The sequence below is a fragment of the Thiothrix fructosivorans genome (genome assembly GCF_017349355.1).
In the GTDB taxonomy this organism is placed as follows: Bacteria; Pseudomonadota; Gammaproteobacteria; order Thiotrichales; family Thiotrichaceae; genus Thiothrix; species Thiothrix fructosivorans.
Window position 1 is genome coordinate 1,312,581 of the sequence record NZ_JAFMPM010000006.1, and the last position, 113,515, is coordinate 1,426,095.

At 50.6% G+C, this 113,515-nt stretch carries 116 protein-coding genes, 7 tRNA genes and 2 CRISPR repeat arrays (2 of these 125 only partly in view); of the genes, 58 read left to right on the forward strand and 65 right to left on the reverse strand.

Annotated features, from left to right (window positions below):
• On the forward strand, positions 1-336 hold the final stretch of the coding sequence (locus J1836_RS09845) for a type II secretion system minor pseudopilin (RefSeq protein WP_207250930.1). The gene continues 594 nt to the left of window position 1, outside the view; 336 of the gene's 930 nt are visible here — the last part of the coding sequence; its start codon lies off the left edge, out of view; its stop codon occupies positions 334-336.
• Here the strand turns inward: J1836_RS09845 and J1836_RS09850 are convergent.
• A complete protein-coding gene (locus tag J1836_RS09850) occupies positions 290-1,354 on the reverse strand; it encodes an undecaprenyl-phosphate alpha-N-acetylglucosaminyl 1-phosphate transferase (RefSeq protein ID WP_207250931.1) in 1,065 nt (354 codons plus the stop codon). The genes J1836_RS09845 and J1836_RS09850 overlap by 47 nt on opposite strands.
• A gap of 357 nt (positions 1,355-1,711) precedes the next feature.
• Here J1836_RS09850 and J1836_RS09855 point away from each other — a divergent pair, with 357 nt between their 5' ends.
• On the forward strand, positions 1,712-2,518 hold the full coding sequence (locus tag J1836_RS09855) for a tyrosine-protein phosphatase (RefSeq protein WP_278189472.1): 807 nt from the start codon (positions 1,712-1,714) through the stop codon (positions 2,516-2,518).
• Here J1836_RS09855 and J1836_RS09860 read toward each other — a convergent pair.
• Positions 2,507-3,430 carry a hydrogen peroxide-inducible genes activator gene (locus J1836_RS09860; protein ID WP_207250933.1) on the reverse strand — a complete coding sequence of 308 codons (924 nt, stop codon included), beginning with the start codon at positions 3,428-3,430 and terminating at the stop codon, positions 2,507-2,509. The genes J1836_RS09855 and J1836_RS09860 overlap by 12 nt on opposite strands.
• 275 nt (positions 3,431-3,705) lie before the next feature.
• Here J1836_RS09860 and J1836_RS09865 point away from each other — a divergent pair, with 275 nt between their 5' ends.
• Positions 3,706-5,199, forward strand: coding sequence for a flippase (locus J1836_RS09865; RefSeq protein WP_242632836.1), 1,494 nt, complete (start codon positions 3,706-3,708; stop codon positions 5,197-5,199).
• A 279-nt stretch (positions 5,200-5,478) separates the two neighbouring features.
• The gene (locus J1836_RS09870) at positions 5,479-6,984 is read left to right on the forward strand and encodes an oligosaccharide flippase family protein (RefSeq protein WP_207250935.1); all 1,506 of its coding nucleotides are present in this window, start codon (positions 5,479-5,481) and stop codon (positions 6,982-6,984) included.
• An 11-nt stretch (positions 6,985-6,995) separates the two neighbouring features.
• On the opposite strand, the gene ettA is transcribed toward J1836_RS09870, so the two are convergent.
• A complete protein-coding gene (gene ettA / locus J1836_RS09875; protein WP_207250936.1) occupies positions 6,996-8,660 on the reverse strand; it encodes an energy-dependent translational throttle protein EttA in 1,665 nt (554 codons plus the stop codon).
• A 97-nt stretch (positions 8,661-8,757) separates the two neighbouring features.
• Here ettA and J1836_RS09880 point away from each other — a divergent pair, with 97 nt between their 5' ends.
• Together J1836_RS09880 and J1836_RS09885 are read left to right on the forward strand one after the other, a co-directional pair.
• On the forward strand, positions 8,758-9,051 hold the full coding sequence (locus J1836_RS09880) for an MJ0235 family protein (RefSeq protein WP_207250937.1): 294 nt from the start codon (positions 8,758-8,760) through the stop codon (positions 9,049-9,051).
• Positions 9,048-9,416 (forward strand): toxin-antitoxin system TumE family protein, encoded by a 369-nt coding sequence (locus J1836_RS09885; protein WP_207250938.1) that lies wholly within the window; start codon positions 9,048-9,050, stop codon positions 9,414-9,416. The genes J1836_RS09880 and J1836_RS09885 overlap by 4 nt, the downstream gene beginning before the upstream one ends.
• Before the next feature lie 21 nt (positions 9,417-9,437).
• Here J1836_RS09885 and J1836_RS09890 read toward each other — a convergent pair whose 3' ends face one another.
• Genes J1836_RS09890 through J1836_RS09905 form a run of 4 tightly spaced genes read right to left on the reverse strand, consistent with a single transcriptional unit; the run spans position 9,438 to position 12,584 of the window.
• Positions 9,438-9,668, reverse strand: coding sequence for a hypothetical protein (locus J1836_RS09890; RefSeq protein WP_207250939.1), 231 nt, complete (start codon positions 9,666-9,668; stop codon positions 9,438-9,440).
• A complete protein-coding gene (locus J1836_RS09895; RefSeq protein ID WP_207250940.1) occupies positions 9,668-10,222 on the reverse strand; it encodes a hypothetical protein in 555 nt (184 codons plus the stop codon). Before J1836_RS09895 ends, J1836_RS09890 begins: the two co-directional genes overlap by 1 nt.
• Positions 10,219-11,796, reverse strand: coding sequence for an IS66 family transposase (gene tnpC, locus J1836_RS09900; RefSeq protein WP_242632653.1), 1,578 nt, complete (start codon positions 11,794-11,796; stop codon positions 10,219-10,221). The genes J1836_RS09895 and tnpC overlap by 4 nt, the downstream gene beginning before the upstream one ends.
• 50 nt (positions 11,797-11,846) lie before the next feature.
• Positions 11,847-12,584 carry a PDDEXK-like family protein gene (locus tag J1836_RS09905; protein WP_207250941.1) on the reverse strand — a complete coding sequence of 246 codons (738 nt, stop codon included), beginning with the start codon at positions 12,582-12,584 and terminating at the stop codon, positions 11,847-11,849.
• Between the two features lie 131 nt (positions 12,585-12,715).
• Here J1836_RS09905 and J1836_RS09910 point away from each other — a divergent pair, with 131 nt between their 5' ends.
• Positions 12,716-13,291 (forward strand): Uma2 family endonuclease, encoded by a 576-nt coding sequence (locus tag J1836_RS09910; protein ID WP_207250942.1) that lies wholly within the window; start codon positions 12,716-12,718, stop codon positions 13,289-13,291.
• A gap of 43 nt (positions 13,292-13,334) precedes the next feature.
• On the opposite strand, the gene cpsG is transcribed toward J1836_RS09910, so the two are convergent.
• Both cpsG and J1836_RS09920 read right to left on the reverse strand, forming a co-directional pair.
• Entirely contained in the window at positions 13,335-14,699 is a 1,365-nt protein-coding gene (gene cpsG, locus J1836_RS09915) for a phosphomannomutase CpsG (RefSeq protein WP_207250943.1), read from the reverse strand.
• A 28-nt stretch (positions 14,700-14,727) separates the two neighbouring features.
• Entirely contained in the window at positions 14,728-16,086 is a 1,359-nt protein-coding gene (locus J1836_RS09920) for an exopolysaccharide biosynthesis polyprenyl glycosylphosphotransferase (protein WP_207250944.1), read from the reverse strand.
• Between the two features lie 31 nt (positions 16,087-16,117).
• Here J1836_RS09920 and J1836_RS09925 point away from each other — a divergent pair, with 31 nt between their 5' ends.
• The 7 genes from J1836_RS09925 to J1836_RS21790 all read left to right on the forward strand — a co-directional run bounded on the left by J1836_RS09925 (position 16,118) and on the right by J1836_RS21790 (position 24,710).
• Positions 16,118-17,062: a glycosyltransferase family 2 protein gene (locus J1836_RS09925; RefSeq protein ID WP_207250945.1), complete on the forward strand. Its 945-nt coding sequence runs from the start codon at positions 16,118-16,120 to the stop codon at positions 17,060-17,062.
• 10 nt (positions 17,063-17,072) lie between these two features.
• Complete coding sequence (locus tag J1836_RS09930; RefSeq protein WP_207250946.1) at positions 17,073-17,903, forward strand: ABC transporter permease; 831 nt, start codon at positions 17,073-17,075, stop codon at positions 17,901-17,903.
• Complete coding sequence (locus J1836_RS09935) at positions 17,893-19,224, forward strand: ABC transporter ATP-binding protein (RefSeq protein WP_207250947.1); 1,332 nt, start codon at positions 17,893-17,895, stop codon at positions 19,222-19,224. The genes J1836_RS09930 and J1836_RS09935 overlap by 11 nt, the downstream gene beginning before the upstream one ends.
• Positions 19,221-22,736 (forward strand): glycosyltransferase, encoded by a 3,516-nt coding sequence (locus tag J1836_RS09940; protein WP_207250948.1) that lies wholly within the window; start codon positions 19,221-19,223, stop codon positions 22,734-22,736. Before J1836_RS09935 ends, J1836_RS09940 begins: the two co-directional genes overlap by 4 nt.
• 20 nt (positions 22,737-22,756) lie before the next feature.
• Positions 22,757-23,668, forward strand: a complete 912-nt coding sequence (locus J1836_RS09945; RefSeq protein ID WP_207250949.1) for a glycosyltransferase family 2 protein — start codon at positions 22,757-22,759, stop codon at positions 23,666-23,668.
• A gap of 93 nt (positions 23,669-23,761) precedes the next feature.
• Positions 23,762-24,184, forward strand: a complete 423-nt coding sequence (locus J1836_RS21785) for a hypothetical protein (protein ID WP_278189473.1) — start codon at positions 23,762-23,764, stop codon at positions 24,182-24,184.
• A complete protein-coding gene (locus J1836_RS21790; RefSeq protein ID WP_278189474.1) occupies positions 24,129-24,710 on the forward strand; it encodes an RNA-guided endonuclease InsQ/TnpB family protein in 582 nt (193 codons plus the stop codon). The genes J1836_RS21785 and J1836_RS21790 overlap by 56 nt, the downstream gene beginning before the upstream one ends.
• Here the strand turns inward: J1836_RS21790 and J1836_RS09955 are convergent.
• On the reverse strand, positions 24,691-25,782 hold the full coding sequence (locus J1836_RS09955; protein WP_207250950.1) for a glycosyltransferase: 1,092 nt from the start codon (positions 25,780-25,782) through the stop codon (positions 24,691-24,693). The genes J1836_RS21790 and J1836_RS09955 overlap by 20 nt on opposite strands.
• Before the next feature lie 51 nt (positions 25,783-25,833).
• Entirely contained in the window at positions 25,834-26,946 is a 1,113-nt protein-coding gene (locus J1836_RS09960) for a glycosyltransferase family 4 protein (protein WP_207250951.1), read from the reverse strand.
• A 135-nt stretch (positions 26,947-27,081) separates the two neighbouring features.
• On the opposite strand from J1836_RS09960, the gene J1836_RS09965 reads away from it, so the two are divergent.
• The 6 genes from J1836_RS09965 to recC are packed head-to-tail and all read left to right on the forward strand — an operon-like array spanning position 27,082 to position 34,944.
• Complete coding sequence (locus tag J1836_RS09965) at positions 27,082-28,326, forward strand: O-antigen ligase family protein (RefSeq protein WP_207250952.1); 1,245 nt, start codon at positions 27,082-27,084, stop codon at positions 28,324-28,326.
• Positions 28,298-29,407, forward strand: a complete 1,110-nt coding sequence (locus tag J1836_RS09970) for a glycosyltransferase family 9 protein (RefSeq protein WP_242632791.1) — start codon at positions 28,298-28,300, stop codon at positions 29,405-29,407. Before J1836_RS09965 ends, J1836_RS09970 begins: the two co-directional genes overlap by 29 nt.
• Positions 29,404-30,210, forward strand: coding sequence for a glycosyltransferase family 2 protein (locus tag J1836_RS09975; protein ID WP_242632792.1), 807 nt, complete (start codon positions 29,404-29,406; stop codon positions 30,208-30,210). Before J1836_RS09970 ends, J1836_RS09975 begins: the two co-directional genes overlap by 4 nt.
• Positions 30,210-30,971, forward strand: a complete 762-nt coding sequence (locus tag J1836_RS09980) for a glycosyltransferase family 2 protein (RefSeq protein ID WP_207250954.1) — start codon at positions 30,210-30,212, stop codon at positions 30,969-30,971. Before J1836_RS09975 ends, J1836_RS09980 begins: the two co-directional genes overlap by 1 nt.
• Entirely contained in the window at positions 30,968-31,828 is an 861-nt protein-coding gene (locus J1836_RS09985; RefSeq protein WP_207250955.1) for a glycosyltransferase family protein, read from the forward strand. Before J1836_RS09980 ends, J1836_RS09985 begins: the two co-directional genes overlap by 4 nt.
• A 2-nt stretch (positions 31,829-31,830) precedes the next feature.
• Positions 31,831-34,944, forward strand: coding sequence for an exodeoxyribonuclease V subunit gamma (gene recC, locus J1836_RS09990; protein WP_207250956.1), 3,114 nt, complete (start codon positions 31,831-31,833; stop codon positions 34,942-34,944).
• Here the strand turns inward: recC and J1836_RS09995 are convergent.
• Positions 34,925-35,650, reverse strand: coding sequence for a histidinol-phosphatase (locus J1836_RS09995; RefSeq protein WP_307792574.1), 726 nt, complete (start codon positions 35,648-35,650; stop codon positions 34,925-34,927). The two genes, recC and J1836_RS09995, sit on opposite strands and share 20 nt — an antisense overlap.
• Before the next feature lie 47 nt (positions 35,651-35,697).
• Between J1836_RS09995 and J1836_RS10000 the strand changes: the two genes are divergently transcribed.
• On the forward strand, positions 35,698-36,168 hold the full coding sequence (locus J1836_RS10000) for an RNA pyrophosphohydrolase (RefSeq protein ID WP_207250957.1): 471 nt from the start codon (positions 35,698-35,700) through the stop codon (positions 36,166-36,168).
• 57 nt (positions 36,169-36,225) lie between these two features.
• Here J1836_RS10000 and J1836_RS10005 read toward each other — a convergent pair whose 3' ends face one another.
• Together J1836_RS10005 and J1836_RS10010 are read right to left on the reverse strand one after the other, a co-directional pair.
• Positions 36,226-36,651, reverse strand: a complete 426-nt coding sequence (locus tag J1836_RS10005; protein ID WP_207250958.1) for a CopD family protein — start codon at positions 36,649-36,651, stop codon at positions 36,226-36,228.
• 3 nt (positions 36,652-36,654) lie between these two features.
• Positions 36,655-37,158: a TlpA disulfide reductase family protein gene (locus J1836_RS10010; RefSeq protein WP_207250959.1), complete on the reverse strand. Its 504-nt coding sequence runs from the start codon at positions 37,156-37,158 to the stop codon at positions 36,655-36,657.
• 77 nt (positions 37,159-37,235) lie between these two features.
• On the opposite strand from J1836_RS10010, the gene argC reads away from it, so the two are divergent.
• The 4 genes from argC (at position 37,236) to erpA (ending at position 40,044) form a co-directional block, all read left to right on the forward strand.
• Positions 37,236-38,267, forward strand: coding sequence for an N-acetyl-gamma-glutamyl-phosphate reductase (gene argC / locus J1836_RS10015; protein ID WP_207250960.1), 1,032 nt, complete (start codon positions 37,236-37,238; stop codon positions 38,265-38,267).
• A gap of 31 nt (positions 38,268-38,298) precedes the next feature.
• On the forward strand, positions 38,299-39,150 hold the full coding sequence (locus J1836_RS10020) for a DUF6776 family protein (protein WP_207250961.1): 852 nt from the start codon (positions 38,299-38,301) through the stop codon (positions 39,148-39,150).
• 6 nt (positions 39,151-39,156) lie between these two features.
• The gene (locus J1836_RS10025; RefSeq protein WP_207250962.1) at positions 39,157-39,621 is read left to right on the forward strand and encodes a bactofilin family protein; all 465 of its coding nucleotides are present in this window, start codon (positions 39,157-39,159) and stop codon (positions 39,619-39,621) included.
• 72 nt (positions 39,622-39,693) lie between these two features.
• Entirely contained in the window at positions 39,694-40,044 is a 351-nt protein-coding gene (erpA, locus tag J1836_RS10030) for an iron-sulfur cluster insertion protein ErpA (protein ID WP_207250963.1), read from the forward strand.
• A gap of 64 nt (positions 40,045-40,108) precedes the next feature.
• Here erpA and ppc read toward each other — a convergent pair whose 3' ends face one another.
• Positions 40,109-42,928: a phosphoenolpyruvate carboxylase gene (ppc, locus tag J1836_RS10035; RefSeq protein WP_207250964.1), complete on the reverse strand. Its 2,820-nt coding sequence runs from the start codon at positions 42,926-42,928 to the stop codon at positions 40,109-40,111.
• A gap of 241 nt (positions 42,929-43,169) precedes the next feature.
• On the opposite strand from ppc, the gene J1836_RS10040 reads away from it, so the two are divergent.
• Entirely contained in the window at positions 43,170-43,673 is a 504-nt protein-coding gene (locus J1836_RS10040) for a phasin family protein (RefSeq protein WP_207250965.1), read from the forward strand.
• Positions 43,674-43,788: 115 nt separating this feature from the next.
• Here the strand turns inward: J1836_RS10040 and J1836_RS10045 are convergent, their stop codons facing one another.
• From J1836_RS10045 to csx16, 14 genes are all read right to left on the reverse strand, one after another.
• Positions 43,789-44,757, reverse strand: a complete 969-nt coding sequence (locus tag J1836_RS10045) for a DUF2130 domain-containing protein (protein WP_207250966.1) — start codon at positions 44,755-44,757, stop codon at positions 43,789-43,791.
• Positions 44,758-44,799: 42 nt separating this feature from the next.
• Positions 44,800-45,021 (reverse strand): hypothetical protein, encoded by a 222-nt coding sequence (locus J1836_RS10050; protein WP_207250967.1) that lies wholly within the window; start codon positions 45,019-45,021, stop codon positions 44,800-44,802.
• 160 nt (positions 45,022-45,181) lie between these two features.
• Entirely contained in the window at positions 45,182-45,424 is a 243-nt protein-coding gene (locus tag J1836_RS10055; protein WP_207250968.1) for a hypothetical protein, read from the reverse strand.
• Between the two features lie 99 nt (positions 45,425-45,523).
• Positions 45,524-45,907: direct repeats of the CRISPR family, unit length 36 nt; unit sequence GTCTTAATCCCTTTTAAATCAGGGCGGTCTTCAGAA.
• Between the two features lie 180 nt (positions 45,908-46,087).
• The gene (locus J1836_RS10060) at positions 46,088-46,678 is read right to left on the reverse strand and encodes a Uma2 family endonuclease (protein ID WP_207250969.1); all 591 of its coding nucleotides are present in this window, start codon (positions 46,676-46,678) and stop codon (positions 46,088-46,090) included.
• A gap of 44 nt (positions 46,679-46,722) precedes the next feature.
• On the reverse strand, positions 46,723-47,550 hold the full coding sequence (locus tag J1836_RS10065) for a reverse transcriptase domain-containing protein (RefSeq protein WP_207250970.1): 828 nt from the start codon (positions 47,548-47,550) through the stop codon (positions 46,723-46,725).
• Complete coding sequence (cas1, locus tag J1836_RS10070; RefSeq protein ID WP_207250971.1) at positions 47,547-48,551, reverse strand: CRISPR-associated endonuclease Cas1; 1,005 nt, start codon at positions 48,549-48,551, stop codon at positions 47,547-47,549. Before cas1 ends, J1836_RS10065 begins: the two co-directional genes overlap by 4 nt.
• Positions 48,552-48,560: 9 nt before the next feature.
• Positions 48,561-48,896 (reverse strand): CRISPR-associated endonuclease Cas2, encoded by a 336-nt coding sequence (gene cas2 / locus J1836_RS10075; RefSeq protein WP_207250972.1) that lies wholly within the window; start codon positions 48,894-48,896, stop codon positions 48,561-48,563.
• A 3-nt stretch (positions 48,897-48,899) separates the two neighbouring features.
• Positions 48,900-49,187 carry a CRISPR-associated endonuclease Cas2 gene (cas2, locus tag J1836_RS10080; protein WP_207250973.1) on the reverse strand — a complete coding sequence of 96 codons (288 nt, stop codon included), beginning with the start codon at positions 49,185-49,187 and terminating at the stop codon, positions 48,900-48,902.
• A gap of 1,528 nt (positions 49,188-50,715) precedes the next feature.
• Entirely contained in the window at positions 50,716-52,032 is a 1,317-nt protein-coding gene (locus J1836_RS10085; protein ID WP_207250974.1) for a PDDEXK family nuclease, read from the reverse strand.
• Between the two features lie 2 nt (positions 52,033-52,034).
• A complete protein-coding gene (gene csm6 / locus J1836_RS10090; protein ID WP_207250975.1) occupies positions 52,035-53,144 on the reverse strand; it encodes a CRISPR-associated ring nuclease Csm6 in 1,110 nt (369 codons plus the stop codon).
• 9 nt (positions 53,145-53,153) lie between these two features.
• Positions 53,154-54,272: a putative CRISPR-associated protein gene (locus tag J1836_RS10095; protein WP_207250976.1), complete on the reverse strand. Its 1,119-nt coding sequence runs from the start codon at positions 54,270-54,272 to the stop codon at positions 53,154-53,156.
• Positions 54,273-54,378: 106 nt separating this feature from the next.
• Positions 54,379-54,663, reverse strand: a complete 285-nt coding sequence (locus J1836_RS10100) for a BrnA antitoxin family protein (RefSeq protein WP_207250977.1) — start codon at positions 54,661-54,663, stop codon at positions 54,379-54,381.
• Complete coding sequence (locus J1836_RS10105) at positions 54,647-54,916, reverse strand: BrnT family toxin (protein ID WP_207250978.1); 270 nt, start codon at positions 54,914-54,916, stop codon at positions 54,647-54,649. Before J1836_RS10105 ends, J1836_RS10100 begins: the two co-directional genes overlap by 17 nt.
• A gap of 277 nt (positions 54,917-55,193) precedes the next feature.
• Positions 55,194-56,494: a CRISPR direct-repeat array (repeat unit 36 nt; unit sequence GTCTTAATCCCTTTTAAATCAGGGCGGTATTCAAAC).
• A 224-nt stretch (positions 56,495-56,718) separates the two neighbouring features.
• Complete coding sequence (gene csx16, locus J1836_RS10110; protein ID WP_207250979.1) at positions 56,719-57,012, reverse strand: CRISPR-associated protein Csx16; 294 nt, start codon at positions 57,010-57,012, stop codon at positions 56,719-56,721.
• A 210-nt stretch (positions 57,013-57,222) separates the two neighbouring features.
• Here csx16 and J1836_RS10115 point away from each other — a divergent pair, with 210 nt between their 5' ends.
• A complete protein-coding gene (locus tag J1836_RS10115) occupies positions 57,223-57,405 on the forward strand; it encodes a PD-(D/E)XK nuclease domain-containing protein (RefSeq protein ID WP_207250980.1) in 183 nt (60 codons plus the stop codon).
• Positions 57,406-57,426: 21 nt separating this feature from the next.
• On the opposite strand, the gene J1836_RS10120 is transcribed toward J1836_RS10115, so the two are convergent.
• The 14 genes from J1836_RS10120 to J1836_RS10185 form a co-directional block, all read right to left on the reverse strand.
• Positions 57,427-57,792: an HVO_A0114 family putative DNA-binding protein gene (locus J1836_RS10120; RefSeq protein ID WP_207250981.1), complete on the reverse strand. Its 366-nt coding sequence runs from the start codon at positions 57,790-57,792 to the stop codon at positions 57,427-57,429.
• A gap of 43 nt (positions 57,793-57,835) precedes the next feature.
• Positions 57,836-59,953, reverse strand: a complete 2,118-nt coding sequence (locus J1836_RS10125; protein WP_207250982.1) for a TIGR03986 family type III CRISPR-associated RAMP protein — start codon at positions 59,951-59,953, stop codon at positions 57,836-57,838.
• Complete coding sequence (locus J1836_RS10130; RefSeq protein WP_207250983.1) at positions 59,953-60,453, reverse strand: hypothetical protein; 501 nt, start codon at positions 60,451-60,453, stop codon at positions 59,953-59,955. The genes J1836_RS10125 and J1836_RS10130 overlap by 1 nt, the downstream gene beginning before the upstream one ends.
• Positions 60,453-61,934, reverse strand: a complete 1,482-nt coding sequence (locus J1836_RS10135; protein WP_207250984.1) for an RAMP superfamily CRISPR-associated protein — start codon at positions 61,932-61,934, stop codon at positions 60,453-60,455. The genes J1836_RS10130 and J1836_RS10135 overlap by 1 nt, the downstream gene beginning before the upstream one ends.
• Complete coding sequence (locus tag J1836_RS10140) at positions 61,931-63,442, reverse strand: hypothetical protein (protein WP_207250985.1); 1,512 nt, start codon at positions 63,440-63,442, stop codon at positions 61,931-61,933. Before J1836_RS10140 ends, J1836_RS10135 begins: the two co-directional genes overlap by 4 nt.
• Complete coding sequence (locus J1836_RS10145) at positions 63,439-64,026, reverse strand: RAMP superfamily CRISPR-associated protein (RefSeq protein WP_207250986.1); 588 nt, start codon at positions 64,024-64,026, stop codon at positions 63,439-63,441. Before J1836_RS10145 ends, J1836_RS10140 begins: the two co-directional genes overlap by 4 nt.
• Complete coding sequence (locus J1836_RS10150; RefSeq protein WP_207250987.1) at positions 64,023-65,606, reverse strand: Cas10/Cmr2 second palm domain-containing protein; 1,584 nt, start codon at positions 65,604-65,606, stop codon at positions 64,023-64,025. The genes J1836_RS10145 and J1836_RS10150 overlap by 4 nt, the downstream gene beginning before the upstream one ends.
• 130 nt (positions 65,607-65,736) lie before the next feature.
• The gene (locus tag J1836_RS10155; protein WP_207250988.1) at positions 65,737-66,000 is read right to left on the reverse strand and encodes a hypothetical protein; all 264 of its coding nucleotides are present in this window, start codon (positions 65,998-66,000) and stop codon (positions 65,737-65,739) included.
• 4 nt (positions 66,001-66,004) lie between these two features.
• Positions 66,005-66,331, reverse strand: a complete 327-nt coding sequence (locus J1836_RS10160) for a hypothetical protein (protein ID WP_207250989.1) — start codon at positions 66,329-66,331, stop codon at positions 66,005-66,007.
• Between the two features lie 89 nt (positions 66,332-66,420).
• On the reverse strand, positions 66,421-67,560 hold the full coding sequence (gene csm6 / locus J1836_RS10165) for a CRISPR-associated ring nuclease Csm6 (protein WP_207250990.1): 1,140 nt from the start codon (positions 67,558-67,560) through the stop codon (positions 66,421-66,423).
• The gene (gene cas6, locus J1836_RS10170; protein ID WP_207250991.1) at positions 67,561-68,520 is read right to left on the reverse strand and encodes a CRISPR system precrRNA processing endoribonuclease RAMP protein Cas6; all 960 of its coding nucleotides are present in this window, start codon (positions 68,518-68,520) and stop codon (positions 67,561-67,563) included. It lies immediately after the preceding gene.
• 7 nt (positions 68,521-68,527) lie between these two features.
• Positions 68,528-68,980, reverse strand: a complete 453-nt coding sequence (gene phaR, locus J1836_RS10175; RefSeq protein ID WP_207250992.1) for a polyhydroxyalkanoate synthesis repressor PhaR — start codon at positions 68,978-68,980, stop codon at positions 68,528-68,530.
• A gap of 205 nt (positions 68,981-69,185) precedes the next feature.
• Positions 69,186-69,914, reverse strand: a complete 729-nt coding sequence (gene phbB, locus J1836_RS10180; protein ID WP_207250993.1) for an acetoacetyl-CoA reductase — start codon at positions 69,912-69,914, stop codon at positions 69,186-69,188.
• A gap of 25 nt (positions 69,915-69,939) precedes the next feature.
• Positions 69,940-71,124, reverse strand: a complete 1,185-nt coding sequence (locus J1836_RS10185; RefSeq protein WP_207250994.1) for an acetyl-CoA C-acetyltransferase — start codon at positions 71,122-71,124, stop codon at positions 69,940-69,942.
• A 188-nt stretch (positions 71,125-71,312) separates the two neighbouring features.
• On the opposite strand from J1836_RS10185, the gene phaE reads away from it, so the two are divergent.
• The 18 genes from phaE (at position 71,313) to J1836_RS10275 (ending at position 85,470) form a co-directional block, all read left to right on the forward strand.
• Positions 71,313-72,251, forward strand: coding sequence for a class III poly(R)-hydroxyalkanoic acid synthase subunit PhaE (phaE, locus tag J1836_RS10190; RefSeq protein ID WP_207250995.1), 939 nt, complete (start codon positions 71,313-71,315; stop codon positions 72,249-72,251).
• A 29-nt stretch (positions 72,252-72,280) separates the two neighbouring features.
• On the forward strand, positions 72,281-73,342 hold the full coding sequence (locus tag J1836_RS10195) for a class III poly(R)-hydroxyalkanoic acid synthase subunit PhaC (protein WP_207250996.1): 1,062 nt from the start codon (positions 72,281-72,283) through the stop codon (positions 73,340-73,342).
• 109 nt (positions 73,343-73,451) lie between these two features.
• Positions 73,452-73,528 (forward strand) — tRNA-Pro (locus J1836_RS10200).
• A gap of 17 nt (positions 73,529-73,545) precedes the next feature.
• Positions 73,546-73,621 (forward strand) — tRNA-Arg (locus tag J1836_RS10205).
• Between the two features lie 32 nt (positions 73,622-73,653).
• A tRNA-His gene (locus tag J1836_RS10210) sits at positions 73,654-73,729 on the forward strand.
• Between the two features lie 110 nt (positions 73,730-73,839).
• Positions 73,840-73,924: transfer RNA gene (locus J1836_RS10215), tRNA-Leu, on the forward strand.
• Positions 73,925-73,996: 72 nt separating this feature from the next.
• Positions 73,997-75,304 carry a trigger factor gene (gene tig / locus J1836_RS10220; protein WP_207250997.1) on the forward strand — a complete coding sequence of 436 codons (1,308 nt, stop codon included), beginning with the start codon at positions 73,997-73,999 and terminating at the stop codon, positions 75,302-75,304.
• 28 nt (positions 75,305-75,332) lie between these two features.
• Positions 75,333-75,947 carry an ATP-dependent Clp endopeptidase proteolytic subunit ClpP gene (gene clpP / locus J1836_RS10225; protein ID WP_207250998.1) on the forward strand — a complete coding sequence of 205 codons (615 nt, stop codon included), beginning with the start codon at positions 75,333-75,335 and terminating at the stop codon, positions 75,945-75,947.
• Positions 75,948-76,184: 237 nt separating this feature from the next.
• Entirely contained in the window at positions 76,185-77,471 is a 1,287-nt protein-coding gene (gene clpX, locus J1836_RS10230; RefSeq protein ID WP_207250999.1) for an ATP-dependent Clp protease ATP-binding subunit ClpX, read from the forward strand.
• A gap of 71 nt (positions 77,472-77,542) precedes the next feature.
• Positions 77,543-79,963, forward strand: coding sequence for an endopeptidase La (lon, locus tag J1836_RS10235; RefSeq protein ID WP_207251000.1), 2,421 nt, complete (start codon positions 77,543-77,545; stop codon positions 79,961-79,963).
• Between the two features lie 101 nt (positions 79,964-80,064).
• Positions 80,065-80,412 (forward strand): non-specific DNA-binding protein Hbs, encoded by a 348-nt coding sequence (gene hbs, locus J1836_RS10240; RefSeq protein ID WP_278189475.1) that lies wholly within the window; start codon positions 80,065-80,067, stop codon positions 80,410-80,412.
• An 18-nt stretch (positions 80,413-80,430) separates the two neighbouring features.
• Positions 80,431-80,506: transfer RNA gene (locus J1836_RS10245), tRNA-Val, on the forward strand.
• Positions 80,507-80,527: 21 nt separating this feature from the next.
• Positions 80,528-80,604: transfer RNA gene (locus tag J1836_RS10250), tRNA-Asp, on the forward strand.
• Between the two features lie 70 nt (positions 80,605-80,674).
• Positions 80,675-80,751 (forward strand) — tRNA-Asp (locus J1836_RS10255).
• A gap of 112 nt (positions 80,752-80,863) precedes the next feature.
• Positions 80,864-82,744 (forward strand): SurA N-terminal domain-containing protein, encoded by a 1,881-nt coding sequence (locus J1836_RS10260; RefSeq protein ID WP_207251002.1) that lies wholly within the window; start codon positions 80,864-80,866, stop codon positions 82,742-82,744.
• Between the two features lie 9 nt (positions 82,745-82,753).
• Positions 82,754-84,037, forward strand: a complete 1,284-nt coding sequence (mtaB, locus tag J1836_RS10265; RefSeq protein ID WP_207251003.1) for a tRNA (N(6)-L-threonylcarbamoyladenosine(37)-C(2))-methylthiotransferase MtaB — start codon at positions 82,754-82,756, stop codon at positions 84,035-84,037.
• A gap of 3 nt (positions 84,038-84,040) precedes the next feature.
• On the forward strand, positions 84,041-84,634 hold the full coding sequence (locus J1836_RS10270) for a hypothetical protein (protein WP_207251004.1): 594 nt from the start codon (positions 84,041-84,043) through the stop codon (positions 84,632-84,634).
• A 206-nt stretch (positions 84,635-84,840) separates the two neighbouring features.
• Positions 84,841-85,470 carry a hypothetical protein gene (locus tag J1836_RS10275; protein ID WP_207251005.1) on the forward strand — a complete coding sequence of 210 codons (630 nt, stop codon included), beginning with the start codon at positions 84,841-84,843 and terminating at the stop codon, positions 85,468-85,470.
• A 2-nt stretch (positions 85,471-85,472) separates the two neighbouring features.
• Here the strand turns inward: J1836_RS10275 and J1836_RS10280 are convergent, their stop codons facing one another.
• From J1836_RS10280 to J1836_RS10310, 7 genes are all read right to left on the reverse strand, one after another.
• A complete protein-coding gene (locus tag J1836_RS10280; RefSeq protein ID WP_207251006.1) occupies positions 85,473-85,925 on the reverse strand; it encodes an EVE domain-containing protein in 453 nt (150 codons plus the stop codon).
• 4 nt (positions 85,926-85,929) lie between these two features.
• Positions 85,930-86,766 (reverse strand): 23S rRNA (adenine(2030)-N(6))-methyltransferase RlmJ, encoded by an 837-nt coding sequence (locus tag J1836_RS10285; RefSeq protein WP_207251007.1) that lies wholly within the window; start codon positions 86,764-86,766, stop codon positions 85,930-85,932.
• 57 nt (positions 86,767-86,823) lie between these two features.
• Complete coding sequence (locus J1836_RS10290) at positions 86,824-87,489, reverse strand: hypothetical protein (RefSeq protein ID WP_207251008.1); 666 nt, start codon at positions 87,487-87,489, stop codon at positions 86,824-86,826.
• An 82-nt stretch (positions 87,490-87,571) separates the two neighbouring features.
• Entirely contained in the window at positions 87,572-88,027 is a 456-nt protein-coding gene (locus J1836_RS10295) for a hypothetical protein (RefSeq protein WP_207251009.1), read from the reverse strand.
• A 71-nt stretch (positions 88,028-88,098) separates the two neighbouring features.
• Positions 88,099-88,716, reverse strand: coding sequence for a 5-formyltetrahydrofolate cyclo-ligase (locus tag J1836_RS10300; protein ID WP_207251010.1), 618 nt, complete (start codon positions 88,714-88,716; stop codon positions 88,099-88,101).
• Positions 88,688-89,302: an FHA domain-containing protein gene (locus J1836_RS10305; protein WP_207251011.1), complete on the reverse strand. Its 615-nt coding sequence runs from the start codon at positions 89,300-89,302 to the stop codon at positions 88,688-88,690. Before J1836_RS10305 ends, J1836_RS10300 begins: the two co-directional genes overlap by 29 nt.
• Positions 89,299-90,597: a transglycosylase SLT domain-containing protein gene (locus tag J1836_RS10310; protein ID WP_207251012.1), complete on the reverse strand. Its 1,299-nt coding sequence runs from the start codon at positions 90,595-90,597 to the stop codon at positions 89,299-89,301. Before J1836_RS10310 ends, J1836_RS10305 begins: the two co-directional genes overlap by 4 nt.
• 177 nt (positions 90,598-90,774) lie before the next feature.
• Between J1836_RS10310 and J1836_RS10315 the strand changes: the two genes are divergently transcribed.
• From J1836_RS10315 to dnaQ, 3 genes are read left to right on the forward strand one after another with little or no spacing between them, the layout of a single operon-like run.
• Positions 90,775-91,545, forward strand: a complete 771-nt coding sequence (locus tag J1836_RS10315) for a class I SAM-dependent methyltransferase (RefSeq protein WP_207251013.1) — start codon at positions 90,775-90,777, stop codon at positions 91,543-91,545.
• Positions 91,532-91,978 carry a ribonuclease HI gene (gene rnhA / locus J1836_RS10320; RefSeq protein WP_443735671.1) on the forward strand — a complete coding sequence of 149 codons (447 nt, stop codon included), beginning with the start codon at positions 91,532-91,534 and terminating at the stop codon, positions 91,976-91,978. Before J1836_RS10315 ends, rnhA begins: the two co-directional genes overlap by 14 nt.
• Complete coding sequence (gene dnaQ, locus J1836_RS10325) at positions 91,975-92,700, forward strand: DNA polymerase III subunit epsilon (RefSeq protein WP_207251014.1); 726 nt, start codon at positions 91,975-91,977, stop codon at positions 92,698-92,700. Before rnhA ends, dnaQ begins: the two co-directional genes overlap by 4 nt.
• Here the strand turns inward: dnaQ and J1836_RS10330 are convergent.
• Positions 92,697-93,389 carry an outer membrane beta-barrel protein gene (locus tag J1836_RS10330; RefSeq protein WP_207251015.1) on the reverse strand — a complete coding sequence of 231 codons (693 nt, stop codon included), beginning with the start codon at positions 93,387-93,389 and terminating at the stop codon, positions 92,697-92,699. The genes dnaQ and J1836_RS10330 overlap by 4 nt on opposite strands.
• 132 nt (positions 93,390-93,521) lie before the next feature.
• A complete protein-coding gene (locus J1836_RS10335; RefSeq protein ID WP_207251016.1) occupies positions 93,522-96,419 on the reverse strand; it encodes an AMP-binding protein in 2,898 nt (965 codons plus the stop codon).
• Positions 96,420-96,563: 144 nt separating this feature from the next.
• Between J1836_RS10335 and J1836_RS10340 the strand changes: the two genes are divergently transcribed.
• The 8 genes from J1836_RS10340 to hypE all read left to right on the forward strand — a co-directional run bounded on the left by J1836_RS10340 (position 96,564) and on the right by hypE (position 101,541).
• Positions 96,564-97,076, forward strand: coding sequence for a hypothetical protein (locus tag J1836_RS10340; RefSeq protein ID WP_207251017.1), 513 nt, complete (start codon positions 96,564-96,566; stop codon positions 97,074-97,076).
• Positions 97,069-97,410: a hydrogenase maturation nickel metallochaperone HypA gene (hypA, locus tag J1836_RS10345; protein ID WP_207251018.1), complete on the forward strand. Its 342-nt coding sequence runs from the start codon at positions 97,069-97,071 to the stop codon at positions 97,408-97,410. Before J1836_RS10340 ends, hypA begins: the two co-directional genes overlap by 8 nt.
• Positions 97,410-98,159 (forward strand): hydrogenase nickel incorporation protein HypB, encoded by a 750-nt coding sequence (gene hypB, locus J1836_RS10350; protein ID WP_207251019.1) that lies wholly within the window; start codon positions 97,410-97,412, stop codon positions 98,157-98,159. The genes hypA and hypB overlap by 1 nt, the downstream gene beginning before the upstream one ends.
• Before the next feature lie 81 nt (positions 98,160-98,240).
• Positions 98,241-98,456, forward strand: a complete 216-nt coding sequence (locus J1836_RS10355) for a hypothetical protein (protein WP_093069052.1) — start codon at positions 98,241-98,243, stop codon at positions 98,454-98,456.
• Between the two features lie 121 nt (positions 98,457-98,577).
• Entirely contained in the window at positions 98,578-99,090 is a 513-nt protein-coding gene (locus J1836_RS10360) for a glycine cleavage system transcriptional repressor (RefSeq protein WP_207251020.1), read from the forward strand.
• A 14-nt stretch (positions 99,091-99,104) separates the two neighbouring features.
• Positions 99,105-99,389, forward strand: a complete 285-nt coding sequence (locus J1836_RS10365; RefSeq protein ID WP_207251021.1) for a HypC/HybG/HupF family hydrogenase formation chaperone — start codon at positions 99,105-99,107, stop codon at positions 99,387-99,389.
• Positions 99,386-100,519, forward strand: coding sequence for a hydrogenase formation protein HypD (hypD, locus tag J1836_RS10370; RefSeq protein WP_207251022.1), 1,134 nt, complete (start codon positions 99,386-99,388; stop codon positions 100,517-100,519). Before J1836_RS10365 ends, hypD begins: the two co-directional genes overlap by 4 nt.
• Entirely contained in the window at positions 100,516-101,541 is a 1,026-nt protein-coding gene (gene hypE, locus J1836_RS10375; RefSeq protein ID WP_207251023.1) for a hydrogenase expression/formation protein HypE, read from the forward strand. The genes hypD and hypE overlap by 4 nt, the downstream gene beginning before the upstream one ends.
• Before the next feature lie 14 nt (positions 101,542-101,555).
• Here the strand turns inward: hypE and J1836_RS10380 are convergent, their stop codons facing one another.
• The 13 genes from J1836_RS10380 to J1836_RS10440 are packed head-to-tail and all read right to left on the reverse strand — an operon-like array spanning position 101,556 to position 112,631.
• Complete coding sequence (locus J1836_RS10380) at positions 101,556-102,050, reverse strand: ferritin family protein (RefSeq protein ID WP_207251024.1); 495 nt, start codon at positions 102,048-102,050, stop codon at positions 101,556-101,558.
• Positions 102,047-103,849 carry an FAD-dependent oxidoreductase gene (locus J1836_RS10385; RefSeq protein ID WP_207251025.1) on the reverse strand — a complete coding sequence of 601 codons (1,803 nt, stop codon included), beginning with the start codon at positions 103,847-103,849 and terminating at the stop codon, positions 102,047-102,049. The genes J1836_RS10380 and J1836_RS10385 overlap by 4 nt, the downstream gene beginning before the upstream one ends.
• Positions 103,846-105,018, reverse strand: a complete 1,173-nt coding sequence (locus J1836_RS10390; protein ID WP_207251026.1) for an NADH-quinone oxidoreductase subunit D-related protein — start codon at positions 105,016-105,018, stop codon at positions 103,846-103,848. The genes J1836_RS10385 and J1836_RS10390 overlap by 4 nt, the downstream gene beginning before the upstream one ends.
• Positions 105,011-105,547, reverse strand: a complete 537-nt coding sequence (locus tag J1836_RS10395; RefSeq protein WP_207251027.1) for an NADH-quinone oxidoreductase subunit C — start codon at positions 105,545-105,547, stop codon at positions 105,011-105,013. Before J1836_RS10395 ends, J1836_RS10390 begins: the two co-directional genes overlap by 8 nt.
• Positions 105,548-105,552: 5 nt before the next feature.
• Positions 105,553-106,194: a NuoB/complex I 20 kDa subunit family protein gene (locus J1836_RS10400; RefSeq protein WP_093070252.1), complete on the reverse strand. Its 642-nt coding sequence runs from the start codon at positions 106,192-106,194 to the stop codon at positions 105,553-105,555.
• Between the two features lie 4 nt (positions 106,195-106,198).
• Entirely contained in the window at positions 106,199-107,104 is a 906-nt protein-coding gene (locus J1836_RS10405; RefSeq protein ID WP_207251028.1) for a respiratory chain complex I subunit 1 family protein, read from the reverse strand.
• Positions 107,104-110,235: a proton-conducting transporter transmembrane domain-containing protein gene (locus J1836_RS10410; protein WP_207251029.1), complete on the reverse strand. Its 3,132-nt coding sequence runs from the start codon at positions 110,233-110,235 to the stop codon at positions 107,104-107,106. Before J1836_RS10410 ends, J1836_RS10405 begins: the two co-directional genes overlap by 1 nt.
• The gene (locus J1836_RS10415) at positions 110,229-110,585 is read right to left on the reverse strand and encodes a sodium:proton antiporter (protein WP_207251030.1); all 357 of its coding nucleotides are present in this window, start codon (positions 110,583-110,585) and stop codon (positions 110,229-110,231) included. The genes J1836_RS10410 and J1836_RS10415 overlap by 7 nt, the downstream gene beginning before the upstream one ends.
• Entirely contained in the window at positions 110,585-111,283 is a 699-nt protein-coding gene (gene mbhE / locus J1836_RS10420; protein ID WP_207251031.1) for a hydrogen gas-evolving membrane-bound hydrogenase subunit E, read from the reverse strand. Before mbhE ends, J1836_RS10415 begins: the two co-directional genes overlap by 1 nt.
• Positions 111,280-111,531, reverse strand: coding sequence for a hydrogenase subunit MbhD domain-containing protein (locus J1836_RS10425; protein ID WP_093070244.1), 252 nt, complete (start codon positions 111,529-111,531; stop codon positions 111,280-111,282). Before J1836_RS10425 ends, mbhE begins: the two co-directional genes overlap by 4 nt.
• Positions 111,528-111,866, reverse strand: a complete 339-nt coding sequence (mnhG, locus tag J1836_RS10430) for a monovalent cation/H(+) antiporter subunit G (protein WP_207251032.1) — start codon at positions 111,864-111,866, stop codon at positions 111,528-111,530. Before mnhG ends, J1836_RS10425 begins: the two co-directional genes overlap by 4 nt.
• The gene (locus J1836_RS10435; RefSeq protein WP_207251033.1) at positions 111,866-112,126 is read right to left on the reverse strand and encodes an MrpF/PhaF family protein; all 261 of its coding nucleotides are present in this window, start codon (positions 112,124-112,126) and stop codon (positions 111,866-111,868) included. The genes mnhG and J1836_RS10435 overlap by 1 nt, the downstream gene beginning before the upstream one ends.
• A complete protein-coding gene (locus J1836_RS10440; RefSeq protein ID WP_207251034.1) occupies positions 112,119-112,631 on the reverse strand; it encodes a Na+/H+ antiporter subunit E in 513 nt (170 codons plus the stop codon). The genes J1836_RS10435 and J1836_RS10440 overlap by 8 nt, the downstream gene beginning before the upstream one ends.
• 192 nt (positions 112,632-112,823) lie before the next feature.
• On the opposite strand from J1836_RS10440, the gene J1836_RS10445 reads away from it, so the two are divergent.
• Complete coding sequence (locus tag J1836_RS10445; protein ID WP_207251035.1) at positions 112,824-113,450, forward strand: YkgJ family cysteine cluster protein; 627 nt, start codon at positions 112,824-112,826, stop codon at positions 113,448-113,450.
• 3 nt (positions 113,451-113,453) lie between these two features.
• Positions 113,454-113,515, forward strand: partial view of a carbamoyltransferase HypF gene (gene hypF, locus J1836_RS10450; RefSeq protein WP_207251036.1) — the beginning only. It continues 2,245 nt past the right edge of the window; the window shows 62 of its 2,307 coding nt (coding positions 1-62); the start codon lies at positions 113,454-113,456; its stop codon lies beyond the right edge, outside the window.

Sequence of the window (113,515 nt, forward strand, 5' to 3'; positions counted from 1 at the left end):
CGTCTTTTGACGGTGAATTCTGGTGGTAAAGGCATTAACCCGATGTTAGCGCCGCGTCAGACTTTGCTGTTATTGGCAGAGGGTGACGCGGCGAAAGTCGATGCGTATATGCAAAAGCGTGAAGAATCCGAGGGTGAATACGTGCAACCGGATTTTGGTGAGGCATTTTTAGATGCGACGCAACAACCGTTGTACCGAATGCAGATCAGGGTTTACACCGACCCAACCGCTCCCCCGTATTTTGAAGAGCGGTCGTTGCGTTTACGACCGGGGCAAACCCCGCCGTTTATTAATTATTTCCGTATCTTGCAAGAATCTTCCGCGCAGTTTGGGTAAACGCAGCGGCTTCAATCCAGCGTTGCAAACTGCCTTTTTCCGCATTGACCAAGGGTGCAACGGCTAGCAGATACGCAAGGAAGGTCAGCAAGAAGCCGTAGAACATCACACTTTCACTGGTCTGCAAATGTTCAGTCACGATACCCACACTTGCCAAGAGTGCGGCGAGCATAGCCATCGTCAGCATGGCAGCACACTTGCTCATACCGATTTCCAGCAGCAAGTGGTGCAGGTGGTCACGTCCTGCCGCAAACGGCGAGCGACGGTCACGTAAGCGCACCAGAATCACCCGTACCATATCCATCAGCGGCAAGCCAATCAACCACAGTGCGGTGACTGGGCGGAAGGCTGCATCGGTAGGGTCTTGCGTGCCTTCGATCAATAACCAACTGATGGTTAAGCCAATCAACATCGAACCCGCATCGCCCATGAAGATTTTTTGTTTGAATGGTGGTAATACCAAATTGTTCAGCAGGTAAGGAAACAATGCCGCCAGAAACATAACACTAACGCTTAATTCTATCGCGTGAGTCGAGAGGCTAAACAGCAGCACCAAACTTAACAAGGACACCATCGACACCGAACCAAGCAGCCCGTCAATACCGTCAATCATATTGAAAGCATTGATAATACCCAGCACAATCAACACTGTGAATGGATAGCTGAACACGCTCAGATCAATGTCGCCCAGACCGAGTAGATTGCCAAGGTTTCCCAGCGATAAACCTGTACCGATACACAGCGCCAACGTTAGTAGCGTCTGCATGACAATGCGCAGTTTAACGGGCAAGTCTTCCGCGTCATCCGCCACACCCAACAACACAATACCTAGGGCGCACAATAACCAAGTACCCACAGCTGGATCGCTTGGCAGGGTTAGCATGGCGGCGACAGCGACACCGATGAAGATCGACATGCCGCCAATCAGTGGTACAGCACCCGTGTGCTGTTTTCTGCCTTGGGGAATGTCTAAAAGACGTGCCCGATGCGCCACCGGTTTTAGAAAATGGAGTGCCATCCATGTTACGCACAAGCTCGTTATTAGCGATATTATAAGCATGTTGTCCTCGGGGTTTTTGACTAGCTTCTTGCTGTGCATTTTAGCTAATGCTTATTCAATTTAATTATTTGGATGGTTTAAGTGAGCAATAATTCTGATTAGTGGAAAGCATTGCAGATGAACTCCTGATAAACGGTCGTTTAGCAGTCTGTAATAGTGATTGGACTCAAATTCGGCAGGCTGACACCCCTCCCGAAAACAAACACCTTTTATCAGATTCAGATGGTGATTTAAAGGCTTTGTGATAGCGTAAACAAAACTATTTAAATAAACCCAGCTAATGCCTTTGGTTTGGAACTATATAACTGGACTGTTATGATCGACTTGCATAGTCATATTTTGCCTGCATTGTGTGATGGGTCGCCTAATATGAAAACCTCATTAGCGATGGCACGTTTAGCGGTCGAGGATGGTATTACGCACCTCGCGTGTACGCCACATATTTATCCCGGTGTGTATGAAAATTCCACTGATGGTATTGCTAAAGTCTTACGAATGTTGCAAGTGGAATTGTATTCGCAGGATATTGCCTTACGCCTCATTATAGGAGCAGACATTCACATGGTGTTTGGGGTGTTGGATAGTTTGCAGCAGGGGATAATGCCGACACTGCATGGTTCACGTTATTTCTTGTTAGAGCCGTCACACAACTTGCCTGTACCGAATTTTTTGCGCCAGATTGAAGCGTTTTTAAATGCGGGTTACGTCCCTGTAATCACGCATCCAGAACGGTTACGCTGGTGTGAAGATCATTATCAAGACTTTATTTTGGCGGCGCGAATGGGGGCATGGTTGCAAGTTACCGCTGCGGCTATTAGCGGCACATTTGGACGCACAGCAAAAAAGTGTTCTGAACGTTTATTATTAGATGGTGTTGTGCATATTATTGCATCAGATGCGCACGATATGGTTTATCGACCGCCTATTTTATCAACAGGTATTGAAGCGGCTATACGTATTACGGGCGATGATGCTGAAGTAATGCGCATGGTGAGTGATCGACCCTTGGCTATTTTGGATAATATTGATCCCTCCGATGTATTATTACCGCCCGGATTATCATCCTCCATTGAGCGTTCTGATGGTGGTAAGAAAAATTGGATGAATCGTTTATTTTGTTGAAGTGTGTGTTGCCAGCAAGGTTAACCACGTTGTTTTAATAAATTCACCAAGCTGCATAAATTCGACTTCACGGGCGCTGCCGCGTCGCCAGGCTAAACCGACTTCGCGGTAACTCTCTTCTGGTAATGACCAAATTTTGACATTGGTACCTGTTAATAAGGTCGAGCCTTTCACCATTTCGGGCAAGTAAGAAATGCCTAAATCGGCATCAACCATTTGCGTCAAAGTTAATAAGCTACTCGCGGTGAAACGGCTGATTTTATCCATGTCCTGTAAACGGCAAGCCGATAGCGTGTGGTCACGCAGGCAATGTCCGTCTTCTAGCAACAGAATGCTTTCAGGGTTCAGGTCGTTAAAAATGTAGCGTCTAGGACGTGTATGTTGCGTGTCTTCACGACAGGCGAGGAAAAAACGATCCTTAAATAAGGGCATGACTTCGACATTGCGCAGCGCATAGGGCAGGGCAATGATAATGAGGTCAAGCTCACCATTCATGAGTTTTTCATAGACGCGCTGGGTGATGTCTTCGCTCAAGTATAAGCGTAAGTTCGGGAATTGCTGGCGTAATGCCGGTAAAACACGCGGCAAGAGGAACGGCGCAATGGTTGGGATGACCCCGATGCGTAGCTCACCCGTGAGCGGTGCATGATTGCTACGCGCTAATTCGACTAGGTTTTCTACATCACGTAAGCAACGGCGGGCTTCTACCGCAATTTGTCGCCCGATATGCGTCACCGTGACGTTCTTATTGGTACGGTCGACCAGTTGTACTTCCAGAATCGTTTCCAATTCGCGGATAGCCGTACTGAACGCCGATTGGGAGACAAAGCAGGCTTCGGCGGCTTTTCCGAAGTGTTCATGGCTTTCCAGTGCGACAAAATAGCGGAGCTGCTTTACGGTTGGCAGGTTCATGGCAACCTCGGATGATTCGTTTTTGGTACTTGCTAAAAAGATAATATTCTATTTTCTGCATGAATGTGAAAATCTTTTGGGGGTGTTGTGCCATTTGTCAGGTTATAGGATACGTTTGCTTACTTATTAGAACATTTTTCATGCAAAATTGCCTAAGGTATATTCAGTGTCTATCTTTTATATATTATTTTTATTTGTTAATTCGCAATTAACATCTATGGTTCTTTTTATAAAATATTTAGATTAAATTGGTATCCTGTGGTGTTTGGGGTTTGATGAAAAATTTACGTAAAAATGTTGTTTTTACAGGTATAGGTTATCTGTTGCCCCTCATTGCAGCACTGGCGACCATCCCTGTTATTGTCAGTAAATTAGGCATTGATTTGTATGGTCTGTACATTATTTGTGTCTCACTAATCGGTTTTATGACGTTGGTTGATTTGGGAATTGGTCAAACCGTCATCAAATACGTGGCAGAATATGAGGCGACTGGGCGGCAAGATAAAGTTAAACCTGTCTTAGGCGTAGCCTTCCTGATTTATCTCGTTATCGGATTGGGTAGTGCCGTTTGTCTGTATGCTATTGCCCCGCTGTTAGCGCATGGTTTATATGCTTCAGCGGAGAAGGTGGCGTTGGCAATAGAGAGCTTGCGGATTGCGGTTGTTCCCTTGTTTTTTAGTTACGTTAATCAGTTCTTCTTAAATATCTGTAAAGCATACCATCGGTTTGATTTTCCAGCCATTATTCATAATATGGGAAATCTTGGAGGGATTTTTCTCACGACTGCTCTGCTACTCATGGGGTATGGCTTGGAGGATGTCATGTGGGGGTATGCTTTTGTACAGTTTGTGACGCTGTTAGGGGGCTATCTTGCCAGTACGTATGTTTTACCGCAGCACATTAAAGCGCGTCCTGTGTTTGAGCAAAATGTCTTCATGGAGATCGTTTCGTTTAGTGCCTATACGTTTGTGGGTAATTTCATTGGTTCATTGGTATCGCGTGCTGACAAGTTATTGATTGGCTTGGTGATTGGCACGGAAGCGGTGACCTATTATCAGATACCCTTCACGATTGCACAGATGGCAAATGGCATTATCCATACGCTGGTACATATTACTTTCCCGTACTTCAGTGAAATGTTCAGTTTGCGTGATCGCGATGGTTTGCTGCGTTTATATCGCTTGGCGAATGCAATCGTGTTTTTAACCAGTATGATGATTGCGGTAATGTTGATTGTGGTGGGCGGTGATTTTCTTGCCCTGTGGATCTCCCCTGCGTTTTCACAGCAGGCTAGCTTAATCTTGCAAGTTATGGCCGTTTATTTCTTCCTGCATTCTAATACCGTGGTGGGGTATTGGGTGCTTCAGGGGGCTGGACAAGCAAAATTGACTGCGTTTATGTCAGTGGCGGATGCGTTCGCTTATTTTGTCGCATTGTATTATCTGGGGAACAGCTTTGGGTCGATCGGTGCTGCTGTTGCCTTGTTTTTTACATTATGGACAATACCGCTGCAATACATCTGGATAGACCGGCATATTGGACATCGTTGGTCAGAATACGTGATGCAACTGCTGAGCTTCTTGTTAGCGGGCTGTGTCATGATTTATTTACTGGAGTCTTTGAATTTGTGGCTAGCGCACAGTTTCTTGGGAATTATGGTTTGCAGTGTATTATCGCTGCTGGTATTGATGCTGGCTTTATGGGTAGTCTTGGGGCGTGGGCGTCAGCAAATTCGGGGGGTGGTGTTGAAAAAAATTATCCCTGCATAATGCATTATCTATGTGACATTATTGATTGAAAAAAACTAATTTCTTATATGTATCAGTTGTTTATTGACTGGGTGAATATGCTAAATTATTCCATCATTCAAAAAATATATCTACCAAAAAATAAATAAGGTTGCTTGCATTACGCTTAGTGCATACATTTCTTTTGGTGAATCAATTTCATTGATTCAATGGTTGGGCAAGCGGTTAGTTGGTGAGTACGCCGCATTATTCTCTCATTTGTTTTTGTGTTGAATTTTTATTTCAGCCATAGGGTTTGTTATGCAAAAAACATCCACTCAGCAACCGAACACGCGTAAAAACGTGGTGTTTAGTAGCTTAGGTTACGCTTTCCCGCTGTTAGCGGCATTAGCCACGATTCCTATCATGATTGGTGCGTTAGATATTGATTTATATGGTTTATATGTTATATGCACATCACTTATTGGCTTTATGACATTGGTTGACTTGGGGATCGGTCAGACAGTTATCAAATATGTGGCAGAATACGAGGCAACGCAACAGCAAGCTAAAGTGCAACCTGTTTTGAATGTTGCGCTACTGATTTATTTAGTGATAGGGTTGATGAGTGCAGTAGCGTTGTATGTGTTTGCCGATAATCTAGCAGGTGTATTATATGCTAACGTTCAGCAGCAATTACTCGCTGAGCGTGTATTGAAAATAACGGCTTTGCCTTTATTATTCAGCTATGTGAATCAATTTTTTCTGAATGTTTGTAAGGCATACCACCGTTTTGATTGGCCTGCTATTATTCATAATGCCAGTAATTTAGGTGGGATTGTACTGGCAAGTGGATTGCTGCTGCTAGGGTATGATTTACAAGCTGTATTATTGGGTTATGTGGTGATTCACGCTTTAGCCTTGATTTCGGGTTATTTAGCTTGTGTGTCTGTTTTTCCCAGCCAACTAAATTTATTGCCACGGTTTTCTAGCAGTGTGTTCGCCACTATTATTTCCTTTAGTTTTTATACGTTCATCGGGAATTTTGTGAGTTCTGTCGCAGCGCGGGCGGATAAATTAGTGATTGGCATGATTTTGGGAACAGAAGCGGTGACGTATTACCAAATCCCTTTCACGATTGCACAAATGGCAAACGGTATTATTCATACGTTGGTGCATATTGCGTTTCCGCGCTTTACTGAAATGTTCGTGACGGGAAATAAAGACGGCTTGTTAGCCTTGTATCGTAAGGTCGGTGTCATTATGGCATTAATTAGTACGGTTATTGCGGTGTTATTGATTACTGTCGGCGGAGATTTCTTGGCGTTATGGATTTCACCTGAATTTGCCGTACAGGGTGCTCTGACGTTGCAAATTATTGCGCTGTATTTCTTCCTGCATTCCAATACCGTGACGGGTTATTGGGTGCTACAAGGCAGTGGTCAGGCAAAATTGACCGCCCTGATTGCGGTGGTTGGCACGGTAGCTTATTTTACGGGCATGTTCTATTTGGGCGAGCATTATGCACACAATGGCGTGGCGTTTGCCTTGTTCCTATTGCTGTTGGCAGTGCCGTTGCAGTTTGTGTGGATTGCGCGGCATGTTGGACAGTCTGTCAGCAAATACTTCGTGCAATTGGTCAGTTTTACCGTACTAGGGTACTTTATGATTTACGCTTTGGAAGCGCTGAATGCTTGGTTGAACAATAGTTTGTTAGAAATCTTGGCAGATGGTGTGGTCGGATTGGCTGTGCTGCTACTGGGTTCATACTGGCTATTGAACCGTAAAGAAGCAGGCAACAGGCTAGAACCTGCTGCCTTGCTTTAAACCTTGACGGCTTACGCTTTCAGTTTTTTGTATTTAATGCGATGCGGATTCAAGTCGTTGCCGTGGCGACGCTTGTAATCTTCTTCGTAATCGCTGTAATTGCCTTCAAACCACGTTACGGTGGAGTCACCTTCAAACGCGAGGATGTGGGTGGCAATCCGGTCTAAGAACCAGCGGTCATGCGAAATGACCACCGCACAGCCGGGGAAGTTGAGGATCGCTTCTTCCAGCGCCCGCAAGGTTTCCACGTCGAGGTCGTTGGTCGGTTCGTCAAGCAGCAATAGGTTACCGCCTTCTTTCAACAACTTCGCCAGATGCACGCGGTTGCGTTCCCCGCCCGACAAATCACACAGGCGTTTTTGCTGGGAATCACCCTTGAAGTTGAAACGTCCGCAATACGCCCGCGCCTGAATCTGGTAGCCGCCGACCGTCATGATGTCGTGCCCGTCAGAAATTTCTTGGAACACGGTTTTGTTGGGGTCGAGGTCGTCGCGGGATTGGTCAACGTAAGCAATTTTGACGGTTTCGCCGACTTTGAATGTGCCTGCATCCGGCTGTTCTTGACCTGTAATCATGCGGAATAGGGTGGTTTTACCTGCGCCGTTGGGGCCGATAATGCCGACGATGCCGCCTTTGGGCAGACTGAAGCTGACATTTTCATACAGCAAGCGGTCGCCGAAGGATTTGCTAATACCGTTGGCTTCGATCACCAAATCACCAAGGCGCGGGCCAGGAGCGATGTAGATTTCGTTGGTTTCAGCGCGTTTTTGGTAATCGCTGGACGAGAGTTCTTCAAACCGCTGCATCCGCGCTTTGCTTTTGGCATGGCGCCCTTTGGGGTTGGATCGTACCCATTCCAATTCTTGCTTCATGGCTTTCTGGCGGCCTTGCTCGGATTTGCTTTCCTGTGCGAGGCGGTTTTGTTTTTGTTCCAGCCATGAAGAGTAGTTGCCCTCCCATGGGATACCTTGCCCACGGTCGAGTTCCAGAATCCAGCCCGCCACGTTGTCGAGGAAGTAACGGTCATGGGTGACGGCGACCACCGTGCCGGGGAAGTCTTGCAGGAAGCGTTCCAACCAAGCAACGGATTCGGCATCCAAGTGGTTGGTCGGTTCGTCCAGAATCAGCATGTCTGGGGAGGAAAGCAGCAGGCGGCATAGCGCCACGCGGCGTTTTTCACCGCCGGAGAGGGTGGTGACATCGGCATCCCACGGCGGTAGGCGCAGTGCGTCGGCGGCGACTTCGAGGGTGTGTTCGAGGTTGTGCGCGTCGGCAGCTTGCAGGATGTTTTCCAGCCGTGCTTGTTCGGCGGCGAGTGCGTCGAAATCGGCATCGGGTTCGGCGTAGGCGTTGTAGACTTCATCGAGGCGGGCTTGCGCGTCTTTGATGACTTTTAAGCCTTCTTCGACGTTGCCGCGCACATCTTTGGTTGGGTCAAGCTGCGGCTCTTGCGAGAGGTAGCCGATATTGATGCCGGGTTGCGGGCGGGCTTCGCCGAGGATGTCGGTGTCGATGCCTGCCATAATGCGCAGTAAGGTGGATTTACCCGCGCCGTTGTAGCCGAGTACGCCGATCTTCGCGCCGGGGAAAAAACTCAGGTAAATGTCTTTGAGAATGTAACGGTTCGGCGGGACGACCTTGCCGACACCGTTCATGGTGTAAATGTATTGTGCCATCCAGTGCTCCAGAATGTGGAAAACGCTAATTATGCGGGATGTTCGGGAGTGTGTCCTATACAATTGAAGCATTCTGGTATTGAAGAGGTAACACGACATGCAGCTACAAGATCAAACTGTTCTGAGCAATGTTGCTACCCGTTTGCACATTTCTGAATCCACCCTGATGCGGGAAAGCCTGCGTAGCTTTTTGGAGCAACAACTACGCGGATTGAACGCGGAAGTTTTCATCTTGCACCTACGTTACGGGGTCTCCAGCGTCGAGGATATGGAGGCGCGGTATCAGGATGGTACGTTGGAAGAAGCTGATTCTTGGCGCGATTTGCAACGATTAGACCGTTTGGAATTCCAGCGTGATGAATTGAGCAAGCTACTGCGGACTATTCAATGAATATGCAGCTTTTACAAGACATCGTAGAGCGCGAATTTCCCGACATCATCAGTAGCACCGTACTCGGCGAAGTCAACGAGCTGCGTATCTTTTTGAATGATGGCAGTTTCATGGATGTATGGCTGTCGCTGAAATTGAATGGACGCTACAGCTATCATTGGGAGCGACGGGCGTTGGATAACACGGTTTATCGTCATGACAACGCGCCCCACCTGAAATGGCAGTCAGTCAGCACTTTCCCCAAGCATTACCATGATGGTTCGGAAGGCAATGTGACTGCCAGTTATATCAGCGATGATCCTGAGATGGCTGTGCGTGAGTTTTTGCTGTTTGTGCGTGAAACTGTCACGTTGCGCAACGAATGAGCGGCTGATAGCTGCGATCTATCAACGTGGTTCAAAAGCGAAATCTTCTTGCTTGCGGATGTGTGTTTCGAGTTCTTGCAGGAAAATGCGGCTGGCTGCTACCAATTCACGTTCTGGTGCAAGCGGTGACAGTCCGGCGGCAATCAGGTCGGCGTTGATGAAATGTTGGCAAGCTGCTTGGGGCAGGTATTCCAATGCGAACGTGGTTTTGCCTGCCCCGTTGGGGCCAGCTATTATCCAGCAGGTTGGCATCAGAGAAGAATCTCTGGGTGTTTTTTGATAATATGCTTAACAATTTCCAATATCTTGTGAAATTCGCCAACAAAGTAATTAATAGCTTCTTGAGGATTTTCATGTAATGCGGCTAATATTTCTGGTTGAGTCCAGCATTCAAATCTTTCACATCTTGAGGAATGAAACCACCAGTTTCCGTTGTCTCCCTGTTTATAAAGTTGTATCATTTCTGGGTAAACCAGCTTGTCAATTATGGGTTTTCTGATTTCATCAATTATTCTCCCCTTGTCGGCAATGTTGGGCATAGGTGAAACCCCAATGCTGAAACAGAGATTGTCTTTTGCTTGAGTGTTTCGTCGGATTTTAATACAAAAAGGCCAGTTTTTTTTTGATAAAGTCAGTTCGCATTCTTTTCCAAAAGAAGATGTCGTTAAATTTGAGTAGACTATATACTCTTTGAATTCTTCACTTATTGCGTTAAAAAGTCTATTGGCAAATAAAGAGAGAATCTGGTTTTTAATTTTCTCAAAGTTGTTGGCAATCAGTGCGGCTGTTTTTATGTAATTGATCACATCCCCACCCCTTGCGGTAAAGCGGGCAGGGCAAAGCCAGCGCGGGCAGCGGTAATAACACTGGCAAGATAAGCCAAGGCAGACTGTCCACGTTTGCGGCAAGTACCGATGATGCTGGCCAGCATGGCAAACGCACGGCTCCCCGTAGCACTCTTTGTGCCATGGTTGGTTTTGCGCAGGATCACCCAATGGCGCAACGCCCGCTCAGCCTCATTATTGGTCAAGGGAAGCCACGGGTGGTCAAGGATTCGGAAAATGGCATCCCAATCATTGATGAACTCTTTCGCCAGTGCCGCCGTCTTGTCATGGGCAGATACGGCATGGATCAAGCATAATGCCCTGAATTCCAGGAGTTTTGCCTGATGGCGTTGACGGATCACGTCGGTTTGCGTCCCCACCGTGCCGCCTGCTGCCCGCCAAGCGTAAATGTCGTCCTGTAATACCCTCAGCCAAGCGAGGGTGAAGTTGCCAAACGTCCGCCCGTCTTTGTCCAGTGATTCTGCCAGCCCACGGGCTTTGCGGATCAGGTGCGCCCAGCAACGCAAGCGTTTGGGGTGGTGGCGGTAAGCGGCATAGCCATCACTCATCAGCCAGCCCCCAAAGTGGGGGCTAATCACGTTGTCGAGCATTTCAATGGTGCGCTGCCCTACGTAGAAACAAACGCTGAGGGTGGTGACGAATGTCCATAGCCACAGGGCTTCGCCACGCTCTTTCCAAGAGGTTTCATCAATATACAGCACCCCGCCGTCAGCGGTGGCTTCTGCCAACAGCCCTTCCACCAAGGCATCTTCCAATGGAGAAGCACTCGCGGCTGCTTCCTCAAAACATTGCTGCAACACCCCGACACTTAGGGGAATGCCCAACACCTCCCGCAACAGTTCTTGTGTGCCACGCAGTGACAAGCGTGAGCGCAGCCGTAGGTGGACAATAAGTGCCGCCAGATTGCCCCCAATCAGCCGCCACTCGCCCACATCAACCTCCGGGTATAACGGGTCGGGAGCTTGGCGATGCGGGATATGGCGGCTCACATGACCGCAGGTGCATACGCTATCGTGAAGGTGGTGGCGGGTGGTGATGACGGTCAGTCCGGGGTTCCCATCCGTGCCAAACTGGATGTCCACACTGTCATAGGCGGTATAAATACGGGAGACAGCCGCATCCAGGGACCTGCCACAGGCTTCACATCGGCTGGGGTAATGGTGTTCGTCTGCATTGATGGGCGGATGCCATACCCGACCATAACCCGGTGCGCCGGGTTGTTTACCCGCTTTGCGTTTGGCTGGTTGGGCTGGCTTTGTGCCCGCCACAGCTTCTGGTTCCGGGGTTGGCTTTCCTCTGGCTGCACCCACCCCTTCTGTTTCGGGCAAAGCCACCGTTTTGGGTGACGTTTCCCACGGGAAACCGCTGCTGGGTGGTTTGGAGGAGTTGTTGGAGTTTTGGTTGATCTGTTCCCGCGCTTCTTTCAGGTCATGCAACAACTTGGTCGACAGGTGCAGCAGTTCCTCCGGCGTGAGCTTGGCAAGGTACTGGCTGTTAAGCTGTTTGAGGCTGTGGTCTTTCAGTTGTTGGGTCATCGGGGGAGTGTCGCAAATTTAGTGCGTTTGGGTAAGGGGGGACTGTTCAGTTACGTTTTTATTCTATCTTTGTTGCCTTGTTCTTCAAGTAAGTAATTGAAAATTGTTTGGATTTCAGTTTTATCATCGATCATAAGCTTATAGTCCAAATTGTGCTGGCAGTAGTTTGAAAAGTCGAGAAGGAATTGACGGACATACTCCGCTTGAGATTCTTTATAACAAGCATTCAGCCAAGATATAATTTCGGTTTGATAGCTCATGCAGATGAGCTTGTCGATGTGGTTATTTTGAGTTTCTTGCGCACTATGCTGAGGTGGTTTTTTACCATAAGGAGTTAAGTAAATGATGTAATGGCTATATGGGTATCTTTCTTTAATATGGCGAAAGTAGTCATCAATTTGATTTTTTTGGTCAATTGCCCAATGTTTGTTTTCAATGGCAATTCCTACATGGTATTGGTTTGTTTTTTTGATTTCGATGATAATATCAATTTGCCGCCCGGTTGTCGTGGGTTCTTGAGTGCGTATACAGGCATGATCACCTGATATATAAAGATCAGCCTTATCAATAGTTTCAAGAAATAGCTTTAAGAAAATATCACCTTGTCCGTGATTGCCGTTAGGGTCGAGTAAATCGCGGATGATTTCGGAAATTCGGTTTTCATTGGGGGTGATGTACGGGAACAGGCTAAAGCTGCTGGCAAGGCGTTTGTCCAAGAGCTTTTTGGTGTCGTTGGCGATCTTGAGCCGATAGCTTATATCGTGGAAGAAAGAGTCGAGTTCCCTCATCAAACATGTCTCATAAGTTAGGTGTGTTGATTTTTGCACAGTTTATCCTGCATGTCATGTTTGCAAAGCGCCTGCCCCAAAACCAGCGGCTGTGCTATGTTTGCGGTGTGCCTGCTTTGTGGAGAACAGCAATGTCTACTGCCGAAAAATTGCAACAACGTTACACCTATGCCGATTACGCTCGCTGGTCGGCAGACGAGAGTTGGGAGCTAATCGACGGTATCGCTTATGCGATGGCTGCGCCGTCCCGTATTCATCAAGAAATCGTGTTTGAGTTGGGTAGACAGGTCGGTAATTACCTGCAAGGTAAATCGTGCCGAGGCTATGTTGCGCCGTTCGATGTGCGTTTGCCACGTCAGAATGAGACGGATGACAAGGTAGACACCGTGGTCCAACCCGATTTAACCGTGATTTGTGACCGCTCAAAGTTGGATGATAAAGGCTGTCGAGGTGCGCCGGATTGGATTGTGGAAGTGTTGTCACCCGCCACCACGCTCAAGGATATGCACACCAAAACCCGGTTGTATGAACAGCACGGCGTGCGTGAATATTGGATTGTGCATCCCACCGAACGCTGGGTCATGGTGTATACCTTGGATGAGGCAGGCAAGTACAGCCGCCCCTCCGTGTATGGCATGGATGAGCCGCTTGCCCTGCAAGTCTTTCCTGATCTCAGCATCGACTGGGCATTTGTGGAGCAGATTTAGCGTAGCGGGGGGTAGGGGCGATTCGCGAACCGCCCCTACGGGATTAGAAGAATCGGCTGATGTTCGCGACTTGTTCTTGTACCAACGCCATATCCTGACGCGATTCGACGTTCAAGCGTAGCACGGGTTCAGTATTAGAACCGCGCAAGTTGAAACGCCATTCCGCAAATTCCATGCTTAAGCCATCGGTGGTATCAATCACCAGCGGTTGTAATGCCGTGAAATGCTCACGTACCGCCGCGATGCACGCTTTCACATCGTTAACGTGGAAGTTGATTTCACCGCTGCATGGGAATTTGCCAATGCGCTCACTCACCAGTGTGGACAGTGTTTGCCCTTTCACGCTCATCAATTGCGCGACCAACAACCACGGAATCATGCCGCTGTCGCAGTAAGCAAAGTCGCGGAAATAGTGGTGCGCACTCATTTCACCGCCGTAAATCGCATCTTCCAGCCGCATCCGTTCCTTGATGAACGCATGTCCGGTTTTGGATTGAATCGGCTCGCCGCCTGCCGCTTGCACCACGTCAATCGTGTTCCACGTCAGGCGCGGGTCATGAATGATTTTTGCACCTTGATGCTGTTGCAAGAACGCCTCTGCCAGCAAGCCGACGATGTAATAGCCTTCGATGAATTCGCCGGTTTCATCGAACAGGAAGCAGCGGTCGAAATCGCCATCCCACGCAATCCCCATATCAGCGTTGTGCGCCAATACCGCATCACGGGTATCGGCACGATTTTCCGGCAGCAAGGGGTTAGGGATGCCGTGCGGGAACGTACCATCCGGCTCGTTATGCACTTTGATAAAGGTAAGTGGCACTTGCAGGCGTTGGCACTCAGCTTCGAGCGCATCGACCACATGACCCGCAGCACCATTACCCGCATTCACTACCAATTTCAGCGGCTTAATCGCTTTCAGGTCGATGTAACCCAGCAAGTGTTGCACGTAATCGGCAAGGCACGATTGCTGGGTAAGTGCGCCGCGTTGGGTGACCGGCGGGAACTGATTCTCTTCCGCCATGCGCTGGATGTCTTTCAAGCCCGTGTCGCCGCTGATTGGGCGTGAGCCTTCACGCACCAGCTTCATGCCGTTGTAATCCATCGGATTGTGGCTGGCAGTGACTTCAATGCCACCATCCACGCCAAGGTGGAAAGTGGCGAAATAGATTTCTTCCGTACCGGTCATGCCGATGTCGATGACGTTAACGCCTGCATCTTGCAAGCCATTCGCCAATGCCAGCTTTAAGGTTTCGGAGGTCAAACGCACGTCACCGCCGACCACAACTTGCTTGCCTGCGCCGATGAATTCCCCATACGCCCGCCCGATGCGGTAAGCCACGTCGTCGTTAAGCTCTTCGCCCAGCTTGCCGCGAATGTCGTAGGCTTTGAAACAGGTTAGTTTTTGCATGTATACGTCTCTTTTTTGCTGCTTGTCATTAATAGCTGCCCTTGCGTAACAGGACAGCCACAAAAGTTTTGGTGAGGATAATCAAATCCAGCTCCAGCGACCAGTTGCGCACGTACCAAACATCCAGTTGTACGCGCTCGCCATAGCTCAATTCATTGCGCCCGCTGACTTGCCATAGCCCCGTAATGCCCGGTCTGACTTGCTGGTAATAGTCGATATAATCGCCGTAATCAACCACTTCTTCATCAATAATCGGGCGGGGGCCGACCAGTGACATTTGCCCGCGTAATACATTGATGAGTTGCGGCAACTCATCCAGCGAGGTGCGCCGCAAAAAATGCCCCACGCGGGTAATGCGCGGATCATTTTTCAATTTATGGTCACGTTCCCATTCTTCGCGTGCATCAGGGTCAGCAGCGAGGATTTTTTCCAGTTGTTCGGCAGCGTCCGCTCGCATGGTGCGGAATTTGTAAATCTTGAAAATTTTACCGTCTTGCCCAACGCGTTTTTGTTTGAAAATCGGCTTGCCATTCGTCGCTAGCCATACCCACGCGTATAGCCCAAACAAGAACGGCGCGAGTGTCAACGTCAGCATCAGTGCCAAAATAAAGTCAGAGACATGCTTGAAAGCGCGGTCACTGTCACTCAATAAGTTGTTGCGTACAAAGAAAATCAAGCCCTTCTGATTGATGGAGTTGAACACTTCGGCATTGAACATGGGTAAAGAGGTCATGCGCGGCACGAGCAGGATGCGTTTCACCTTGTGCTGGATTTTATCCATGAGCTGGAACATGTGCTCCATACCGGTATTTTCCAGCATAATGATGGTGGCAAAGAAATGCTCTTTTGTAAGGATATTGCTGACCGTGGTTTGCAAACCTTCCGGCGAGTGATGGTGAATATTGACGGTATGCGCGACATCAAATCCGAATGGATTATCGGCAGCAAGCCATTGTTGGGAATCGACGCAGGCTGCTTCATCACAAATCACTAACACCCGTTCACGCAATAATGGGTGCTGGAGGCAACGTCGTTTCACGTAATAAATCCACACGGGCAAGAGCAGGTTCAACCCGAAGAACATGAGGATAATCAGGCGCGAATACTGATCCGCCTGTTTGAGCAACGACATTAGCGCAAAGTTAATAATCAGCGCCATCACACTGCCTTTGATGATCAACCACGTTTCGGAGGTCGTGACCATGCGGCGGGTCAGCAGTTTCAGGTAAAAGAAAATCAGCAAATAGACCATGACTTGCCACAGGTATTTGTTGGTGGGATGTGCGTACACATCCGGTAACAACCATTCAGCCAAACCACGTGCGAGCAATAGGTTTAGCAAGAGTAGCAGGGTATACAGGGTCAGCTTGAACAGGGTATATTTCATGGTTTATCAATAGAAAAGAAGTCATCACGTCTTGAAGCCAAGTGCCATTCCAGAGGTTGCTATCCTGCTCTGTACTTATAATGGTCAGCATTATCTGAGCGACCAACTCGATTCAGTGGCAGCTCAGACGTACTCGCATTGGGTTATGTGGGTGTCTGATGATGGCTCGCAAGATAATACCCTCTCAATTCTGGGTGAGTATAGGTCAAAATGGTCTAATGGGCGCTTATCTATTGTTCACGGCGCTGCTAGCGGCTTCGTGGCTAACTTTTTATCGCTAACCTGTCGCACTGAGATTCAAGCCGCGTATTACGCGTTTTGCGATCAGGATGACGTGTGGAATGCGGATAAACTCCAGCGAGCGGTGGAGTGTTTGCAGGCTATGCCGCCGGACATGCCTGCCTTGTATACCTCACGCACGTTGTTGGTTGATGCGGATAATCAGCCGTTGGGATTATCACCGTCTTTCCATCAATCCCCCTGTTTTATTCATGCCCTGACGCAGAACGTGGCAAGCGGCAATACGATGCTGTTCAATCACGCTGCTTGCCTGTTATTACGTGAAGCAGGTCAAGCTGTGCCAGTCGTAGCCCACGATTGGTGGCTTTATCTGTTGGTGACGGGAGCGGGTGGTAAAGTATTTTATGATGCTAGCCCAACGTTGCGTTACCGTCAGCACAGCGGCAATCTGGTGGGGATGAAAACGCACTGGTTGACGCGGCTAGTGCGCTTACGCACCTTGCGTGAAGTATGGCAGGGGACATTCCGTGCAGGAAATGACCGCCAACTGCAAGCATTACTGCGGATGCGTGCTAAACTCACCCCGCAAAACCAGCAAATAGTGACGCGGTTTATGGCGGCGCGAGAGCGTGGATTCTTACCCCGTTTGCTGGGTTTCTGGCAAGTGGGTATTTACCGTGAGCCGCTGTGGAGTCACTTCGGTCTCATTGCTGCCGCACTGTTTAAAAAAATTTAATTAGGTTGCCATGAAGCTATACCAGCCCCTTCCCATTAGTCCGCTCGCCTTGTTTGATTCCTTGTGGCGTAACCGTCAGCTTATTTGGCAAATGAGTAAGCGTGAAGTATTGGGGCGCTACCGTGGCTCGATGATGGGGGTGGCGTGGTCGTTCTTTAACCCGATTTTTATGCTGGCGGTATACACGTTTGTATTCAGCTTTGTATTCAAATCCCGCTGGGACGTGGATGTTAGCGTGGATCAAGGTGGATTCGCCGTCATTCTGTTCGCGGGAATGATCGTACATGGCTTGTTTGCTGAATGTGTCAACCGTGCACCTGGCTTGCTGCTCAACAATGTCAATTATGTGAAGAAAGTGGTGTTCCCGCTGGAAATCTTGCCGTGGACAATCTTGGTATCGGCGCTGTTTCACACCGCAATTAGTGTGTTGGTGTTGCTGGTGGCGGAATTATTGTTAATGCACCATGTACCGTGGACAATTTTGTTATTACCCTTGGTGTGGTTACCGTTTGTGGTGGCCATTATGGGGGTGAGTTGGTTTTTGGCATCGTTAGGCGTGTATTTGCGCGATGTGGCGCAAATTACCGGGTTGGTCACGACGGTGTTGTTATTCATGAGTCCGGTGTTTTACCCCTTATCAAAATTGCCGGAAAAGTTTCAGGCATTGCTGTTATTGAATCCGCTGACGTTTATGATTGAGCAAACCCGCGAAGTGTTGGTGTGGGGCAATCTGCCGAATTGGGGAGGATTGTTGATTTATAGTGTTTGTGCCGGTTTGGTGGCGTGGCTGGGGTTTGTGTGGTTTCAGAAAACCAGAGGAGGGTTTGCTGATGTCCTCTGAATTTGCGATTAAGATTGATGGAATTGGGAAAAATTACCATATTTATGAAAAACCCTATCACCGTTTGTTACAAATGTTTCGGGGTACGAAGAAAGTGTATTACCGTGATTTTTGGGCAGTCCGAGATGTGTCGGTAGCAATTAAAAAAGGTGAAACTGTTGGTATTATTGGACGCAATGGTTCGGGTAAGTCTACATTACTTCAGATGATTTGCGGCACATTGACCCCTAGTACCGGTCATATTACGGTAAATGGGCGGATAGCAGCTTTGTTAGAGTTAGGTGCTGGGTTTAATCCAGAATTCAGTGGACGTGAGAATGTTTACATGAATGCTGCGGTATTAGGTCTGAGTAACACGGATATTGATACCCGCTTTGCAGCTATTGCGGCGTTTGCCGATATTGGCGATTTCATTGAACAGCCTGTCAAAACGTATTCTAGTGGTATGTTTGTCCGTCTTGCCTTTGCGGTGATTGCCCATGTTGATGCTGACATTTTAGTGATTGATGAAGCATTGTCAGTGGGTGATGCCGTATTCTCCCAAAAATGTATGCGGTTTCTGCGCAAGTTTAAAGAGCACGGAACGTTGATTTTTGTGAGCCACGATATGGGGTCTGTACTGAATTTATGCGAACGTGCGGTATGGTTGCACGCTGGGCAATTAAAACAGATGGGGATATCCAAAGACGTTGCCGAGTCATACCTGCAATACACGTTACAAGAAACCTACGGGAATGACGTGCAATTACAGGAGCTTGCGGTGGGTAATATTACGGAGGTTAAGGATGTTCCCATAGAAATAGAGGCTGGTGCAGCGTTAATCGACTACGGTAGCCAGATGTCCGCCACTGAAAATATGCACATCGCAAATGGTTGGAAAACAGGAGCCGGAGAAATCCTTTCGGTACGGCTTGAACCTTTGATACCCCAGCCTACTAGCGTCTTGCGGGGCGGAGAAGCTGTTCGTATGGTGGTGACAGCTAAAACCCACCAAGATTTAGACCATCCCATCTTGGGATTTTTGGTTAGAGATCGCCTTGGGCAAGACTTGTTTGGCGAAAATACTTTGGCTTTTACGGATGTGAACCCAACACCTATAGCAGCAGGTAAAGTGTTTGAGGGTGAGTTTGTCTTTCGTTTGCCTATGTTACCCAATGGTCAATATATTGTAATGGCTTCATTGGCTAATGGTGATATTGTTAATCATGTACAGCACCATTGGCTGCATGATGCCTTGATTTTGAATATCTCATCGAGCAAGGTTCGTTGGGGTTTAGTTGGTATTCAATTCGATAAAGTTAATTTTAAAGAAGTCGTATGAAATCTATAAAAACATTACATCAAGAACATCAAGGCAAAGTTTCTGATAGATGGGCGAGCTATTTATCGGCATATGACAGGCTTTTTGCTAGTTATCAAGCGCAGCCAGTGAGCCTGTTGGAAATTGGTATACAGAATGGTGGTTCATTAGAGTTGTGGGGTAAGTATTTTCCTCAAGCGAAAATTCTTGTGGGGTGCGATATTAACCCTGATTGTTCCTGCCTCACATATACTGATCCACGTATTAATGTTGTGGTAGGGAATGCGAATACGGATACAACAGAACAAGCCGTGTTAGCGCAATCAGCCCAGTATGACCTCATTATTGACGATGGCTCACATATGTCAGCCGATATTGTTCAGTCGTTTGTACGGTATTTTCGTCATTTAACGCAGGGGGGAATGTTTGTTGCGGAAGATTTGCATTGTAGTTATTGGCAGTCTTTTGAAGGTGGTTTGTACTACCCGTATTCATCTATTGCATTCTTTAAACGGCTGGCGGATATTATTAATCATGAGCATTGGGGTATAGAATGCAATAGGACGCAACTCTTACAAGGTTTTGCGGAACATTTTGCGGTTGAATTTGACGAATCATGCCTTGCAGATATTCATTCGATTGAGTTTTTGAATTCATTGTGTGTTGTACATAAGCGTCCTGCGGCTTTGAATATGCTGGGTGAGCGCTGCGTGGCTGGGCAATTGGAGCTGGTTGTGTCGGGGCATAATAATGTGCGCGGTCAATTTTCTCAAGCGCCAGCCCAGTTGACAAACCCTTGGGCAACATTGGCAATAGCACCGGAAGAGCAGTGGGAAACCTTATCAGCAGCCGTGATGGCGCGTGCTGAGGAAATTGCTGACCTCAGAGCAGAGACTACTAGCCTTAATACAGAGATTATTAGCCTCAGGAAAACACTGCTTGAACGTGATGAGCATATTGCCATCATGAATCATTCAACCAGTTGGCGGATGACTAAGCCATTGCGGCTGGTTGCTGATCAGCTAAAACGTGCTAGACGAAGCGTTAAATTGGTGATGCCAGCTATTCAACGGGCGGGCGGTGTCCAACATACTGTGCGCAAAGCCTTGAGGATTTATCAAAACGAAGGCATTCACGGCATCAAGCGCAGTCTCAGGCAAGTGGAAATATCGCAAATACGGCATAATAGTCAACCGATTGATCCTATTTATTTACAAACAGTTAGTCAGCAGGCACAACAATGGTTTGTACCTCGCGTATTAATTATTGCTGAAATGAGCATTCCGCAATGCGTGAAATACCGTGTGCAGCAAAAAAGCGAGATGTTTGCCGCGTTGGGTATCGGTTGTTCTATTTTGCGATGGAATGATACGCAAGCGTGCATTGATGCTTTACAAACACATTCCTTGGTTATTTTTTATCGAGTGCCAGCGTATTCTTCGGTGGTATCAATCATCCAAGAAGCTCGGCGGTTACGTCTGCCTACATGGTGGGAAGTGGATGACTTTATTTTCGATAAGGAGGTGTTGGCTAACAGTAAAACCTTGGCGGCTCTCGATAAAAACGTGTTTGATCAACTCATTGAAGGGGCTGGTTTATACCGTCAGGCCATGCTGATGTGTGATGCGGGTATTGCTTCTACCACAGGATTGGCTGAGGCGATGCAACGTGCTGGTGTGCCAGCAGTACGGGTGATTGAGAATGCGTTAGACCAAGCAACATTAGCAGTAGCAGCAACCGTTTGCCGGGAACATCCTCGTCAGCAAACTGATTGTGTCCGTATTGTGTATGGTTCTGGAACGAATACGCATAATATTGATTTTGCAGAAGCTGCTCCAGCACTGCTTGCTGTCTTGGGTAAATTCCCGCAGGTGCGCTTCCGTTTGATTGGTACATTAGTACTTCCCGAAGGTTTTACGCGTTACTCTAGCCAAGTAGAAATTATCCCTTTTTGTGATTATGCAGCCTATTTGGGTTATATGGCTGAGTGTGATATTAGCATTGCACCGCTTGAAAATTACGTGTTTAACGATTCAAAAAGCAATATCAAATACCTTGAGGCATCCATTGTTAAGTTACCTTCGGTATGTTCGCCACGGGCAGCTTTTACCCAAGTCATACTTAACGGTGAAAGTGGCTTTTTGTGTGAAACAGATGAGGAGTGGGAGGTTGCATTAACGCAACTGGTGACGGATGCAGTTAAACGCATTCAAGTCGGCGAGGCGGCTTACGCTACGGTGATGCAGCATTATTCGCCCAGTAATATGGCTAAACAACAAGTTTTACCATTGCTGGAATCGTATAAACGGAGTCCTGCTAAGCTACGTATTCTTTCTGTCAATTGTTATTACCATCCGCGTTCTTTTGGGGGGGCAACGATTGTTGCAGAAGCTGTAAATCAATGGATTAATACACAAGAAGATTGTGAAGTTCATGTTTTCACTACAGTACCTGCTTCAGTAACACCACCGTATACGCTGAGACGTTACGATGCGAAGGGGATTAATGTTTACGGCGTAGGGATACCCGATATACTGGATGCTAAGACACAGTTTGATAACCCTGATATGGTGGTCGCGTTTGCCGATGTTCTTGCGGTAGTACAGCCTGACATCGTGCATTTCCATAGTATTCAAACCATCGGTGTTGCTGTAGTAGATTTGTGTATCCAACAAGGTATTCAATACGCAGTGACGCTGCATGATGCGTGGTGGTTATGTGGTCGCCAATTTATGATTAATCAACAAGGTAAATATTGCGAACAAGAGACCATTGAGCGCACAGTGTGCGCAAAATGTGTTGATAATCAACACTTAAACAGCTATCGCGACGAGCGCTTACGTCATGTGCTTCACAATGCTGTCTTACTATTATCACCTAGCCATTTTTTTGCTGATTTTTATAAAGCGAATGGCTTTACAGCGGTACGGGTGAATAAAAATGGTATCATGAAACCACATAATACTACTGCACGTATCCGTCGAGATGGGGCGCTACGGTTTGGTTATGTGGGAGGCAATACTGAAATCAAAGGCTTCCACCTGATTAAGAAAGTGTTTGCTAAATTAGATTATATTAACGCCAAGCTCGTTTTGGTTGATAATGCGATAAACCTTGGATTTGCTTCTTATCATCCGCTGGATTTAGCGGGTATCCCTAATGTGGAGGTTGTACCTGCTTATACGCAGCACAATATCGACGCATTTTTTTCCAGTATTGATGTGTTGCTGTTTCCCACGCAGTGGAAAGAAAGCTTTGGTCTGTCGGTACGTGAGGCATTGGCTAGAAATGTCTGGGTCATCGCTACTGATGCAGGAGGCGTTGTGGAGGATATTCGCGTGGGTGAGAACGGTTACATTATTCCGTTTACGGATAAAGGTGAGGGCTTGCAACAAGCGGTGTTGGATACGCTAGAGTATTTCGAACGTATCCCTGTTGGCGCGACCATTGCGCTGAGTACGCTGAATATCACCTTTTTTGATGAACAGGCGGCGGAACTGGCTACCTTATTCAAATCGGTGGTCAAACGTTAGTGTTGCAACAGTATGAGGACTTGAAGCCTTACGTTGTCGCGGTTGTTGTCACACACTACCCTGACCTCGCCCTATTGGGACGACAACTGATAAGCCTCGTACCGCAGGTGACAGCAGTCGTTATTGTGGACAATGGTTCGTCCGATGATCTTGTGGCATGGAATGCTCAAGGGGGCTTTTCGGTAACGGATGTTATCGCATTAGGTGAAAATAGAGGTATTGCAACCGCGCATAACATGGGCATCCGGTGGGCACGGCAACGTCAGGCAACCTTTGTGTTATTGATGGATCAAGACAGCATTCCTGCCGCTGATATGGTTAAACAGTTGTTGGCAATTGCTGCGACCTATCCCTCGTTAGCAGCAGCAGGGCCGCGTTACTGGGATGAACGGCAAGCGGTAGGTAGCAACAAGCTGACTGCGTTTATTCGGCTGGAAGGTTTACGGTTAAAACGCTGTTCTTGCGATACGGTAGATGCGGTTATTCCAGTGAGTTATCTGGTGTCTTCGGGGTGTTTGATACCGATGGCGGTCTTGGATAAAGTCGGTGACATGCGGGACGAGTTCTTTATTGATTATGTCGATTTTGAGTGGGGGTTGCGAGCTGCTCAACAAGGATTACAAAGTTATGGTGTTTGTGCAGCTCATTTACAGCACCGTCTTGGAGATTCGCATATTCGATTCTTCAAAAAAAATATACCCTTACACCGTCCTGTTAGGCACTACTATCTGTTGCGTAATGCGGTGATTTTATATAAAGAGCCGAGTGTATCGTTGCGCTGGAAAATAGCAGATGGGGTACGTTTACTACTTAAGTGCATTTTTTATGTCATGTTTGCCAAACAGCGCCTAACTCATGGTCGCATGATCCTGTTAGGAGGGTGGCATGGCTTATTAGGCAAAATGGGTAAATTCAATCAAGAGCCGTTTTGAAGGGAACTTTATCAGAAATCGCGTAAACCCCCGTCGTTCACGGCGAGACTGTAAGTGTCTTCGGCATTCTCTTTTTTTGCTATACTCATTCCCATGAATGTTACCCCCCACACCTTGAAAACCCTCAAAGTCCGCATCAGGGACAAACACGCGTCCGTGCTAAAGCAGTGGGCGTTTGAGTGCAATCAGGTATGGAACGCAGCCAACGCTATCACGGCAGAATACAGCTACATAGCCGTGCCAGAAGTCGGCTACCTCAGAAATAATTTCACTGCCTTCGACCTCGCCAAGAGCCAAGCGGCCTTCAAAAAATCACGCGGCTACTCCCTCCATTCTCAAACGGTTCAGGAAGTTACCAAAGCCCACGCCAAAGCGCGAAAGCAATTCAAGAAAGACAAGCTCCGCTGGTGCGTGTCTGGCGGTAGCCGCCGTTCTTTAGGCTGGATACCGTTCAAGTCGGGTGCAGCCGTTTGGTCGCTGGTATTTCAATGTCGTGGTGCAAGTGCCTGTGATTGAAGCGTCGGGGCGCGGTGAAGTCGGCATTGACCTTGGCTTAAAAGACTACGCCACCTGTAGCAATGGCGAGAAACTTCAAGCAAATCAATTCTACCGCAACGTCCAAAAACAATTGGGTATTGCCCAACGTGCCAACAAAAAACGGCGCGTCAAGGCTATCCATGCCAAGGTCAAAAACCGTAGAGCCGATGCTATCCACCAGTTCACCACTAAACTGGTGCGTCAGCATTCATTAATCGTTGTCGGCAACGTCAGCAGTAAATCCTTAGTCAAAATCAAAATGGCGAAAAGCGTCTTGGACGCAGGCTGGTTCATGCTGAAAACACAACTTGATGCAAAATCGAAAGCGATGCAAGGCGTGTTTCTGGAAGTCAACGAAGCGTACAGTACCCAAGCCTGTTTATGTTGCGGAAGTATTTCCATCAACAGTCCGAAAGGTAGAGCAGGACTTGGAATAAGAGAATGGACTTGCCCAGACTGTGGGGCGTTGCATGACAGATCCACTATCAGGGAATTGACACGATGAGTGAATGCTCATGGGCTTGGTACACCCGCCGATAACTATCCGCCATCTGTTGCACCGTAAACTGTTGCTCAACCATTTCGCGGCTGGCTCGGCCTAAACGTTCGCGCAATGTTGCATCGCCCGCCAGTGTTTTGATGGCGAGAAGCGCAGTGTCATCGTGTTGGAACAAATAGCCATTGCGCCCTGCTTGCACAATATCCAAATGCCCCGTGCATTCGCTCAACACTAGCGGTAAGCGGTGGCACATCGCCTGTAACGCAGACAACGGTAAACCCTCCCACGATGAAGTGGAGAGGTAAATATCTGCTTGTTGCAATTGCTCGGCAACTCCGGCGGGGCTAAGCCAGCCAGTGCAACGCAGGTTAGGCGCATTCAATACGTGTCGCAATTCTCCATCACCTACCCACACAAAGCGCAGATTAGGTTGATCCGCACACGCTTGCGCAATGGCATTGTAACGTGCCGGATTTTTCTGGGTGGAAATTCTGCCAACCAATATAACCGTACAGATAGTGTTACTCGTGGGTGTTTTTTCAGGGATAGCGGCGCAAGTGATGCCATTACTGATGAAGTCAGCTGGAATGCCATTGGCTGTAAAGCTATTCGCTTCGGATGCGGAACAGGCGATGACGTGGCCGCTGCATAGGCTGGCTAACTTTTCTAGCCAAATAAACAGTGATTGCTTGATCGAGGGAATATCTTGCCGCAGAAAGGCAACTCCGTGTGGCGTATAAATAACCCGTTCAGACTGCCAGACGAGTTTTGCTGCAATTCTGCCCAAAAACCCCGCCTTGGAAGAGTGCAAGTGAATAATGTCGCCATCCTGTTGCTTCAATAAGCGCATCAGACGATACAGTGCGACCACATCCCCCAAAGGTGAAATATCCCGCGTGACACCTACCCACGGCAACAGCGTTACGCTAGATGGGAACAAGGCTGCATAATTATTTGGCGTATCGGGTCGGTTGCCGTGAATGACAATATGCTCATGTTCCGGCATGGCATGAGTCAATTGGGCAACAAAATGCAATACACCTGCGGCAAACGATTCGGCTACGTGGATAACCTTCATAATGGGTATTTGTCTTTACTTTTTGGACGATTTACAGATGATAGTCAATTTTTATATTTTCTGCTCCAGCAGTTTTTCAATATGTTGATTAATGTCTTCTCGGAAGCGCTGCACTGAAAATTGTTGGGCAAATTGGCTGATATATTCAGCATCAAATTGCGCTTGTTGTGCTTCAAATGTATCCACCGCCTGACGAATAGCGGTAACCGTTTGCTCTGGGAAATGAATCCCCGTTTTGCCGTGAATCACCGTTTCTGCCGTGCCACCTTGGTTAAGGCAAATGACGGGCGTGCCACAGGCTTGCGCTTCCACCGGAATAATGCCGAAATCCTCCAATGCCGCGAAGACCAGCGCTTTGGCTTGCTGCATCAGTTGTGCTACGCGTGCATCATCCTGAAACCCTAGGAATTCGATATTGGCGGTGGCCATACCACGCAATTTGTCCATTTCAGAACCATTCCCGACCACCAGTAAGCGGCGCGGGGTATGCGCAAAGGCTTGTACAATCAAGTCCATGCGCTTGTATGGTACTAAGCGTGAGAAGGCTAGATAATAATCATCTTTATCTGTCGATAAGCTGAACCGTTCAGTATCAACCGGCGGGTAAATAACGTGCGCATCGCGCCGGTAAATTTTCTGAATACGCTTGCGTATGTAGTGTGAATTGGCGATAAAATGGTCTACACGGTTGCTGCTCAGCACATCCCACAGACGCAAGTGGTGTAAGGTGCGGCGACTAAGCCACGATTTAACGCTGCTATTTTGCAAGTTACCGCCGCGCAGGTAGTCATGGTACATATCCCATGCGTAACGTACTGGCGTGTGGCAATAGCACACATGCAATTGCCCGTGATGCGTCAGTACGCCTTTGGCAACCAAGTGTGAAGACGATAATACGAGGTCATACTTATCCAGATTGAACTGTTCAATCGCGATGGGGAACAGTGGCAAATACTGGCGGAAGTGCTTACGCGCAAAGGGTAGACGTTGGATAAACGATGTGTTGGTTTGTTTGCCGCCGAGGAGTGTTTGCCGATTCGCCTCATCCAACCAATCCACTAAGGTGAAGATGTCGGCATCTGGGTAGAGGGTATTGAATTCGCCTACGCACTTTTCCGAGCCTGCGACTTCGTTAAACCATTCATGCACGAGTGCTACTTGCATTTAAAAACCTTGGCAGTGATGAAACAGGTCTGTAACAATAGATAGAATGCGTTTCGCAAAAGCCGGAATTCTAGCACACATTTAACCATGACATCTGCTGTGCCGCTAGGTGATAGAGGGATGGGACAACCTATTATGAAAAATATAAGCCTTGCTCGGATACAGGGACAGTGGCCGGATATTGCTACCGTGAATTCGTGGTTGCTGATTCTGCTGGCGTTTACGTTTATGGATAGTATTGCTATCGGCAATATTTTACTGACACTTATTTTGATACTATGGGTATTTGAGGGTAATTTCTCTGAGAAATTCCAAGCTATCCGATACAATCCGTTTGCATTGGCAGCCGTTGCATTCGTGGGGTTGCATTTTCTTGGTTTGCTGTGGACGAGTGATTGGGAATTTGCAGCATTTATCTTGAAAAAAGAATTCAAGTACTTGATGATTCCCGTGTTGATGACCGTTCTAAAACGTGAGCATATTCCGTATTATTTGCTGGCATTTTTCTTGTCCATGTTGTTGCTGGTGGGCATTTCATACAGTATTTATTTAGAGATTATGCCGCCTTATGCTATTTTTGGATTAGAAAAAGTCGAAGATCCGACCCCGTTTGTGGGGCATATCGTTTACAACCCCGTGCTGGCATTTACCCTGTATCTGCTGCTGTATGCGGTATTTTTGTGGAAGCCATTGTCGTTGCCTCTCAAAGTGTTGGGTTTGGTAGTGTTCGTTATCATGGGCGTGGATATGTTCCTAACCCAAGGGCGCATGGGGCAAGTGGTGTTTTTGGTGCTGTTGTCGCTGTTTGTGTTCCAGTTCTATCAGGGCAAATTGCTCAAGCCAGCGTTGATTGCGCTGGCACTGGTGGCGACGATTGCCCCAGCGGCTTACGTGTTTAGCCCCGTAGTGCAGGATAGGGTGAATCTGGCTGTTTATGAAGTGCAGAACTATGAGCAAGAGCCTAATTCCAGCATGGGTTTGCGCGTGATTATGCTGCTGAATTCGTTTGAAATGATTCAAGAAAATCCGCTGCTTGGCGTGGGTACGGGGGATTATCGCCAAGAGTACATCAAGGTGAATCAGGAAAACTTCCCTGAAGCTGATCGGGGTGAGGTGCTTAACCACCCGCATAATGTGTACGTGCAGGAAATGGTGCAATTTGGTGTGTTGGGTTTGCTGGTATTGGGCTACATGTTTTACGCGATGTTGAGCTTGTATCGGCGCTCGACGAGTCCGCTGCGTCCGGTGATGCTGGCTTTCCCCGTGTTTTATTTTGTGATCTTTTTTTCCGACGGCTATATCATGGATCATTATTTGACGTTCCTCTTTTTGCTGCTGGGTTCTCTCTTGTATGTCGACGATCAACGTTCCCGTGATTAAGCGTATTCTGGTTATTATCCGGCGATCCAACGGTGATGTGTTGCTGGCTTCCCCCCTCATTCAACACTTGCATGAACACTATCCTGAGGCGGTGATTGATCTGCTGGTGAATGACGATACTTTGGGTGTTGCCAAAGCCTTGCAGCCGATTCGCCAGATTCTGGTGTATTCGTATCGGTGGAAAACACTGCCAAAGTGGGAGCGCTTACAGAAAACGTTTGGGTTGATGCGAGTGCTGTTGCGGCGTTATGACTTAGCGATTTCGTTGACTGCCACGGATAGCAGTGTGTTATATGCGCTGTTAGCTGCCCGCCATGCTATCAGTACCATTGAGGCTGAACCACGCAAAAATTGGTGGAAAAAACGCCTGTTGACAGGGTATTACTTGCCAGACCCTGCTCGCCATACGTTGTTGAATAATCTCGAACCCCTGCGTTTGCTGGGTATTCCGGTCGGGAAAATTGTGCCTACAGTACATCATTCCGCGTCCAGTAAAGCGGCAGTGTTGGCAAAATTGCAGGCGGCTACTATTGGTCAGTTCATTATTTTCCACCCCTCCGCGCAATATGGCTACAAGGTTTATCCAGAAGCCTTGCGCCATGCTTTGTTGCAGCAGCTCAGTGGTTTGGGCATCCCTATCGTGGTAACGGGGGCGCAAACGGCGCTGGATTTGCAGATAAAAGCTACTTTGCCCGTATTGGCGAATGTATACGATTGGATTGGTGCAACCAGCCTTGATGAATACATTGCTCTGAGCAATTTGTCGCTGGCTTATGTTGGGGGTGATACCTTGAATATGCACATTGCTGCTGCACAAAATAAGCGCGTGTTCGCCATTTTTGGTCCGACGTTGTTGGGTGTTTGGTCGCCGTGGTCGAATGCCTTGCAGTGCAATGCTACGCATAGTCAGCCCCAGCAAATCTATGGGAATATCACTGTGTTTCAGGCAGATATGCCGTGTGTGCCGTGTGGTAAAAAAGGGTGCGATGATCAGCAGGGTAACAGCGAATGCTTGCAGCGGATTGAGCCAAGCAAGATTTTCGCTGAAGTTAATACTTGGTGGCAACAGGAGCAAGTGTGAAAATTTCAGTCATTGTGACTACGTATAACCGCCCACGGGCATTAGAAATTGTCCTGCACAGCTTATTCCAGCAACAACGTTTGCCTGACGAAATTATCGTGGCAGATGATGGTTCAACACCAGACACCGCCGCATTGCTAACGATGTTACAAGCGCTGTCGCCTTGCCCTTTGCACCACGTTTGGCACGCAGATGAGGGTTTTCGTGCTGCCGAGATTCGGAATAAAGCGGCTGCTCAAGCCACGGGTGACTACCTGATTTTTTTGGATGGCGATAGCGCAGTATTGGCGAATTTTATTGCTCAGCACGAACGCTTGGCAGAAAAAGGCTGGTTGGTGGCGGGCAATCGCGTGCTACTGAATGCGGCATTGACGGCGGATTGGGAAGCAGGATGTTGTGATCCATTGCACTTTTCCGCGCTGACTTGGCTCAAGCAACGGCTCGCAGGTAAGGTAAACCGCTTATTGCCCTTGTTGCGTTGGTCAGTTACAGCGCAATGGCGTAAGAACAAGCCAACGGCGTGGGCGGGCGCAAAAACCTGCAATTTGGCACTATGGCGGCAGGATTTTGTTGCGGTCAATGGTTTCGATGCGCTGTTTCAAGGCTGGGGACACGAAGATGCCGATCTGGTGGTTAGGTTGATCAATCACGGGGTATTGCGCAAAGAAGGGCGCTTCGCTGTGCCGATTCTGCACTTGTGGCATAAGGAAAGTCCGCGTGAATTTGAGTCAGCGAACCTGCAACGCTTACAAGCACGTATCGCAGATAAAACGTTTATTCGGGCAATCAAGGGTGTGGAATAATGACAAAAATAAGTGGGTTAGTGATTACCTATAACGAGGCGCAGCATATTCGTGCCTGCCTTGAATCGCTGTTGCAAGTGTGTGATGAAGTCATCGTGGTCGATTCCCTCAGCACCGATGACACAGTGGCGATTGCGACAGCACTGGGGGCGAAGGTGTATTCACAAGCCTTTCTCGGTTATGGCTTGCAAAAAAACCACGGGCTAGCGTTTTGCCAACACGTATGGGTACTGAGTTTGGATGCGGACGAGCGGCTGGATGCGGATGCAATTGCCGATATTCAGCGCTTGGATTTGGTGAATAGCCAGTACGATACCTATGAATTTCGCCGTAAAAATCTGTTTCATGGCAAATGGATACGCTGCACGACGTGGTATCCCGACTATGTGCGGCGCTTATTTCACCGCGAAAAAGTGCGCTTTTCGGAGGCGCAGTGTCACGAAAAAGTGGAAAGTACCGCGCATACCCAACTGGATTCGCACATCATTCATTATTCCTTCACCGACTACCACGACATGCTCCACAAGCTGAATAAGTATTCCACGCAATATGCGGCGGATAATAGCGGCACGAAAAAACGGGTAAGCGTGTGGTCGCCTGCGTTACACGGTCTGTTTGCCTTCCTCAAAAATTACGTGATCAGAGGCGGTATTTTGTGCGGATTTGACGGCTTCAATATTTCCTTGCTGAATGCGCTGGGGTCTTATTTCAAGTACGCCAAGTTGCTGGAAAAACAACGTTATAGCGGAGCCAAACCGTGAAAGTCAGTGCGTGCACCTTTATTCGTAATGGGCAGATTTTAGGTTATCCGTTTGTGGAATCCATCCAATCCGTGTTGCCGATTGTGGATGAGTTTGTGATTGTGGTCGGGCAAGGCGACGATGACACCCTGAGTGTATTGCAAAACCTCAATGAGCCGAAAATCCGCCTGATCGAAACGGTGTGGAATGACCACATGCGCGTCAAAGGCTATGTGTACGGTCAGCAAAAAATGATCGCGCAATTTGCGTGTACCGGCGACTGGATTTTCTATCTGGAAGCAGATGAAGTGGTGCATGAAAATGATTTGCCGACGATTCGCGCCAGTATGCAGCAATACCTACACGATGAGCGGGTGGAGGCGCTGATTTTCGATTACCTGCATTTTTACGGCAATGCCAACACCTATTTGTGGTCGCCGGGTTGGTATCGGCGTGCGCCGCGCATTATCAAAGCGTCGGTGAGAAGTTATGCGCCAGATGGCTTGTTTTGGTTGGTGTTAGCCAGCAATAAACACGGGCGTTATCCCAAAGCAGTGCACACAGGGGCGACGATGTACCACTACGGTTGGGTCAGGAGCGAGGCGCAAATGAACCTCAAAGCCAGCCGCGTAGAAAAATACTGGAGCAAGCAAAACGTGGCGATTGATTACCGTGAGATGGATGGGCGTATCTTGCGCGAATTCACTGGCACACATCCCGCCATTATGCAGACGTATTTGCCGACTGAACCCGGTTTGTTTCAAGTGAACCCTGCCTACCAACCCACTCGCAAGCAGCAAAAACATTGGTGGATGCTGAAGCTAGAGCGTTGGTTCGGGCTGGAACTCAGCAAAAAACATTACACGTTGGTGCGTTAATCATGCTCTACCTGCACCATTCCAATCACCTCGAACAGCTTGCCAGTCAATTTGCCGAACTCCAGCGTCATGAACCGTTAGCACCGCTGCAAACCGAACAGGTCGTGGTGCAAAATAGCGGCATGGGGCGTTGGTTATCGCTGCAAACGGCAGGCTACAATGGCATCGTTGCGAATATTCGCTACTTGTTTCCAGCGGAAATGACGTGGGAATTGCTGCGGATGGCCTTGGGGGGGGCTGTGCCGGAAAAAGACCCGTGTGCGCCTGCGGTGATGCGCTGGCGTTTGCTGGACATTTTCCTACAAGAGCCGGAGGCTTGGCCTGAATTAGCGCGTTACCTTGATGGCGGTGCAACGGCTGCGTGGCAATTAGCGGCACAAATTACCAAAGTGTTTGACCAATACTTATTCTTCCGCCCCGACTGGATACGTGAATGGGAACAGTGCAAAGGTGCAACTGACGATTGGCAAGCTCGCTTGTGGTGGCGCGTCGCGGGCGCACAGCAATTGCCGCATTGGGTACGCTTGCAGGATAATTTTGCGGCGGCTTTGGGCACGATAGATAGAGATAAATTACCCTCGCGGCTGTGCTTCTTTTCCGTACCCGTGTTGTCGCCCGGTTATGTGCAATTGCTGGGCAAGGTTGCCGAATACATCGACATCCACATCTACCTAATGAATCCGTGTGCAGAGTATTGGGGTGACATCGAAACCGAAAAGCGCAAACGCAAGCAGAAAGTCGATGTGCAAGATTACTTCAATGTCGGCAATCCGCTGCTGGCATCGTGGGGGCGGCAAGGGCGCGACTTCCTCGATTTGCTGATCGACGCGAATGCGCTCGACGATGATGCGCAGTTCTATGAGCCAGATGAAATCACGCTGCTAGGACGTGTACAAGCGGACATGCTGCACCTGCGTATGCCTGAATTGCTCCCCTCGCCCCTTGATTCCTCCATCGCCTTCCACGCCTGCCATTCCCCCATGCGCGAAGTCGAAGTGCTCTACGATCAGCTTCTCGCCTTGTTTGCGGCAAATCCCGACGTAACGCCTGCTGATGTGGTGGTGATGACCCCCGATATTGACACTTACGCGCCGTATTTGGATGCGGTGTTTTCCAGCGCAGTCCATCCCTTGCCGTTTAGCATTGCGGATCGTAGCCCCGGTTATACGCAAAGCATTACCAATTTGTGTGAACACTTGCTGGCGATTCCGCAAGGGCGTTGTGATGTCGAAAGCATCTTGACCTTGCTGGAATTTGAGGAGGTGCGCACGCGCTTAGGCGTGGATGAGGCGCAAGTCATGCAATGCCGGGCGTGGATAAGGGCGGTGAATATTCGTTGGGGCAGTGATGCGGAAATGCGCCCCGAACTCGGCGGGGCAAATACGCCGGAACATACGTGGCGTTACGGGCTGGATCGTTTGCTGTTGGGCTATGCCATGCCCGGTGATGAGTTGTTCGGCGGTATTTTGCCGTGGAATGAGATTGAAGGCAGTCAGGCAGAAGTGCTAGGGCGTTTACAGCAAGTACTGGATGCAGTTTTCGAGCTAGCTACATGGGCGCAACAACAGCAAACCGTGAGCGAATGGAATCGGCGTTTCCGTTACTTGCTGGATGCGGTGGTGGGTGAGGATGCACCGTTGCAAGCCGTGTGGCAAGCACTGGATACGCTAGAAAAGACACTGACTCAAGCCGAATTTACGCAGCCGCTGGCATGGGCGATTTACCAAAGTGCTTTGCTGGAATTGCTCGACAAACGCAGCGAATCCGACGGCTTTTTGGGGCGTGGGATTACCTGTTGCGCCTTGATGCCAATGCGTACCGTGCCGTTCCGGTTTGTGGCACTGATTGGCATGAATGATGGGATTTACCCACGTCGCGATGCGCGTGCCAGTTTTGACCGCATGGGGCAAGCGATTAAGCGCGGCGACCGCCTCAAGCGTGATGAAGACCGCTACCTGTTTCTGGAAAGCATTCTCTCCGCCCGCGATTGGCTGTACATCAGCTACATTGGGCAAAGCCCGCATGATAACAGCGAGTTACCTCCGTCGGTGCTGGTCAGTGAATTGCTGGATTATGTGGAACGTTGTGTACCGGATAGTCGCCAAACGCTGCTGACCAAACACCCGCTACAAGCTTTCAGTCGCAAATATTTACGCGGTGAGAATGGCTTGTTCACCTATAACCAATACGTGGAGCAGGGGAGTGCGGCACAACATCGCCTTTGTCCGCCGTTCTGGCAGAGTGATGTGCTGCCTGAACCCGACCCTAGCTACCGCCACGTCAGCCTTGCTTCCCTGATCCGCTTTTATCAACAACCGGCACGATTCTTTCTGAAAGAACGTTTCGGTTTGCGCTTAACCGAATACGGCGACGAACTGCCGATACGCGAACCGTTTGGCTTGGAAAAGTACAGCGAGCGGGATGTACGCTCGTGTATTTTCCGGCAATTGCAACAGGAACAACCAGCCGCGAGTGCTGAAGCGTTGTTGCGGGCGCAAGGGCTATTGCCGCACGGTAAACCCGGTGAGTTGGTATTCCGTAAAGAGGCGGGGATTACCGAGGATTTTTTCCACAGCATTCAGCCGTTGCCGCTCTTGCAACGTGAAACGGTTAGCTTGACGTTGGGGGAGTTTCAGTTGAGCGGTACATTGGGTGATTTGGATAAAACCACGGGGCGCACCGTGTATGAATTCGACAAACTCAGTTACTGGAATTGGTTGGATATTTGGCTGCATCATCTGGCGCTGAATACCTTGCCGGAGAGCATTTGCCCGCATCAAACCTTGATTTACACGCCGGAAAAAAGCTATCAATTGCAAGCTGTGGCGAATGCACAGGAGCAGTTACACCAATTGTTGGAATGGTATTGGCAAGGCTTGCACGAGCCGTTGGCGTTTTTCCCCAAATCTGGCTTCAATTTGATGGAACAGAAAGTGCCGGATGTGGCAAAAATCATGAGTACGTGGGATGGCAGCGGTAGCTTTGCAGGTGAATGCGAGAAGCCCGAATACCGTTTGCTGTACCGTGGTGTCAATCCGCTGGAAGCACAGGAAGACGCGTTCGTGGCAATTGCCAGCGGGGTATTCGGGCAAATGGTTAGCGCAAGGACAGGATAGGCCAGCTTTTTTCCAAGGCAATGGCACGCAGGGTGTCATCGGGGTCAACCGCGATGGGGTTGTCGACCATTTCCAATAACGGCAAATCATTGCGTGAGTCGCTGTAGAAATAGCTGCCACTGAGGGTTTCCGCGCTGGTTTCTAGCCATTGTTGCAAGCGGGTGACTTTGCCTGCTTGGAAGCAAGGGATGCCGTCAATTTCGCGGGTATAATGTCCATCCACCACCTTCGGTTCAGTCGCTAGCAAATGCGGAATGCCAAACGCCTCCACAATCGGGCGGGTAATGAAGCTATTGGTGGCGGTAATCACCATGAGCGTGTGTCCTTGTTCACGGTGTTGTTCGACCAGTTGCCGTGCTGCATCGGTGATCAATGGCTGGATAACACTGACCATAAATTCACGGTGCAGTACTGCGAGTTCTGCCATGCTGTGTTCACTCAATGGTTCAAAAGCGAAAGCTGAATAAGCGTGAATGTCTAATACGCCTTGTTTGTATTGCTCGAAAAAATATAAGTTAGCAGCCGCATATTGCTCAGGTTCAACCAAGCCCTTTCCGATGAGAAATTGTCCCCATTGGTAATCGCTGTCACCCTTGAGAAGGGTGTGATCCAAGTCAAAAAGTGCCAAGGTCATGCGTTTTTCGCTCCGTTTGCGGAAAACCGACAATTGTACCTGCTTTTTGGCAGCGTTAAATTGCCGAATCATGACAGTTGTGGAAAAATCAGGGAAAGTTCAGCTTTGGAGAGTGAATCGTGATTGATGAGGAAGGATTCAGGGCCAATGTTGGCATCATCCTCTGCAATTACGACGGGAAAGTGTTTTGGGGGAAACGGTTAGGACAGGATTCCTGGCAGTTTCCACAGGGAGGAATCGATCAGGGAGAAAGACCGATAGACGCGATGTTTCGTGAGCTGTACGAAGAAGTCGGTTTGCGGCACGATCAAGTGCAAGTTGTCGGAGAAACGCGAGGATGGCTGCGCTATCGCATCCCCCATTACATGATTCGCCGTCGTGCGAGGCCGTTGTGCATCGGGCAAAAACAACGTTGGTTTTTACTGCGTTTGTTATGCCAGGATCATGATGTCAATTTGGAGGCAACCGGGAAACCGGAATTTGACCATTGGGAGTGGGTAGACTATTGGAAGCCCGCCAACCAAGTGGTGTTTTTTAAACGCAGAGTCTACAACCGAGCGCTGAATGAGTTAGCGCCGTTTTTGGAGTAAAATACCCCTCACCCCCAGCCCCCTCTCTCTCAAGGGGCGCGGGGCTAAGAGAGGTTCTTAAAACGGTTTCACAATCGCTAAGATGACTACCGCGATCAGTAAGACGCTGGGGGCTTCGTTAAACCAGCGATACCATCGATGATCGTGCGTATTCGCATCATGCCTGAACTTGATCATCAGCTTGTAACACGCATGGTGATACCCCAGCAGCAGCACAATCAGCAGCAATTTGGCGTGAAACCAATGGGTTGCCACCAGCAAATATTGCCAGTTTAGCGCCAACATAATAAGCCCAAACACCAGTGTGATGGCTGCCCCAATGGTCATAATGGCAAACAAGCGCCGTTCCATGATTTTGAATAGGGCAAAACTGCCGCTGTTTTCCGGCATGGCGTGGTACACATACAGGCGCGGTAAGTAAAACAAGCCAGCAAACCACGTCACCATAAAAATGACGTGGATGGCTTTGATCCATAGGTACATGAGTTATCCTTTCAGTAATTCGCGAACTTTTTGTTCTAGCTCAGCTTCCTTCCATTCCCCCATTTTTCTAACGGCGATATTGCCATCAGCACCGACTAAAAAAGAGGTGGGTGTGACGCGTACCTCAAATTGCTTTGCCAGCTCACCGTTTTGGTCATGCGCAACGGTGTAAGTCATGCCTTTTTGGGTACGCATGGCTTCAACTTCAGTACGCACGTCGTAACTCATCGCAACGGCAATGGTACGGAAACCCGTGTTTTGCATCTTTTGATTCAAAGCTTGTAACAGTGGAATTTCAGCGACACAGCCGGGACACGTCGTTGACCAGAAGGTCAGCAGGTAAGGTTTACCACGCAAACTGTCGAGGGAGAGGTTTTCGCCTTCAAGCGTTTGCACCTGCAAAGCCGTGGGAATGCCTTGCAGCCCTTTACTGGGCATGAAGACGAAGAAGGTCAGTAAGCCCACAATAAACGCCAAGATGGCGATGCCTTTGGTATCCAGTTTCATAGTGTTGCAGCAGTTTGTTAATCGTTAAGGAAGGCGTATTATACAGGGATTTTTCCAGACGACATAAAAGGGTTAGTGTGAAAAGGAAGATTGGTATTGTAGGCGCGACAGGGTATACCGGCGTTGAGTTGTTACGGTTGCTGGTGAGCCATCCTGCGGTAGAGATTACCTGCGTGACCTCCCGCGAGCACGCAGGTAGCCGTGTGGATGCGATGTTCCCCAACTTGCGTGGTTATCTGGATCTGACGTTTACCGCGCCTTCTGATGAAGCGCTGAGTGCGTGCGACTTGGTATTCTTTGCGACGCCGAACGGCATTGCGATGAAAAGTGCGCAAACCTTGTTGGATGCTGGCACGAAAGTCATTGATCTTGCGGCTGATTTCCGCATTAAAGATATTGCGGTGTGGGAAAAGTGGTACGGAATGCAGCACGCCAGCCCCCATTTGGTGGAAGAAGCGGTGTATGGCTTGCCGGAATTAAACCGTGCGGCGATTCGTAACGCGCGTTTGGTGGCGAACCCTGGTTGTTACCCTACTGCCGTAACCTTGGGTTTGTTGCCCTTGGTGGAAAATAACCTGATTGATGTGGCGGGGATTATTGCGGATACCAAGTCGGGCGTGAGTGGGGCAGGGCGTAAAGCTGAGGTCCACACGCTGTTGGCGGAGGCGGGCGATAATTTCAAGGCGTATGCGGTGGCTGGGCATCGTCATCAGCCTGAGATTGCGCAAACACTTTCCACGATTGCGCAAACAGCAATAAGTCCGGTTTTTGTACCCCATTTATTACCGATGATTCGTGGGATTCACGCTACACTTTATGCCATGCTGACCACAGAAGCCGATTTGCAGCAGCTTTACGCCACCCGTTATGCGGCTGAACCGTTTGTGGATGTGATGCCTGCCGGTTCGCACCCTGAAACCCGTTCGGTACGTGGCGCTAACGTTTGTCGGATGGCCATTCATCGCCCCGGTAATGGGCAACGTGTTGTGGTACTCTCCGTCATTGATAATTTAGTCAAAGGCGCTGCGGGACAAGCAGTACAAAATATGAACTTAATGCTTGACCTCGCCGAAGGGACAGCGTTGCAACAGCCGGGGTTATTGCCCTGACGTATTGGCGTAAGGGGGAAGTTAATCGCGCATGAGCATGAACTTAGAATATAAATTTGAAAATCGCGGCACAGTGCAGGTGCGTCCTGTCGGGTGTAGCGTTAAGCGCAATGCTTGCTGGTATATTATGATTGCTACTGGCGTGCTGCTGCTGGCTTTGGCGGGTTGGTTGTTTTTCAGCGGTTATTTGACCCCTGCCAGTGCCACTGGCGGTATTCATGCCGTGACCTTGCGCGGTAAAATGGATGAGCAGGAAAAACTCATTACGCAACAGGTCACGACGATTCGTGAGTTAGAGGGTAAGTTAGCTTCCGCCAAGCGCGGTGAAGACGTGCAGGTTGCCGCGAATGCGGAACTCAACCGTAAATTTGCGGCTGCAGAAGCGGACTTAACCGTGCAACGTGATAAATTAGCGTTGTATGAAGAAATTCTCTCACCCGATGGGCTGGAGCAGGGCTTGCACCTTCAGCACTTCGCGGTCAAAGAACGCTTGGTTGATAACGATGGCAAGCGACTTAACGGGCAACGTTTATACCAATACCATTTGGTGTTAGCGCATATCCGAGGCGGCGACACTGCTGTGAAAGGGACTTACAGCATTATTATCAGCGGCAAGCAAGACGGTAAAGCGGCGAGCGTGCCCCATAAAGACGTGACACCGGCTGATGAAAAGGTCAGTGCCGCGTTTGATGTAAAGCATTATCAGAGTTTGGAAGGTAATCTGGTGTTTCCGAAAGATTTCGTGCCAGAATCCGTTAAAGTAAAGGTCACGTTAGATTCAGGCGAAACACCTGAACGCCTGACGAAGAGTTATGATTGGTCTACTTTCAGTAAAATCAGCGCCACCGCGACTGATTTAACCGTATCCACCACCAAGGAGTAAATACACATGTTCGGAAAATCCGCCAAAAGTAGCGGTGGCAATAGTCCCGCCAGTAGTCCAAGTCATGGCGATCAGAAAATTCGTAGTGCGCAAATTGACACCATGATTGGCAAAGGCACGACCATTGACGGCGATTTGCGTTTCTCCGGCGGTCTGCATGTGGAAGGTGTCATTAAAGGCAATCTTGCCGCTGATGGTGAAGATGCCACGCTGATTCTGAGTGAGCACGGTCATATTCAAGGTGAAGTACGCGTTCCCAGCATGGTCTTGAATGGCATGATTGACGGCGACGTATTTGCAGGCGGTAAAGTCGAATTGTTCGAGAAAGCACGTATTTGTGGTGACGTGTACTACAACCTGCTGGAAATGGCCGTCGGTGCGGAAGTGAACGGTAAATTGGTACGTCAAAAGCCAGAATCCGGTAAGTTTGCGACGCCGCCAACACCGTTAACACCACCTTCCGACAACTAATAAGGCTTTTTTGCCTTGTTACCCGCGCAATGGTAACGTAACGTCATACCATCATTTTGTAGGAGATTTTTCATGAGCGTGCAGACCGCTATTCCTTCCCCGCTGGTGTTTACCGATGCGGCAGCGACTAAAGTAAAAGCCTTGATTCAAGATGAAGGCAATGACGCGCTGAAACTGCGTGTGTTCGTACAAGGTGGCGGTTGTTCCGGCTTCCAGTACGGCTTCACCTTTGACGAAAACATGAATGAAGACGACACGGCTGTGGAAAACGGCGGTGTGACCTTGCTGATCGATCCGATGAGCTTCCAGTACATGGTTGGTGCAGAAATCGACTACACCGAAGGTCTGGAAGGGGCACAATTCGTGATTCGTAACCCTAATGCGACCACGACGTGTGGTTGTGGGTCATCGTTCAGCCCGTAAGAACTCCTCACTGATAAAAAAAGCCGCTTTCGCGGCTTTTTTTATGTTCGGGATTTACTCCTGTTTACCCCGTATTGCGCATTCCCGCCGCTATGGCGTTAATCGTCCGCAACAAAGTCGGCAACCACGGTGAATCGGTATTGCCCGTTTCCTGCACATACTGGCGATGCCGTTGGATCAGGGTGATCTGAATGTGGTTCAGCGGGTCAAGGTAAGGGTCGCGGCGTTGCAAGGAATATTGCAGCAAGGGTGTGTCTTCCATGAGGGCGCTGAGGTGTGCCACGCTTAACACTTCCGCTACAGTGAGTTCGTATTCCGCTCGAATGTCGGCAAAAATCGTTTGCGCACTGGCTTGATCACTGGCGAGTGCGGCGTATTCACGCGCCGTATCCATTTCCCCTTTGTACAACGCCATCTGCGTATTGCTCAGTAAGGAGCGGAACGCAGGCCATTGTTTGTACATGCGTTCCAGCAGCTTGTCGTTATCGGGGTGCGCAGTGCGAAAAGTGCTTAACGCCGTGCCGATACCGTACCACGCGGGCAGGGTGTGGCGGGATTGCGCCCAGCCAAACACCCACGGAATCGCACGGATTGAGCCTTTGTCGCGCACGGTTTTTTTGCGGTGCGAGGGGCGTGAGCCAATGTTCAATAGCGCGATTTCCTGCACGGGAGTTGCTTCGTAGAAGTAATCCATCAGCCCCGGAGTCCAATCGGTGAGTTGGCGGTATTTGTGTTCGCCAGCGGCGGCGATGCTGCTCATGGCATTGTGGAATTCGTCGGGGTAAGCGCCACGTTTTTTCAGCAAGCCGACGCTGGCTTTGAGCAGACCCGTGCTGCCGACACCGAGTTCATACACCGCTGTTTCCACGTTGCTGTATTTGGCAGCGAGCACTTCGCCCTGTTCGGTGAATTTGATTTGCCCGTGAACCGTGTCGGGTGGTTGCGCAATGATGGCTTCATGGGTGGGGCCGCCGCCGCGTCCGACTGTGCCGCCGCGTCCGTGGAATAAGCGGCATTTCACCCCGTAGCGGTCAGTGAGCGCGATGACTTCTTTTTGCGCATTGTACAAATTCCAGTTGGAAGCGAGGATGCCGCCGTCTTTGCACGAGTCTGAGTAGCCCAGCATGACTTCCTGCATATCGCCGGAAGCAGCGAGGCAGACGCGATACGCTTCATTCTCCAGCAAATGGCTCAAGACTTCGGTAATGCGTTTGAGGTCGTCGATGGTTTCAAACAGCGGTGAAATCTGGATGTGGCAGAACAATTGGCGGTTAGCATCGTAGCCGACCAACCCCGCCATGTGTGCTAGCAACAGGACTTCCATAATGTGGCTGGCGTGATGCGTCATGGAAATGACGTAAGTACCGAAAATACCAGCCCCCGCTTCGCTGCGCATTTCGAGCATGGAATCGAAAATTTCCAGCGTTTCGGCGGTGCGGTCGCTGAGTTTGGGGCGGTGCGGCATCGGCAATCGGGGGCGTAGGATCAGTTCCGCGAGGACTTCCATGCGCTCGGCTTCGGGCAGTTCCAAGTAATTATGGCACAGACCGGCAAGCTGTAAGACCTCGGCGACGGTTTCGCTGTGAATGGTGGATTCTTGGCGAATGTCGAGTTTGTATAACCCAAAGCCACAGGTTTCGGCGAGGCGGATGAGGTCTTTGAGTTCGCGCCCTGCAATCACCAGATCGCCGTGGCTTCGCAGTGAATCGCGAATCAGGTACAGCTCGTGGATAAATTCGGCAACATCGGTGTAAGCATCCGCCGAGAGGGTGGCGTGTTTGTTGTTCAGACGCGCATTCACCGCTTTGAGGGTTTCCTGCAATTTGTGGTGCATGATACTCAAGAGGCGGCGGTAAGGCTCTTGCTGGAAACTTTCGTGCGCGTAGTGGAAGACCACATCACCGATGCCAATACGTTGGTCTTCTTGTTGTAAATACGCGCTGAATTCAGGGCTAGGCGTGATGAATTCTAGCGAGTGCGAGAGGATGGAACGCAAGGCTTTTACCCGCTGGGTGTATTCTTCGAGCGCCAATTGCATTTGCATACGGATGGCTTTACGGGTCAGCGCGGGGGTAACAAACGGGTTGCCATCGCGGTCGCCGCCGATCCACGAACCGAAACGTAGGAAGCTCGGTACAGTGACCGCGCCCGTGCCATACGCGATGCGAGCGGCGCGTTCGTAATAGCGGTATACGATGGGAATTGCGTCAAACAGCGATTCGCGGAAGTAGTACAAGCCGTAGCGGATTTCATCTTCCACCGTCGGCTTGCGGGTACGCACTTCGTTGGTGCGCCACATGAGCTGTATTTGTGCCTTCAGGTGACGTATTAAGGATTCACGTTCGCTGGGTTCGGGGTCGTTGTTAAGCTGGTCGATAACCAAGAAGATGCGCCGTTGGATTTCCATCAGGGTGCGGCGGCGGGCTTCGGTGGGGTGGGCGGTGAATACGGGAGTGTAGCGCATTTGATCCATCAGGAACTGCATATCGCCTGCGGTCATGCCGCTTTGTTGCAGCTCTAGGACGGAGCGGCGTACTGAGCCTTTCCACAAGGGGCTATCGGTTTTTTGGATTTCGCGGCGGCGTTCACGGTGTTGGAAGTCCTCTTCAACGATATTGGTGAGGATGTAGAAGGTGTTAAAGCCACGAATGACTTGTTCGAGCATGTCGACGTCAAGGCTATCAATGAGGTGCATCAGCTCGTGACGCGTGGTCGCGTCATCGCTTTTACGTAGGCGTATGTAGCCTCGGCGTAATTTTTCGACGGTCGCGTAAACGGCTTCGCCTTCCTGTTCCTTGATGACTTCCCCTAGCAACTCACCGAACTGGCGGATATTTTCCTGTAATTTGGCAACGTCGAATGGCTTGTCTGTAGTTGCATTCATGATGTGCGGTTTCCCTGAATAGTTGAGACACAAAGTACATGGCATACATATGCAAAAAGTAGACCCAGCATTATGCCGGAAGCACCGTGGACAACCAAGCAAGCGGATTTTTTCTGATTTTGTTGCGATGCAGCAAAAAAATGTTGACAGCATTTTGAGAAAGCGATATTGTGCACTGCATCAAATGCACAAACGCATTGCACAAGTAGATTAAAATTAAACCCGTCTTAGGAGACATGACATGCAAAACGAAATGATGAACATCGTAAAACAATTCAGTGATAGCGCTATGGCTTCTGCCAAGAAAATCGGCGAATTGAACATGAAAACCTTTGAAACACTGGCTACTAAGCAGGCTGACCTGATGAAGTCTTGTGTTGAAATGGGCACTAAGAACGCTGAAGCAGCGACTAAAGTGAAAGACATCACTGAACTGAACGCTCTGCAACAAGACGTTACTCGCACTTGTGGCGAAAAATGGGTTGCTAACATGCGTGAAGCAACTGAAATGTTGACTGCTGTTCGTGACGAACTGACCGTTATCATGGAAGAAGCGGCTAAATACACTCAATCTGGTGCAGAACAAGCAGTTGAAGCTGGCAAGAAAGCTGCTACTGAAGCTGTTGAGAAGACTACCGCTGCTGTTGAAAAAGCCTCTGCTGAAGTCGTTGAAATGACTAAAGAAGCTGCTGGCAAAGCGGTTGAAGCGACTCAAAAAGCGGCTGCTAAAGCTAAAGCTGCTTAATTTTAGGATTCCCGATTTAGTCGGCAGTGGGCTGGGGTGTAACTCCTCCTCCTCTCTCTAGCGATCCAGCCCGCTTATCCTCCATTGCCCGCGCTTGACGCGGGTAATTTTTTGCCTATTCGTCGTGTTCCAACGACAACCCATCCGCAAATTCTAACGCCGCCACGACAGGCATGGCTTTACCGATAATGCCTTGCAATGCGCCATACATCCCCGTGGTGCTGCTGATGACACGCTGTAATTGCTTTTCACGTTCATTCCAATGCTTTTCCATGGCACGGCGTTCTTTGCTGATTTGCGCCTGCATGGTATCGAAGGCTTCAATAATGGTTTCGACCCGCTGGCGGAATTCATCACCGGCGAGGTAACGCCACAGCAATTCCATTTTCGCATCCAACCCTTGACTGGCGGCGTGGGCGTAACTGACTTGGATCAGTTGTTCGCGCAATACCGCAGCAAGGGCCGACCAGCTTTTCAGATCACTCACCCAAATGCCATCCATGCGCCCAAAACCGCGAATCTGTTCCGGTACAACGACCGATACCAGTACGGCAATCGCCGCTCCGGCGGTGCGTTGGTCTTCCTTGAGTTTATCCAGCCATGCGGGTTGCCATGCTTTGGTGTTTTTCGATTCCCAGATGATTGCGCCGCATTTTTGCAATTGGCTGTTGATGACGGTTTGAATAATGTCCGCGCCGCGCATCCCTTTGGGGACGGGCTGGATACGGTCGTGCGGGAAGGCGTGTTGCAAGGTGGTTTGCATGTCTTGTTCTAACACTTCGCCTTGTAGCTCTTGTGAGCCGAGTTCGCTGCGGCGTTTGGCATTTTCCAAGTCCTTGAGCAGGTTGGTAATTTGCTGGTCTTTTTGCTTGAGCTTTAGGTCTTGTTCCTCAGCGATTTGGTTGCGTAAGCTGTGTTCGAGTTGTTGCAGGCGTTCTTGAGCTTGTTGTTCAGTGCGTGCGATGGCGGTGCGGATGGCTTGCTGTTGTTCGGCAGCGAGTTCTTGGCGCATTTGTCCGCGTAGCACATCGGAAATGGCAATGGTTGTGCCACAGCGGTGGCATTCGATGGTGGTGTCTTGCATGGGTTCGCCCTTGGTTACTCAGTGTGCAGAGTATAGGCGTTATTAGTCACCGATGAGTATTAGGGCTTGGGCGTTGTAAGCATTCACACCGTATTCGAGCACGGTGTGGGCGCGTTGCCCGAATGTGCTGTTGAAATCGGTTTCGGAATATTTTTCGCAGCAAACGCCGGGGCAGTTTTTTGTCATGTAATAGTCAGCGTAATACTCGCTGGTGAAGACGATGGCACGTTTCCATTTTTCGCCAATAACCACGTAATTTTTCATATCGTTGTGCCTGTGTAACCTTGGTGTGTGAACGTTATTTTGTGTTAGACGTTCGCGATGGGCTTAGGGTTCACACGAGGCTAACAAATTTGCTGCGATGCAGCAAATAAGCAAAACGGTTGATGGTCAACTTTGACAGATAGCTGGCATTGTCTCTGATTTACGCTTTTGGTGCGCAGCGTTGCTGTGTTGGGGTGGTGTCGCCGGGCTTGGCGTTTAGGTAGTGAGCGTTCTTACCGTCGCTGTAGCCGATCTGATAGAACAAGCCGAGCGCGAGGGTCAGCACGATGCTGGCGAAGGTTTGTAACCAGCCAAAAGCGGCGATGGTTGTGCTGAGTACCCAGACAAAACCGATGCCTGCCAAGATTGCGCCCATAATGATGGACGAGAAACGAATTCCCATGAGAAGCCCCGTGCTATTTTTGTTAATAAATTAAGCTAATGATAGCAGTGGGGGATGGCGGAGTATAGGGGTAATTTATGAATTGCCCCTACTGGGATGGTCTAACTTCTTTTTAAATCAGGGCGGTATTCAAACATTTGCGCGTTGGTGATGTGCTGCACGGCTTTTATGTCTTAATCCCTTTTAAATCAGGGCGGTATTCAGAAGGCTGCTGTTGAAGATGACTTTGACCTCATCTAGTCTTAATCCCTTTTAAATCAGGGCGGTATTCAGAAATTGCGATGCAGCAAAGAAAGAAGCAAAAAGCTAGTCTTAATCCCTTTTAAATCAGGGCGGTCTTCAGAAAACTTTCAGCGCAACTATCGCAAGAAATACCAGTGTCTTAATCCCTTTTAAATCAGGGCGGTCTTCAGAATCATCTTTTTCAGAATGAGCATCATTGATAACGTCTTAATCCCTTTTAAATCAGGGCGGTCTTCAGAAGGCTCGTGTCTAATCAGCCTTTTGAATCAATGGGTTACAGAGACCCTTAGCAGAAAATTCACTGTATAAAAAGTTGTCTTGGGCAAAAATCCAACGAAGCAAGTTTTTAAAGAAGCGACACGCTCAGGTTTTGCGTGTTAATGGTTTGATTTTACAATGATTTCACTGCGAATGGAAGGATTATTCAGCAGCTTGGGTAAAATCAACCCCTTCGTAAATGTCAGCCAGTGTCAACGTGCAGTCAGGGCAGGGCAACGTGAGCGCTTGTTCCAGATCATCGAATCGCGCCACTTCCCAGCCACTTTCTTCATCGCGGTAGTACATCGTCACTAGCGGCTGATCTTGCGCCACAATTAAATAAACCGGTAACGATGCCAGTTTTTGGTAAGCAATCAGCTTTTCAGCGTAATCCTTCCACTCGGTGGATTTGGAGGTAACTTCTACGATCAGACACGGCTTTTCCAGATAATATTCATCCGCGTCATCTTGCTCGCAACTCACAATCACATCTGGATAGTAATAGGCTCTGGAGCGTTGCGCCCTAGCTTTGACATCAGATAAGTGGATGTCACAAGGTTTGTCGCGTGAAGCCAGCCGTAAATTGAAAGCGATATTGAACGCAATACTGTTATGTCGCCGACTTGTTCCCGCCATCGCATACACCCCGCCATCCACATACTCATGGCGCTCTTCCGCCCGTTTTTCACCTTCCAAGTATTCCTGCTCAGTGATATAAGCCGGATTGTCTATCGTCATTTTCACTGCCAGCATGATGTTACTCCTGTCACTACTTGAGCCTTGATCATAGGTCAACTCTAGCGTTGCGGCAACGCCTCCCCCAGAAAGATCACCTCACGGCTACTGCGTACCACCCGCGTTTTGGTCGGGTGCAATTCCAGCCCCATCTGCGTCAGCTTTTTCCCCGCAAATGCCAACGCCTTTTCCGCCTTGTCTTGCTCGGTAGCAAACAGCAAAAAATCATCCGCAAAGCGCACAAACGGAATATGAGCATCTGCCAACGCCTGATCGAACTCGTTCATGTACACGTTACAAAACAACGGCGATAAGATTGAGCCTTGCGAAATCCCCCGCGATGTACCAAACAAGCTGCTCGAATGCGCCCCCTGTTTCAGCCACTTGTCGATAAGCGTCAGCGCATCGCTGTCCTTGATGAAGGCTTTCAGCTTCTTTTGCAGCGGTGTCAGCGGAATATTATCGAAAAATTTGCTAATGTCCGCATCCACCAGCCAATCCTGCCCAATGCGGATACGTTCCCGCGCCTTGCTCAACGCCATTTGCACGCTACGCCCACGCCGATAAGCGTAACTGTCGTGATGGAAAATCGTCTCTGCATTCGGTTCCAACACAATCAGCAAGGCGCGTTGCACCAGCTTATCCTGCAAATATTGCGCGGAAATCACCCGCTGCTTGCCATCGGGTTTCGCCATCGTAAACTGGCGCAACGGCTGCGGCTGATAACGCCCCGACAACACCTCCTCACGGCACTGCAACAAATAGCGCATCAAATTACGTTGCAACTGCTCACGATCCACCGTCACCGACCATGGCGTATGCTCCGTTTTTAACAAATTCCACGCCTTATCCAAGGTCTCCGGCTGCATCGCCGTTTCCAAAACACTCATGGGGTATTCTCCTGATTGTCCAATTGTTTCAGCACATCCCGCAAACGCACCACCTGTCCATTAATGATTTCCCGCAAACTCGCCGTACCCCACGCCGTTGCCTCATTCGGTGCAAACGGGCGCGGGCATTGCTGGCGGTAGCTTGCCCACGCCGCATAAAACAGCGGACGTGTCGCCTTGCTCAAACGGCAACCTTCCGCCTCACGGTAATAAAAACTGCTGTTATCAAGCGGTGTGTGGTGCAGCCATTGCAACACCAGCGCATCCACCGACCCACGGAACAGTTCCAGCACATCCAACGGCAACGACTCCCGCCCCGGATAATCCTGATGCAGAAACCCCAACGCCGTATCAAAACCCGCTTGCAACAACGCGTGGCGCACCTCGCTCAACATCAACGTATAACCCAGCGACAACAACGCATTCACCGGATCACGCGGCGGCTGACGGTTACGTCCCTTGAAGTGCCATTGCCCCAACGCCGTGCTTAACAACGCAAACCATGCCGCCGCGATTTGCCCTTCCAACCCGCTGAGGCTATTGATGCTCGACGCCTTTGGCAGCTTCGCCAGCGTTTGTGCCACTTGCGTCTGGAAGGTTTGCACCCGTTCGGCATCCACCCCATACAGCGTGGGCAAGTATTGCAACGGCAAGGCATACCCCAGCAATTTTTGCTGCACGATATACCGCGCCACCGCCAACTGCTTGCTGGCATCATCGGCACAACGGTGCTGCATCCGCCGCGTCGGGAGTTGCGTTGCCAAGCCCGCCCCCAAAAACGCGCTGTGCTGTTTGCCGCGTAAATCCACTAAGGTGGTGGGTACGCCTGCCTCCGCCAAGGCACGCCACACCGCGCTTTCCACCAGCGGATTGCCGTACACCACCACCTGTTCCAACATTTGGATCGGGATGGTTTTGGCAGGCTCATCCGGGCGTTCCAGCCGTAACGCGCCCGTGGTATGGCGTACCGTGGTTTCCTTACGATCAATCACCAGTAGCATGTCTTCCCCCTAACCGAACAGTGTTTGTTTGAGTTGTTGTAACCAGCCCGTGTCTTCCGGTGTGGCGGCAGGCTTACCCGCGTACAAGTTCTGCACAGCACTGTTTTGTTGACCCGCCGCCCAAATCGCAGCGGGCGTATGCACGGGATAAAGGCGAATATCGTCTTCACGCAAATGCGCCCGTTCGCGCACTCCTTGCAAAGTCGTTGCCAAATCCGCCGCCGAACAGTGCAGCAAAAACACCGACTTTTGCAGCGGCACAGCGCGTTTGCGCAGGTAGTAATGCACTTTGCGTAAGCGTTTTTCATCGCGCACGTCATACGCCAACAAATGCCATTGCTTCATCGCTTAACCCTCGTACCAAAGTGGCGCTTGGAAGTTGTTAGTATGTTTGACCGCCGTGACCATGCGCGGCGACCGTTGCGTATCCATCCACGTCAGCATCAGGCTATCGGTTTGCAAGTCGATCAAGGCAGTGAGTTGCAGAAACAGCTCTTCCGCTTCCCGCATACTCAGTTGGCACTCGAACAGCGAATATTGGGAAGCCAGCCCCCACGCTTTCAGGCAACGGTGTACCTGACGGCGGCGCGAATCTTCCACGATGTCGTAAGCGATGACGGCGGCATTGCGTTTCAAGGTGTTCTCCCTTTAGAAGTATTTTTCGACGATAGCGTCGAGTAGCGCGTCGATCAGTTCATCATCATCCATGTCGTCGAGGGGATCGGAGTAGTAAGTCGTCATGGTGTTTTCTCCTTATTGATCAGATGATTGCTGTGTATGACGTTGTTGGTTTACTGTCTTTTGGCAAATTTTGCAGATGCCATTGTGGAAGTCCGGTTTCGTACTGTTGTGGAAAAACTCATCCAACGCCTTGGTTGTTTTGCAGCGTTGGCAGGTTTTTGTCAGTTTTGCAGGCATATTTGTCTCCTTGTGTGTTGCTGGATCGTATGTTGTTGGTTGACACGGTTGAGCAAACCTCGTGAGGGGCTGCCCGTTGGTGGTGTGGGTTAGTCTTTGGTGGCTTGGATGATGATGGCTGCGGCACAGCCGACGGCGAGAATGGCTGCGGTGACGGGGTTAGCGCAGAGGCAAGTAACAAGTGCTACAGGCATGGTATTTTTCCTTGGTTTGTTTGAGTGCGCTTAGGTTATCGGTTGTTGGTTAGCTTGTCGGGTTTGGCAAGATTGTGAACTTGCGGTGTGTCGGGCTTAGTTAAGTGCAGTGTTTGTTGCCGCGATTAGCGGCGTGAGCAAGGCAGTGCAGCAATAACGGCGACGGCAATAACGGCGAGGATGATGGGCATAATTTACTCCTGATGCGATTTGATCAATGTGTTGTAGAAAATTGGGCAACCCCGTGAGGGCTGCCCGTTGGTGGGTTTAGCGGTTGTTGCAGTCGTGGTCGAGGATGAGCTTGGTAATGGCAGCCGCAATGGCAGGGATGAGTACGAGCATGGTGTTTCTCCTTGAATTGAGTGATTAACGGTTAAAAGGAAATGGCAGTGGCAGAGGAAATGGGCATGGGCATTTGTTGGGCAATGGGGTGCCAATAATATTTTTCATGTATGTTTCCTTGTGTTATTGCTTGTTGTTGCGCTTTTCGAGGTCGTCAATACGCTTACTGTCGTGGGCGCTTTTTACCGCCAGTACTACGGCGATGACGGGATAAAGAATGACAGGAATCATGGTGTTTCTCCTTGAATTGAGTGATTAACGCTTATTGGGGCATGAGTGACCACTGACGGTAGTGGCGATGGCGGCGAGAACGGCGATGAGGATAGGCATGGTATTGCTCCTTGTGGATTAGCGAAGAATGATTTTGATGAGGTCACAAATGGTCGGGCATGAGTCCGAGGGTTTGTTAGGGAATGGGTTGCCGATGATGTTTTTCATGTGTATGTCCTTGTGTTGTTTCAGTGTGTGTAGGCTACGGTGTTGTTGGTCAGGTGGTTGGCTTGGCAAATTTGCCAAACATCGGGTTTAGTTGAGGACGTGCTTCACGTAGTCACGATCAGTGCGTGCGCGGCGAGTGAGGGGTGCGAAGTCGTGAGTGGCGGAGTGGATGCTGATGTTCATGTTGCTGTCCTCATCTGTTGTTTCGATGAGGACAGTATGAAGGATGACTAGTGAGTTGTTAGGCTTGGCAAGGTTGCCAATAACGGTCGCTACTGCTGCGCCATAAATGGCTTGAGTAATTTTTCCAGACCATATTCAAAGCGACTGCAAGTGTACTGGATTTGCTGGTTATCATCGGGTAGATTGTAATGTTCGGGTTGCGCCTCAAAGTCAAACGCCAACCAAGTGAAAGCATTAAGTGATTCTACCCGCGTTTTAAATTCGTGTTGGGTGCGAAACCACGGTTTATCCGTGTAAGCGGTGTAACAGGGGGAGCAGATGGTCATCCGTGCTTGTAGGGAGCTGACGTTCTGAAGATTGAGCAGACGGGCATCCAAATCTTTGTTATCGGCTTTATGCGACTTGCATTCCAGATGAATCAGCACTCCATTTTTCAGTACCAGCAGAATATCCGTCTCAATGACAACGGGTTGCTCTTTACCGACCTTGCCGATCTGCGTATTCAGCCAAACAGATTGTACGGATGCGGCAAGTGGGGGATTATCATCCAAGCATTGGCAGGTACGCTGCGCGACCGCCTGTTCAAATAATGAACCAAGTGAGTGTTGAGGTGGCGGGCTTTGCTGTTGCAAGGCGTAGGCGGCATTGTCGAACATTTTGCGTGAACTGAGCGCAATGTTCTGTAGTAAGCCATCGGAAGGGAGGCGGCTTGCCCACGTTCGTAACTGATTGCGTAATGCCGCTAATGCTGGCTGTTGATGTTGTTGAACCGCTTTCCACAGCACATCACCGGGCAATGGATTGCTCAGTACACGCTGTAAGCCAAACGCATGATGTTCGTCATGCAGGCTGATGGTGTCAGGGATATGTTGCCCGTACCAAGTCGGTTTGAGTAGCTCAGGTTGTTTACCCCAAATACAGGTTGCGTCGGTATTTTTGCGTTCCATACCCCGCAATTGTAAGATGTCGTCTAAATCAAGAGTGTGTTGCTGGTAGATGAGGCGTGTACCTGCCTGCAAAATACCGTGCGGATACCATTCATAGGCGGAAGGTCGGTCAAGGCTGTAGAGTACGGGCAGGTCAGGGCGGATATAGGCGGCAATGGCTTGTAATTTTGTACCGCCGTTAGCCACAAAGATAGGGGTATCGCTTGGGTAATCCAGCAATAATTGCCGGATGGCAGCAGCGAATAATGATACCTCTTCACTCGCCAAGGTTTTTTGTTCCTGATGGTTAAAACCATGCTGGCGTAACACAGCCATTGCGGCTTGACTCCAATGAGATTTGGTCGCTAATGGGCTTTCTAGCCATACGATACGGTCATGCGGTTGAGCACGTTCCAGAATGGGGAGTACGTTAGCAATATTTTGCCCAGTAGAGAGGGCGATGAAGAGATTTGGCGGCATGTTTATGTCCTTGCATGGCTTTGATCAGGAATATCCAGCGTAATGGCTTGAATCGTTAAGCCTTCAGGCAGGCAATATTCCACATACGGGGCGCGTTCTTGCATTTGGATCAGGTAGTGCTTTGCCGCTTGTTTCAGCGAGTTTTTTAGCACCTTATTGCAATGGCTGATGTGGGGGCGCAAGTAATCAGCCGTCATGCCTTTTTTCAAGGCTTTTTCCATCTTGTCGATGCCTTTGATGCCATACAGACGTTCATACATTGCCAGTAGTTCAGCGGCGTAATCTTCGTCCGCGTCATCACCGTTAAAGCGTAAGGGTGGCTCTTCGTGTTGATGGCGTTCTAGTAACCAAGCGTAGACCGATAAGCGCGTCGGTTTTGGGTCTTGCACCTCAATGCCGCCACAATGCCAGCCATCAAGGTCAATTTTCACCGCCACGGGCGCAAATTGCTGTTGTACCAGCTCAATCGCCTGACTAAAGGTATGCTTCCCTTGCGTTAACTCTTCCGCAAAGCCTAAGCCATCCCGTAAACGTACAAAGGGGACATTCGCAAGTCTTACCTCAATATTTTCATTGGGTTGTGGAAAAAAGAAATCACGGGTAATGAGGCTTTCATCCACCAAAACATGCGAGAGGCGGTCTTGCATCCTCCCGTACAACGACAGCGCATAGCCCATGTAATAGCTCATGGTTTTACGTCCACCCGCAATAGAGGCGTGCAAACTGGTATTATCATTTTGAGTGAATTTGCGCACTATGTTAGTGATGAAGTCGGCAGCCGCTTCGTTGTCCTCGGCAGTGGTAATGTCGGTCAGTAGTACGTCGTTAGCATCGGTAATGCGGTGAATGTGGTTATCATCAAACGGTGGCAGCGTCATGCCATAGGCATCATAAAGCTGTTGCAGGCGTTGATCATCAAGCAATGCTTTGCGAATGGCTTGATCCCCGAATTTGCCCGTCGTGGTGATAATGTGAATTTCCGTGGGTAAATACGCGGGTTGGCTGGTTTGGGTGAGTGCGTACAATGTTTCCGTGACAATGGCAGGCGAACCACCAGCAACTGCTAGCAAGATACGGCGATCAAAGTCGTGAGGTTGGGGTTCGTTGTGCATAACCACTCCTTAATGCCCCACGCCGTTTTCTAGGATTTCGCAGGTGAACGTGTCACCCTTGAGCCAGCCGAACACGCGTTTGGCGTTTTGGTCGTGCCATGCGTCGAATTCGTGAGTGCAGCCGCCGTGGCGCGGCACATGCAGGGCTTTTACATCCAACGATTTGAGATTGGTGGCACGTTGCGAGTGCAGGTATTGCGCAAGTTTGTCGATTTGCTGATTGAGGCGTTCGTAACGATCCGGCGACAGCCCAGCAATGGAGCGCTGGAAGGTGTCGGTGAAGTGAATTTTGGTAGATGGTGCGGCGTGGAGGCCTGCACCGTAGATGGCGGTTTTGTGCTGTTGCCACAACAATTCCCCCCACGGCGACAGGGCGCGGTCATCGTCAAGGCGCAACACCAACGTTTCGGGCAGGGCATCCACCGCATCACGCGATACCGGCAAGCCGAGCGCGAGCGGGCGCAGCACGGCGAGGTGGTCACGCACGATTTGTTCACCATCCAAACGCACGGGTAAGCGGGGTAGGCGCAACAGCTCTTTATTGCTTTCAAAGATATAAACGGTTTCATCGGCGTAAAGCATGGCGAGGGTTTGCATAAAGCCTTGGATGCTTTTAAAGCCGCCCGTGAGGTTGAAGATGACTTTGTATTGTTGTTGCTGGTAAGCGGGCAGGGTTTCGACTGCCCATTTGACCAGCTCGGAAAGGGCAAGCTGGAAACTGTCGAGGTCTTGGGTGCGCAAGTCGCTGATGGTGGGTGTATCGACACTGAAACCGCGTTGGCTCAGGACTTCGCGGAGCAGATTGCCGGTTTCACGCCCTAACCAGGTGTCGGTATGAATGAGGATGTGCATGTCTTGCGGGGTCGTTTTGCCGTCGTAGAATTTGAAGATGGCATTCATTTCTGCGCTGAGTTTGGCAAGCTCGGCATCATTGGCTTGCTTCACGTCGCTGGTGCGTTGGCGCAGGTGGTTGTCGATCGGCAGGCGTTCGTTGCTGGGGCAGTCGGCAGCATTTTGCAAATTAGCGTGCTTCGTGAATAGTTTGCGTAACTCAGGGCTGAGTGTGCAGGTGTCATTGTTATTGGTGAGCAAGCTAGTGCCACAGGTGGAGACGATCAGGTTAGGCATTGTGTCTGTATCCTTGGTGAGAGTTGCGCGGTGGTCAATCTTTAACAGGGATGCAGTATAAATGGTGTTGATGGTGGTTGGCTAACTTGGCAAGCTTGTGAATACCCTAAGCCCGATGCGAGCCAACATACTCCTTCAACACAGCATCCATGCGCGTCTGCCAGCCTTTGCCTGTAGCGCGGAAGTATGCGGTTACTTCTTCTGACAACCTGACCGTTACCCGCTCCTTAGTCGATTCCGCCTTAGGGCGACCCACGGGGCGCAAAAGCTTCATTTCTGCCGCAGTCATTTCATACGTGTCTGGGTCAGCCGCAATGCCAGCCCGAATACGGGCATCTTCCTCATCGGTTGGCATCTCAAACACACGTCCAGATTTAGAACTGATCAACATAACGTCTCAACTCCTGTTTTGTCGCTTTACGTAAACTGATGACTCGGCGAATCTCGCCAGAGTCAGTGAACACCACACAGAACAGGTGCATACCCATCGGCACAAAACCAACCATGCGCATTTCGCCATAAGCAAAGCGGGCATCTTCCTCGGCTTTCAACAAATCCCACTCCAAATTTTCCGCCTCTTTCAATGAAAGACCGTGGTTGCGGATATTGAGCGCATCCTTGCGCGGGTCACACCGAATAAGCATGTTGCCTGCCTAATACTGAATTATTGTACATACAATAACACACCCTTACAATTAGTGTGCATACAAATATTCAGCAAGCATCGTCTGGATCGTTTGTCTTGAACTGGAATTTTTAGGATTAAAGGATTAAAGGATTAAAGGATTAAAGGATTAAAGGATTAAAGGATTAAAGGATTAAAGGATTAAAGGATTAGTAGGATTACGGCATGTATTCTTATCATGGCAAGCCTTTAATTCTGAAAATCATGGTTCAGACTAAAAGATGCTGAAAGAGAACGTCTTAATCCCTTTTAAATCAGGGCGGTATTCAAACAGTCATCTTCTTGAGCTACTACCCCGAATACAGGTGTCTTAATCCCTTTTAAATCAGGGCGGTATTCAAACCATTGCTTCTGTAATTGAAAGCGCAGCTCCACTGTCTTAATCCCTTTTAAATCAGGGCGGTATTCAAACGGCTTTTGAAAACGCAGGTGTCTACACTATCGCTAAGTCTTAATCCCTTTTAAATCAGGGCGGTATTCAAACACCTGGAGCATCTTCTGTTGCGTCAATGCCCATTGGGTCTTAATCCCTTTTAAATCAGGGCGGTATTCAAACCGGCTGTTGTAGCTTCTCCCGGTTGCGTAGTAAAGTCTTAATCCCTTTTAAATCAGGGCGGTATTCAAACTGTTAAAGAAAACAATATAGTATGTTGTTTACCTGTCTTAATCCCTTTTAAATCAGGGCGGTATTCAAACCGTAGTTTATTTCCTTATCTGGGTGACTCTGGGGGTCTTAATCCCTTTTAAATCAGGGCGGTATTCAAACGTTATGAAAAAGATTATGTCTTTACTTTTAGTAATGTCTTAATCCCTTTTAAATCAGGGCGGTATTCAAACGACACAAGACCCCACAATGGTCATTGGAAGGTTTGTCTTAATCCCTTTTAAATCAGGGCGGTATTCAAACGGTATGTCCGTGCTAAGGTATATCCATAGACACAGTCTTAATCCCTTTTAAATCAGGGCGGTATTCAAACTATTGTTGACGGTAATAGTCTCGGTGTTGTAAAAGTCTTAATCCCTTTTAAATCAGGGCGGTATTCAAACCTTGAAGCCGAGCTCGAAGAACTGACGAAGTCTAGGTCTTAATCCCTTTTAAATCAGGGCGGTATTCAAACGATTTAGATTATATCCGTCCTTCTAAAGCCACAGAGTCTTAATCCCTTTTAAATCAGGGCGGTATTCAAACCCATGGGGAACGATATGTCTATCATCCACTTAGGTCTTAATCCCTTTTAAATCAGGGCGGTATTCAAACAACGTCCGAACAGCGGGAGCTGGAGGCGGATGCGTCTTAATCCCTTTTAAATCAGGGCGGTATTCAAACTAAGCCCTAGCCGTTTAGGCTGTGTCCGACTGGGTCTTAATCCCTTTTAAATCAGGGCGGTATTCAAACCCCATGGATTAGAAGAAGCGACCTCAATGCTGCGGTCTTAATCCCTTTTAAATCAGGGCGGTATTCAAACAAAAATATGTTTCGCACACTGGGCATGGATGATACGTCTTAATCCCTTTTAAATCAGGGCGGTATTCAAACCCCGCCGTTCGTCGGAAACGCTTTGGTTTCAACAACTTGCGGTGTATGAATTTTGACATCAAATCGGCTTTGAAAAGTTAGCATTTTGGCTCACGTCGTTTGGATACTTGAAGACTATATTTCTAGCAATATACAGCATCATAAATTGTCAAAGAACACAGGCAAATCTTGTTACCTGTTGCAGCTATTATAAGCAAAAACAACCACTAAAGCTATTGTTTTAATCAAACCTGTTTCTGAGCCGCATAGCCTTCCAACCGCGCCCCGTAGGTACGCATATCCGCCGCCGTCAGCTCTTTGCCCCGCGCATCGGATGGTAACTCCAGCGTCAGATGGAAATACGTACCACCGCGTGCATTCACCTCCGCCACCAAATTGATCGGCAATGTGCCCAGCACCCGATCACCCGCTTGCACAATAGCCACATCGAAATGCGCCAGCCGCGCATCGACATGAAAGCCCTCCGATTCTGCCCAGTCCACCGCGCCAGCATGGCGAGAAATAAAGTAAGTCGTCATCTGTTTCCTGCATTGTTTTGGAAAGCGCCCAGTGTAAAGCAGGGCAAGGAGGGGCGCGAGGTTGGCAAGCTTGTCATGTTATACTGAGCGCATCACCGAAAGCCACGCCATTGTGCATTAGCTTTATTCTTGACCGTGTTGACATAACCATTACCTCTTAACTTAAAAACACCCTGTTATTGTAGTAATGTATGGAGGATCAAGCTGAAAATGAATAGTGAAGTCAACACCAATGACGGACGGCTGGATTGCGTGGTAAAAACCCCGCCGCATATTTACGTGGTCGAGTTCAAGCTGAATAAAAGTGCCGACCCACGCCCGAAGGTGTTGGTCGGCGTTAATTTTAGCAGTGAGGCGAAGACGGTGGAGGAGTGGAAAAGCGAAGGGCTGTAGGTCGGACTTCAGTCCGACAAATTACGCAGCAGCCTGTAAGGGCAACCGCACATCAATCTCATCCCAAGGCACGAAAACTTTGCCGTGTTCGTCTTTCTTGATCACCAGCCATTCGCTGAGTAGAGCAACATCCTGATGCACATTGCGGTAATGCCGATCCAGTCGCTTTGTCAGCTCGTAGATGGAAACCGCGCCGAGTTTCTTGAGTTCGCTGATCAACTCCCAGCGTTTGGGGGTGAAGACCTTGGCAAACTGAGGCACGGTTTCAAAGCCGATGCTGAAATGCGGCACGAAGGCTTGACCTGCTTCGAGCTGTTGCAGGGTTGCGCCGAAGGTGTCTAATGCACGCTCGGCGGGGTGATTGAGGTGGATGTTCAGGGTTTTCATTTGAACATCATGCTGTTGGGTGTAGGGTGTGTAAAGTCCTATGCTACATAAATGCTTTGATTTTTATAGCGTTACCCCTGCCTTCAACAGAAACTGATTTCAGCAATTGATTCTTCTTGGCCTTATTCTGATCACCACCCAATAAGGTACTCATTAAACTCTTGGCTTCATCGCCAGTGATCGTCGCTTTGCCCTGCGATGTCGTTGCGGTCAATGTTGATTTACTGGGGTCATACTGGATTTTGGCGTTTTCCCAAACCTCATTTTTTTCCTCATACGTCGGTACATGCTTGATTGGTGAAGTGTCGTAAGCAGCTAAAACAAGTGGTGGCGTGGCTTGTTTGGCTATAACAAACTGATTTTTTCCGTTTTCATCTTTTAACTTCATATGCTCTAATTTGCCTTTGAAGCGTTTTGTAACATCTTCAGCATAAGTCATTGCCAATAATGATCTTACTTGTTCCGTGTCATTCCATTTTTGTCCGCCAAGCCGCTTTTCTATATAAGCCATGAATTTGCTGGAATAAATTTTTTGATCATCGACAGAGTTATTAGGATCGTTACACACTAATTTTTGTGCATCCCAACCAATATCTACAGTGACTTGACCAGCACCAAATGATTTACCCATTCCCAGTCCATGCCGATGACCTTCCAGATGAATAGACCAAAGTAATGCCCCTAATTCCTCAGGCTTCAAATTATGAAATATGACACGGCTCTTGAACAGCGTATCTTTGGGAAGTACATGCAAACGTGTCTGGACATTGGTGTTGTCGTTACCTGCTGGAACCGGTTCAGGTTTGTATTCAGGTCGGGCAGGGTAACGCTTCCAGCCGCGAATTTGAGGGTTCTGATTCTCATCAGTGAGGAGATAAGTCGCATAGTTTTTACCAGTAGCTAATTTATTTCCTTCCGAAGTAGTAGTTTGCTTGATGTAATTAGGGAAGTAGCTCGGTTTTGCTCCGTTGAGAATGGTTGGGGGGGGATTAGGCACAGGAGTTGCGTCGCCCTGCAAGATAGCAGGTTCAAAATACACACGCCCTTTCAAAGCATCATCAGGCTCTTTACCAACACGCCCAAATACCAATGAAGTGAAATCAAAGCCTTTTTCTTGCAAATGTTGATCACTGGTATGGCGAATCATGTCATAAATGGAAAAATCGCCAGCCAGTTTAGGCAAGTAAGCTAAGCCAATTTGCAAGCGCCCAGTTTCTGCGGTTGGGTCAGATTGTAAGTAGAATACAGGTACTTGACGACCAGCCCGGAACTCGCCGCGCCAGTAATTAGGCCACGACATATCTGTATTAGAACTTTCTTCCACATCATGATGGATGAACAAAAAGTCTTTCCATGCGTTACGGTCATAAGCATTTACGTCAATAGCTTTTTCAGGTTGCTGGTTGTAGAACACGAAATCTTTGTGTTTCTTCTTAGCTTTCTCTTCATCTGTTCTACCCTGTGTGCAATCTGATATTTGACCAGTAAAAACTGGATAAGCCGTGATTTCTCCAGAACCAATCTTAAAAACCCGATGCTCTGTCACATACTCTGTAGTAACTTTTTCTATATCACACAAGAAACTACCATCTGTGGCAGTTATGCTTGCCGTAAGAGTTTTCCAATGCTGATATTTATCACTGACACGTTTGTGCCGATTGCTGGTAAAGATAGGACTTCTTGTATCTCTCCTTGGCAACCAGTCTTCTAAATCACGATGGTCTAAGCGTGCCATGTCGCAAGGAATAAGAGTGATCTTCTTATTAGACATTTTCAGAAAGCCAGTTTTTACCTTGCCAGCACCAGTAACACGACTTTGGTATACATTGCCTGACTTGGAAATATCACGTAACCCATAACTCTTTTCGTCTACAGCACTCATGCGTGAGAAGGTGGCAATCTCCATCACATTGCGGAACATCCCCCGCAAGCTAGAGCCGGGAATAGTATATTTTCCATCAGGTGTCTGGAAAAAGTGAACGTGTCCATTGTTTTGCGTTCCGCCTACTAAAATGTCAGTTTTGGCGGTAATCGTCAGCTCCAACTCCCCGCTCACCCCATCCCGAAACGGCAAGTCATGCGAAACCTTGTCACCCCATTCAGGAATAACAACCTTGTCGGAAAGCGGCACAAAATTATAGGGTGCATTGATCTGATCCATTACGCTTTACCTCCAAAACCTACAAAACAAGCAAACACAGGATTCACGCCCAGCGCACCGTCCTTTTCCTGCCAAAACCGCAAATACTGCAAGGTGGTGTTGCCGTCCTTGTCGAATGAAGCAACATGTCGAACCTTGTCAGCCAAGTAGGCATTGCCTGCCGAATAGCGATATTCCGTCACGACCCAGCCGCCATTACCGTTGTAACGCACATGCAAAGAAGCGCCATTGCCATTGGTCACTTCAGCGTTCAGTAACTGACCGTAATCGGCTTTGATTTCCAAGGGCTGATTGTTGAAATGCTGATTGCCTGATTGATAGCCGATCCAGCCAGTAACGGGATTAAAACGATCCAATGCCGCATAGACTTTTTCCACGGTATCCATGCTATGCGGTGTTACCACCAACTGGTAAGCATCAGCTTCTAATGCAGGCAGCTTCGCATCCGGCATGGATCTACGCAGCCCTTCATACTGTTTCAAAATATCTTGTGCATTCATCAGGCTTTCCCCCCAATCCATTTGCCATCATCTGACCATTCAATCGTGCCGGTAAATAAACCGTGTCCTTTGGAAACACCTGCCCCCAAAGCCAAACGCCCCTCATACAAATCAGCCAAAGCCTGTTGCAAGGCTTGCTTCGCCACGCTGGAAATCTTGCCGTCTTTTTTGATGGTCAACTGTAATTCCACAAGTTTTTTATCCCCTTTCTCATCTATACCCCACACCATTTCCTCGGAAAACAGCATATGGTCACGCACACTGCCAGAGAAACGGTCAATCGAGTTGTGCATGATGATTTGCAAGTCGGTGTTGGAAAACTCACGGTAAGCATCATCAATCAGAACATGACCTGCTTGTCCTTTATGCTTATCTTCACGTTGCTCATCATTGGCAAACCCGAATAATTCTTTGACGGCTTCACAGTGTTCTGACTTGTCGTAAGCATTCAGCTCATCCTCAGTCATGTCATCAGCCCAGCGGGGTTGCTCACTGAAGCGGTTGGCATGGAAGGCGATTCGGTGTGATAGCGCACCTTTCACCGAAGAGCCGGGAATTAACAGCTTTTCGGTAGCAGGCTCCGCCTGATGTTGCTGGTTCCAACTGATACGTTGTTCCAGCTTGGGCAGCAGGTCAGCGGTTTTACCATTGCTGTCTGCCAGATTAGGCTTCTCACCCTGACCGATACGCCAATAGCTATTGGGTTTCAGGGTAAGCGTTGCCGTAACAACCTTTTCGTCTGACTGCCATACAGGCAAGTTATATAGCTCGAAACCAGTACAATCATTCACATCACGCTTCATCGCCGTGAATGCTTTTCTACCCGATTCCTGTGAAAGGTCGCTGACCAGCTCTTGCACTTCGATCATTCTCAACTTGCCCAAGCCTGCGCGGGTTGAGCCGCCCAAACGGAACAAGGGGTGATTCAATAATTCCAGTACCCGTTCCCATTGTGCGTCATGCGCTTCATCGCTCCACAGGGAAAACTCCACGCTAAAACGATAACCCGCCGGTAATACAGCACGGTCAAATTTACCCTTGTCTGCACTGGCTCCTTTGTGGTTGAGCCTTACCCGGTCGCGGCTGGTGGGGGCATCAGCTAACCCCATCGCCACCTTCAGAATCAGGTCGTTCTCGATGGATTTGCGTTTATCCCCCAAGCATAAGCCTTGAACGGCTTTGCCTTTGCTGTCTTGAATACAACCCCACGACACCTGTATGCGCGACGGTTGGCTGTCTTCACTTTTTTCCTTGCTCTGATAACCGAATACCTGATCTGCACCCGACTTACCGTATTCGGCTTGATACAAATGGCGTAACACACCCGTTAGGCTGGAGCCGGGAATAGTGGGTAAACCGTTGGCATCCATCACCAGACTGGTATCGAATACGCCGTTGGCTTTGCCCGATGCTATCGACAAAGGGGTAACGGTTTCCAATGTCACACGGGCAATGTGAAAAACGGATTGTTGTGGTTTCATGCCCGGCCTCCTTTATCGTTTTTCAGCTTTGCCATGATTTCGCGTACCAAGTGCTGAATGTATTGTGGGCTGGATTGTTGCTGATAGTGATTCCTAAACCAGTTATAAAAACTCACTAGCTGTTCACCTTGCCAAAACTCATCTTTCCAACCTTCGCCTCTAGGTTTGAAAGAGCCATCGGTGGCATTCATAAAGATTTGCAGATCGCCACGGCTTTTAGCAGCAGCTAATACAGCACCCCATTGGCTATGTGAAGGCCCGACATGCACACTGGTATCCAGACCTTTCAGCTCGCGCACACTCTTCATTAATGTTTGGTAGCCGCGTGCAATCTGCTTGGCTTCTTTTGCAAAACCTTGTTTGCTCACTTTCTGAGTCTGTTGTGCTTCCAGCCATGCGATTAGCTCAGGTTTTTTTGCTGGTTCTTTATGTTCTGTCGGCTTGCTTATGAGAGGAGCTGGTGTTGCGAATTGGGGTTTTTCACCCGTTAGCAACGGTGGGTTTAACCACACTTGCCCCAAGCCTGCTTGCCGTTCCACACCCAAGCCAGAAGCAATTTGTTGGATATGTTTATCGGTTAGTGTTTCACCATCATTCAGCTTAAACACCAGCACGCTGCCTTTGCAGATCACTTGCCGTTCCATCTCATAACCCTGCTTGTGGGCGTTCCAAGTGGAGTAGCGGCGGGTACGCAGGAAGCTGTTTTCCGCAATCAGCTTACCTTTGGGCAAACCTAAATGCTGAGGTGCGGGGGATAAAGTCGGTTGACCGTGTTCGTCCAAAGTCATCAGGTCGGAGAGCAGCCAGAGGGTGATTTCTTTGCTGGCTGTTTTGTCTGAGGGTAGGGATTGCGACGTTTTGAGTATTTCAATGGTAGCCCGACCATATTCGGCACTGCGCGAACGACCTAACAGCAGCGGCTGTTTCAGTACGGTTTCCAATTTAGCCATGTCTGCCGCAGTCATGGCATCATCACAACTGATTTGTGCGTAAAAACGCTGTCCTGCTTGCAGCGCATCGTAACCAAACAAGGCAGAATCTTTTGCCCGACCTTTCTCCGCATCAATGGCGGTTTTCATGCGGAAGGATTTGTGTGTTTCAGCCAACTGCCCATCCAGCGCCAAATAGCCAGACCGTAACTGCTGGGGTTGTTGGTTCTCCGGCAATGCGTTGTTCTCGCGCTTATCCAATCGCCAAACTTTACCAGCCTCAATCTTGTCTCCCTCAATAGGGCTTTTGCCTTTAGCTTGATGCCAGCAGGCAGGCATGGGGAAAGTTCGTTGCCGGTTTGTGGTTAACGGGTAGGCATTGCCAAAGCGCATTTTGCCGGAATGAAACCAGTCAAAGGCTTGTGCTGGTGGCATACCCGAATAAAGCCGTGCTGCCACAGCACCCAATAACGCACCACCCGGAATATAATCCAGTGCCTGATGTGCGCCTTCGGTGGCGTTGCGTTCACTGAAAATGCAGTCGTCTAGCAAGGTAATCACTAAATCCAGTGTTTTCATTTTTTAACCTCCAGCGTGACGACGACACGACCTAAGCCGCGTGTACGGTGCGCACCCACTGCCTGAATCAGGCCAAGCGTTTGCTCAATCGCTTTGTACCAGTTGGCGACTTGATGCGGGGCGTTCGGGACTTCATCCAGTGTCGCGTATAGGGTTAGCGGCACGATGACTTCCATACCGCGCAGGCTTTGATCTACTGCTGTACCGGTTTCGTGCTTGATGGCGGTGGCGTGGATGTTGCGGTACAACCCGGTTAATAGGCTCTTGTCTTTAAGCAAGTAATAACGGATGTCATCAGCTAACACGGCATCACTCACGCGCACTGAACCTCGCCACTTTTCATCGGCATCAGCTTTCGCGCCAAACAATTGTTCTGCCAAGGTTGGCTGTGGTTGATTGCTGGCTTGGGTGAATTGTTCCCAGCGCATAACGGCATCGCGCAAAATGCCTTTAAGCGTTTTCCCCGGCAGCAAGGGCAAGCCATCTTTATCACGATGGGTAACAGCATCCACATCACTTCCACGACCGCTACCCGTACCGGGATGCCAATAGCTTTGAATATCAATTTTGAGTTGGTAGCTCATGCCCGTTCCCCCTGCGTTGGATTCATGTTATTGCCGACGGAACTGAGTGACAGCACATCTTCAAATGGCACGGCTTGTGGTTGGTTTACGTCAAAGTCGGCTTTTGGCTCACTGAGCTGCTTGAACAGGGAATTGAATGTTTCCCAGTCTTTGGGTTCACGATCAATCATCACTTCTTTCCAGCGACGATAACGGCTTTGTGCCTGTTCTGGTGATTGGTGCAACAAGCCTGTGACCTGACGCAATGCACCTTGGGAGACTTCAGACTTCGCCAAAAAGGCTTGCAACGCCAGCAAATCTGTCAGGTTAGGCAATTTGCTATGCGTTTCTAGCGTATAACAACCACGGCTCAAGCAAATGTTTCCAGTGGTTAACTCATTCTTGATAATGTCTTTGAAGTCATCAATCAAAGAGGTGGTCACACGATAGAACGTCAGCGAAGACGGTACTTGTTTTCCGTCCAGTAGATTGTCTGATTGTTTGGCAATTGTTTTGGTGTGTTTACACAAACCTTCTGCTAGATCGTGCAGCAGTGAGAATGGTTGGCTGGATTTGGCGTAAACAATGCCCGCGCACGCAGTCAACTTTGCAGGAAGGATGTCCTTGAGATTTGAATAACGGTTTCTGAGTTGATCAAATTGACTCTGGCTCTCTTGTTCAAATGCCTTCAGGAAGGCTTGTGTAAACGGTAATGCAAGATCAGCCCGCACAATCATGGTCAGATCATCGCCACCTAACACGATAGGACGAGCAGGGTATAAACCCCTTTCCATGACTAATGTTTCAGTCACCGCCTGTTCTGCTGCTGCTTCTGTTGCCCGCTTGATGGACTCGGAAATATCACGAAATACCGGAATATACTGTTTATCCGTAATGACGCCTTTATCAACGCTGCCTTTCAAATCCATCAGCAATTGCCCGAAGCCATTACCATCCGCATGGATCAAACCAATTAAGCGGTTGTCGTGGAATGGGAAATCTTTGTCATCATCCTCTTCAGGGGTGAGATTGACCGGCCATTCATTCCGTTGGGAGTCTTTCTTGACCCGCTCAATCAGTGCCGTACTCTTGGCGAAGTCTCGTTTTCTGGCGGTAATCAGGTCAACCTGTTCACTCTCTTTGCCAACTCGGACTGATGAGCTGACAGGTTCACCCGTGCGGGCAAAGCGGCGGGTATACACTCCGGCTTGTGGCAATTTCACTTTCGGGTGGTTGCGGTCAGCCATCAAGGTGGTATGGGCTTTTTGGAATGCATCAATAGAGGTTTTGCCTTCTGCTTTTGCGTGGATGAATTCCATGTCTGGCGCGTACCGGCGAAATACCAAAGACCAAAGGGTGGCAAGTTTGTCGATAGCTGCTTTGTTTTCACTGAAAGCGTAGAAAGCAGCACCGCCACAACGGGAAAGCTCGATGTCTTTGCCTTCCTCCAAACCCAATGAGAGTAATGTTTGTTTTAACAAACCGTGATTAGCAGTCAGTTGCTCGATTAGTTCGCTACCACCGATGATTTCTTTGAGTTTGTTGGTGGCGAAGATGTATGATTGGATCGACTTCGCTTCAAATAGATACGAATAAGTCACAAGTGTCCCCTTTAGGTAAAATGCCCTTTGCCGTTGATGCAATAAATTTATACTTGTGAGTATTAACTAATACAGAACCATCTGTCACCAACGACAAGCTTGTCAAATATCGGCGGGGGGAGTTATCTCTCTAGGAATGCCAGCTATTCCAACCTCTGCTGGCAGCCTCTAACGCCACCAACCAGCCTTGCGCTGCCGTGGGTGTGCGTGCCGTCACGGGTGGTTGCGGAGGTGCCGCCAAAAACGTGTGATCGAAGGTGGTGAGTGCTGCCGTTGCCCAACGACGTACCCAGATACCTAATACCCATAAGCCCATACGCAATTCCCCTGAAGTTAGCAACGATTGATACAGCTTATTATGGTCGATCAACGTGCAACGTGCTGTGATTGCCATCACGCTACGGGGATAACAACCCGTGTGTTGCCCACACCAACAGCGCGAGAAAAACAATCCAGCTTAACCACGAGGATTCTTTGGCTTTATTCTGCTTGGGTTTGAGCGCACCTTGCAATTCTTCGCGAGCTTTGCATAAGGCTTCCACGTTGTATGTGCCGCCAATGGTTTTGGACTCAATCAGCTCTTTGCGCATGTACTCTTTCATGCCTTCTTTGACACCATCGTTTTTGCCTTTGACCAGCCCTTCGCGGTAGCCGCTGTAGTGACCCAGCCACGAGCCTGCCGCAGCGCCTAGCAACAAGAGAAATAAAATGCTGAGAATATCCATGACTAGCCCCCGAAATTTGCCCGACGTAAGACCGTACTGGATTATTCCTGAATAATGGCGTGGTGTGCCGTGATGGCGGTCACATTTCGTTAAGGTTCGTGCGTAAAGTCCACCACATCGCTCGGTAAGCCCAAACCAAAGCGAGTACGCGGTTTTGTGCCATGTGCTTGAATCAAATAAGGTTCTGCTGCTGCTTGCCCCAGGATCTTTTTCAGTACTTTGTGAGTGTGGGATTTTCGCTCTTCAAACCACGGCTTGGTGATACCCTCGCGCAAGGCTTGTGCCACTTGTTCGTAGCTGCCAGTTTGCCCGTGCAAGCGTGTGTAAACGTCCAGAAATTGCACGGCTAAATCGGGCGTTTCCTGCGTTGTCCAATGCACGGGGGGCTGGTTTTGTGCATGGCGTTGCAGCATCCACGCATAAAACGCCAGTTGTACTGGCGGCATGGAGATGGCAATCCCGCCGCAATGTAACTGGGCACGATGCCAATTCAGGTGTACATGCAGCGGGTCGAAGCGCCGTTGCGCCGTGCTGATGGTGGCGCTGAAGGTGCGATTACCTTCCAATAATTCCGTCGGCAAGCCTTCCCGCAAACGCACGAAGGGAATATCTGCCAGCGTGACTGCCACGCTCGCCGCGTCGAAACCTGAACCATCTTCGCGCACCACCCACACGGGACGCGGGGGCGGGTAATAGAATTCGTGATTGAAATAATACTCGTCTTCCACCAGCACATGGCTGAGGCGGTCTTGCGCCCTACCGAACAACGACAGTGCATAACCGATGTAATACGTCATAGTGCGGCGACCGCCCGACAGCGAAACGTGCAAACTGGTGTGCGGGTCAGCGGTAAAGTGGCGTACCGTGCGGGTAATGAAATCGGCGGCGTGGGTATTATCCATGCCGCTGCGTACATCGTCCAACGCGGTGTCGCGTGCATCGGTGATCAGGTGAATGTGGCTTGCGTCAAAAGCAGGCGGGGGCAGGGCGTAATCCGTACATAACTTGCTCAGCTCGTTTTGGTGCGTGGTGCACAAACCGGCGCGTACATATTCTGCCCCGCGCAAGGTGGTGATGACGTGTACTTCGGTGGGTAACCACGGCGGGTCAGTTTGGCGTGCGAGTGCGTAATAGGTTTCGGTGACAATTTGCGGGGAATTGGCAGCGACCGCGAGCAAGATGCGACGCGGGTAGGTGTGGGGCAAGGTGGGGTCGAGTTGTTTTTTCAATTACGCTGCTTCTTCTACATAGCAGTCGAGCGTATACCCGCCCATGCCCATCACTACCCCCTTACCCGCGTGTACCCATTGCCCCAACCACAACCACGCCCAAAAATCGTCCAGCCCATCCAATGCCAGCGTAAAGTTGCCGACCAGCCCGCCCATTTGCACCTTATTTTGCTGACGGTTGGAATAACGCGCCCACTCATGCCACTGCAACGCTGCCGCCAACACTGGCACGGCGGCTGCCCGCTGGCTCAATGCCTTAAAGTCCGCCTCCAGCCTAGCCCCCGCATGATACGCGTGCAACAACGTAATCCGCCGCATCAAGGTATTCATCAATAGCTGAAAACTAAACCGACTGCTGCGTATTGGCGTTCCCTCCTGCAACAAGCGCAACGGCGTTTGCAACTGCACTCGCACCCGTTTCGGCATCGGCGGAATCACTGGCACAACCCCCGGCAATGCCTGCAAACGGCCTCCTGCCGCCAGAATCGTGTGCCACGCACCCGCCCCCAGCAGCGTTTCCTGCGCCACCGTCACCAGTGCGTAACGCCCATCGCCTTTACCAACCCCACGTTCCCCCACCTGCTGCAACGCATGGATCAAATACGGCAAATGCCCAATCGCCGTGCCCAATAAAGTCAATTCCAGATGAAACGTATCCCCCGGCATATACTGCCGCCCCGATGTTGCCAACGGCTGCATAATATAAGGGTGGGGGGCAGTGCTGACTTTTTCCAGTAACGGTTCTTGATGGGCAGGTGTTTCAAACACCTGTCGGTACACGCAAGCACGCGCTAATAAACACTGCGTACATTCTGGCTCACGCGTAATGCACGCCGTGCGCCGCAACGCGTGACCAAATGCGCCGCGCCACGTCGAGCCAGCATAAGCAGGAAATTGGATGGTAGTCAACGCCCGCAGGGTAAAACGGTAACGGGCGATAGGTAGGCTAAAGTCAGGCATGACAACCTTACTTCTTCGGCTGTAAATTCCCTAGAATGCTTTCCTGCATTTTCTTCCAAGTTTGCATATTTTGTTCGCCGACTTTCATCCATGCATCCAGCGGCGTACCGGCGAGTATTTTGTGCATTTGTTCGCGTACTGCCACTTGTTGGCTCGTAAATAGCCCGACGCTTTGCTCCATGTATTCCATGAAACCTTTGCGGGTGGTATCGCTGTAGTTGCGGATGAATTGTTCCAGAATGTCGGCGCTGAATAACGGTTGCCCGCCCGACTCCTGTTCCATAATGATTTGCAGCAAGATACTGCGGGTAATGTCATCACCGGATTGGCGGTCAATGACTTTGAAAGGCGTTTCCGCCAGTACCAAATCGCGCACGTCGCTCAACGTGATGTAACAACTTTGGGTGGTGTCGTACAAACGGCGATTCGGGTATTTCTTGATAATGCGTTCTTCGGCCATAAGATCTTCGTCAGTGCTGCTGTGATGAAACAAATAAAATCAACGGGCTGCATGGTGTGTGGCAGCTTCTCTCTAGGATTTTATCGCTTAACGTTTGGTTATGCACACAAAAACAGTCTGGCAATGCACAAAAGCAGTGAATTTTTGGGGGTAGGCGGAGCGTAGAGACGCAAAATCTTGCCTCTCTACGCCACCCTCAATCACCTTAGTGAATGAATTGACCGCCGTTAGCAGAGATATTCGCGCCCGTAATGAAGCCCGCTTTATCCGATGCTAAGAAGGAAACGATGGCTGCCATTTCTTCTGGTGTGCCCAAACGACCGACCGGAATTTGTGCAATAATTTTGTTACGCACGTCTTCGGCAATGGCCATAACCATTTCAGTCGCGATGTAACCCGGTGACAAGGTGTTGATAGTTACACCTTTGCGTGCCACTTCTTGCGCCAGTGCCATGCTGAAACCGTGTACGCCTGCTTTCGCAGCGCTGTAGTTGGTTTGACCAAACTGACCTTTCTGACCATTGATGGAAGAAATGTTGATGACGCGCCCAAAGCCACGGTCAGCCATTTCGTTCACGAACTGGTGAGTCACGTTGAACACGCTGTCAAGGTTGGTTTTCATGACCGCCGCCCAATGCGCTGGCGTGATTTTCTTGAAGGTTGCATCACGGGTAATGCCCGCGCAGTTAACAATAATGTCAACCTGACCGAAATCCGCAATGACAGAGGCTTTCAGTTTCGCGCAATCGTCATAGTTGCTGACGTCACAAGGATAGATAGCCACTTCATAATCTTGTTTCGCTTGCCATGCTTTGGCTTGCTCTTCTGGCTCGAAATACGTGGTGACAACTTTGTAACCATCAGCAGCGAATTGTTTGCAAATCGCATTGCCAATACCGCCCGTACCACCTGTTACCAGTGCAACTTTACTCATATCGTTTCTCCTCTTAAAAGTGTCATTAAATCGCTTCAACTGCCAATGCAACGCCTTGACCACCGCCGATACACAGGGTTGCCAGACCTTTTTTCGCGCCCGTACGCTTCATGCCGTGCAACAGCGTGACCAGTACCCGCGCACCGGATGCACCAATCGGATGACCCAACGCAATCGCGCCACCGCTGACGTTCACTTTGCTCAGGTCAAAACCGAGGCTTTCGTTAACTGACATCGCTTGCGCCGCGAAGGCTTCGTTTGCTTCGATCATGTCGAGATCCGCCACGCTCCAACCGGCTTTTTCCAAGCACTTGGTGGTCGCAGGGATAGGGCCAGTACCCATGATCGCCGGGTCAACGCCTGCGCTAGAGAAAGCCACGATGCGTGCCATCGGGGTCAAACCCAGTTCAGCCGCTTTGGATGCTGTCATGACGATGACTGCCGCCGCGCCGTCGTTGATGCCGGAAGCGTTGCCCGCTGTAACCGTGCCGTCTTTCTTGAACGCAGGGCGCAGTTTGCCGAGGGATGCAGCGGTGGTGCCAGCGCGTGGGAATTCGTCCGTATTGAAGACCAGTGGCTCGCCTTTACGCTGGGGGATCACGACGGGGATAATTTCATCGTTGAATGCGCCCGCTTTTTGTGCTGCTTCAGTTTTTTGTTGCGAGCTAGCGGCGAATTCGTCTTGCGCTTCACGGCTGAAACCGTATTGACTGGCGATATTTTCAGCGGTCATGCCCATGTGATAATCATTGCTGGCACACCAAAGACCGTCTTTAATCATGGTGTCGACCATTTTCCAGTCGCCCATTTTCTGACCGTTACGTGAGTTGGGCAGGACGTGTGCGGAAGCGCTCATGGTTTCCTGACCACCCGCAATCACGATGTCCGCATCGCCACAAGCCACAGCTTGATACGCTAAGTGAACGGCTTTCAAGCCACTGCCGCAGACTTTGTTGATTGTCATCGCGGGGACTTCAACGGGTAAACCAGCCGATAAAACCGCTTGACGTGCTGGATTTTGCCCCACGCCTGCCGTCAAAACTTGACCTAAAATAACCTCATTGATTTGTTCAGGTTTCAAACCAGAACGTTCCAATAGCCCTTTGATGACGGTTGCGCCGAGTTCAGAAGCAGGGATGGCGGCAAGTGAACCGCCGAAAGTACCAAGTGCAGTTCTGCCAGCGGCTACGATAACAATATCTTCACGCATGAAGCGTTCTCCTAGGGTGTAAAATAGCTCAAACTTTATGATATATGTGCAAGATGTCAACAATAAGCTGATAAGTATTGGGTTGGCAAGCCATGAAATACGGGAATGTCAACATTGTTGCGACGCACAAAATAGCATGTTAAGCTCTGAAAAGGCAATGTTTTTATACGCGGAGGGTGGGTACTATAATGGCAGAGTGGTCCGAAGAAATGATGAGAAATTGGTCTGATGCCCAACGTCGTTATTGGGATGCTTGGTCAGATCTGTCAAAAATGGGGCAAATGAATGCTCAACCCGCCATGGCGACCTCTGCGTGGACACAAAGTCTAGAACAATGGTGGAAAGCCGTTAGCCCACACTCCGCCCCCGGCGCATCCACCGATGCTTTCCAACGCATGGTCGAAATGGGCAAGATTTACATGAATCTTGCTGAAAATGCTTACAACTCCCAACAAGCGGGTAAGTCCGGTAACGATACCATCACCGCGTGTATGGATGCGCTGGAAACGGGCTTCCGGCAGCCTTTTAATACGCACGGTTTTGGCGTGGGTCAGTCAGCACTGGATAGCTGGCAGCGTGTGCTCAATAGCATGGGGATGCAATCCGTGCAGCCCTCCGCTAATTGGAGTGAGCAACTCAATAAAATGCTGGCTACCCCTTCCGTTGGTTTCAACCGCGAATCGCAAGAACGTTTGCAAGCCTTGGCAAAACTGGGCGGTAACTATCAGGATGCGATGGATGATTATCTGAAAGCCTTCGCCAAACAAGGGTTGGAATCCGTGCAAGCCTTGCGTGAACGGGTTGAAGCCATGCGTCAAGCGGGGCAGAGTATCCATTCCGTGCGTGAATTGTATGACTTGTGGGTGGAGGTCAACGAACAGGTGTATGCCAAATTTGCGATGACCGATGAGTATCAAGTGGTGTACGGTGATTTGGTCAATGCGTTGATGGAACTCAAGCAAGGCATCAATGCCGAGCTGGATACGGTGTATGCTTCTGCTAACTTGCCCAGTCGCAAAGAACTGAATGCTGCGTTCGAGAAACAGCAGATCATGCGCCGTGAAAATCGTGCGCTGCGTAAGCAGGTTGAGGAACTCGCCCGTAAGGTTGATGCGTTGCTAGCCTGATCAGAACTGGATATTCAAGGAGAACGAACATGCCGTTTCAAATGCGTCCAGATGACATTCTGAACGAAGTTAAAACCTTCAATGAAAAACTCGCACAAGGTATGACCAATCTGCTGGGGGTCGGTGAGATTTCTACAGGTGTTACGCCGTTTGAAGTGGTGTATACCGAAGACAAGCTTAAGCTGTTGCATTACCTCGGTGCTAACGAGCCGACCAATACCGTGCCGTTGTTGATCGTGTACGCATTGGTAAACCGTCCTTATATGACAGATATTCAGGAAAATCGCTCGACCATTAAAGGCTTGCTGGATGCGGGGCAGGATGTGTACCTAATCGACTGGGGATACCCCGATGCGTCTGATCGTTACTTGACCATTGACGACTACCTCAACGGTTATTTGGATAATTGCGTGGATAAAATCCGTGCGCGTCATGGCGTGGATGCGGTCAACCTGTTGGGGATTTGCCAAGGTGGGGCGTTTAGCTTGTGCTATAGCGCCATGCACTCTGCAAAAGTCAAAAACCTGATTACGATGGTTACGCCTGTGGATTACCACACGCCGGATAATATGCTGAGCCATTGGGTACAAAACGTCGACATCGACCAACTGGTCAATACCACTGGCAATATTCCGGGCGAAATGCTTAATTGGACGTTCCTCAACTTAAAGCCCTACCAATTGATGGGGCAGAAGTACCTCGGTATGGTGGATGTGATGGGTGATAGCCAAAACCTGAAAAACTTCATGCGTATGGAAAAGTGGATTTTCGATAGCCCCGATCAGGCGGGTGAAACCTTCCGCCAATTCATCAAGGACTTTTTCCAGCAAAACAAGCTGCTGAAAGGCGAAGTGCAGATTGGCGATTACACGGTTGACCTGAAAAACATCACTGCGCCGATCATGAATATCTTTGCGGAACAGGATCATCTCGTACCACCGGCTGCGTCTCGTGCCTTGAAAGGTGCAACCAGTACAGCGGATTACACCGAGTTCTCTTTCAAAGGCGGTCACATCGGTATTTATGTCAGCGGCAAAGCGCAAAAGACGATTCCGCCCGCGATTGGTGAGTGGTTGACTGCCCGTAGCTAAAAAAATTGCAGGATGGAGTGATGCGATGCTTGACGTGAGCGTTCATACTCCGTATAGTTCGCGCTCTTGATTGAGGAAACGAATCAACCTATTCATCCTTCATCAACGTCGGAATATAGCGCAGTCTGGTAGCGCACCTGTTTTGGGTACAGGGGGTCGGGGGTTCGAATCCCTCTATTCCGACCAATTTTTACCTCTTACTTGCGCCCGTAGCTCAACGGATAGAGCAACGGCCTTCTAAGCCGTAGGTTGCAGGTTCGAGCCCTGCCGGGCGCGCCATTCGATGCCCAGCAGAGACAATGTTTTCCGTGGTGACTGTAGCTCAGTTGGTAGAGCACTGGATTGTGATTCCGGTGGTCGTGGGTTCGAGCCCCATCAGCCACCCCACTTTTTCCCGCTTCAAATATTATGCAAAAGCAACAACGCTGTGTATAATTGCCCCCTTCGTGATTCCCTACTGTTGCTTACGGCGCGGATTCCACGGTTAGTAGATACATGCGAAAATGGCGGAATTGGTAGACGCACTGGTTTTAGGTACCAGCGCCGCAAGGCGTGAGAGTTCGAGTCTCTCTTTTCGCACCACCCTTATCCCTTCGATTTTAATGATGAGCTGCCCTGCATCGGTGGATGTCAGGCCCGTAACGAGGTTTTTACATGCAATTTTCTGTCGAAACAACCGGTAACATTGACCGCAAGATGACTGTGGCAGTCCCTGCCCAACAGATTGATCAGGAAGTGGAAAAACGCCTGAAAGGGATGGCAGGTCGGGTCAAAATTGACGGTTTCCGCCCCGGTAAAGTCCCCTTTGCTGTCGTAAAAAAACGTTATGCAGACTCGGTGCGTTACGAAGTGGTTGAGAAGTTGCTCGGTTCTAGCTTCCAAGACGCCGCTAACCAAGAAAAATTACGCGTTGCTGGCTTGCCTGACATTGACTTGAAAACGATGGAAGCAGGCAAGGACTTAGAGTTCGTGGCAAGCTTCCAAGTGTACCCAGACGTGGTAATCGCTGGCGTTGAAACCCTGAGCATTACCCGCCCAGTGGCTGACATTGCGGATGCTGATCTCGACAAGATGATTGATGTCATTCGCAAGCAAAATCAAGAGTGGAATGACGTTGAGCGTGCCGCCGCTGTTGGTGATATGGTCAAAGTTGATTTCGACGGTTCAGTGGAAGGCGAGGCTTTTGAAGGCGGTGCGGCGGAAGATTATTCTGTCGAACTGGGCGCAGGTCGCATGTTGAAAGACTTTGAAGAAGGCCTGGTTGGCATGAAAGCGGGCGATGAGAAAACCATTGATGTGGCTTTCCCTGACACTTATCACGCAGAAAACCTCAAGGGTAAAACCGCACAGTTCAAACTCACCTTGAAGCAAGTGCGTGAATCCGTACTGCCTGAAGTGAACGCTGACTTCATCAATAAGTTTGGTTTGGAGGGCGCTTCTGTTGAAGAATTCCGCGCTGAAATCAAAAAGAACATGCAGCGTGAACTCGACAATGCTATCAAAACCCAGCTCAAGCAGCAGGTGATGGATGGTTTGGCGGATTTGCACGCTATTGATATTCCTAACGCGCTGATCAAAGACGAAATCCGTTACGTTCGTGAAGAGTTCTCGCAAAACACCGGTTCTAAAGCGGATAATATCCCTGACGAGTTGTTTGCACCGCAAGCCGAGCGTCGCGTTAAGTTAGGTTTGATTGTCGGTGAAGTGATTCGCCAACACAGTCTGCAGCGTGACCCTGCGCGTGTTGAGGCGATGCTGGAAACCGTCGCGGCAACGTATGAAGACCCGCAAGAGCTGAAAAATTACTACCGCAGCAACCGTCAAGCGATGCAAACTATCGAAGCCGCCGTCATGGAAGAGATGATTGTGGATTGGGTTATGGAAAAAGCCACTGTGACTGACGAACCCCGTAACTTCGATAGCATCATGAATCCTAACAAGCCAGAACAGGCGCAAGCCTAAGTTCGGTATACACAAAAGGTAGGTTGTAATGTTTGGAATAAACCCAGTTGACCCACGCGCTATTAGTATGCCAATCGTTATTGAGCAATCGGCTCGCGGCGAACGCTCCTTTGACATCTACTCGCGCTTACTGCGTGAGCGGATTATTTTCTGCGTGGGTGAAGTCGAAGATTACATGGCAAACCTCATTGTAGCGCAATTGCTGTTCCTCGAATCCGAAAACCCTGAGAAAGATATTCACATGTATATCAACTCGCCGGGTGGAGTGATTACCGCAGGCATGGCGATTTACGACACCATGAAATTCATCAAGCCACAAGTCAGTACCTTGTGTATCGGTCAAGCGGCTAGTATGGGCGCGGTATTATTGGCAGCGGGTGAGAAAGGCAAGCGGTTTGCACTGCCTCATGCGCGTGTCATGATTCACCAGCCATCGGGCGGTTCGCGTGGGCAAGCCTCCGATATTGAAATCCAAGCGCGTGAAATTCTCAAAATGCGTGAGGTCTTAAATAAGGTATTGGCGGGTCATACCGGACAAACGGTTGAACGTATTGAACAAGATACCGACCGTGATAATTTCATGGATGCGGTAACTGCCCGTGAATACGGTCTGATTGATGAAGTGATGACGGTGCGTACCTAGTCATTTGTATATGACTACACACCTTTTGTCAGAAAACAGCCTGTCTTTACAGGCTGTTTTCACGTCTGGACAGGTGTTTTTAAGGAAAAGAAGCGTAAAATACTTGCGAAAGCCGAGTATTCTTGCCACAAGACAAGTTTATTAGAATAATGAAGCTTGAAAACACGCATACGGACACCATAGTCCTTTGGTTTACATCGTTGATGTGTCGGTTAGCGGCACAGGATAGAGGTTCTGATGAGTAAAGATAGAAGAGGCGATCACGACAGCGGCAAACTGCTGTATTGCTCTTTCTGCGGAAAAAGCCAGCACGAAGTGCGTAAGTTGATCGCTGGCCCTTCGGTATTCATTTGCGATGAATGCGTCGATCTGTGTAACGACATCATTCAAGAGGAAATGCACACCGCGCCTGGGGCTGATGAACAATCTTCCCTGCCCACGCCGCGTGAGATCAAAGGCAATCTTGACGAATACGTTATCGGTCAGGATTTAGCAAAACGGGTATTATCCGTTGCGGTTTACAACCACTACAAACGCTTATACAAAAAAAGCGGAGGCAAAGATGATGTCGAGCTGGCAAAAAGCAATATTTTGCTGATTGGCCCGACCGGTAGCGGTAAAACGTTGCTGGCAGAAACACTGGCACGCTTACTGAATGTACCGTTCACCATCGCCGACGCAACCACCCTGACTGAAGCCGGTTACGTGGGTGAAGATGTGGAAAACATCATCCAAAAGTTGCTGCAAAAATGCGATTACGATGTTGAAAAAGCCCAGACTGGGATTGTCTACATTGACGAAATCGACAAAATTTCTCGCAAAGCTGATAACCCCTCCATCACCCGTGATGTATCGGGCGAAGGCGTGCAGCAAGCGTTGTTGAAGTTGATCGAAGGCACGGTTGCCTCGGTACCACCACAAGGTGGGCGTAAGCACCCGCAGCAAGAATTCTTGCAAGTCGATACGCGCAATATCTTGTTCATCGTCGGCGGCGCGTTCTCCGGCATGGATAAAGTGATCCGTCGCCGTACCGAAAAGGGCAGCATCGGTTTCTCTGCACAAGTGAAAGCACCGGATGAAAGTCGCAGTTTCGGCGAAGTCATCAAAGACATTGAAGCGGAAGACTTGGTGCATTACGGGCTGATTCCTGAATTTGTCGGGCGTTTGCCAGTGATTGCCACGTTAGAAGAGCTGGATGAAACCGCACTGGTGCAAATCCTCACCGAGCCGCGTAATGCCTTGACCAAACAATACGGTAAATTGTTTGAGATGGAAGGTGCAGAGCTGGTGTTCCGTGATGACGCGCTACATTCCATTGCACGTAAAGCGATGGAGCGCAAGACAGGAGCACGTGGTTTGCGTTCCATTCTGGAAAAAATCTTGTTGGATACTATGTACGATCTGCCATCCGAGCAGAATGTCAGCAAGGTGGTGGTCGATGATTCCGTCGTCAAAGGCGAATCTCAGCCTTACCTGATCTATGAAAATGTCGAGCCGCAGCAACAACTGGCTGCTGGCGAGTAAACATTTGTTGGCGTGTCGGGGCATTCTGCTTCGGCACGCAACCCTCTTATCTGCCACAGTGAGTACTTATTATGGCTGAATCTATCATCGTCCCCGTTTTACCGTTGCGTGATGTGGTGGTGTATCCCCACATGGTGATCCCCTTGTTTGTGGGACGCAACAAATCCATTCAGGCGCTGGATATGGCTATGGATAGCAACAAGCAAATTTTGCTGGTTGCGCAAAAAAGTGCTGAGGTGGATGCGCCCGATTTAGAGGATGTGCATACGATGGGTACGTTGGCGACCATCCTGCAATTGCTGAAGCTGCCCGATGGTACGCTGAAAGTGTTGGTGGAAGGTCTAGAACGTGCTGAAATCATTGCGATCGACAATGCCGGTGATTTTTCAGCCGCTCGCGTCAAAGTCTGTGCATCGGTTTCCGGTGATACCCGCAAAATTGATGTCTTAAGTCGCTCACTGGTTAGCTTGTTTGAGCAATACGTCAAGCTGAATAAAAAAGTCCCACCAGAAATCCTGTCTTCTTTATCAAGCATTGATGATCCCGTCCGTTTAGCTGACACCATTGCGGCACACCTAGGTCTGAAAATTGCCGAAAAGCAAAAAATTCTGGAAATGTTGGATGTCGAAGAACGCATTCACTACCTGATGGAATTGGTGGAAGGTGAAATTGATCTTTTGCAGGTCGAAAAGAAAATTCGTGGGCGCGTGAAACAGCAAATGGAACGCAGCCAGCGCGAGTATTACCTCAACGAGCAAATCAAAGCCATCCAGAAAGAACTGGGTGAAATGGATGATGCTGCGCCGAATGAAATGGAAGAATTGCTGCGTAAAGTCGAAGCAGCCGGTATGCCTAAAGAAGCTAAAGACAAAGCCGACGCAGAGTTGAAAAAACTCAAAATGATGTCGCCGATGTCAGCGGAAGCGACCGTGGTACGCAACTACATCGATGCATTGGCTAACTTGCCGTGGAAGAAAAAATCCAAAGTTAATAATAACTTGCCTGATGCTGAAAAGGTGCTCAACGAAGACCATTACGGCTTGGAAGAGGTGAAAGAACGCATTCTCGAATTCCTTGCAGTGCAACAGCGCGTCAAAAAGATCAAAGGGCCGATTCTGTGTTTGGTAGGGCCACCGGGTGTGGGGAAAACCTCCTTAGGGCAATCCATTGCACGTGCTACTGGGCGGAAATTTACACGGATGGCACTGGGCGGGGTACGCGATGAAGCCGAAATTCGTGGGCATCGCCGCACATACATCGGTTCCTTGCCGGGCAAAATTCTCCAGAATTTGACCAAAGTGGGCACACGCAACCCACTGTTCTTGCTGGATGAAATCGACAAAATGGCCACGGATTTTCGCGGTGATCCATCATCGGCGTTGTTAGAAGTGCTTGATCCTGAACAGAACAATACCTTCGCCGATCATTACATGGAGGTGGATTTCGACCTGTCCGATGTCATGTTTGTGGCAACCTCCAACAGTATGCGGATTCCGGGACCCTTATTGGATCGGATGGAAGTTATTCATATCCCCGGTTATACCGAAGATGAGAAGCTCAGCATTGCTAAAAACTACCTGATTCCCAAGCAGCTTAAAAACAACGGGCTGAAAAAAGGTGAGTTGACCATCAGTGACAGTGCGGTGATGGATATTATTCGTCATTACACCCGCGAGGCAGGGGTACGTAATGTCGATCGTGAAATTTCCAAACTGTGCCGTAAAGCGGTCAAAGACCATTTGTTGAGCGACAAGAAAAAAACCTCGATTACCCCGCGTAATATTGAGAAATACCTTGGCGTGAAACGTTTTGACTATGGGCGTGCGGATAAAGTTAACCAAGTCGGTCAAGTCACTGGCTTGGCGTGGACATCGGTGGGCGGTGACTTGCTGACCATTGAAAGTGCGTTGCTGCCCGGTAATGGCATGATCAAAAGCACCGGACGCCTCGGCGAAGTCATGAAGGAATCCATCCATGCAGCGGAAACCGTCGTGAAAAGCCGTGCTCGGAGCTTAGGCATTACCCGTAAGTCTTTGCGTAAAAACAATGTGCATATTCACGTACCAGAAGGTGCAACGCCGAAAGATGGTCCTAGCGCCGGTATTGGCATGGTAACGGCGATGGTATCCGCCATGACACGGATTCCAGTTCGCGCTGATGTGGCGATGACAGGTGAAATCACCTTGCGTGGTGAAGTGTTGCCCATTGGTGGTTTGAAAGAAAAGTTGCTGGCGGCGCACCGTGGTGGGATTAAGTTGGTGCTGATTCCAAAAGAAAACGAGAAGGATCTCGCTGAAGTACCCGATAATGTCAAAAAAGGGCTGGAAATTCGTCCGGTTAAGTGGATTGATGAGGTCTTGGGTTTGGCATTAGAGCACCCTCCCATTCCGTTGGCGGATGATGAAGATTTGGATGATGATGCCGACAATCCAGTGGCTGCCCCGGCTGTGGTTGTTGAGGAAGAGGACGCTAATCCTGCTAGACCACATTAAATAGGTTGTCTGATGGGCTTCAAATGCTTCTATGCGTTTGAAGTCCGTCATTTTGTTGACATATTTTAGATGTCGCTGGTATAACTGTCAGGCGTATACGCATGGGTGGCTCTGCTGACAGATGTGGCAGGAGTGTTTCGGTTTTCCCCTATAATGAATTCATAAGGAAAGTTTCTATGAATAAATCAGAATTGATTGATGCAGTGGCAGAGAAGTCCGGTTTGACCAAAGCCGACACGGATCGTGCATTCAAAGCGTTCGTTGAAGTCATCAGTGATTCAATGAAAAATGGCGACCAAGTTGCTCTGGTTGGCTTCGGAACGTTCCTCGTGCGTGAGCGTCAAGCACGTTCTGGTCGTAATCCACGCACCGGAGAAACAATTTCTATCGCTTCTGCGAAAATTCCTTCATTTAAAGCTGGTAAAGCGCTTAAAGATGCTGTAAATTAGCGACCTCAGATGAACGACGGGTAGTTAGCTCAGTTGGTAGAGCGTCGCCCTTACAAGGCGAATGTCGGGGGTTCGAGCCCCTCACTACCCACCATCTTCATCTAAGCTTTATCGCGGAGCGGTAGTTCAGTTGGTTAGAATACCGGCCTGTCACGCCGGGGGTCGCGGGTTCGAGTCCCGTCCGCTCCGCCAACTATTTAAAAAAGGATGCTCAAGCAGCATCCTTTTTGTTTCTCTTTCAAGTTGTTTTCAACAACATCGCGGAGCGGTAGTTCAGTTGGTTAGAATACCGGCCTGTCACGCCGGGGGTCGCGGGTTCGAGTCCCGTCCGCTCCGCCAACTTTTTCCATTTCATCCCCCCTTCTCTTCCTGTATGATGCGTTGCTACGCGCGTGGGGCGTGCGTATTAAACGTTCATCAATCAACATTACACACAAAAACGTAAAAGACCATGCTGCAATCAATTCATGACAAAGCCAAAGGCTGGATCGCCTACACTATCGTCGGCGTTATCGTTGTTCCGTTCGCACTGACTGGGATCTATGATTACTTGCAAGGGGGCGGTAATACGTCGGCTGCGGTTGTCAATGGCGAAGAAGTTCCGGTGCAAGCCGTGCAAAACGCCTTGTTGCAAATGAAGCAACAATTTGGCGGACAATTACCTGAAGGTATGGATGCGGCGTTAAAAGGCAATGCGCTCGATTCCGTGGTGAGCCAAACGCTAATCCAGCAAAAAATCCGCGATGGTGGCTACCGTGCTAGCAATCAAGAAGTGGCTGATGCTATCGCTAAGATTGAGGTTTTCCAAAAAGACGGTAAGTTTGATCAAGCGACTTACGAAAACTTTTTGAAAATGCAGCGCCGCAATCCTGCCGAGTTTGAAGCACAAGTTCGCGCTGATTTGACACAACAGCAATTGCGTGGCGCTGTCGTCGGTACCGCTTTCCTACCAAAAGCCGAAGCAGAACAATACCAAGCCTTACGCAATCAGCAACGGGATGTGGAAGTTTTCACACTCAAAATGGCTGATCTGCAAGCACAAGTACAGATCACGGATGACCAAATTGCCAAGCATTACGAGCAGAATAAAGCGTCCTACATGACGGATGAGCGGGCGCAATTAGCCTATCTCGAACTCAAACGCGATGATTTGGCGGCAAGCGTTACCGTTGATGACGCCACCTTGAAGACGTGGTTTGAAGACAAAGCGGATCAGTATGCGCAACCCGAAGAGCGTATCGCGAGCCATATTCTAGTTGGGGTGGAAGATCCTGCAAAAGATGCCGATGCTAAAAAACGTATTGATGCGCTATATGCTGAAATTCAAGCCGGTACGCGTACTTTTGAAGCGATTGCGCGTGCTGATTCCGACGATAAAATTGCGGCGGAAAAAGACGGTCAAATGGGCGCTATCGTCGCAGGCGATTGGGGTGCTGAATTTGAAAAAGCCGTGTTTGCTTTGAAAGCGGGTGAAACGTCTGCTCCTGTCAAAACCGAAGCGGGTTACGAAATTATTCGTGTGACGGAAATCAAGCCAGCTAAGCCTAAAACCTTTGAAGAAGCCAAAGCGACGGTGGAAGCAGATTACCGTAAAGAACAGGCAGAACAGGCGTTTGCGGATAAAAGCGAAGCGCTAGGACGCATTGCTTACGAACAGGACGGCGATTTAGCGCCAGCAGCTAAAGAAGTCGGCTTGAATGTGCAGCAATTGGACTGGATTACGCCGGTACAAGGGCAGGGCATTGCAACAAATGATAAAGTCCGTGCGGCTGCGTTCAGCGAAGATGTGTTGAAGTCGGGTAAAAACTCCGAAGTAGTAGAGTTGGATGATGGCACAGCCGTCGTATTGCGTGTGGTTAAGCAGGAGGCGGCGACACAAAAGCCGTTAGAAACCGTGCGTGAAGAGGTACGTGCCACGTTGTTGGCGCAGGAAGCCCGCAAACTTACCACGCAAAAAGGTGAAGAGTTGCTGAAAAAGCTGACTGAAGCACAAGCATGGTCAGCCTTAACTGCGTCTGGTTTAGGCGCTGAAACTGCTATCGAGAAGCCCGGTATGATCGGGCGCAGTGACGCTAAACTCGCGCCGGAAGTGTTGGATAAAGCTTTTGCCTTGGCGCACCCCGCCGCAGGCAAGTTAACATGGGGCAGTGTGCCGCTTGCTAATGGCGATTACGCGGTGGTTGCGCTGAAAGCGGTTAAAGCCGGTGATGCGACCATCAAAGCGGATGCTGGTACGGCAGATAGTCAAAGTACGGGTTCGCGTGAACTGGAAGCCTTCATGAAAGGCTTGCGTGAAGCCGCTAAAGTTGAAACACATATTGAGAATTTGTAAAGCAGGTACATGAAAGTCCATCTGAAAGCATTAGGCTGCCGCCTCAATGAGGCGGAATTAGAACAGTGGTCGCAGCAATTCCGCGCAGGTGGGCATGACATTGTGCCGAATGCGCCGGATGCTGATGTACTTGTCCTCAATACCTGTGCTGTTACGCATGAGGCGTCAGGCAAGTCCCGCCGTCTCATGCACCGCCTTTACCGTGAAAACCCTGCCGCCAAATTGGTGGTCAGCGGTTGTTACGCCAGCTTGCAGGCCGAAGAAGTCGCGCAAACCTTGGGCGTGGATTTGGTTGTCCCCAATACCGAAAAAGACCAATTGCCGCAAACAGTGATGCAGCGTTTTGCATTGCCGATCATGCCCGCGATTGCGACTGAACCCGGTGAAGCACCGCTGTTTATTCGTGGGCGGCATCGTGCTTTCATCAAAATTCAGGATGGTTGCCGCTATCGCTGCACGTTTTGCATTGTGACGGTAGCACGTGGCGATGAGCGTAGTCGCATCGAGGCGGAGATTATTGCGGAAATTAACACGCTGCATCAGCAGGGTATCCAAGAAATCGTCTTAGCGGGCGTGCATGTGGGCGGTTATGGCAGCGACACTGGCACGTCCTTGTATGCGCTGGTGCAGGCGATTTTACGGGAAACCGATATTCCGCGCATTCGTTTTGCCTCGGTTGAACCGTGGGATTTGCCGGAGGATTTTTTCGCGCTGTTTAGCAATGCGCGTTTAATGCCGCACATGCATTTTCCCTTGCAAAGTGGTGCTGATTCCGTGCTGAGACGTATGGCTCGGCGGTGCAAAACCACTGAATTTGCTGCATTAGTCGCGGAAGCGCGGCGCAGCGTGCCGGGTTTCAATGTGACCACCGATATTATTGTGGGTTTCCCCGGTGAAACGGATGAAGAATGGGCGCAAACCTTGGATTACGTTGAGTCGGTTGGTTTTGGGCACATGCACATTTTCACGTATTCGATGCGTGAAGGCACGAAAGCGGCGCGTTTGCCCGATCAAGTCAGCGATGCCGTAAAAAAATCTCGTAGCCAAACCTTACACACTCTCGGTGAGCGTTTAAAGCACACCTGGCTGCAACAGCAATGTGGTCAAACTGTGCCGGTTTTATGGGAATACGGGCGTGCCAGTGACGATGGGCAGCGCATCTATACCGGTTATACCCCTAACTACTGCAAAGTCAGGGTCACTGTCGCAGATAATACCCCGTTGGAAAACACCATCAGAGCAACCCGCTTGCTGGGGGTGGATGACGATGCGGTACTTGATGGGAGTTTGTGAGCCATGAATGCGAAACGCTGGTTGCTTGGGGTGTATTTATTGGTGATGAGCATGTGCTTATCCGGTTGTATTTTTTCATCGGAATCACAGCAAGCCCGCGAAGTAACCAATACATTCTGGCAAGCCGTCTTGAATGCTGACATGGAGACTGCTAAAGATCTCACTACGTGGGAAAGTGCGCAATATTTGCAATTCCTCAGCAGCAAAAGCCTTGCCGCGAAGCGTTTTGAAACGGGGGAAATCAAGATCGACGGCACAACGGCTGAAGTTGCTACCTTATTGTATGGTGGTGAAAAAGGCGATATGGAAATTCCGGTGCGTACCATTCTGATCCGTAATAAAGATGCGTGGCAAGTCGACGTGCAAAAAACGCTGGGGTCGATGGTGAGTGGTGCAATGGATGCTGTCGTCGATCAATTAAACATCTTCATGGAAAATGGTTTGAAAGACCTTGATCGCGCCTTAGCCGATAGCGTGAATGAATTAAATCAGAGCCTCAAACAAGGTGTCGATCAGTTAAAGAAAGATCTGGCTACACCACCCACTGCACCTCTAGCGCCCGCCTCACCCCCACCGTCTAGCGGCTCGGTCATTTAAGATTATATTTTAAGCAAAAAGCCGACTTCTCTGGCGGCTTTGTTTATTTATATTGCATTCACTCGCTATCTAGGTTTATATAAGCCCTATGTCCGTATACAGGTAAAAACTACCGTTTTGTCAGTGAGTTACTGGCATAAAAATAAAGAGATGTTATGTTGGCATCACGCTGTTGCGAATAGTCAGATCAACGAAGTGGAAGCCCCATGCCAAAATTAGTCATCAAGCAAGACCTACCTAAATCTTCTTTGCAAGACAAGTTAGAAAGCGTGTTGCGGGTTGCTTTGCCCGTTTTATTGTTTGGGATTGCCGCCGTTGCTGCATTATCACTCTATCTCAATCGCGAACCCAGTGTTTCTTCAGAAGTCATGGTGGATGAAGTGGGGCAAGCGCTCAAACTACCCGTGAGCTATACGCAACAAGAAACCCACTTAGCCAGTTTGCAACATACGTTTGAGGTACAGGAAAAAAATGCGTTAGCAAGCTATGACGAACATTCCAGTTTGGTGGCTAAAGCCGATGCTATTTTGCAGCAACTTGCCACGTTAGATGGGTTAATCGTCGACCTCGATATTGATGCACACAGCAAGCAAACCTTACTCACCCGTCACCAATATCAGAAGGATTATTGGGAGGCAAAACGCGTCTTCCATAATTTACGTTTGGCACGTTTTAATAGTCCAGTACCTGCGGCTGCGCCCGTTGTGCAGGCGGAGAAAGTTGAGACAGCAGCGGCAGAATCGACTGAACCTGCGCCTAAAGTTGAGCTACCTGCGGATTTTTGCCCACTATTTGGCCCTGGTGCAGCCGCTTGTAAGCCGGATAAGAAGCCGTAGGCTTATTCGAGCTGGAGGATGGTTTGCCATTCTGCGGGTGTGACCGGCATGACGGAAAGGCGGCAACCTTTGCGAACCAGCGGCATATTTTCCAGCGACGTTTGGGCGCGTAATGCGTGTAAGCTAATCGTGCGGTGCAGCTTGCGGACAAATTTCACGTCAACTCGATACCAGCGCGGTTTGAGTGGGTCGCTTTTCGGGTCGAAATACTTGCTTTCAGGATTGAGTGCAGTGTCATCGGGGTAGCCTTGCGTGGCAATTTCGGCAATGCCCACAATGCCGGGTACACCACAGTTGGAATGGTAAAAGAATACCTGATCCCCAATCTGCATTTGATCACGCAACATGTTCCTTGCTTGGTAATTGCGTACCCCATCCCACGGCTCGATACCCATGGTTTGCAGGTCATCAATCCCAAACACTTCGGGTTCTGATTTCATCAGCCAGTATTGCATGTGCTTATCCTTGAAGGTGTGCCACGGTGCTGTGCCCATCGGCGGCTGCCAGTGTTTGCTTGAGCCACGGTAAGGCGATCTGCATTTGGCTTGCTAATACCCACGGTGGGTTGATGACGAACAGGCCGCTGCCGGTCATGCCTAAGCCGTTGCTGTCGGCACTGGGGCAAAATTCGATTTGCAAGATGTCGGGGATACCCGTTTGCTGTAAGGCTTTTACCATTTGCTTAACCCGTTGACGTTCAATTACTGGATACCATAGCAAGTAAGTCCCCGTCGCAAACCGCTGATGGGCTTTGGCAAGGGTGGTGATGACATCGGCGTAATCGCTTTTCAATTCATACGAGGGGTCGATCAACGTTACGGCGCGGCGCGTAATCGGTGGCAATAAACTCAGCAAGCCTTTCAGACCATCGTGCTGATTGATGTAAACGCGCTTGTCGTGCGCTAGGTTGTTACCCAAGTGTTTGACATCGCTGGGGTGCAATTCAAACAGACGTAATTGATCGTAAGGGCGCAAGCGTTGTGCCGCGAGCCACGGTGAACCGGGATAGTTTTGCAAGGTTGGCGTTGGATTCAGTTGCCGTATCTGATCTAGGTAGGGTTGCAATGTTTCCGGTACATCCTTGGCATTCCATAACGCTTGGATGCCTTGTGCAAATTCGCGGGTTTTCTGGGATTCGGCACTACTTAGGCGATAAAGCCCGCTGCCTGCATGAGTGTCAATGTACCAAAAGGGTTTGTCTTTGCGCTGATAGTATTCCAACGTCAGCACGAGCACGACATGTTTGAGGACATCGGCGTGATTGCCAGCGTGAAAAGCGTGTCGGTAGCTTAACAAGAGGGATTCCTTCCGTGGAGAATCGCGGGCGTGATGTGCCACGCCCTGCGATGAGGGTTAGTGTGTAACAGGCCCTGGAGTTGTCGTGACCGCCGCCGGTGTGGTTGCTGGTGTTGCGGGCAGCGTGGTTGCGGGCGCAACGTCGGATATTGGCATTGCCGGAATAGCAGGTAGGGGAGCAACAGCGGGTATTGCTGGCGCAGTGCTGGTATCCGTGGGTAATACGGGGGGCGCGGTGTTCGGTGCAAGCGGTGCTACGGGTGGTGCAGGCGGAATCATGAACGGTGGTAAATTGTTGTTCATGTTGGGCATTGGCTGCATTCCCATGGGGGCAACGGGGCGCGGGTAACGTTGCGCATTATTGTTGCTCCAGCCCATGCCGGGGAAATTTGAGCCATTAAACGAGGGACCGTTGTTCCAGTTAAACGGCATACTAGGGCCATTGTTCCAGAAGGGCATTGAGCCGTTGTTCCAGCCATTATTCCACGGCATCGTGTTGCCCCCCCATGATGGGCTTCCGTTGCCCCAACCCATGTTTGGACCTCCGCCCCACGCTGGGCCACCATTGCCCATATTGAAACCATTGCCTGGGCCATTGCCCCAAGATTGATTATTGCCCCAGTTCATGTTGGGATTCATATCGAAATTGTCGAAGCCCCAACCACCTGCATGGGCGCTACTGGCGATGCCTGCTAAGACAATGCTTGCAATCATTTTTTTCATGGTTTTGCTCTCTTTCTATCGGGTCACATACGCAAACAGGTCGGATGAACCGACCTGTTTAGTATAACTGCTCTGGCTAAAATTAGTTAGCAGTAGGGCCTGGTGTAGCACCAACAGCACTGGGTGCGGGTGGTACGACTGGCATAGCCATTGGCATTTGCTGCATCGGTACTGCCATCATTGGCATTGCTTGTGGTGGCATCTGCATAGGCATCGGAGCGCCGTAACCCATTGGAGCGCCATAACCCATCGGTGGATAGTTATTGTTGTTGCCCATGAATGGCATATTGTTGTTGTTACCCATGAACGGCATCCCACCCATGAAGCCATTGTTGCCATAGCTGTCTTCATCGTCGTCGAAGCTGTTCATCATTTCATCCATCCAGTACATGGGAGTCCATTCTGGCCAGTCGCTTTCTTCGTAGTAAGGGCCATTAGGACCCATTTTCCATTCACCATTATTGCCACCGAAGAAGTCATTTGCACTTGCGGTAGCGGACAGAGCCAACAGGCTCAAACCAATCAATAATTTTTTCATTTCCATGTCTCCTAAGCGGTTTATGTCATATCAGGCTAGCCCTGATGATGGAAACACTATATCAGCATATTCTAATATATGCCAGTACTGAAATGAAAAAAACCCGCATCAGACACTGCTTGATCCAAGGGAATATCCCAGCGTTGTCGTTGTAAATGATCGGTTTTTTGGAAGTGATAGGCAAAGCCGCACAGTGTAGGGCGACGAGATTGCAGGCGGGTACGTTTGAAAGCAAACGTGCGATCGTAAAATCCTCCCCCCATGCCCATGCGTGTGCCTTGTGCATCAAAGGCGACCAATGGGGTCACGACGACATCCAGCCAGCGAGCTGGGCGGCTACGGTGGTAATCGGGGTAGGGTTCGGGAATCCGAAAGCGATTTAAGCGAAAGCGGGTGGTGTTATCCCAGCGCACAAACCACAAGCGGCTATCCCGAAACGGTGAGAGCACGGGCAGGTAAAAGTGTTGTTTGGGTAAGGCGTGCTGACGTAAGCCACGTGGATCGGCTTCCCCGCGCACCGGTAAATACAGGGCAATGTGCTGGGCATTACGGAACGCTCGTTGCGTGTGCAAATGGTGGACAGCTTGTGCGGATAAGGTCGCTTGTTCAGCAGGTGCGAGTGCTGCCCGTTGGCGTTGTAAGATGCGGCGTAATGGTAATTTAGGGGGGGGGGGGGCTACTGTTGGCATCGTGATCCTTCAGGTGAAACTGGAAGGTAACTTCTTCCACCCTGAGGGTATCTCCGGGGGCGAGGGTGCGGGTACGATAATTATTCATCGTGCCCGTTTCGCGCATAATATACGACCCCTGTGGGGAAGATTCAATCAAGACTTGCCCGGTACTTTGGTTGCCCAAGACGACCCGTTCGCCGCGCAGGGGAATAATGTAGCCGGATTTACTGCCATCCATGATCTGCAACCACGCCGGATACCCCGTATCCATCAGTTTGGGGTGCAAGCTCAAGCGCTTCAGTTGCACGGCTAAGCCTTGCTCGGAACGAAATACAATCTGGTATTTGCCCATGCCGACAATATCGCCATCTTCTAACAGATGGCGATCAATCAATTGCTGATTGACGTAAGTACCGTTGGTACTTTGTAAGTCTTCCAGAAAGCAGTCATCTCTGACTACTGTAATGCGGGCGTGTTCGGTACTGATGGTGCGATCGGGCAAGCTGATTTCGCATTTGCCATGCCTGCCTAACGTAATGCTAGTCGTTTTGACGGCAACACGTTTCAGGATTTGTTTATCCAGCATGACAATCAGTTGACTCATGAGGCTTGCTTTGCTCCTGCTAGGGCGGCGATAACGTCCAAACGTTCGCCGACTTTGACTTTAGACGAATGCTTGCTGTTGTATTTCATTAGCGCTTGCACCGTGACGCCATGCCGCTGGGCGATGGATTGCAAGGTATCACCGCGTCGTACCGTGTGCGTTTTGCTCTTGGAGTTGAGTTTTGCCAGTTGCGTACTGCTACGCTTTTTACCGATACGGGTGGTCGCGAGCTTGTTGTAACCGGATTCACTGCGGCTGGCATACACCTTCGGGCTGCTGGCGGCAGGGGAATCTTCAATGACTTGCATCAATTGGTGGGCGTATTGGCGCGGCAGTACGATGCGGTTGGAATATTCCGGTGTGGTGACGCCCGTGCGGAAACAAGGATTCAGGCTCAACAGCGTATCCGGTGCTAAGCCTGCTTGGAGGGCGACAGCGCGTAAATCCACGGGTTTATCGACGCGCAATTGTGCCAAGCGTGCTTGGTTGGGCGTGTTTGGCAAGGTTATGCCGTAGCGGGGGGCATTGCCGATTAATTCCTTAAACGCCAATAAGCGCGGCACGTATTCACGCGTTTCTTTAGGCAGCGACAGATGCCAGAACGAGGTTGGTAAGCCTTGGGCGCGGTTATTGTCGATTTCACGTTGGACGCGGTTTTCACCGCAGTTATACGCTGCCAGCGCTAACAGCCAGTCACCGTTGAAATCCTTGTTGAGTTTTTCGAGGTAATTCAGTGCAGCCCCTGTCGCCGCAAACGGATCCATGCGTGCGTCATAGGCTTTGGCTTGTTTCAAGCCGTAACGTCGCCCCGTGTCAGGGATGAATTGCCACAACCCGGCTGCCCCTGCGTGCGAAAAGACATCGGAGTCAAATGCACTTTCCACAAACGGCAGCAGGGCGAGTTCGCTAGGTAGTCCGCGTCGATCCACTTCATGCACGATCATGTGTAAAAATACGCTGGCGCGTTCGGAGAGTAATTCTAATTGCGCGGGGTTTCGTCCGTAATAGTTTACGAAATGTTGGACGCGTGGGTTTTTGCTGTACTGATTATTGATTTTGAAGCCACGAAACACGCGTTCCCACGTATCGAAGTCTTCATCCAAGACCGCTTTGCTGGCTAGCGGTCGCTGTGCCGTTTGGGTAGCAAGATTCGCACTGTGCAAGGCTGCTTTGCGCAACACGGGTTGTTGTTGCGTCGCGAGATTGGCTTTGGTCATATTGCTAGAACAGCCAGAACTCGTGAAGACGGCAAGCATAGAGGCTGCCAGCAACGCGTACTTGTTTATTGTTATCATCGTTAAAAACCCCAATTGACCTTGTTGTTCTTATGTTGCCCCTGATTCGTCGTTATAATGGTGCTCAGGATCGCAGTGGAGTCAGTCAATGACCCTTCATAAGTTTTTCTGATTAGTCGAACTGCTGCGAATATAATACGTATAATGCTGGTGAACAAGGAAAAATCGCTGAACGTCATGCCAACAACCTCATTATCATCCGGCATTCAAGCGTGTCGGAATTGGTATGCTAGCGCTGCTGGGCAGGCGACCTTGCGGCGCGTACATCATTTGGTCAGTGGTATGAGCGCGGATATTTTTGGTTATTACGCCCTAGAAACGGGTGTTCTGGCTGGCAATACCTCGTTTTTGCAGGAATCACGCATTGCTAGCCAGTTTGTGCAAGGTGGGGTGAGCGGTGAACCCGTTAGCGTGATTGCTTCACCCGAACACTTGCCGTTTGCGTTAAACAATCTGGATTTGGTTATAGCGAGCCACGCTTTGGATTGCACGCGCCAGCCGCACCAAGTGCTGCGTGAAATCGAACGCGTGCTTGTTCCCGAAGGGCATTGCATCCTGATTGGCTTCAATCCGCTGAGTTTTAAAGGGGCAAGTCAGTTACGCCATGTGTTTAACCGCGAGGCGCAAGCCTGCCATTTTTACTCTACGTTTCGGGTGCGCGAATGGCTGAATGTATTGGGTTTTGAGGTGTTAGAAACCGCTTCAGCAGGCTTTTGCCCGATTGTGCGCGGTGATTACTTATTCAGGCAGACGCGTTGGTTCGATCGTTTGGGTAGCAAGTTTCACTTAATGACGGGCAATGTGTACATCATTCACGCCCAGAAAAAGGTATCCAATATGACACCGCTATTGCCTTCCCGTAAAGTGAAAGCGGTTTTGCGCCCCGGTATGGCAGTGAATCCGAGTGCTGGGCGTATTTCCCGCAAAGAGTCGAATGATGGTCAATAAAATCGTGGAAGTGTTTACCGATGGCGCGTGTCGAGGCAATCCGGGGTCGGGTGGCTGGGGGGCATTGCTGCGCTATAATGGAGTGGAACGCGAACTCTACGGCTACCAGCCGCTTGCCACCAATAACCAAATGGAATTGATGGCAGCGATTCAAGCCTTGGAAACCCTGACGCGCCCGTGTCAGGTGGTCTTAACCACCGATTCGCAATACGTCCGCCAAGGCATTACCGAATGGATGGCAGGTTGGAAACGCAAAGGTTGGAAAACCGCTGCCGGAAAACCTGTTAAAAACCAAGACCTGTGGCAACGCTTGGATGCGGCTGCGGCACAACACCAGATTGATTGGCGTTGGGTCAAAGGTCACAGCGGACACGACGAAAACGAACGAGTAGACCAACTGGCTAATAAAGCCATCGACGAGAAAAAACAATGACGCGCCAAATTATTCTCGATACCGAAACCACGGGTCTTGACCCTAAAGACGGGCATCGCATTATCGAAATCGGTTGCGTGGAAATGCGCAATCGCCGTTTGACGGGTAATAATTTCCACCACTATTTACAGCCTGACCGTGAGATTGAAGCGGAAGCCGAAGCTGTACATGGCATCAGCAGCGCATTCCTTGCCGACAAGCCGCGCTTTGCCAATATTATGGATGAATTGCTGGCGTATCTGCGCGGTGCGGAGTTGATTATCCATAATGCGCCGTTCGATATTGGCTTTTTGAACCACGAATTGCGCCTAGTCAATCCAACGCATTTACCCGTGACTGATTTCTGCACGGTGACGGATACCTTGGTGATGGCACGGCGCATGTTCCCCGGACAACGTGCCAGTTTGGATGCGTTGTGTAGGCGTTACGAGATCAATAACGCACACCGTACTTTGCACGGCGCGTTGCTTGACTCCGAGATTCTGGCGGATGTGTACCTAGCCATGACGGGTGGGCAAGTGAGCCTGATGCTGGGGGGGGAAGACGAAAGTAATGGCGGAATAGCGGGTGGTGGTAGCATCCGGCGAGTGGTGGCGGATGTTAGCCGTCTCCGCGTGATTGCTGCCAGTGAAGACGAGTTGGCGGCACACGCTGAACGCCTTGCCGCCATTACCAAAGCTGCTGGGGGGAAATGTTTGTTTACCCCGCCGCCAGTCGCTTAGAAATTGAATGTCGCGCCGACATAGAGCATGTCTGTGTCGGTTTTCACGCTGCGTAGGTCAGCGTAGTTTTTGTTAGCATCCAAATGCAGAAACTGGTCGCCTTTGCCGTTATCGAAGGTGTGATCCCAGCCTGCACGAATGCTCATCCGATCAGTCACTTCGTATTCAATACCGACACCTACCGTAGGGCTAACGCCTTTGTCAGTGGTTTTGTAGGTTTCGTTGATACCATCCAGATTGGTGTAGTCCATCTGGTTTTTGTTTTCCCACGCCAACACACCTGCTTTACCAAAGACCGAGGTTTTACGGCTCAAGCGGTGGTTGGCTTTGGCACTGATGCCGATACCACGGGTTTTTTGCCACGCATGAGCGCGTTCGGCACGACCATCAAGGGTGGGGCGGTGCATATCCGCATCGTAAGTTTTGCCGAGATCGGTGTAATCGACCTCAATACCCACGTTGCTAGTGAGGTTCGCGCCGCCGTAAACCTTATAAGCGCGATTGTCACGTTTATCATTGCGCATTTTGAAAGTTGAGCCATCGCACGAGGGGCAAAACTGGCTTTCCGTGCCGTTATTCGCAGATGCGCCCAACCCTGCACCGACGTAATACGGTGAATAGCCTGCTTCAGCCATCCCTGAACCCAGCAAGGCGGCAAGGCCAGCATTCACAACCAGAAACTTTTTCATGGGATGATTCCTTGGGGTAATTCAATAGAAAATTTTATTACCCTGATTTTAAAACCTCCTTGTTTGCTGAAGCTGCGTTTAACAGGATCAGTGGTTGCTCCCAGCAGATAATTGGGGTTGCGAAATCGCTGTTCAGGTTACACTCAACGCGACCTTTCGCGCCGACCCAAAGTCTGTCTTGCCGCTCCCCAGCTTCGGAATTTCCGCCAAACTGCGGATCGTCGATGGAATCATCAGCGGATTCATCCCGCCCGCCAGCAACGCCCGTTTCACCGCAGCTTCGTCATGTGTCCCCGCCATCAGCAATACAATCTTTTCGCCCTTCTTATCATCCGGCAAATTAACCGCCACTAATTCCAGCTCTGTATCCCCTAATATCTGCCGTACCTGCTGCTCCACCGCCGTCAAGCTGACCATTTCCCCGCCGAGTTTGGCGAAGCGCGAATAGCGGTCAACGATAGTGAGGAAGCCATCCTCATCCACATGTCCCTTGTCGCCAGTTTTGTACCAGCGTTGCCCATCAAGTTCGGCAATCGCTTGTGCAGTTTTTTCCGGCGCATCCAGATAACCTTTCATGACTTGTGGGCCGCCAATCAGGATCAAGCCATCCGTGCCTGTCGGCAAGGTTTCCAGCGTATCGGGGTCAACAATGCGGAAGCTCGTCCCCGGTACAGGCAAACCCACCGTGCCTTCGCGGTTAGCCGCTTGCACTTTCCAATAGCGTGTATCGAGTTGGTCGGGCAAGTTAACGGCGGCAACGGGTGAGGTTTCGGTTGCACCATAACCTTCCAACAATTTCTTGCCAAACTTGTCGAGGAACAGGCGGCGCACTTCCGGCGCAAGTTTTTCCGCCCCCGCCACCACGTAGCGCAACGACTGGAACATTAGCGGATGCACACGCGAATTTTTCGCATACAAACGCAGGAACGTCCCCGTCCCAAACAGCAAGGTTGCTTCGTAACGCGCCACACCCTTGGCAATATTCACCGCATCAGTCGGGTCGGGGTGGCACACAATCGGAATGCCTTCCGACAATGGCATCAGCGTACTCGCCAACAAACCGAAGGCGTGGAAGGTCGGCAATGTTCCCATGATTACATCGTTATCCAGCGTATTCAGCGCATCCGCCACCTGCCGCGCATTCACTGCCAAGTTACGGTGGGAAAGCTCAATGCCTTTGGGTGCACCTTCGCTGCCGCTGGAAAACAGAATCGCGGCAGTGGTTTCTAAGTCAATTTTTGCCACATACAGCCATTGCAGCACACGAGTAGGCAATAACATCACCATCAGGAGTGTGGTCAGTAGCTTGTGTTTGGGGATTTCTGCTTTCAAATCTTCGAGGAAGGTCAACGGCGTATCCGGCAAGATAGCGGCAATATCAATCCCACGTTCTTTGAGTTTTTCCAGAAAACGTTTGGAGGTGTAAACCCGCTGCAAGCCCGCCTGTTGCACCGCACTGTGGATCGACTCGCTGCTAGCGGTGTAATTCAAATTCACAATCGTTTTGCCCAGCGTCAGCACCGCCATGTTTGCAATTGCGCCGCCTGCACTGGTGGGCAATAACAAACCAATGTTCTGTTCTGGACTAAGGTGCTTGATCAGAGCAGCAAAGCGGAACACCGCTGTCATAAAACGGTGATGGCTCATCGGTTCGCCGATCACATCCGCCGCTGCCATGCGGAAACTCATGCGCTTGGCAGAACGCAGCCAGTTCACCGGAATCGGGTCGATCAGGTGCGAATACGCATCCCACGATGCAAACGACAAATCGAACACTTTCTGCTTCAACTCATGCGCGGGAATTGTCGTCGGTAATGCTTTACCAAATGACACCACGATGTCACGCTTGAAGCCAGATTGACGGTTTTCCCGTAAAAAGCCGCTGGAACGCGAAAACCGACTGCCCCACAAGCCGTGCAAGTAAAACGGCACAATCACCGCACCAGTATCTTTCGCCGCCTTTTCGTAGCCACGTTTGAAGTCGGCTAATTGCCCAGTGCGACTGATTGAGCCTTCGGGAAATAAGCACACCACTTCACTCGCTTTGAGCATGTCGGTCACTTTGTCCAATGAATCGGCACTCGCGCTGCTGCTGATGGGAATCACACCAAACAGATTGAGGAAGCCTTTCAGATACCAACGTTCGTAATAGCCTTTTTCGATCACAAAATGTAACTGACGCGGGGATGCCATTTGCACCAGTGCCCAATCGATAAAGCTAATGTGATTGCCCAGCAATAACACGCCCCCTGATGCAGGCAAGTGTTCAAACCCCAGCACTTTTAAACGGTAACGCGCCCGAAATAAGCGGCTGAACACGAAGCGCAATAGGGATTGCGGCATGTGGTACAGCGTATACAACGCCCCCGCGATGGTCGTGGCCGTCAGTAACGTCATTAACAGCGCATTCGGCAAGCCCAGCCATGCCAGCAACGCCGCTATTCCCACAAAGCCCAGCATTACCACACTTTGGGTTACGTGGTCGATGGGGGCGGCTTTGGGCAATTGCGCTGCCGGAACGTGGTAGCCCAACAAGGCTTGCAAGGGGGCAACAAACAGCCCACCCATAATCCCCAAAAACAGTAGCAGTGCTGCTTGGAATGGTGCGGCAGATGGCAAGCCCAATACGATAATACTTGCCATAATGCCCAGCGCCCCGACCGGAATCAGCCCCGTTTCGATGTGCGTGTCAGACATGCGTTCCGCAATGATCATGCCGATGAATAGCCCGATACCACTCAGCACCAGCACTGCCCAATGCGCGGGATAAATGGCGAGTAACGCCAATAGAATGCCCCAGAACACCGCTTTGCCCATAATGGTCAACCACAAATCGGCGTGCTGGCGTACTGTTTGCCAATCTTCACGCGTCCCCGCCGCGCGGCGGTAATGCACCGCGCTGAATAGGGCAAACGGCAGAATGACCAGCAAAATGGCAGGTGTTTGCCCCATCCAGGGGTGGAGCAGGGGACTAATCAATAGGGCGGCGATAAAAACCATCAACCCGTAAATGCGCATGATGTGCGGCATGGGTTTTCTCCTCCTCGGTATGTCGTTGTTATATGCCTGCACGATAGCGTTTAATGGATTTGTTATGCAAGGGGCATACGGAAAGTTGCGTATGGTACAACGTCGGGTATTATGGTTTGATTGTAAAAAGTAAGTATCCATCTCATGCAGTCATTGGAAAATCTGGTCGGTCAATTACAACTTACGCTGCATTACACCCGTGATGCGGGGCTGTGCCGGGTCAATGCAGTTCATCTTCACTCCAATCGTCTGTGCCTGAATGCCCATTTTTTGACGGGAAAATCCGTTGAGCTTGCCCCTAAACTCACCGGAATGCTGTTTAGTTTAGCAACGTGGGCACACATGGTGAGTTGCCTCGACAGTTCCCCCCCTGTTCCTGTTACCGTCGTTGCAATCGGTGGGCTTGAACGGATGGCGTTGCTGCCAACGGCGCGGGGTCTGCTCGTCCACCGTGTGGTGCAAGTCGACGGTTTGATTTGCACCTATCAAATCGTCGCCCCCACCGAATGGAATTTCCATCCGCAAGGTTCGCTGTACTCAATGCTCAGCAGCTTACAAGCCAAAAACGCGCTGGAATTACGTACCAAAGCCAAAGCCTTAATCACTGCGCTTGATCCTTGTGTGGCTTACCAATTGGAGATTATCCCCGATGCATGAAATGTCCCTGTGCGAAGGTGTGCTGCAAATTATTGAAACCGAAGCCAAGCGCCAACAATTCCGCAAAGTCAAAACTGTGTGGTTAGCAATTGGTGTGATGTCGGGTGTAGAAATTGAGGCAATGCGCTTTTGTTTTGACGTAATCGTGCGTAACACACTTGCCGATGGCGCTACACTGGAAATTATCGAAGTTCCCGCTGAGGCATGGTGCTTGGAGTGTGCGCAAACGGTTAGCATCCAGCAGCGTTACGATGCCTGCCCGCATTGCGGCAGTTACCAGCTACAAGTCACCAGCGGGGAAGAAATGCGTATCAAGGAACTGGAGGTAGAATAATGTGTACTGTTTGTGGATGTGGAACGGATACGGCTGAACATTCCCTGATTCGTGGGCATAGTCATAGCCACGCGGCGGGTTTGAGCAGTGCGCGGATGGTGCAAATCGAGCAAGACATTCTCGGCAAAAATAACCAATACGCGGCGCAAAACCGTCGGTGGTTGGCTGAACGTGGCATTCTTGCGCTCAATCTGGTATCCAGCCCCGGTTCGGGCAAAACCACCTTACTGACCGAAACCCTGACCCGCTTGCAAGGCAAAGTGCCGATGGCAGTGATAGAAGGCGACCAGCAAACCAGCAATGATGCTGACCGCATCCGCGCCACGGGTGTTCCTGCCTTGCAAATCAATACTGGCAAAGGCTGTCATTTGGATGCGCACATGGTCGGGCACGCGCTCGAATCGCTGCCCATCGCCAACGGCGGCATTCTATTCATCGAAAACGTTGGCAATTTAGTTTGCCCTGCGGCGTTCGATTTGGGTGAGGCGCACAAAGTCGTGATTCTCTCCGTCACCGAGGGTGAAGACAAACCGATCAAATACCCCGATATGTTCCATGCGGCGGATTTAATGATCCTCAACAAGATCGACTTGCTGCCGTATCTGACATTCGATGTGGCGAAATGCGAGGAATACGCTCGCCGCGTTAACCCCACTATCCAAATTCTGCATGTGTCTGCCACCAGTGGAGCGGGAATAGAGGGCTGGATCGACTGGTTAATTTGTGCCAAACCGCCAATTCAAGCATAATCTTTGCGCGGATTGATGTGTACTTTAACGTTATCCGCTTACTAAATTCTATGAAATCAATGTCAACAAGGAGAATGGATCATGGCAGAATGGCGTAAAGTGGCGAAAGGCTTCGTGCTGGCTGACGGTCATATCAGCATCAAAGAAGTCGATATGCTGCGCGAACTGGTGCTGAAAGACGGCGCGGTAAGCAAAAGTGAGCTGGATTTCCTGAAAGAAATCAAAGCAGAAGCCAAAACAGCGGTGAAAGTTCTGGATGATTTGATCGTCGAATGCGAAGCGATGGTAGGCAAATAAGCCAGCCGCGTAATCACGGATGGATAAAGACGGCGGCGCAAGCGATTGTGCCGCCGTTTTTTTATGTCCGGCGCACTGACCTGCTACAATCGAACCATTACAACCGCAATAAGGAGTTCTCATGCAATCCTCACTGGTACTGACTGTTCTTGGCTCTGACCGCGCTGGTCTGGTCAAATCCCTTGCTGAAGCCGTTACCGCCCATCACGGCAACTGGCAGGAAAGCCGCATGGTTCACCTCGCCGGACAATTCGCAGGGCTTGCCCACGTCACCCTGCCGCAAGAGCAAGTCGCCGACCTTAAACAAGCCCTACAAGCCTTGCAAAACGCTGGCTTGCAAATTTTGGTCACGCACAGCGAAGCTGTCACCTCGCGCAATATCACGCCGCTGACGTTGGAGCTGCTCGGTCACGACCGCCCCGGTATTATCCACGACATTACCCGCCAACTCGCCGCGTTGAACGTCAATATCGAAGAATTGGAAAGCGAACAACGTGCCGCGCCCATGTCCAGCGAGCTGATGTTCTACGCTCACCTCAAACTGGGCTTGCCAGATGGCGTGACGGCGGATGATGTGCAGGGGGCGTTTGAAGCGATGCCTGATCCGCTGACGGTAGACCTCAGTTTTAGTTAAGCAAGGAGAACAGCATGTGCCTCGGCATCCCCGGACAAATTACCGAACTGGTTGATCTTGAATTCCTCGTGGCTAAAGTGGACATCGGCGGGGTGAAACGTGATGTCATTATCACTTGCGTGGTCGATGATGAACACCCGGCTGAAAGCTGCGTGGGTGATTGGGTGCTGGTACACGCCGGTTTTGCGATGAGCCGGTTGGATGAGGAAGAAGCCGCACGCACGTTAGCCTTGCTGGCAGAACTCGGTGATATGCAGGCTGAGATCGACTTGATGCGGCAAGTGGAGACTTCCACATGAAATACATGGATGAATTCCGCGATCCGGCTACCGCCAAAAAGCTGGTGGAAGAAATCAAACGGCTTGCACCTATTGCTCGCGGTCAACGTGATATGCCGCTGCAAATCATGGAATTCTGCGGTGGGCACACCCATACCTTATTCAAATACGGCATCGAGTCAATGTTGCCCGCTGACATCGAAATGGTGCATGGCCCCGGCTGCCCGGTATGCGTATTGCCGATGGCACGGGTCGACGATTGCGTGGTCATTGCGGAACAGCCCGGCGTGATTTTCACCACGTTTGGCGATGCCATGCGTGTCCCCGGTACGTGCAAAAGCCTGTTGCAAGCCAAAGCGGATGGTTGCGATGTGCGCATGGTGTATTCGCCGATGGATGCGCTCGCCATTGCCCGCAAAAATCCCGACCGCGACGTGGTGTTTTTTGCGTTGGGGTTTGAAACCACCATGCCGAGTACGGCGCTGACGCTGTTGCAGGCACACCGTGAAGGGCTGAAGAATTTTTCGCTGTTCTGCAATCACATCACCACGCCTGCGACGATGCGGGCGATTCTCACCGACCCCGATTTGCGGCTGGACGGTTTCCTCGCACCCGGTCACGTTAGCATGGTGATCGGCGCACATCCGTATGATTTCGTGACCCGCGATTACCGCAAGCCGCTGGTGATTACCGGCTTTGAGCCACTCGATATTTTGCAAGCCTTGTGGATGCTGGTGAAACAGTTTGCCGAAGGGCGTTGCGAGGTCGAAAACCAGTATGCGCGGATTGTGCCGGAGGCGGGCAATGTCGAGGGGTTGAAAGCGATTGCCGAGGTTTACGAAACGCGGGAACACAGCGAGTTTCGCGGCTTGGGCAATATTGGTGATGCGGGTATCCAGATTCGGGAAACGTATGCGGCTTATGATGCGGAGAGGAAGTTTAAGCTGCAAGCGGCGGCGAGTACGCACGACCCCGAACACCTGAAGTGTGCGGATGTATTGCGCGGGGTAATGAAACCGTGGGAATGCCCGGCGTTTGCGAAGACGTGTAATCCGCAGAATCCGCTGGGGGCGCTGATGGTGTCGCCAGAGGGGTCGTGTGCGGCTTATTATGCGTATGGCAAATTGGCAAAGCGTAAGGAAAACACATGAATCTTGCTGGAACAATTACCCTCGCTCACGGTAGCGGCGGACGCGCCATGCACCAACTGGTAGACAACCTGATCCGCCAGACTTTCACCAATCCGCTGCTGGAAGAGGGCGAAGACCAAGCCCGCATCCCGTTGGCAGAACTGGTTGCGCAAGGTGACCGCCTAGCCTTCACCACTGATTCCTACGTCGTCACCCCGCTGGAATTTCCCGGTGGCAATATCGGCACGCTCGCCATCAATGGCACGGTCAACGATCTTGCTGTTGGGGGCGCAAAACCGCTATACCTGAGTTGCGGTTTTATCATCGAAGAAGGTTTGCCGCTGGAAACCTTCGCCCGCATTCTGCAATCCATGCGGCTCGCAGCGGATGAGGCAGGTGTGCAAATCGTCACGGGTGATACCAAAGTGGTGCAACGTGGCGGAGCGGATAAGCTGTTTATCAATACTGCTGGCGTGGGGGTGATTCCGGCAGGTTTCAACCCGTCCGCTGGCGGTGCGCAAGTGGGCGATGTGGTGATCGTCAACGGTTGGTTGGGCGATCATGGTGCGGCTATCCTGAATGCGCGGGGCGATTTGGCGTTGGAGGCGGACATCGAATCCGATTGCGCCCCGTTGAATGCGTTGGTGGAAGCGATGTTTGCAGTTTGCCCCGACATTCATTGCTTGCGTGATGCAACCCGTGGCGGGTTGGCGACGGTGCTGAACGAATTTGCGGAACGTTCTAACGTCGATATGGTGTTGAAGGAAGAATTTCTGCCGATCCGTACCCCGGTGCGCGGTATGTGCGAGATTCTGGGTTTAGACCCGCTCTATCTTGCCAATGAAGGTAAACTGGTGGCTGTCGTCCCCATCACCGCAGCACAAGCCGTGTTGGCTGCGATGCAACGCATTCCTGAGGGTTATCATGCTTGCATCATCGGCGCAGTGATGGAGGGTGACGGGCATGTGATCTTGCAAACCGCTTTCGGTGGGGAACGGATTGTGGATATGCTGCCGGGTGAACAATTACCCCGGATTTGCTGACAGCAGTATAAATTTCACACCCCGCCACTATGCACCGTCGCGTAGTACAGTTTCTCCAGCTCATTTTTATGCTTGGTTTCTTCATTCGCAAGGTACAGGAACAGGTCGTGGATCGGCCCCGCTTCCGTGCCTTGCGCCAAGGCGTGGTATTGCTCCATCGCCGCATGTTCGCGCCGCAAGGCATACTGTAACACCGCCTGATCGTCCGGCTGTTCGCCAAGGTCGGGCAGGTGGATGCAGTCGGAAAACTTGTGGTCACTGGTAGGCCGTTCCACTTCAACTTTGAGTTGCTGCTCCAGATCGTCACGCGCTGCCATTTGGGTAAACAGGTCGTAATGCTCTTGTTCTTCTGTCGCCAGTTCTTCCACCAGATAACGGATACTTTTGTGTACCTTGGGAATCAGGTCGGTGTAGAAATCGCGGGCAGTGCGTTCAAACTCGGTTGCCACTTCCAGGATTTCCTTGAGGGTGGTTTTGCTTTGCAGCCGTTGGATGCTGGCTTCGCTCATGCGGTTGCCTCCTGTGGGGTAAGAGCGCGGTGGATGCTGGTGGCGACGCGGTGGCCGTCGGCAACAGCGTTGATGACATCGGGGCCTTTGACGCAATCGCCTGCTGACCACAGCCAGTTTTCCGAAGTGCGTCCGTTCGGGTCAATCTGGATGCGTCCACGGTTCCATTCCAGTTTTTCGGTGAGTGCATCGCCGAGCAGGCTGACATCGGCCATTTGACCGATGGCTTCGACGATCATTTCACCTTCGTGGATTTGCTCGTCTGCCGGGTCGTATTTTGGGGCGAAGCGGCGTTCTGCATCGAATATCGACAAGACTTTCCAGGTTTTTAGGCCAAGCAGCTTGCCGTTGTCGTCGATCACGCAGGCTTGTGGGCCACGGCTGTCGAGGATGTTGATTTGCTCTTCCAGCGATTCCTTGATTTCCACCGGATCGGCGAGGAAATGCGCCTTGTCTTCCAATGCGGTCAGGGTCACGCGGATTTCGCCGTAGTGCTGCAATTGCAGGCGTGCCATGCTGCGGGCAATGTCCATCGCCACGTTGCCGCCGCCGATCACGACCATGGATTTGGGTACGTCAATCGTTTCGCCAGCGGTAATCTGGCGCAGCAGGTCAACCGCTTTGCGTACCTGTGGGTGGTCGGAACCGGGAATGCGGGTGGAACGCCCTTGATGCAAGCCGATTGCCAGCACTACTGCGTCATAATCGGCTTCCAGTTGCTGCATGGTAATGTCCGTGCCAACCCGCTGGTTGTATTTAATTTCCACACCCATTGCGGTGATCACGGCAATGTCTCTGTCCAACGCGTTGTAAGGCAAGCGGTATTCGGGGATGCCGTAGCGTGTCATGCCGCCACCCGCTGCTTGCGCTTCATAGACCGTGACCGCGTGACCCAAACGGGCAAGATCAAACGCCGCCGTCAGACCCGCAGGCCCCGCCCCAATAATGGCAACTTTCTTGCCCGTCGGGGCAGCCGGTTTGCCAATTAATTCAATGACTTTTTCTTGCGGCACTTGATCAATGATGTGGCGTTTGAGCCAGCGGATGGCAATCGGATCGCCTTCGTGCCGTGCCGCACACGAATCTTCGCAACAATGCGTACACACCCGCCCGCACACTTGCGAAAACGGGTTGGTTTCGTACAGCAATTGTACCCCGCGTTCGTAATCGCCGTCCCGCACCGCCTTGATGTAGTCGGGAATCGCCATGTGCGCAGGGCAAGTGGCAATGCACAAGCCGCAAGATACGCAACGATCAGCTTCCAGTTTGGCTTGTTCGATGTTGTAACCTTGGACGATTTCGACAAACGAATCCAGCCGCGCTTCTGGGTGCAGTTCTGGCATTTCCTCGCGTGCCACGGGCATCAGATGCTTTTCATCATGACGCTGGTAGCCGAGTTCGGCATTGTCCCAATATTTTTTGTCCACGCCGGGGGTAAAACGGAACAGGTCGGGGTCGCTTTCCACCCATTTGTATTCATTGGACATGGTGAGCGAGCCGGTCATGCACACGTCCACACACAGCGCACACCAGCAGCACCGCCCGTAGTCGATACGCGGGCGCAAGCCGGAATCACCTTGCACCGCCGGAATGCCTTCTACCGGCAGCATGTCAATCGCACCGTTTTGGCAAATGGTTTCGCAGGTTCCGCAGCCGATGCACTTGTCCATGTCATTCTTGTGGAAGCCGCGATAACGCGCCGCACCGGGGCGTTCATTGAGCGGGTCTTTGATCGTTACCGGGTCGCGGAACAGGTTTTTCCAAGCGGTAAACGGGGATAGTACGTCACTGATACTCATCGTTCGATCTCCGGCGGGTAGGTGTGCAGCGACACCAGCAAAGCGGCAACATCAGAAATATTGGCGTTGATGACCATGCGTTCAAACAGCGCAATCGAATGCGTGTAAGACGGCCCGCGCACATTCACCCGGCGCGGGTAGCCGCTGCCATCGGTGACGAGGTAATAACCGTATTCGCCGCGTGAACATTCGCCACGGACATAGGTTTCACCGCGCGGAATTTTCCAGTGCAACACATTGGGCAACTTGGTCATCACCGCGCCCGTTTTGGGCAGTCTGCTCAAAATTTGCCGGATCAGATCCAGCGACAGCAGCAAGTCACGGCGGCGTACATCCGCACGGGTGTAAATGTCGGAATCCTTGCCCGTCACCGCCTCAAATTCCAGTTCGGGGTAGACCAGATAAGGCTGGTCTTTGCGCACGTCTTTGGCGACTCCGGCGGCGCGGGCATTTGGGCCGGTAATGCCGTAACTGTCCAGCCATGCGGTATCAATCACGCCCACGCCGACCGCACGTTTCTTGAACACGGCATTGTGGAACATGACCCGATCCACATCCGCCAGCACGCTTTCGATTTCGCGCAAGGTTTCTTCCATGCGCCCGGCAAACCCGTCTGGCAGGTTATCGCGCACCCCGCCGGGGATAATGAACATGTGGTAAATGCGTGCGCCAGTCAGCTCCTCGAAACGGTCGAGCATCAGGTCACGCACATACGTTGTCCATTGCCCGATCACGCCTTGCCCGAAGGCACCGGCTTGCCCGCCGAGGTACATCAGGTAGCTGTTGACGCGCCCCATTTCCAGAATCAGGGTACGGATCCAGTGCGCCAGTTCGGGGATTTCCAACCCGGCGAGTTCTTCGACGGCAGCGGCGTAGCAGTATTCGTTGAAATCGGGTTCGGGGACGCAAATGCGGCACACAATCGGGAAGCACTGCATGAAGGTGCGGCGTTCCATCAACTTTTCGAAGCCGCGATGCAAATAGCCGACGTGGGTGGTGGCATCCACCACTTCGTCGCCGCACACGGTCAGTTCAATCGCCATATTGCCGGTAATGCCGGGGTGTTGCGGGCCTTGCCACAGTTTCAGGTATTTGCCGGAAGTGAGGTCAATGTCCAGTGTGCCGTCGGCTTTTTTCTGCGGGTATTGGCTGCGGTCTAACTCAAACATCGCCTTTGTCCCCGTACAGTTGTTGTTTCATGTGCGCTGCCGGGTCACGGGTTTCGCGCCCTGGGCGTTCGCGGTAAGTGGCGCGTGAATATTCGAGGGTATCGAAATCGCGGCGGTAGGGCGGGGCGGCGTTCCAGCCTTCCAGAATGAAATCGTCCATCAGGCGTGGGCTACCGGGGAAGTCGATGCCGAACATTTCGCGCAATTCGCGTTGGTAAGTCGCTGCGGCTGCCCACAGGTCGTGGATGCTTTCCATGCTGGCATTATCGCGGGCAATCATTACCCGCAAGCCTAAATCTTGGCATTTGGCGCGGTTGTTGATCAGGTAAGTGAGCTGAAATTGCCCATCTTCCAGCCAGTCCACTGCCGTTAACAGCACCAGATGGGTGAAACCTTCCTGATCACGCAAATGCCGTAACAGGGCGTGCAGGCGTACCGCTTCCACTGTAATAAAGGCGAGGTCGGCGCGTTGCCGGGTGAATTCGCCCAGTGAGAAACGTTGTGTGAGGGTGTCGTAAAGTTGCTGCATAATGCTCACCAGTTGTAGTCCGGCATGTCCCAATCGTGGATGACGCTTTTCTGGTTGGCTTTGTACCAGTCAAAGTTGGCGGCGTATTGGTTTGCGCCTTCGGCTTTGCCAGCGCGGATGATTTTTTTCAACTCTTCAAACCCTGCCAGCAAGGCTTCCGGGCGCGGCATACAGCCCGCGATATACACATCCACCGGCAAATAATCATCCAGTCGCTTGATGGTGTTGTAGGAATCCCAGTACATGCCGCCGTTAATGGTGCAAGACCCTAACCCCACCACGTATTTCGGTCCTTGCATCTGCTCGTAGGAACGGATCACGCGCTTGAGGGTTTTCACCGACAAATAGCCAGAAATCACAAACAGGTTGGACTGGCGCGGGGTAGGCCGCCACTGAATGCCATAACGGTAAGCGTCGAAACGCGGTGTCATTAGCGGGCGCATTTCGATCGCTCCGCAACCCGTGCCAAAGCCCAGAATCCACAGCGATTCGGAACGCGCCCAGTTGAACAGCTTTTCAATAATCGCGGTGTACGCAGGCGGTTGCACCGTGGGGCCTGCTTCGCAGTAATAATCGCGCAGCGGGTCAATTTCGATTTCCTGACCATCCGGCGTTTTTACAATGCGTTTGAGTAATTCTTCTTTCATAACCTTACACCAGTACCACGGCGAGGATGCCCAACGGCACTGCCCAGATTAAAAACCAGCGGATCGACTGTTCCACCCGGAAGCGTGGGAATACCACCCCGACAAACGCCGACACCATGTAAATCAGGAATACCTTGAGGAAAAATTCCGGCCAGCTTCCCGCCCCGCCAAAGAACAGGTTCATGTACACCACGATCTTGGCGACCGGGAACAACGCCCGGTTGGTCTGCATCATCGCCAGAAACGAGGAATGGTATTCGGTCGGCGGGCCAATGGGGATTTCCTGCGGCGCAAGTACCACGTCAAACGGTGGGCGCATCATCGAACCGAGGAACGACATCATCGCCGCCGCCACCGCTAACGGATTGGTAAATAATGTCCAGTGCAACACCCCACCTTGCTGTGCCGCTACAATCTCGGTCACAGAAAGCGTTTGGTATTGCAAGGCCACCGCAAACACCGCTAGTGCAAACGGCAATTCCGCCGCCGTCATCTGCGACAAGCCACGGGTAATGCCAATAGCGGAATAGGGATGCCCGCTTTCCGCCGCACCCAATGCCATGCCCAGCGTGCCAAAGAACACAAAATACAGCGCGAGGATCAAATCGCCCGCAAACGAAAAGTTGGCGAACATTTCCGAGCCGTAAATGCTCGGCACAAACAGCAACAAGCCCACCCCGCCGGACAGCCGGAACACCGGCCCCAGATAGAACATCACCCCGTGGGTAATGGAGGTACGCAGCGCATAGTTTTTGATCATGTCAATGTAATTCTGCCAAATGGGGATACCATGCCGCCGCCCCACCCGTGCGCCGATTTTTTGTACCAAAGCCGTCATTAGCAAGCCGTAGTTGATGACAATAAACAATGTCAGCAACGCCCACGGGATTCTCATCCATTCAAATTCCATCACAAGCCCCCCATCCACAACAGGTAGACGATAATCACAAAGGCGAGCAGGTGAATGGCGTAAGTCTGCCCATTCCCGGTATACATCCGCCGTAAAATATCTGCCGCCGAATGCAGCAATTCCGTGAGGGTTTCCCAAAAAATTGTTACCAGCGGCTGGGTCAAAAAGCCCAGTGCCTTGCGGTACGGTGCGAAGAAGTTCCAGGCAAAATGGGTGGTTTCCGGGCGGAACGGGCGTTCACCGGCAAACACAATATTGAACTGCTTCACCGGCTGCGCCCTGCGGTTGACGAACAGCAACCAAGCAAACAGCGTGGCAAAAATCACCCCGATAATCAGCATGATCGACACCGGACTCCAGTAACCGAATTCGCTGGTAATGGTCAACCCTGCCCAATCCAGCCCATTCTGCCCACCAAAGAACGGCGCAAGGTAAGCATCCACATGCCGCAACGCCATGCCCGGAATCAGCGCGAACACCAACAAGGCAACCACAAAAATCATCTGCGGCAACACAATCCAGAACGGTGCTTCTTTCACGGTGCGCAATTCATCTTTCAACTGCCCCAAGAAAATGGTGTGAATCAGGCGGAACAGGTACAGGAACGCAATCGGCCCCGCAAGGAAAATAATCACCATCGGCAAACGGTATTCCGCCGTCATAATCGCATTGTAGAAAATCCAGCGTCCGCCAAACCCGGAAAGCGGCGGCACACCCGACACCGCAATAATCCCGATCAAGGTTGCAATGAACGACAGCGGCATCAGCGTAATCAAGCCGCCCATGCGGTACATATCGCGTGTGCCGGTACGTTTGGCAACCCCGCCCACTGACAGGAACAACATCGACTTGTAAATGTAATGGTTAATGACAAACATCAAGGCCATCAGCCAGCCCAGATGGTTCATCATTGCCAGCCCAAACAGCGCGTAACCCATTTGCCCGATGGAAGAATAAGCCAGCAAGCGTTTCGCATCTTCTTGGAAAATTGCTAGCAAGTTCCCAATCAGTGCCGAAATCGCCCCAATCCACAGCATCACGTGGGTGAGTTCTACCCCGTACAATTGCTGCTTGCCCATTGTCATCAGCAACACGAACAGCCCGAACAGCCCCGCTTTCAGCAAGATACCGGACACCAGCGGTGATACATCGGTTTCCGCTTCCGCATGTGCGCCGGGCAACCAGATATGCACACCCACCGCCGCCGTTTTGGTCATGAAACCAATCGCCAGCAGCGCAAATACCCACGGTGCAAACGGTTCTGCCACCTGTGCCAACGCCGCAATTTTAAAGTCCGGCACACCTTGCGCCGCCAGTGCAAACCCCGCCAGCATCAGGAATGCCCCGCCCAGCGAGAACACAATATACGACAGCGCGTGTGGTTCAGAATGCTTGCCGCGCAGAATCAGGAAATACGAACCCACCGTCAGCAATTCCCACGCCGCAAAAAACGCAAACGAGGTTTTGGCTTCAATCAACATCGCCAAGCCCGCAAACATCAGCATTGCTGCCGGGTAGAATCCCACCCGCCGTTGCTGCGTCTGGAAACTTGCCAGCAAAATAATCGCACCACCCGGCAACATTACCGCCGCAAAAATCAATTGCAGCGCATCGTAACTGGGGTAATGCAGGTAAAACCAACCGACCAGCCCAGCAATTGCCAACCCGTTTTTGAGCTTGGCAGGTAGCCAGTCCAGCGGCAAAAACAGCAGCGCAAACAACAAAGGGATGGCGTGCAACAGATTGCCTTGCCCGGAGAGTTCGCCCCACAAATAAGCCAATAACCACGCAACCACTACCGCACTCAAGGCAACATCTTCCTTGATGGCTTGCAGCAATAATCCCGCTTGCGGCTGTTCACGCTTAAGCACGTAGCCAAACCAGCGGAACAAATACGCCGCTTCCAGCAATGCCCCAAACAGGATCAGCCCCAACAACCACAATTGCCCGTTTGCTGCCAGTGCGTGCGCCAGTTCCCACTTGGCATAAAAGCCGGGGAAGGGCGGCAAACCCACCAACAAGGCAATAAAGGTGACAAACGCAAATACCAGTACCGGATGCCCGCGTAACGCAGCCCAGTCACCCAGGCCCCGCGCTGCCACCAACCCGGAAAGCCAGAATAAGCCCGCTTTGGCAACCGCATGAGCCAGCAAGATACCGCCTGCCACAAAATAATACTGTTCCCCCAGCAAATCGCGCTGCCCGATTACGGTCAGGATCAGCCCCACCTGTGCTATCGAGGAATAGCCCAGCAACCGCCGGTCATTGTCTTGCACCAAGGCAAAAATATTGGCAACCACAAAGGTTACAATCCCGATGGCACTTGCCAGTGGCAACCATTGCGCCCCGCCAATCAGCAACAGCTTGTCCGCCGCGTACACGGTTGCTGCCCCGGTTGCTGCCGAAAACAGTGCCGCAAATGCAGGGTGTGCCGATTCATAAATGTCCAGCCCCCAGCCGTTGGCAGGGAAGGGTTTCAACTCTGCCAGCACCGCCATCAACATTAGGAAAAACGCCAACGCCCCGCCTTTGAACAAGTCGGCTTGCGCTGCTGCCATGCCGTCGATGTTGAGTGTGCCAGTGGCGTGGTAGGCAAATACCATTCCCACCAGCATCAGGATGGACACCAGTTGCGACACAATCAGGTATTTCAAACCAGCCCCCAACGCCCGCCGATCCGCTGACAGCAGCACCAGCCCACCGGTAGAAATCACCACCAGTTCCATGAACACAAACAGGTTGAACAGGTCACGGGTGAAAATCACCCCGCAGGTGGCCATCACGAAAATCAGCAGCACCGCCATTGCCCGCCGCCCCTGTTTGAACAGGGTATCGCGCATGTACAGCGCGGCGTGCAAACCCGTCAACGCCATCAGTAAGGCCAGTGACGCTTCCGCCAGCCCGACCCGGAAATTGATCGCAAACGGTGGTTGTGTCCCTGCGGTGAAGATTTCAACCGGCGCAGCCCCTTGCAGCGCAAACGCCCACAGCCAGCTTCCGGCAATCCAGCCCATGAGCGCGAGTGCGAGGAGGGTTACGCCATAGGCTGCCCGCTGCCATTTTTCCGGCAACAGGCCGAGCAGGAACGCTGCCCCCAGCCCGACGGCAATGATGTAGAGTGGGCTTACCATTTCAAATCCCTGCATTTGGAAATATCGAGCGTGCCTTTTTCTTCGTACAACTTGTAGGCATACGTCAGCATCAAGGCTGTTACCCCCAGCCCAATCACGATGGCGGTCAGCACCAACGCTTGCGGCAATGGGTCAATAATGCGGGTGACGGCATCCGTCATCGGTACGGCTTCATCCAGAATCGGCGCAGTGCGCCCGCGCATATACCCCACCGCTACCAGCACCAGATTCACGCCGGTATTGGCGACGCTGAACGAGACAATGATCCGCAAGATATTACGGTTGGTGAGTGCGCCATACAGCCCCATCAGGATGAGGATGAAGCCTGTTGCCATTGCGATCCAGTCCATTATGATTGCTCCGTTTCTGCCAGATGGGTCAGCATGGAAGTGAATTCAGCCCCGACTTTGAGACCGATAAAGCTGTAAATGATGGGCATGACACCCGCTGAAAACAGTGTGCCGAATGCCCCGTTGGGCAGCACCCGGCTATCGAGGAAGCCGCCTGCATACACCAGCCCCAGCACCCCCAGCCCGATGAAAAACAAGCCCGATACCGCTTCCATGACCGCGATCAGGCGGTGACTAAAGCGTTTCAACGGATCTGTCAGCAACAACAGCAACGCCGCCGATGCCACAATTGCCCCGCCCTGAAAACCGCCGCCTGGGGTCAAATGCCCGTTGACGAACACATACACGCCCAGCAATAAAATCAGCGGCACTAACAGGCGGCTACCCGTGGTCAGCAATTCCCCTGCCGCCGGTAACTGGCGTTGCAATGCGCGGTGTTTACGTCCACGCGCCAACACCATGCCAATAATAGTGGCGGTCAAAAACAGCACCGTGACTTCACCCAGCGTATCCAGACCCCGGTAAGTGACCACAATCGCGGTGACGATATTGGCAGCACCCAAATCCTGCGCGGTGTGTTCCGCGTAGTAACGTGCTGTCAGGTTGAGTTCCTCGCTTGGCGTATAGCCCAGCAACAGGTCGGCAAAGATTGCCCCCAAGCCCAGCAACAGCAGGAAAACCGCAAAACGTCGGATCATGATTGGCCTCCGCGCACGCGCCCTAGCACAAAGAAAAACAGGAAGGTAGTCAAGCCGCTGCCAATCGCCGCTTCGGTCATTGCCACATCAGGGGCAGCGAGAAACAGGAATAGCACCGACGCAAACAGGCTCACCAACCCTGCCGCCAACATCGCGGTGGCAATCCGGGTGGCGCGAATCGTTAGCCATGCCACGCCAATCATGGCAACCGCCAGCAATACGCCGATGCTCAGTAATACGGTATTCATGCTTTGCCCTCTTGGTCTTCTGCCAACTGGTCAATCTTGGTCAATGGGGTTTTTTGCGCTCCGCGTCGGTGGGCAGTGTTCGCCAGCACCTGAGCGGAAACGGGGTTAGTGAAGATCAGGAATACCCCAATCAGCAATAGTTTCCAGCCCCATGCGGGTTGCAAACAAGCTGCCCCGGCAAGGGTTAACAAGGTTCCCAATGTGGTGGTTTTTGTGCCTGCCTGAATGCGGTTGAAAACATCCGGCATCCGCAGCAGCCCCAAGCTACCGAACAGCAGAAAGGCCGCGCCGCTGACCAGCAGCAAGCCACCGATAATGTCGATTAGCAGTCCCATCAGAACCTGCCCTCCAGATAGCGGGCAATGGCGATTACCCCCAGGAATGACAACAGCGCGTAAACCAACGCCGCATCCAGATAAATGCCCCGGTTTTCCACCAAGGCCACCAGCACGATGAAGGTAATCGAAATCACCGTCAGCACGTCAAACGCAACCACACGGTCTACCCGCGATGGCCCGCGCACAAACCGCGCCAGTGCCAGCAGGAATGCCAGCCCGGCAAGCGTTCCGGCAATGGCAATCAACACCTCAACCATACATCACCTCAAGGTAAGACTCGAACCCGCTGACAATTTCCGCCGTGGCTGCCTCAATATCCGTTGCACCCAGCGTGACGCAGTGTATGTACAGCCATTCACCCGCCATCTCGACGGTTAGCGTTCCCGGTGTCAGCGTAATGGAATTCGCCAGCATCAGCCGCCCCATGCGGCTTTTTAGCCGGGTGCGCACTTTAACGATACCCGGCGTAATCGGGAGTGAGGGCGACAACACAATGGCAGCCATTTTCAGATTGGATTTGAACAGCTCCTGCAAGAAGTAGCCGTAGTAACGGAAGCCCGCCACAATCGCTTGCGGGGTGAAGCGGAATTCGGTGAAAAACGACAGACCATCGCGGTAGAGCAGGGCGATGATTAATGATGCGACTGCGCCGACGATGAGGACATCAGTATCCAGCTTGCCGCTTAGCATTAGCCAGAATAACGTCAGGGTCGCAAACAGGATGACGGTATCGCGCCACTTGCTAGATTTGCCCGTACTCATAAGTTCTTCTTCTCCCACATGATGCTGTCTGTATTGTGATCAGTTTTATTAGTATGTAACTATATTCTTCATTACCATGCGGATAAACCGCGACGGTGGTTTTTTTCTAGCTATTCTGACAAAAGGCAAGGTTTCCGCTATGCTGCCCAGAAAACAGTTGACACGCATTTGCTGAACCTCACCGGAGTCTGGATGAAACCCAAAAAAGCCGCTTACGGCAAACCCCAACGCCTCAAGTTTCCTGCTGACGAGGCGGCAAATACATGGCTGGGTTACGCCTTCGATGCTTATTATCGCGCTGATGTTGGCGTTGCCAAGGGTATCCAGCAAGAAGAGCGCAACGGTCGCAAACTTGCCTGCGCCAAAGGTTGTTCCAGTTGCTGCAAGAGCCATACCACCATTCCGATTTTCCCGCTGGAATTGCTGGGGCTGTATTGGTATGTCACCAAAATCATGCCCGCCGATGTTCGTACCCGTCTTAAACCGCAACTTGCCAACCATGTGGCAGGTCAGCCATGCCCGTTTCTGTTGGATGGTGCATGTGCTGTCCACCCCATGCGTCCGCTGGCGTGCCGCCATTTTAACGTCTTTGATCAAGTGTGTGCGGAAGGCGAAGATGCTTTTTATACGCGCCGCGAGGATGTGTTGACTCCGCTCAAAGTGCATCAGGATGCGGCTTACGAGGCAATGTTGCCGTTTCATGGCATGGTGACGCCGGAGCAGAAACAGGCGGCGATGCAGCAACATTATGTGCAACAACAGGCGCGGGTTTTGCAGGAAGTGGATTGGGCGCATTTAGCCGCACGGATTGAGTCATAGGTGATGAGTGCTTGCAGTATCCGCATCACGGGTTTGGTACAAGGTGTCGGTTTTCGCCCTAATGT

What these genes read in the sequence shown, in the direction of transcription:
- tnpC (WP_242632653.1), bottom strand. Translation starts at nt 11,796, where the DNA reads ATGACCCAACAACTGAAAGACCACAGCCTCAAACAGCTTAACAGCCAG.
- J1836_RS10005 (WP_207250958.1), bottom strand. Translation starts at nt 36,651, where the DNA reads ATGTACCTATGGATCAAAGCCATCCACGTCATTTTTATGGTGACGTGG.
- J1836_RS10050 (WP_207250967.1), bottom strand. Translation starts at nt 45,021, where the DNA reads ATGAAAAATTACGTGGTTATTGGCGAAAAATGGAAACGTGCCATCGTC.
- J1836_RS09940 (WP_207250948.1), top strand. Translation starts at nt 19,221, where the DNA reads ATGAAATCTATAAAAACATTACATCAAGAACATCAAGGCAAAGTTTCT.
- tig (WP_207250997.1), top strand. Translation starts at nt 73,997, where the DNA reads ATGCAATTTTCTGTCGAAACAACCGGTAACATTGACCGCAAGATGACT.
- J1836_RS10160 (WP_207250989.1), bottom strand. Translation starts at nt 66,331, where the DNA reads ATGGATATTCTCAGCATTTTATTTCTCTTGTTGCTAGGCGCTGCGGCA.
- J1836_RS10305 (WP_207251011.1), bottom strand. Translation starts at nt 89,302, where the DNA reads ATGAGTCAACTGATTGTCATGCTGGATAAACAAATCCTGAAACGTGTT.
- cas6 (WP_207250991.1), bottom strand. Translation starts at nt 68,520, where the DNA reads ATGCCTGACTTTAGCCTACCTATCGCCCGTTACCGTTTTACCCTGCGG.
- J1836_RS10020 (WP_207250961.1), top strand. Translation starts at nt 38,299, where the DNA reads ATGAGCATGAACTTAGAATATAAATTTGAAAATCGCGGCACAGTGCAG.
- J1836_RS10095 (WP_207250976.1), bottom strand. Translation starts at nt 54,272, where the DNA reads ATGCCTAACCTGATCGTCTCCACCTGTGGCACTAGCTTGCTCACCAAT.
- J1836_RS10410 (WP_207251029.1), bottom strand. Translation starts at nt 110,235, where the DNA reads ATGGTAAGCCCACTCTACATCATTGCCGTCGGGCTGGGGGCAGCGTTC.
- J1836_RS10100 (WP_207250977.1), bottom strand. Translation starts at nt 54,663, where the DNA reads ATGTTGATCAGTTCTAAATCTGGACGTGTGTTTGAGATGCCAACCGAT.
- J1836_RS10310 (WP_207251012.1), bottom strand. Translation starts at nt 90,597, where the DNA reads ATGATAACAATAAACAAGTACGCGTTGCTGGCAGCCTCTATGCTTGCC.
- J1836_RS10445 (WP_207251035.1), top strand. Translation starts at nt 112,824, where the DNA reads ATGAAACCCAAAAAAGCCGCTTACGGCAAACCCCAACGCCTCAAGTTT.
- J1836_RS10335 (WP_207251016.1), bottom strand. Translation starts at nt 96,419, where the DNA reads ATGCCGCACATCATGCGCATTTACGGGTTGATGGTTTTTATCGCCGCC.
- dnaQ (WP_207251014.1), top strand. Translation starts at nt 91,975, where the DNA reads ATGACGCGCCAAATTATTCTCGATACCGAAACCACGGGTCTTGACCCT.
- J1836_RS09850 (WP_207250931.1), bottom strand. Translation starts at nt 1,354, where the DNA reads ATGGCACTCCATTTTCTAAAACCGGTGGCGCATCGGGCACGTCTTTTA.
- J1836_RS10120 (WP_207250981.1), bottom strand. Translation starts at nt 57,792, where the DNA reads ATGAAAACCCTGAACATCCACCTCAATCACCCCGCCGAGCGTGCATTA.
- csx16 (WP_207250979.1), bottom strand. Translation starts at nt 57,012, where the DNA reads ATGACGACTTACTTTATTTCTCGCCATGCTGGCGCGGTGGACTGGGCA.
- J1836_RS10275 (WP_207251005.1), top strand. Translation starts at nt 84,841, where the DNA reads ATGCCAAAATTAGTCATCAAGCAAGACCTACCTAAATCTTCTTTGCAA.
- J1836_RS10115 (WP_207250980.1), top strand. Translation starts at nt 57,223, where the DNA reads ATGAATAGTGAAGTCAACACCAATGACGGACGGCTGGATTGCGTGGTA.
- mbhE (WP_207251031.1), bottom strand. Translation starts at nt 111,283, where the DNA reads ATGATCCGACGTTTTGCGGTTTTCCTGCTGTTGCTGGGCTTGGGGGCA.
- mtaB (WP_207251003.1), top strand. Translation starts at nt 82,754, where the DNA reads ATGAAAGTCCATCTGAAAGCATTAGGCTGCCGCCTCAATGAGGCGGAA.
- J1836_RS09885 (WP_207250938.1), top strand. Translation starts at nt 9,048, where the DNA reads ATGAATATGCAGCTTTTACAAGACATCGTAGAGCGCGAATTTCCCGAC.
- J1836_RS10380 (WP_207251024.1), bottom strand. Translation starts at nt 102,050, where the DNA reads ATGAGCGAAGCCAGCATCCAACGGCTGCAAAGCAAAACCACCCTCAAG.
- J1836_RS10025 (WP_207250962.1), top strand. Translation starts at nt 39,157, where the DNA reads ATGTTCGGAAAATCCGCCAAAAGTAGCGGTGGCAATAGTCCCGCCAGT.
- J1836_RS10280 (WP_207251006.1), bottom strand. Translation starts at nt 85,925, where the DNA reads ATGCAATACTGGCTGATGAAATCAGAACCCGAAGTGTTTGGGATTGAT.
- J1836_RS10125 (WP_207250982.1), bottom strand. Translation starts at nt 59,953, where the DNA reads ATGGATCAGATCAATGCACCCTATAATTTTGTGCCGCTTTCCGACAAG.
- J1836_RS10385 (WP_207251025.1), bottom strand. Translation starts at nt 103,849, where the DNA reads ATGAGTATCAGTGACGTACTATCCCCGTTTACCGCTTGGAAAAACCTG.
- recC (WP_207250956.1), top strand. Translation starts at nt 31,831, where the DNA reads ATGCTCTACCTGCACCATTCCAATCACCTCGAACAGCTTGCCAGTCAA.
- csm6 (WP_207250975.1), bottom strand. Translation starts at nt 53,144, where the DNA reads ATGCACAACGAACCCCAACCTCACGACTTTGATCGCCGTATCTTGCTA.
- J1836_RS10300 (WP_207251010.1), bottom strand. Translation starts at nt 88,716, where the DNA reads ATGCCAACAGTAGCCCCCCCCCCCCCTAAATTACCATTACGCCGCATC.
- mnhG (WP_207251032.1), bottom strand. Translation starts at nt 111,866, where the DNA reads ATGGGACTGCTAATCGACATTATCGGTGGCTTGCTGCTGGTCAGCGGC.
- J1836_RS09870 (WP_207250935.1), top strand. Translation starts at nt 5,479, where the DNA reads ATGCAAAAAACATCCACTCAGCAACCGAACACGCGTAAAAACGTGGTG.
- J1836_RS09890 (WP_207250939.1), bottom strand. Translation starts at nt 9,668, where the DNA reads ATGCCAACCTGCTGGATAATAGCTGGCCCCAACGGGGCAGGCAAAACC.
- rnhA (WP_443735671.1), top strand. Translation starts at nt 91,532, where the DNA reads ATGATGGTCAATAAAATCGTGGAAGTGTTTACCGATGGCGCGTGTCGA.
- J1836_RS10145 (WP_207250986.1), bottom strand. Translation starts at nt 64,026, where the DNA reads ATGAGCTACCAACTCAAAATTGATATTCAAAGCTATTGGCATCCCGGT.
- J1836_RS10415 (WP_207251030.1), bottom strand. Translation starts at nt 110,585, where the DNA reads ATGGACTGGATCGCAATGGCAACAGGCTTCATCCTCATCCTGATGGGG.
- J1836_RS10270 (WP_207251004.1), top strand. Translation starts at nt 84,041, where the DNA reads ATGAATGCGAAACGCTGGTTGCTTGGGGTGTATTTATTGGTGATGAGC.
- phaE (WP_207250995.1), top strand. Translation starts at nt 71,313, where the DNA reads ATGGCAGAGTGGTCCGAAGAAATGATGAGAAATTGGTCTGATGCCCAA.
- J1836_RS10185 (WP_207250994.1), bottom strand. Translation starts at nt 71,124, where the DNA reads ATGCGTGAAGATATTGTTATCGTAGCCGCTGGCAGAACTGCACTTGGT.
- J1836_RS09955 (WP_207250950.1), bottom strand. Translation starts at nt 25,782, where the DNA reads ATGAAGGTTATCCACGTAGCCGAATCGTTTGCCGCAGGTGTATTGCAT.
- J1836_RS09930 (WP_207250946.1), top strand. Translation starts at nt 17,073, where the DNA reads ATGAAGCTATACCAGCCCCTTCCCATTAGTCCGCTCGCCTTGTTTGAT.
- J1836_RS10105 (WP_207250978.1), bottom strand. Translation starts at nt 54,916, where the DNA reads ATGCTTATTCGGTGTGACCCGCGCAAGGATGCGCTCAATATCCGCAAC.
- J1836_RS10085 (WP_207250974.1), bottom strand. Translation starts at nt 52,032, where the DNA reads ATGCCGCCAAATCTCTTCATCGCCCTCTCTACTGGGCAAAATATTGCT.
- J1836_RS10365 (WP_207251021.1), top strand. Translation starts at nt 99,105, where the DNA reads ATGTGCCTCGGCATCCCCGGACAAATTACCGAACTGGTTGATCTTGAA.
- J1836_RS09860 (WP_207250933.1), bottom strand. Translation starts at nt 3,430, where the DNA reads ATGAACCTGCCAACCGTAAAGCAGCTCCGCTATTTTGTCGCACTGGAA.
- clpP (WP_207250998.1), top strand. Translation starts at nt 75,333, where the DNA reads ATGTTTGGAATAAACCCAGTTGACCCACGCGCTATTAGTATGCCAATC.
- J1836_RS10405 (WP_207251028.1), bottom strand. Translation starts at nt 107,104, where the DNA reads ATGGAATTTGAATGGATGAGAATCCCGTGGGCGTTGCTGACATTGTTT.
- cas2 (WP_207250972.1), bottom strand. Translation starts at nt 48,896, where the DNA reads ATGAAGCAATGGCATTTGTTGGCGTATGACGTGCGCGATGAAAAACGC.
- J1836_RS10060 (WP_207250969.1), bottom strand. Translation starts at nt 46,678, where the DNA reads ATGCTGGCAGTGAAAATGACGATAGACAATCCGGCTTATATCACTGAG.
- J1836_RS10140 (WP_207250985.1), bottom strand. Translation starts at nt 63,442, where the DNA reads ATGAAAACACTGGATTTAGTGATTACCTTGCTAGACGACTGCATTTTC.
- ettA (WP_207250936.1), bottom strand. Translation starts at nt 8,660, where the DNA reads ATGGCACAATACATTTACACCATGAACGGTGTCGGCAAGGTCGTCCCG.
- ppc (WP_207250964.1), bottom strand. Translation starts at nt 42,928, where the DNA reads ATGAATGCAACTACAGACAAGCCATTCGACGTTGCCAAATTACAGGAA.
- J1836_RS10065 (WP_207250970.1), bottom strand. Translation starts at nt 47,550, where the DNA reads ATGAGTGTTTTGGAAACGGCGATGCAGCCGGAGACCTTGGATAAGGCG.
- J1836_RS09855 (WP_278189472.1), top strand. Translation starts at nt 1,712, where the DNA reads ATGATCGACTTGCATAGTCATATTTTGCCTGCATTGTGTGATGGGTCG.
- J1836_RS10435 (WP_207251033.1), bottom strand. Translation starts at nt 112,126, where the DNA reads ATGGTTGAGGTGTTGATTGCCATTGCCGGAACGCTTGCCGGGCTGGCA.
- J1836_RS09910 (WP_207250942.1), top strand. Translation starts at nt 12,716, where the DNA reads ATGTCTACTGCCGAAAAATTGCAACAACGTTACACCTATGCCGATTAC.
- J1836_RS10360 (WP_207251020.1), top strand. Translation starts at nt 98,578, where the DNA reads ATGCAATCCTCACTGGTACTGACTGTTCTTGGCTCTGACCGCGCTGGT.
- J1836_RS10395 (WP_207251027.1), bottom strand. Translation starts at nt 105,547, where the DNA reads ATGCAGCAACTTTACGACACCCTCACACAACGTTTCTCACTGGGCGAA.
- J1836_RS10390 (WP_207251026.1), bottom strand. Translation starts at nt 105,018, where the DNA reads ATGTTTGAGTTAGACCGCAGCCAATACCCGCAGAAAAAAGCCGACGGC.
- J1836_RS10040 (WP_207250965.1), top strand. Translation starts at nt 43,170, where the DNA reads ATGCAAAACGAAATGATGAACATCGTAAAACAATTCAGTGATAGCGCT.
- J1836_RS10260 (WP_207251002.1), top strand. Translation starts at nt 80,864, where the DNA reads ATGCTGCAATCAATTCATGACAAAGCCAAAGGCTGGATCGCCTACACT.
- J1836_RS10295 (WP_207251009.1), bottom strand. Translation starts at nt 88,027, where the DNA reads ATGAAAAAATTATTGATTGGTTTGAGCCTGTTGGCTCTGTCCGCTACC.
- J1836_RS10130 (WP_207250983.1), bottom strand. Translation starts at nt 60,453, where the DNA reads ATGAATGCACAAGATATTTTGAAACAGTATGAAGGGCTGCGTAGATCC.
- J1836_RS09865 (WP_242632836.1), top strand. Translation starts at nt 3,706, where the DNA reads ATGAAAAATTTACGTAAAAATGTTGTTTTTACAGGTATAGGTTATCTG.
- J1836_RS09980 (WP_207250954.1), top strand. Translation starts at nt 30,210, where the DNA reads ATGACAAAAATAAGTGGGTTAGTGATTACCTATAACGAGGCGCAGCAT.
- J1836_RS10155 (WP_207250988.1), bottom strand. Translation starts at nt 66,000, where the DNA reads ATGGCAATCACAGCACGTTGCACGTTGATCGACCATAATAAGCTGTAT.
- J1836_RS10135 (WP_207250984.1), bottom strand. Translation starts at nt 61,934, where the DNA reads ATGAAACCACAACAATCCGTTTTTCACATTGCCCGTGTGACATTGGAA.
- J1836_RS09995 (WP_307792574.1), bottom strand. Translation starts at nt 35,650, where the DNA reads ATGATTCGGCAATTTAACGCTGCCAAAAAGCAGGTACAATTGTCGGTT.
- hypD (WP_207251022.1), top strand. Translation starts at nt 99,386, where the DNA reads ATGAAATACATGGATGAATTCCGCGATCCGGCTACCGCCAAAAAGCTG.
- J1836_RS10425 (WP_093070244.1), bottom strand. Translation starts at nt 111,531, where the DNA reads ATGAATACCGTATTACTGAGCATCGGCGTATTGCTGGCGGTTGCCATG.
- hypA (WP_207251018.1), top strand. Translation starts at nt 97,069, where the DNA reads ATGCATGAAATGTCCCTGTGCGAAGGTGTGCTGCAAATTATTGAAACC.
- J1836_RS09880 (WP_207250937.1), top strand. Translation starts at nt 8,758, where the DNA reads ATGCAGCTACAAGATCAAACTGTTCTGAGCAATGTTGCTACCCGTTTG.
- J1836_RS10440 (WP_207251034.1), bottom strand. Translation starts at nt 112,631, where the DNA reads ATGAGTACGGGCAAATCTAGCAAGTGGCGCGATACCGTCATCCTGTTT.
- hbs (WP_278189475.1), top strand. Translation starts at nt 80,065, where the DNA reads ATGGGTGGCTCTGCTGACAGATGTGGCAGGAGTGTTTCGGTTTTCCCC.
- erpA (WP_207250963.1), top strand. Translation starts at nt 39,694, where the DNA reads ATGAGCGTGCAGACCGCTATTCCTTCCCCGCTGGTGTTTACCGATGCG.
- hypE (WP_207251023.1), top strand. Translation starts at nt 100,516, where the DNA reads ATGAATCTTGCTGGAACAATTACCCTCGCTCACGGTAGCGGCGGACGC.
- J1836_RS10045 (WP_207250966.1), bottom strand. Translation starts at nt 44,757, where the DNA reads ATGCAAGACACCACCATCGAATGCCACCGCTGTGGCACAACCATTGCC.
- lon (WP_207251000.1), top strand. Translation starts at nt 77,543, where the DNA reads ATGGCTGAATCTATCATCGTCCCCGTTTTACCGTTGCGTGATGTGGTG.
- J1836_RS09935 (WP_207250947.1), top strand. Translation starts at nt 17,893, where the DNA reads ATGTCCTCTGAATTTGCGATTAAGATTGATGGAATTGGGAAAAATTAC.
- J1836_RS09960 (WP_207250951.1), bottom strand. Translation starts at nt 26,946, where the DNA reads ATGCAAGTAGCACTCGTGCATGAATGGTTTAACGAAGTCGCAGGCTCG.
- phaR (WP_207250992.1), bottom strand. Translation starts at nt 68,980, where the DNA reads ATGGCCGAAGAACGCATTATCAAGAAATACCCGAATCGCCGTTTGTAC.
- J1836_RS10055 (WP_207250968.1), bottom strand. Translation starts at nt 45,424, where the DNA reads ATGGGAATTCGTTTCTCGTCCATCATTATGGGCGCAATCTTGGCAGGC.
- J1836_RS10400 (WP_093070252.1), bottom strand. Translation starts at nt 106,194, where the DNA reads ATGAAAGAAGAATTACTCAAACGCATTGTAAAAACGCCGGATGGTCAG.
- J1836_RS09905 (WP_207250941.1), bottom strand. Translation starts at nt 12,584, where the DNA reads ATGAGGGAACTCGACTCTTTCTTCCACGATATAAGCTATCGGCTCAAG.
- J1836_RS21785 (WP_278189473.1), top strand. Translation starts at nt 23,762, where the DNA reads ATGAATGTTACCCCCCACACCTTGAAAACCCTCAAAGTCCGCATCAGG.
- J1836_RS10330 (WP_207251015.1), bottom strand. Translation starts at nt 93,389, where the DNA reads ATGAAAAAGTTTCTGGTTGTGAATGCTGGCCTTGCCGCCTTGCTGGGT.
- J1836_RS10340 (WP_207251017.1), top strand. Translation starts at nt 96,564, where the DNA reads ATGCAGTCATTGGAAAATCTGGTCGGTCAATTACAACTTACGCTGCAT.
- J1836_RS09965 (WP_207250952.1), top strand. Translation starts at nt 27,082, where the DNA reads ATGAAAAATATAAGCCTTGCTCGGATACAGGGACAGTGGCCGGATATT.
- J1836_RS10355 (WP_093069052.1), top strand. Translation starts at nt 98,241, where the DNA reads ATGGCAGAATGGCGTAAAGTGGCGAAAGGCTTCGTGCTGGCTGACGGT.
- J1836_RS10010 (WP_207250959.1), bottom strand. Translation starts at nt 37,158, where the DNA reads ATGAAACTGGATACCAAAGGCATCGCCATCTTGGCGTTTATTGTGGGC.
- hypB (WP_207251019.1), top strand. Translation starts at nt 97,410, where the DNA reads ATGTGTACTGTTTGTGGATGTGGAACGGATACGGCTGAACATTCCCTG.
- J1836_RS09920 (WP_207250944.1), bottom strand. Translation starts at nt 16,086, where the DNA reads ATGAAATATACCCTGTTCAAGCTGACCCTGTATACCCTGCTACTCTTG.
- J1836_RS10290 (WP_207251008.1), bottom strand. Translation starts at nt 87,489, where the DNA reads ATGAAAAAAATGATTGCAAGCATTGTCTTAGCAGGCATCGCCAGTAGC.
- J1836_RS09970 (WP_242632791.1), top strand. Translation starts at nt 28,298, where the DNA reads ATGTCGACGATCAACGTTCCCGTGATTAAGCGTATTCTGGTTATTATC.
- cpsG (WP_207250943.1), bottom strand. Translation starts at nt 14,699, where the DNA reads ATGCAAAAACTAACCTGTTTCAAAGCCTACGACATTCGCGGCAAGCTG.
- clpX (WP_207250999.1), top strand. Translation starts at nt 76,185, where the DNA reads ATGAGTAAAGATAGAAGAGGCGATCACGACAGCGGCAAACTGCTGTAT.
- J1836_RS10315 (WP_207251013.1), top strand. Translation starts at nt 90,775, where the DNA reads ATGCCAACAACCTCATTATCATCCGGCATTCAAGCGTGTCGGAATTGG.
- cas1 (WP_207250971.1), bottom strand. Translation starts at nt 48,551, where the DNA reads ATGCTACTGGTGATTGATCGTAAGGAAACCACGGTACGCCATACCACG.
- J1836_RS10195 (WP_207250996.1), top strand. Translation starts at nt 72,281, where the DNA reads ATGCCGTTTCAAATGCGTCCAGATGACATTCTGAACGAAGTTAAAACC.
- phbB (WP_207250993.1), bottom strand. Translation starts at nt 69,914, where the DNA reads ATGAGTAAAGTTGCACTGGTAACAGGTGGTACGGGCGGTATTGGCAAT.